Raw genomic sequence first — 113,122 nt, 5'->3', positions numbered from 1 at the left:
AAAGATGGCCGAGCAGGATGATGCGACACGGGTATGGGAGTTAATCGACAGAATAGGCTTCTGCATGTTGACGACCCGCAACGGCGATGACCTGCGCTCCCGGCCGATGTCCGCCTATAGCGCGCAACTTGAAAACGCGGTCTATTTTCTGACCGATCTCGGCAGCCACAAGGACGACGAGGTCGCCCGCTGGCCAAACGTCTGCCTGGCCTTTGCCGACACCAAGGCGCAGAAATATGTTTCCGTGTCGGGAACGGCCGAGGTGCAGAACGATCGCGGGAAGATCCGTGAATTGTGGGCAACGCCGGCAAAGGCATGGTGGGACAATCCCGACGATCCCTCCATCCGCATTCTCAAGGTTACCCCGTCTTCGGCTGAATATTGGGACAGCCCCGGCACCATCATCAGCTATATCAAAATGGCGGCCGCCGCGGTCACAAACAGCAAACCGGATATGGGCGACAATGCCGAGGTCAGGCTCTGACCAATAGGCGCTCAACGAAGATTGATGACTGCCGCCCGCCAAGGATATCAAGCCCGGTTGGCCGATGACTTGACGAAATCGATGAAGGCCCTGAGCGGCGCGGGCACCAGACGCCGGCCGGGATAATAGAGGAACGGCCCGGAAAAGCGCTGCCACCACGGCTCCAGGATGGGCTCGAGGGCGCCGCTGTCGAAATGCGGGCGCAGCCAGTCTTCGAAAACGCAGATGATCCCTGTGCCCGCAATCGCTGCGTCGACGGAAAGATCCGTCGCCCCGCCGACCCTGACGATCAATGGGCCGGTCGGTTCGACCCGCACCACCTCGCCATCTCGCTCATATTCCCATGGGCTCGTCAGCGCACCGCTGGCAAAACGGCCCAGCAAGCAGGCATGGCCGAGGAGTTCACTCGGATGCTGCGGCCGCCCGTGGCGGTCGAGATAAGCAGGCGATGCCGCGGTGGCAAAGCGCTGATGGCGCGGACCGATCGGGATCGCGATCATATCCTGCTCCAGCCGTTCGTCATACCGGATGCCGGCATCGCACCCGGCAGCCAGCACGTCGACAAAGCTCTCCTCGGCGACGATCTCCAGGCGGATGTCTGGATAGGCGGCGAGGAATGGCGGAACCAGGGCGGGCAGCACCAACCGCGCCGCGCTGACCGGCACATTGAGCCGAAGCGAACCGGCCGGCGTGTCGCGGAAACGGTTGACAACGTCGAGCGCAGCCTCCACCTCCGTCAAAGCAGGGCCAAGTCGCTCCAGCAGCCCCTGGCCCGCTTCGGTCGTAACGACGCTGCGCGTCGTGCGGTTTAAGAGCCTGACATCAAGTTCAGCCTCCAGACGACGCACTGCCTCGCTCAAGAACGAGGCGCTGCTGCCGCTGACACGCGCCGCCTCGCGAAAACCACCGGCCCGCGCCACGGCGACAAAGGCGTTCAAATCACCCAGGTCTGCTTTCACTGTTCGCCACTCCGCACGGCCCGTGCGCATTGTACCCAATTATCACACGCATCGCCAAGGCGTAATCTTGGGTTCATCTCTTGAAAGGAGCGCGATCATGTCCGTTATCGATCAGTCCGGCACATTCAATCTCGGCGACCGCAGGGTGAGGCGGCTCGGCTATGGCGCCATGCAACTCGCCGGGCCAGGCGTGTTCGGCCCGCCGAGCGATCATGGCGCCGCCCTGGCGGTGCTGCGCGAGGCGGTCGGAAGCGGTGTGAACCATATCGATACCAGCGATTTCTACGGGCCGCACGTGACCAACCGGATCATCCGTGAAGCGCTCCATCCCTATCGCGACGATCTCGTCATCGTCACCAAGGTCGGCGCGCGGCGCGGCGCGGACGGGTCCTGGATTCCGGCCTTCTCCCGCGAGGAACTGACGCAAGCGGTGCACGACAATCTGCGCAACCTCGGCTTAGACGTGCTTGATGTCGTTAACCTCCGGATCGCATTTGACCTGCATAGGCCGGCCGAGGGCTCGATAGAAGGACCCCTGGCGGTTCTCGCTGATCTCCAGCGGCAAGGCCTGATCCGTCACATAGGCTTAAGCAATGCTACATCGAAACAGGTCGCCGAAGGCCGCGGGATCACCGAGATCGTCTGTGTGCAGAACCACTACAATCTGGCGCATCGGCACGATGACCAACTGATCGACGAACTTGCCGGTCAGGGCGTCGCCTATGTACCATTCTTCCCCCTTGGCGGATTTACGCCGTTGCAGTCGTCCACGCTCTGCAATGTCGCCACGCGTCTCAGCGCCACACCGATGCAGGTGGCGCTCGCCTGGCTGTTGCGCCGTGCACCCAATATCCTGCTGATCCCAGGCACCTCGTCGCTCGGTCACCTCAGGGAGAATCTCGCCGCGGCCCGCTTGCTGCTGCCGGATAATGCTGTCGAGGAGCTGAACCGAATGACCGATAAGGCCGCCTGACAGCCGCCGGGGGTTCCAGTCGCTACGCCGGGTTTCCCGCGCGGCGTAGCGATCTTGCCGGATGTTGCGGCTATTCTTTCAATAGCGCTCCGGCACGAGCATTTCAGGCGGAACAGGCGCCCTGATGTAATCGGCGTGGCGAATACGGTCCGGCAGCTGAATCTCGGGCTTCGGAACATCCTCATAAGGAATCTGGTGAAGAAGATGGGCGATGCAGTTCAGACGCGCCCGTTTCTTGTCGACGGCCTGCACCACCCACCAGGGCGCTTCCTTGGTGTGCGTGCGCGCCAGCATTTCTTCCTTCGCCTTGGTATACTCCTCCCAGTGGATGCGGCTTTCCATGTCCATTGGCGAAAGCTTCCACTGCTTCAGCGGATCGTGGATGCGCATCTTGAAGCGGAATTCCTGTTCCTCGTCGGTGATCGAGAACCAGTACTTGATGAGCACGATGCCGGAACGGACCAGCATCCGTTCGAATTCGGGTACCGAGCGGAAGAACTCCTCGAGTTCGTCAGGGGTGCAGAATCCCATCACGCGCTCGACGCCGGCGCGGTTGTACCAGCTGCGGTCGAAGAGCACGATCTCCCCGGCCGTGGGAAGATGCGGAACATAGCGCTGGAAATACCATTGATGGCGTTCCCGTTCGGTCGGAGCGGGCAGTGCCACGGTTCGGCAGACGCGGGGGTTGAGCCTTTGGGTCACGCGCTTGATCGCCCCGCCCTTGCCGGCCGAATCCCGGCCTTCGAACAGCACGACGACCTTCAGCTTCTTGTACTGAACCCAATCCTGCAGCCGCACCAGCTCATGCTGCAGCCGGAACAGCTCGCGGAAATAGATCTTTCGGTCGAGCGTCTGCTCAGCCGGTTCCGTCATTCCTTCGACGACCAGATCGTCCAGCCGATCTTCCTCCATCTGCATTTCCAGCTCCTCATCGAAGCTGTCGGCGATTTCGGCCTTTATCCGGCTGAGCTGGTCCTGATGTGTTTTAGACATGGGCTTTCCCTTCCTGCTCAGTTGACAGGAGCATGTCACTGCAAAGTTAGTGTGACGGTTGGATAACCCCAAGCTCGCCGACTTGTTCGCCGCTCCCGTCACTCCGCATGCCGGAGATCTTTTCGATGCCGCCCGCGCCGAAGTGGAGCCGTGTCTAGATCAGTCCCTTCCGATAGCCGTCGACAAGATTGCGGCAGGCGCGGATCGTCAGCGCCATGACGGTGAGCGTCGTACCCGCGATGCCGCTGCCCGGGAAAGCGCTGGCGTCGGTAACGATGACGTTCGGGGCATCCCAGAGCTGGTTGTAGCAATTGAGCACGGAAGCTTCCCGGCTTTCGCCCATGCGCGCGCCGCCGGTTTCATGGATTGCAGCGCCCATGCACATGGTCTTGCGGAACCATTTGCGGAACATGAAGCGGCTAAAGGCATCGGCGTCGGGAAAGGCGCCCCTGCCCATCTCCTTGAGGCCCGCGGGAGAGCCGATGAATTCCAGGTCGCCGCCGACCTCCCTGATCATGGCGATCAACGTTTCCTCCTGCCGGCGAAGCAGCCGCTGTTCCTCCTCCTGCATGACGCAGCGAATGTGCGGTACCGGAATGTTCCAGGCATCCTTTCGCTTGACGTCGAGAGTGATGCGGTTGTCGGCATAGGGCAGCATGCGGCCGAAGCCGAAGAAGGCGAGACGTGCAGCGGTCTCCTCTGAAACCGGTGCCCTGCCGACGCTGCCCTGATAGTCGAAATCGCCGCGGGCGGCGTCACCCTCGCCAAAGCGGGGGATGAAGATGCCACCCGACGGGTTGTAGAAGGGATCGACAGGAGCGGAATGGTCAATGGCCCAACCCTTCGCCTTGGAAAAGGAACCGAAGGCGAGGCACGGAAGCTGATCCATGAAATACCGTCCGAGCGCGCCCGAGCTGTTTCCGAGCCCCCCCGGATGTCTTGCCGAGGCCGAATTCAGCAGCAGTCGCACGCTCTCGATCGGCGAGGCGGAGAGCACGACCGTCGCGGCGCGGGCAGTCGAAACCTTCCCAGTGTTGCGATCGATGAATTCCGCGCCGATGGCGCGGCCGGTCTTTTCGTCGGTGGTGATGCGGCGCACGATGGCGTCGTAGCGCACCGTCAGCCGCCCGCTCGCCTTTGCCTCCCGTAGCGGCCGCGGCGTGCGTTCGGCGTCCGGCGCGATATAGCGCCAGGAGACGACATGCCTTTGAGGCCAGCGGCTTTCCACTGCCTGCTTGAAAATCTGTTCTGCGGGCGTCAGGCTTGCCGGCTTCGCATAGATGCCGTCCGGCAAGGTCTGCACATCGTCCTTATTGCCGTAGAGCCCGAGATAAGCCTCCACTTCGTCATAGAAGGGCGTGAGCTCGTCATAGGAGACCGGCCAGTCGACGCCCTTTCCGGTGCGCGACCGGATCTTGAAATCGTCGTCGGTCCAGCGCAGCAGCACGCGGCCGAAACTGTGGAGTCGCCCGCCTCCCTGGCGGCCGCGAATCCAGAGGAAGGGTTCCCCTTTCGGCGTCGTATAGGGGTTCTTGCGATCGTTGACGAAGAAGTGGCTGAAGCGTTCGGTAAAAAAGGCGGCCCGCGCCTGGATCGGCTGGCCCTTGATGGTGGCTCGTGCACGCTCCCAGATATTGATGCTACTGGCCGGCGCTTTCTTGAGCGCCGGGTCGAAATCTTTCGACCCGACGGCGGGGCCTGCCTCAAGCAGCAGCACCGACAGCCCCTGTGCCGTCAGTTCTTTGACCGCGAAGGAACCCGCGGCACCGGAGCCGATCACCAGCGCATCATAAATGATTTCAGACATGTCTTTCCAAATCCTGTCCTGGAGCGATTGCTCAAGACGACGCGACGCGCGTCCGTAATTGCGGGAGAATAAAGGGATAGTGCGTCACAGCCGCGATCCATCGGCGCCGAAGAGGGAGACTTTGGCGATATCAAGACCGGGCGCGACCGAGTCGCCGGGCTCGAGGCTGACGTCGCCCATCAGCCGGAGCGAGAGGCTCTGGTCCGCCCAGTCGAACCAGACGACGGCATCCGAACCCATCGGCTCGACGACGGAAACCCGGCCGGGAATGGTGGGCAGCCCGCCGGCGACCCCATTGAGCACAAGATGCTCGGGGCGGAAGCCTAATGTAGCAGGTCCTTCGACCGCGGCTGTCCCGAAAGCGTAGCCGGAGAGATCGACGGCCAGCCCTTTGCTCCGGAAGACCGGCGACCCGCCGCCGCGCTCGATCCGGCCTTCGACGAAATTCATCGCCGGAGCGCCGATGAAGCCGGCAACGAAGAGATTGGCCGGGCGGCGGTAGATCTCGGCCGGAGAGGCAAGCTGTTGGATGACGCCTTCGCGCATGATGGCGATGCGATCGGCCAGTGTGAGCGCCTCGACCTGATCATGGGTCACGTAGATCATCGTGTTGCCGAGGTGCTGGTGCAGCTTCTTGATCTCGACACGCAATTCGTTGCGCAGCTTGGCGTCGAGGTTCGACAGCGGTTCGTCGAAGAGGAAGACGTCCACTTCGCGCACCAGCGCCCGGCCGATGGCGACACGCTGGCGCTGGCCGCCGGACAGCTCAGCCGGTCGCCGGTCGAGCAGCGTGTCGAGATGGAGAAGGGCGGCGGTGCGGGCGACGCGCGCCTCGATCTCGGCCTTCGGCAGGCCGGCGACACGAAGTCCGAAGGAGAGGTTCTTGCGGACCGACATACGCGGGTAGAGGGCGTAGGACTGGAAGACCATGCCGATGCCGCGGTCCTTCGGCTCCTCCCAGCTGACGTTCCTGCCCGAAATCCAGACCTCGCCTGATGTCATGTCCTGAAGGCCGGCAATGGCGTTCAACAGCGTGGACTTGCCGCAGCCGGAAGGGCCGAGCAGCACCAGGAATTCGCGCGGTGCGATATCGATCGACATCTTCTCGATCACCGTATGGTGGCCGTAGGCGATCTTCAGATCCTTTACGGAGACGGCGGATTGCATGGAAGCTTTACCCCTTGACTGCGCCGGCCGCGATGCCGCGCACGAACCAGCGGCCGGACAGGAAATAGATGGCGAGCGGGACGATGGCGGTCAGAATCGTCGCCGCCATGTTCACGTTGTAGGTGCGCTCGCCCATCGTAGTGTTGACGATATTGTTGAGCTGCACGGTCATCGGCAGGTTATCGCGCCCGGCGAAGACGAGGCCGAGCAGGAAGTCGTTCCAGATACCGGTGAACTGCAGCATGGAGACCACGACGACCATCGGCACGGCGATCGGCAGCATGATCTCGAAGAAGATGCGCCAGAAGCCGGCGCCGTCGACGCGCGCGGCCTTGCAGAGCTCCTCCGGCACGCTGACGAAATAGTTGCGGAAGAGCAGCGTCACCAGCGGCAGGCCGAAGATGACATGGACGAGAATGATGCCGGCGAGCGAATTATAGAGACCGATATTCGCCATGGCGCGAACCATCGGATAGAGGAAGATCTGATAGGGGATCAGACCACCGGCCATGAGCAGGCCGAACAGCGCATTTGCCCCACGCGGCCGCCAGAGCGACAGCGCATAGCCGTTGACGGCGCCGATGAAGACCGAGAGCGCAACCGAGGGAACTGTGATCGCCACCGAGTTCCAGAAGCCGCTACGAATGCCGACGCAGACGGTCCCCATGCAGGCGCCCGACCAGGCGGTCACCCAGGCGGAGAAATCGAGCGTGGCGGGCAGGGCAAAGATCTGCCCGAGCCGTATTTCGTCCATCGACTTCAGTGAAGTGACGACCATCGTATAGAGCGGCAGAAGAAAGAAAAGCGCAGCGCCGACCAGGAAGGTATAAAGGCCGATGCGTCCCGCCGTGATCCGTGCCGGCTTCGGCCCATTCGGGTGAGGCTGGTTCATCTCGCCCCTCCCTTTGCCTGATTGCGCATGTGCATCGCGTAACGGAACGGCGCGACTGCGATGACGACGCCGAGGACGAGCACTGTCGCGCCTGCTGTGGCAAGGCCGAGGTTCTGGCGCCCGAACAGATTGTCCATGATAAATTTCGCCGGCACTTCGGTCGCATTGCCGGGGCCACCATTAGTCATGGCGACGACGATGTCATAGGTCTTGATCACGCCCATTGCGAGCAGCATGCCGGCTGCGGCGAGCGCCGGCCCGAGCTGGGGCAGAATGATCGAGACATAGATGCGCCAGACGGGAATGCCGTCGATGCGGGCCGCCTTCCACTGCTCGGCTTCGATGCCGCGTATGCCGGCAAGCGCGATCACCATGACGAGCCCGGCCCCCTGCCAGACGCCGGCAAGCACCAGCGCATAGATCGCCATGTCGCGATTGACCACCCAGTCGAGCACGAAGCTTTCCCAGCCGAGCGAACGCACGCTCGCCTGAATGCCGAGTGTGGGGTTGAGCATCCATTGCCAGATCAGCCCCGTCACCACGAAGGACATGGCGTAGGGATAGAGGAAGATCGTCCTCAAGGCGCTTTCGAAGCGGATCTTGCGGTCGAGTGCGGCGGCCAGCAGGAAGCCGAGCACCAGGCAGCCCGCGACGTAGAGGACGCCGAAGATCAGCACATTTTGCAGCGAGGCGAGCCATTTGGCGGACGCGAAGAGCTTCGAATACTGTGCAAAGCCGACATAGGTCGAGGACGGAAAGAGTGTGGAATTGGTGAAGGAAAGGCGGATCGACCAAGCCATGGTGCCGATGAAGACCACGACCGCGGCAAACCATGTCGGCAAGAGAGCGATGGTCGCGGAAAGATTACGCTTGCGTTTGACGGACATCGGCCAACTCTTTGACGGATGGAAAGCGGAACACGCGCCGCCGCTTAAGCCGCGGCAGCGGTGACGTCGGAATCCGTCCGACGCCACAGGCACGATCCTACTCGAAGATGGCGAAGAAGTTTTCGGCAGCGGCACCCGCGTCATTCGAGCCGCCGCTCCAATATTCGTCTACGAAATCGTCGAGCGCGCCGACCTGCTGGGGCGTGAGCACGATCGCCTGATCCGGCACGATGGCGCCGGCGCTCATCAGTTCGAGACCCTTTTGGGCGCAGGCATCGAGTTTCGACTTGTCGACATCGGAGCGCATCGGAACCGAGCCCTTCTTGAGAGCGAATTCGACCTGGATGGTTGGGTCCATGACGACCTCGGCGAGAAGCTTCTGCGCCTTGTCGGTCTCAGCATTGCCGGTCTTCGGGAACCAGAGGGCGTCGGCGATGTAGACCATGCCTTTGGATTCAGGAGCGATCATGCAGCCATAATCCTTGCCCGGCTCCTGGCCGGCGACTGTGAATTCGCCCTTGGCCCAATCGCCCATGAACTGCACGCCGGCCTTGTCGGTGATCAGCATGGCGGTCGCGTCGTTCCAGTTGCGGCCGGCCGCACCCGCATCGACATAGCCGCGCAGCTTGCCGAGGATTGCAAGCGTCTTCTTCACGCCCTCGACGGAGGCCTCGCTCTTGTCCTTGTCGGCATAGATCTTCAGGAAGCCGTCGGTACCGACCTGCGAGAGCAGGATCATGTTGAAGACCTTGGTCTGCTGCCAGGGCTGGCCGCCCCAGGCGACCGGGATGATGCCGGCGGCCTTGAGCTTGTCGAGATCGGTGAAAAACTCGTCCCAGCTCTTCGGTTCCTGCGCAATACCAGCCTTGCTGAAGGCTTCCTTGGAATAGAAGACCCAGCTTTCGCCATGAGCACCTGTTGGAGCGAGATAGACCTTGCCGTCATAGGAAATGAGATCATGGATCGATTTCGGCAGGGCATCGGCCCATTTGCCGGTGGCGGCCACGTCGTCGATCGGATTGAACAGACCCTGGCTGACGAAATCGGCGGCGGCGAGGCCGATGACGCCCTGCTTGGCGCCGGGCGCGTCACCGGCAACGATGCGGTTCTGGAAGGCAGCGTCCGCCGCGCCGAAACCGGCGATCGAGGAATCTTTCCAGACGCCGCCGCGCTTTTCGAATTCCGTCTTGATGACATTGAGGGCCGCGGCTTCACCGCCCGACGTCCAGGACGACATGATCTCGATCGTCGGCTTGTCCTCGGCTTGGACCGGGGCGCATAGGCCGGCGAAAGCCACGCCAGCAAGAAAAAGCTTCATCATGGTCTTCATTGTTCCACCTCTTGGAAATGCCCTCTCGGCGGGGCGTTTGTCGTCTTCGAAATAATATCAGCGATAGATCGGCAGGAGCGCCTGCCGGACGAGCGTCAGCCCGTTGGCGATGTCGCGGACGGGATCCGGCGCGGCATCGAGTTCAAGGATCGCCCAGCCTTCATAGGCCCGGTCGCGCAGCAGTCGAATCCAGGCCGGCCAGTCGACCCGTCCGAGGCCGAAGCCGCAGAAATAGGGCTGGTGGCGTTCATGGATATGCTTGTCGATCGGCGTGTCGGCAGGCATCGGACCGATCGCGTCCTTCCAGTGGGCGATGATCATGCGTTCGTGATGGCGATCGACGAGCTGGATCGGATCGGAACCGGCAACGATGATGTGAGCCGTGTCGGGGCACATGTGCACATAGGCCGGGTCGGTCAAAAGCATCAGCAGGTCGACGTCGCGCGCGGCGGCAAAGATTGAATGCGCCTCGGTATGCAGCGCAAGCCGCACGCCCTTGGCATAAAGGGTCGCGCCGAGCCGGTTCAAGAAATCGGCAATCACCTTGGCGCGGTCGAAATCATGGAACTGCACCGGCTGGGCGCCGAGCGTCTGGCGAAGTGGCGCGCCGATCACCATGATATCGCTGCCGCAGGCCTTCAGGAAATCGGCATAGCGCTCCGCCTTGTCGATCAACGCGCGCTGCGCCTCGGGATCGGCAAAGTCACCGGCCGCCTCCAGTTCCGCGAAGAAGCCGCTGCAGAGCGTCAGGCCGCGCCTTGTCAGTTCGCCCGCGAAGGCATCGATGGAACCATATGTCTTGATGACGTCCTGCCAGTTGAAGGGAGAGAAGGTCAGTTCGACGCCGGTCACGCCGGAAGCCTGGACGCTGTCGAGTATCTTGTCCCAGAAGGCGCGCGGCTGAGCCCGCGCATGATCGACGATCGCATCATGGCTGTCGACGCCCCAGAAGCGAGGATGAAAGAACGTCACGAGATCGACGCCGAAACGCAGCCTGTCGCCAGCCATAACCATCCATTTCTCAAGGCATGGCCTACCCACGTGCGGAAAGGGCAGTTCCGCATCCAATAAGCCATGGATTTTCAACGCATTAAGGAATGGCAATCGTTTGCCATGCCTAGATGATAATCAAGCTGGTTTTTTAAGCAAGCAATTTTTGGCAAACGTTTGCTATAAATCGCCGCCTGCCTTAGAGTTGCAAATCGAAATATCCGGGAGAAACACATAAACGTGAATAAAAACAAGGATGTGGGAGAGGAACAATCGGCTGCCTTGATGGCCGACGTCGCTCGGCTTGCCGGCGTTGCGATCTCGACCGTCAGCCGGGCGCTTGCCAATCCCGGGCGGGTCAATGAGAAAACGCGCACCAGAATCAATGCGGCTGCCAAGCAGCTCGGGTATACTCCGAATGCGATGGCGCGCGGGCTCAGGGTCGGCAAATCCAATACGATCATGATCATCCTGCCCGGATCGCCTTACTACGGCGCATCGCAGATCATCCCGCAGGTTCTCCAGAGCATCAACAAGTCCCTGATTCAGGAGGGATACAATTTGATGATCGCCAATCTCGATCGTGAGGAAGCCTCCGAACGGCACATCCTCAATCTTGCCTTTGGTGGAACGGTGCGGGGCGTCATCATCTTCTCGTCGAAACTTCCCGAGGTCGACGGGCGCTCTCCCGCCGGCGCAGGGCTGCCGATCGTCTCGATGCTGTTCGACATGAGCAATGCCGGAGTGCCGAGCGTCGTGACCAACGATCGGGAAGCGATCAGAGACGCAACGACGGAACTGATCCGTCTGGGCCACAGGCGGTTCCTCTATATCGCCGGCCCCAGGGGCAACTACCATGATGTCGAGCGCTATGCCGGCGTCCTCGAGGCGCTGGGGGCAGGGGGACTTTCCGAGGACGCCCTGTCCATATCCGGCGGCGACCTCGAATATCAGCACGGTTTCGAGACAGGCATTCGCGCCGTCGACGATTTCACGAAGCTCGACGTTCGACCGACGGCCGTCATCGCAACCAGCGACGACATGGCGATCTCGTTCATGAGCCGCATTCAGCACGCGGGCTTTGCGGTGCCGGGCGACCTCTCCATCGTCTCCTTCGACGGCTCTCCCGTCTGCGAGTTCTGCTCGCCGCCGCTCTCGACGATCAAGCAGCCGGTGGAAGAGATGGGCCGCGCGGCAGTCGATCTCCTGCTCGGCGCCATTGATCAGCGGCAAGAGGCGGCGAAGGTCCGCACCGTCATCCCCAGCAAGCTCATCCTGCGGGAGAGCATCGGCTCTGCGAAGAGCTGACGGTGCCGGAACGAAACCGCACCTCCCGCAGAAAAACGCCGGCATCCGATCATGTGCCCACGTTGGTTAGCCTCGCCAGGGATCGACAATGACGACGCCGGTGCCGTCGAAATCTCTCACGTTTCGCGTGACCACGGTAAGATTATGAACGAGCGCGGTTGCTGCAATCAACGCATCTGCCTCATTGCGCCGGTCGGGAATATGCAGATGCGCAGAACGCGTTGCGATGGCATCATCGATCGGCAGTATCCGGCCGGCGAACTGCGGACGCACGTGGGCATCAAGCCATGTGCGCAGGCGTGAACCTTGCTTGGCGTCTCGTCGCTGGACACCGAGCACGCCCCGTTCCAATTCGAGAATAGTAATTGCGGAGAGATAGAAATCCGAAGCATTTGCCGCGTTTATCCATGCGACGACTTCCGGATCAGCCTTGCCGTCACCAATCTTGCGCAGTTCGGAAATGACATTCGTATCCAGCAGATAGCTCAAGACAGGTCAACTCCGCGGGTTTTGATCTCGACCCGCGGCGGCATGAAATCGATTTCCGACAGGCCCGGCATGGAAAGCCCATCGACCAGACTTTGGCGCCTGCCGGAAAGACGCTGAAACTCCTCATATGTCAGAAGCACATGAGAAGGTTTGCCCCGGTCAGTGATGATGACCGGCCCTTTTCTGGCAGCTTTCTTCGCATTGCTGACGTCGTGATTGAGCTCACGGCTGGAAAGTGTCGTAATGGTCATGGCACGCGCTCCATGTAGGTATTTACCTACATATAACACCGCCAGCCGCGAGAACAAGCGCTGAGCTGAAGAGCGGCATCCACCAGTGACTTTCTTCCCGGCTGCAATCCGCGACCTCTGAATAACTCTAAGAGTTCTTACGGTAAAGGGGGAGATTTTAGTTGTCAGTAATACAATCGTCCTGCAACATTACTGACTGGCTGCGAGAATAGAGAAGTGTTGCCACCAGCGCGTTGGGGAGACGGGCATGTGCGCAGAGCTTGTTGAACGTCGGCTGGCGGCTATTCTGGCTGCCGATGTAGTGGGCTATAGCCGTCTCCTGGAAGCCAACGAAGAGGAGACGCTCAACGCCCTGCGTCAGCATCGCCGGGAGCTCTTCGATCCCGCTGTCGCAACCCATGGCGGACATATAATCAAGGTCATGGGCGACGGTTTCCTGGTCGAATTCGGCAGCGTGCTGAGTGCTGCGCGCTGTGCGGTCGACATCCAGCGCGGCATGCTGGAACGCAACCTGGGCATTCCAGCCGACAGGCATTTTGCCTTCCGAATAGGCTTGAACCTCGGCGACATCGTCTTCGATGAGGACGACTTTCATGGGGACGGTATTAATGTGGCGGTTCGGCTGCAGGCCCTTGCGGCCCCGGGCGGCATTGCCTGTTCCGCGGCCGTGCGCCATGAAATCGCAAACAAGCTCGGCCTCGATTTCGCAGACCAGGGCCCCATGACCGTCAAGAATATTTCCCGTCCGGTCCATGTCTATTTTGCCGATTGGGGCAATGTCTCTTCCGGTGAAAGGGTTCCGCATGCTGCAGGCGGACACACACGGGCGCCGGTGAACAAGCCGTCGGTTGCAATCCTGCCATTCGCCAATATCAGCAACGATCCGGATCAGGATTTTTTCAGCGACGGTATTACCGAAGATCTCATCACCGACCTGTCGAATGTTTCAGGCCTGTTCGTGCTCAGCCGCAACACGGTCTTTACATGGAAAGGCCGAAGCGAAAACCTGCAGCGCATCGCTGCGGAACTCGGCGTTGCCTATATTGTGGAGGGCAGCGTCCGCAAGGCGGGCAACCATGTGCGGATCAATGCCGAATTGATCGAAGCAGCCAGCGACGGCCATGTCTGGGCCGCGCGTTACGACCGCGACCTGACCGACATCTTCGAAGTGCAGGACGAGATCGCCAAGGCGATCGTCGAGCAACTCAAGGTGAGGCTGCTGCCGGAGGAGAAGAGGGCAATCGAGCAGGCGCCGACAGGCAACGTCGAAGCCTATACGCACTTCCTCAGGGGGCGCGAATACTACCATATTGCCTCCCGCTCCAACCATCTGATGGCCAGGCAGAGCTTCGCCAGAGCCATCGAACTGGACCCGGGCTATGCCCGCGCCTATGCCGGTATCGCGGTCTGCGATGCGCGCCTAAGGTCGCAGTTCGGCGCTGAGATTCCGGTGGAGGAGATCCTCGCGAACACCACCACGGCGCTTGTTATCGATCCCAATCTGGCGGAGGCCTATGCGGCCAAGGGATTTGCTCTGGCGGTGGCCGGCAATCGCACCGAAGCAGTTTCCGCATTCGAGCAAGCTTTGTCGCTCGATGCCAACTGCCACGAGGCGAACCGCTACTATGCCGAATTTTGCGTCACCGACGGCCAGTTCGAACTGGCGGCTATGCATTTTCAGCGGGCGATGGAAATCAAGCCTGCCGATTACGGTGCTCCGATCATGCTGGTGAACGTCTTACGTTCACTCGGACAGATAGACAAAGCCAGCAGCTATGCGAGGATCGCATTGAAAAGGGCGGAAGAGGAACTGCGGCTCCATCCGGAAAATGCCAATGTTGCCTGCCTCGGAGCGACGGCGCTGGCCTTTCTCGGCGTTCGCGATACGGCGCTGGAATGGCTGGCGCGCTCCCTGGCGACGGATCCCGATGATATAAACATTCAGTACAACGCCGCCTGCACCTATGCGCTGCTTGGCGAGATCGACCGGGCGATTGACTTGCTTGAGGTCTGGATGCCGCAGGTCGGTATCGAAATGCGGCTGTGGTTCAAGAATGATTCCGATCTCGACCCCATCCGCAGTCACCCGCGCTATTCGAAGTTGGTTTCACTGTCTGACTGACGCCCCTAAATCTGTCAGCCTGGCTCTAATACCATTTTATTACTTGCTAAATCTGCCTTGAGCGTCGAATGTCAACTTAAACTGGCAATCATGAAAGTCTTTTGAGGGGGAGCGGAATGGGCACCCGGTTCAGACTTTTTGTGCAGCCTCCATTTGAAGATGCTCGGTCCAATCCCGAGATCGTCGAAGTGTCGTCTCCGTTGAACAGCCTGACAGCTGGTCCGGCCGACGACCGCATGTTCGTCGTGGAGCCGGTCGGCAAGACCGGTCCTTACGGCGTGAAGCGCGGACCGCTCGGGACGCCCTACATGCATCTGCCGCCGTGGACCGGAAAAATCCTCGAGCCGGCCAACCCCGATGGGCGCGGTAATTTCGACTATCTCCGACCTTCGATGCCCGGTTTCGAAGCCTCACATGTCTTCGGCTGCATACGGTTCACACTCGATGTCTGGGAGCGCTATCTCGGCCAGCCGCTTACATGGCATTTTCGCGATCACTATGACCGTTTGGAAATCTCCATTTTGCCGCAGTGGGACAATGCTCAGTACGGCTATGGCTTCCTTGAAGTCGGCAGCCAGTTCGAGAAGGATGGACGCATCCTTCCCTTCAGTCTGGATTTCGACGTCGTCGCCCATGAGGTGGGCCACGCGATCATCTTCAGCGTCCTCGGCGTGCCGCGCCCTGGAACTGAATATCCGGAATATCTTGGTTTCCAGGAGGCCTTCTCCGACTGCGTGTCGCTGATCGCGGCCATGCACTTCCCGTCGGTGATCGACAATGTCCTCTCAGAGACGCGCGGCAACCTCTACCGGGCAAATCGCCTCGCACGCTTTTCAGAGTTTTCGCCGCACCGCCAGATACGTTCGGCAAACAACAAACGGACGATGGCCGAGTTCACGCGTGGCTGGAAGGACGAACACGAGCTCTCGCAGCCGCTCACCGGTGCGATCTTCGATATACTCGTCGATATCTTTCACGAGAGCCTGGTGGCGCGAGGCCTTATCTCGCGGGCCGTCGAGGATCTCTCCGATATTGCCGAGTTCGATCCGGCTGCCGAGGCCCCCGTACAGCACGCTTTCGACCGCGCTTTTGCGCGGAACCCAGATGGATTTGTCGAGGCGCTGCTCGATGCACGAGACGTCGCAGGCACGTATCTGGCGGAAACCTTGTGGGCTCTCGCGCCCGATTTTCTGGATTACGGCGACGTCGCGGAAACGATGCTTGCCGTTGATCGGAATGAAAGCGGCGGCCAATTCGCGGCGATCATCACTGGAAATTTCAGGCAGCGGGGGATCGGCGAGTTGCATGCCGGTGCACACCTCAGGGGTGCCGAGCATCGCAGCCATGTCCACTCTGCGCGGATCCTGCTGCCAAGAGATCGTCTGAAGCTTCCAAAGATGAGCTATCGCGAGAAGGTTCTGCTGTCGAGATTAATGAGCAATCAATAATTTATGTAGATGGAGGGAGAAGTGGCAGACAACGAAACGTTACTCGGCATATCGGCGATACATCTGTTCGGGCGGCCCCTAAGTGATCTAATTCTCAGAGGCGGCCCTATTTACCAGAATCTAAGCGTACCAATAGCGGGAAGAAATAACTTCCTCAGAGACCAGCTTGGTGCAGCCGACGCGGTTCTGGCGCGAATCTATGCTTTCTCCTTCGAGGGAGCGTTCATTGAACTTGGTCGACCAGCGATCTTCGTTGTCCACGGCCCAGGAGCCGATCCTGACGATCCACCGCCAAGGAACGTGGGCGGTGACATCGAGTATGACAGATTGTATCGCGCCCCTGGTTCGAGTGCGCGAACCGGCCTTGGTTCCCAGCTCGGAGCACTCGCCAAAGACATGAGGGTCTGGATCTATGACAAGGGCGACGTCTCGATGAGACTCGATGCTGAAACAGGAACCCTTGAGCAAATCCTTCTGTCGGCCGAGGTTTCTTCTGACCCCCGAGGAATGGCGAGCGGCGCAATGTCCAGATCGGGCGGGGCCCTGTCCCGTTCAGGTGGCGTGATGTCAAGATCAGGCGGGTTCATTCCTCGAAGATCAGGCGACAACGACTAATCCAACGTAAAGACGGACAAGGGAGGATCATATGCCCGCCGCGAACCCTAAAGTTAATATCGAACGCCTCGAGCCCGAGACCGTAGCTGCTCCATTACTTGTTCGAACTCCCTTTAGAATCATAGGCTCCGGCTTTGGTGAGGGGATGGATGTATATGTAGCCACCAAGGAGGACGGCACCGGTAGAGTTAATGTCGAAGTTCTTCCAGATGATTCTGCTACAACTACGGACAAGGTGTGGCCAGTCATCGCCCTGCCGGCGCTTGGCGCCAAGCCTACCGATACTACTAAACAGCCGCCCGACCCACCGTTGTGGGTCGTGATAGAACTGAATGGCCAGAAGAGTGCCATACAAAAGCTTTTGATCGTCTGACTCCGGAGAGATCACGCTCAATTCGAGAGCCAATGGTCTGACTCGGCCAGCCACCGTCTTCTTGGGAACATCCGGCAAGATATCCGTGGGGCGCGGATTGCGCTCCATCAAAACTTCGTCTGACCCCATCAGTCGGCACGTCGTGCTACGAAATTCACAACGCCGGGCGATCTGAAACCTCAGCTTTGCGCGGCGGAATTTTGGAATTCCGAGCACGCAGATGGACCTCTCGAAGATCAAGACGCTGATCGACTTTGTCGGACGATCGAACATTACCGAGCTGACCGTGACGGAAAGGGACGTGACGGTTCGGATTTTCCGTTCGTTGCCGGACGTGGCCTCCTCTGCTGCTGAAGCCGGGCAAAAGCCGCTATCGATGCCAAGCTCTGCCGCGGACACGCCTTCGAATGCCGAGAAACTCTCCCAGGCGGTGAAGGCGCCGGTCTTCGGCGTTTTGCACCGCGCCCCGGCGCCGGGGGAGCCGCCATTTGTCGTGATCGGCGACGAGGTGGAGGAGGGGCAGACCCTTTTCATCGTCGAAGCCATGAAGGTCTTCAACACGATCACCGCGCCGCGGGCGGGACGCATTGTCGGCTTGACTGACATCGACGGCGGCGAGGTCGAGACCGGCGATCTGCTGGCGGAGATTGCCTGATGCCGGAACCATCGGAACATTCTCTCGCCACAGGGCGCCGCTTCGACACTGTCCTGATCGCCAATCGCGGCGAGATCGCCGCCCGGATTCAGCGCGCCTGTCGCGAACTCGGCCTGAAGACGGTCGCCATCTGCTCCGAGGCGGACAGGCAGGCGCCTTATATCAATACCGCAGACAGCTTTCTTTGTATCGGCCCGTCGATTGCCGGCAAGAGCTATCTCAATCCGGACGCCATCCTTCTCGCGGCGCGCCTGACCGGCGCGGGCGCGATTCATCCGGGTTACGGTTTCCTGTCGGAAAACGCCGCATTCGCCGACGCCGTCGAAAAGGCCGGGCTGATCTTCATCGGCCCGCCCGCTTCATCGATCGCAATCATGGGCGACAAGATCGCGGCAAAACGGGCGATGATGGCAGCCGGCGTCCCCTGCGTTCCAGGTCCCGACACCGCGCTGCCCGATGACCCGGCTTCGGTCGAGCGCATTGCGTTCGAGATTGGATATCCGGTCATCGTCAAGGCGGCCGGCGGCGGCGGCGGACGCGGCATGCGCGTCGTTGCCAAGGCCGAGCAGTTGCATGAAGCGATCGCGCTGACACGCGAAGAGGCGCGCAAGGCCTTCGGCTCGCCCTCGCTTTATATGGAGAAATTCCTCCAGCATCCGCGCCACATCGAAATACAGGTCATTTGCGACGACCACGGCAATGCCGTGTGGCTGGGGCATAGGGATTGTTCGATGCAGCGCCGCCATCAGAAGGTGGTGGAGGAGGCGCCGGCCCCGGGGATCGCGCCTGAGATCATCCAGCCGGTCGGCATGGCCTGCGTAGAGGCCTGCCGTCAGATCGGTTACCGCGGCGTCGGAACCTTCGAATTCCTCTATGAAGTCGGCGCTTTCTATTTCATCGAAATGAACACGCGCCTTCAGGTCGAGCATCCCGTTACCGAGATGACGAGCGGGGTCGATATCGTCCGAGCACAGATCAAGGCGGCCGAAGGTCAGGTTCTGGAACTCACCCAGGACGGCGTGACATGCGACGGCCACTCCTTTGAATGCCGCATCAATGCCGAGGATCCCGACACCTTCCTGCCGTCGGCCGGCGTCATCACCCGCCTGGCTTTGCCGGAGGGGCCAGGCATCCGCGTCGATACGCATATCGATGCCGGCTACAAGGTCTCGCCCTATTACGACTCGCTGATTGCCAAGCTGATCGTCCATGCGCCGACGCGGGCGCAAGCGATGGCAAGAATGTGCGAGGCGCTCGCCGGCACAGAGATCGAGGGCATCGCCACCAACATCCCCTTCCTGCGCGCCCTGTTCGAGGACCATGCGTTCGCGCGCGGCGAGACTGATATCCATTATCTCGAACAATGGCTGAAGCTGCGGAGGGTGGCATGAGCGCGATCGATTTCAGCGATCCGGCGACCATCGCATTCCTCACCGAGGCGCTGACGGAGGCCGGCGTGGACGGTCTCGAAATCTCCCGGCCGGGAGGACAGCTTCGCATCGTCGTCAACGGGCAAGGCGATGGCCGGATCAGTTCGGCAGAAACGCCGCCGCGCACTGCGGCTTCCGCATCGTCAGTCGTGAAAGCGCCGATGGCTGGCCATTTCTGCGTCGAGCATGCGACCTGTTCCGACTCAGAAAAAAGCCTGCCACGTTCCATATGCGAGGCGGATGTTGTCGGCTTCATCAGGGTAGGGCAGGTGATGCTTCCCCTCCGTGCCGGCCGTTCCGGCCTTTTGACCCGGCTGCTCGCCGAGCCCGGCGCCGTCGTCGGCTTCGGAGATCCTCTGTTCGAAATTGAGCTCCACCCATGACCGTCACGACGAACAGACACGCATCACAGCGCGAGATCGTTCCGGCCACCCAAAGCCGGGCGCGGGTTTCCGCAATCGGCGCCAGAGCCTTTTTGCTCGAGGCGCCCGGCGATTTCGACCTGGTCGCGCAGCGGCGGATCTGGGCTCTGTCCCAGACCGTCAAGGGCTGGCCGGATCTCGCTGAAGACATCCCCGGCATGACCAACCTGCTGGTGATCTTCAAGGAGACGCCCGAAGATCCGGACGCGGTGGTCGTCCGGCTGCTGGAGGCGTGGGAGAATGCGCAGAGCATCGATCTCAAGGGCAAGATCATCGAGATCCCGGTCCATTACGGCGGCGAACATGCGACCGATCTTCCGGCCCTTTGCGATCTCTCCGGCTTGAGCGACCGCGAGGTCGTCCGCATCCATCACCAGGCCACCTACCGTGTCTTCGCCGTGGGCAGCGCGCCCGGTTTCGGCTATCTGCACGGCCTCGATCCCCGCATCTACATGCCGCGAAAGACCATGCCATCACTGAAGATGGCGAAGGGATGCGTGACCATCGGCGGCATGCAGACCGGCGTCGCCATGCTCACGGGTCCGAACGGCTGGAATTCGATCGGCTTTGCGACGCTCGAGATGTTCGACCCGAATTCGCCGACCCCCGCCATGATGGCGCCGGGCGATACGGTGCGGTTCCTGCCGGCAAGGATCGAACTATGATCGAAATCCTGGAAAGCGGCCCGTTCAATACGGTACAGGACCTCGGACGTCCCGGCTATCGCGACATCGGCGTCACGGCGAGCGGCGCCATGGATCCGCTGGCGGTCCGGATCGGCAATATTCTCGTCGGCAATGAGGAGAATGCCGCCGTGATCGAGGTGCAGACCTTTCCGTTCCGCCTGCGTTTCGAGCAGCGCGCCGTCTTTACCGTCACCGGCGCCGACGGTAATCCTGATCTCGACGGATCGGAACTTTTTCCCTGGTGCGCCTATGCCGCCGAGGCCGGACAGGTTCTCGAACTGAAGCAGCCTCCGCGGCTTGCGCGTGCCTATATCGCGCTTGGAGGCGGGCTCGATATCCCCGTCGTCATGGGCTCGCGCAGCACGTCTCTGCGTGGCGGCTTCGGCGGCAATGCCGGCCGGCCGCTCGCGAAAGGCGATCGGATCGCGCTCGGCCAGGACGCGGAAATCACCATGCTGCCGGCCGCTGGCCTTGCGGTCGTCGAGCCGGCCGCGGCGCTGTGCGATGTCTTCCCGGCGTCTGTCGACGGCGTACTGCCGATCCGCGCCCTGCCGGCCGGCGAGCACGAGCTTTTCGCCGGAGACGGCGAAGCATTCTGGCGCCAGACCTGGAGGATCTCCTCGCGAAGCGACCGCACGGGCTACCGCCTGTCCGGCGAGCCGATCACGCCGACCGCATCGGTCGAGATGCGCTCCCACGGCGTCGTGCCCGGCGTCATACAGGTGCCGCCCGGCGGTGAACCGATCGTGCAGATGAGCGACGCGAATACCGCCGGCGGCTATCCGAAGATCGCCGGCGTGATCGAATGTGATCTCTGGCGACTCGGGCAAGCCCGCATCGGTGCCCGGCTGCAATTCGTCCGGTCGACGCATGCGGAGGCCCGAACGGTGGAACGAGCCGTCGCCCGCTATGTCGACGATATTAGGCAGACGTCCCGGATGGTCAAGCGCGCCCTGAAGGCGATGGCATAGGCCATCGAAAGGAGGAACTGATGAAGATCGATCTGAATTCCGACATGGGTGAAGGATTTGGTCCCTACCGCCTGTGCGACGACGAAGCGATGATGAAAATCATCTCGTCGGCCAATATCGCCTGCGGTTTCCACGGCGGCGACCCGGATACGATGGGGCGCATGGTGCGGCTGGCGAAACTGAATGGCGTCGGCATCGGCGCCCATCCCGGCCTGCCCGACCGTCTGGGCTTTGGCCGGCGCGAAATACCGTTTCCGGCGGATGAGCTGCGCCAGCAGATGCTCTACCAGCTCGGCGCCTTGACGGCGATCGCCAAAAGCGAGCGTGTCGCCGTCTCGCATATCAGCTTCCATGCGGCCATGGGCAACATGGTCAACCGTGATCCCGAGCTCGCCGACCTGATGATGGATGCGATCGCTACCGTCGACGCCAATCTTGTCGTCTTCGTCACGTCGGGAAGCGAGATCGAGCGGGCGGCCAAACGCGCCCGCCTGAAGACGCTGGCGCTTTTCCTTGCCGACCGGGCCTATGACGCCGAGGGCAGACTTGTCGCCCGCGGGCTCGCCGGCGCCCTCGTCAAGGACGAAGCCGCAGTGCGCGCACGCGTACGACAATTCCTCCTCGAAGGAACCGTGACGACGATCGATGGCGCCGTGATCGCAATGCCGGCGCGCTCCATTCTCGTCCACAGTGACACGCCCGGCGCGCTGGAGCTTGCCAGCATCGTGCGCGGCGAGATTGAAGCCAGGGGCGCGACGCTCGCTCCCGCCGCCGAACTCGCCGAATGAGATAATCCCGATCGCCTGCGACGACACCCACTCCCCTCCCTCATCGAAGGACCATTCCGATGTCCATCAAAGCCGACCGCTTGAAAAACGTTTCCATCTCCGCCTCCGCCGCCATGACCCAGCGCGCCCGGGAACTGGCCGCCAAAGGGATCAAGGTCGTCAGCCTGTCCTCCGGCGAGCCGGATTTCCCCACGCCGGCGCACGCGATCGAGGCGGCCCATGCGGCCGCGCTTGCCGGCGATACGAAATATCCGCCGATGGACGGTACGCCGCCGCTCAAGGCCGCGATCATCCGGAAGTTCAAGCGCGACAATAATCTCGACTACGATGCCAGCCAGATCGTCGTGTCGGGCGGCGGCAAGCAGGTGATCTTCAATGCCATGCTGGCAACCTGCAATCCCGGCGACGAGGTGGTCATCCCGACGCCCTCCTGGGTCAGCTATGCCGACATCGTCAAATTCGCCGGCGGCGTTCCGGTCGCCGTTGCCTGCCATGAAGAGACCGGCTTCAAACTGCGTGCGGAGGATCTGGAGGCAGCGATCACGCCGCGCACCAAATGGCTCTTCCTGAATTTTCCGAACAATCCGACCGGGGCAGCCTGCTCCCGGGCGGAGATGGCCGCCATCGCCGAGGTCATGCTGCGCCATCCCCACGTCTGGATCATGACCGACGACATCTACGAACACCTGGTTTATGACGACTTCCAGTTCTGCACGATCGCGGAAGTCGAGCCGAGATTGTACGATCGCGTCCTGACGATGAACGGCGTCTCCAAGGCCTATGCGATGACCGGCTGGCGGCTCGGCTTCTGCGCCGGACCGAAAGATCTGATCTCCGCCGTCAGCAACGTCAACGGCCAGAATGGCGGCGGCATCGCGACGCTCACGCAGGCGGCGGCGACTGCGGCGCTCGACGGGCCTCAGGATCTTTTGAAGGAGCGTGCGGCAATCTACAAGCAAAGGCGCGACTTCGTTCTCGACAAATTGTCTGAGGTGGAAGGGTTGCGCTGCCACAGGCCCGAAGGCGCCTTCTACATCTATCCCAATATATCGGGTCTGATTGGCAAGACCAGCAGGGGCGGGCGCAAGATCGAGACCGATGTCGATTTCGTCATGGCACTCGTCGACGAGCATCATGTCGCGACCGTGCAAGGGGCGGCTTACGGAATGAGCCCCTTCTTCCGCATTTCCTACGCCACGAGCATGGAGAAACTCGGCGAAGGCTGTGCCCGCATCGCCGAGTTTTGCAAGGACATGCGCTGAGCGCAGCTGCCTCAGTCTTTCAGCCGCGCCGTCAGCTCGAGCAGGATGTCGTGGACGGCAAGGGCTGGTTCCGACAGGGGATTCTGGTCGGAAACGCACAGCGACAGGGTTTCTTCGATCCGCGGAGAGACGAGACGGCAGATCAGCGGCTCGCTCGATTCCGACACGATGCGATCGGCGATGGCTTTCGGCATGATGGTCGCGCCGAGACCGCTGCCGACCGCGCGGGCCAGCGTCCGGACGATTTCGACTTCGGCCACGACCTTCAAATTGGTGCGGGTGCGCGTGAAGGCGGTGTCGACGGCGCGGCGAACGAAATTATAGGCTGGCGGCAACAGCAGCGGCATTCCATCGAGTGCATTGATCGGAACAGGTTTCGCATCCGCTTCGATGGCAAAATCGCGATGCGCGACGAGAAAAAACTCCTCGCTGAGGATCGGTTCGAACCGCACGCCTTTGATCGGTCCGGTGCCATGGAGCAGCGCCATCTCCAGCCGGCCGTTCATGATCATCTGGCTATAGGTCTGGCCGACGCTTTCGGTCAGATGCAGCAGGATGCCGGGATGCCGTTTCCGGGTTTCCGCCAGCAGGTCGACCGATAGTGTTGCAGCGCTGCTGAAGGGGACGAGGCCGACGGAGACCCGCCCGGCAAGCGAATTGCCGGCGGCCGATGCATCCGCTTGCGCCTGCTCCATCTGCCGGAGGATAATCTGCGCATGGCGATACACCGCATGGCCCGCGTCGGTCATGCTGACGCCCTGCTGGCTGCGGATCAGCAGCTTTTGGCCGAAATGCTCCTCCAGTGCCGCCAGCTGCTGGCTGAGAGCCGGCTGGGCGATATGCAGGAGATCCGCCGCCCGCGTAATGCTGCCGCTGTCGACGATGACGATGAAGGATTTGAGGCGTCTGATGTCCATGGGGATCGGGAAACCGTTCTGATCTGCGGCTCGCATGTTTGCAGACGCGCCTGGCTTTTGCAACGCGAGGCGATCGCGAAGCCGCCGGGGTTTTGATGAGGCGCGGACGCCGCCGAAGGGCGCCGACATCGCCTCTTCCTCGTCTTCGGCCGCCGCCCGAGGCTCCATAACCGTTGCTTATTGCTCCAGAGATAATCGGTCTTAGGCAAGGGGTTAAAGCTTCGCTACTGTTTGGATCAACAATAAGGGAACGACAATGCCATTCTCCGACTACAAGACCGCACTGGTGACCGGCGCATCCTCCGGTATCGGCGCCGCCGTGGTGGAACGGCTCCGCCGGGAGAACATCGAGGTCCACGCCGTCGCCCGCAGCGGCGAAGCGCTGCAGCAGCTGGCAGCACGGACCGGCTGCATTCCTCACATCATCGACGTCACCGACCGGCAGGCGATGGCCGAGCTTGCGGGTCGGGTGGAATTCGACATTCTCGTCAACAATGCCGGCGTCGACCGGCCGAAGAAGTTCCTGGAGGCCGACGAGGGCGATATCGATCTCCTCGTCGACGTCAATCTCCGCGCGGTCCTGCATCTCTGCCGCCTGGTCGTGCCCGGCATGGTGGCGCGGGACCGCGGCCATGTCATCAACATTTCTTCGATCGCCGGCGCCTATAATTTCGGCGGCAACTCCTCCTACCACGCCACCAAGGCAGGGGTAAGCATGCTGTCCAACCAGCTGCGCATCGATGCCTTCGGCAAGCGGGTGCGGGTCACCGAAATCTGCCCCGGCCGTGTCGCCACCGATATTTTCAATCACGTCCACGGCAATGATCCCAGCGTCCGGGAAAGGTTCATCGACGGTTTTGAACTGCCGCAGGCGGCCGATATCGCCGATGCGATCGCCTTCGCCATCGCAGCCCCCGTCGCCGTCAACATCGGACATATGGAGATCACGCCGACACTGCAGGTCATGGGCGGGCTGCAGACGGCAAAGCCGCAGCCCGCGGCGCAGTCGGATCAATCCGGGGAGCCAAAACCGTGAGCGGTTTCGACCTTTCGGAGATCCTCGGAAATCCCGATTATGCCGCCATGCTGCTGCACGGCATCAAGATGACCTTCATCATCTATGCCGGATCCTGGTCGATGGCGATGGCGCTGGCCCTGCTGCTGCTCGGAGTGCGCCTGTCGCCCTTTCGCTTCGGTGACCCGTTGGTCGCCGCTTACGTTTCTTATCACCGGAACGTCCCGACCCTGGTGCAACTCATGCTGTGGTATTTCGGGATTTTCACCCTGATGCCCAGCGGGGTTGCGACATGGCTCGCCAGCCATAATGCCGAGGCGATCTTCGCCGTGATCGGCCTCGGGCTCTGCCAGGCCGCCTATTTCAGCGAAGATCTGCGTTCGGGCGTGCGCTCGGTCGGTGACGGCCAGATGCAGGCAGCTCGCGCACTCGGTCACGGCTACGTCTCGGCGACGCGTTTCGTCATCATGCCGCAGGGCGTGCGCAATGCGCTGCCGCCGCTCGTCAATCACAGCGTCTCCCTGTTCAAGAACAGCAGTCTCGCCGTCGTTATTGGCGCGTCGGAACTGACGCACGCCGTCAAGGAAATCGAAAACCTCAGCTTCCGGACCTTTGAGATCTACCTGATTGGAACGGTTCTCTACCTATTCTTCTCGCTCGTGATCATGAGCATCGGCGCCTATCTATCGATGCGCGCAGATCCTGCCAGGAGTGCCCGCGCATGATCCAGGACATGATCGCCATCATCCGCGACTACTGGCTCCTGCTCTTGATCGGCCAATATCCGAACGGGCCGCTCGGCGGGCTCGCCAATACCCTGATCCTTTCGGCGCTCAGCATCGCTCTCGCCTTTCCGGTGAGCATCCTGTTTGCAATGGCGCGGCTCTCCAAATCGCCGCTGCTGCGCTGGCCGGTCACCGCGCTTGTTTATTTCACCCGCGGCGTACCGCTGTTGATGCTCATCCTGTGGAGCTATTTCCTCGTGCCGCTCATGACCGGCGCCGACGTGCCGAGCTTCGTCACCATGCTGACGACGCTCGTGGTCTATCAGAGCGCCTTCCTTAGCGAAGTCGTCCGCGCCGGCATCGTCGCGCTCGGACCCGGACAGATGGACGCCGCGCGTGCGCTTGGCCACGGCTATTTCGGCGCGATGCGTTACATCATCCTGCCGCAGGCGCTCTACAACATGATCCCGAGCATCATCTCCACCTTCGTCTCGACGATCAAGGACACGACGCTCGGCTACGTGATCAACGTGCCGGACCTGACCTTTGCGGCGAGCCAGGTCAACAACCAGCTCCTGACGCAGCCTTTCCAGGTCTTCCTCATCCTGGCGATCGTCTACTTCATCATCTGCTGGACGCTCACCTACTTCGCAAATCGCCTCGAGCGGCGCATCACCCGCCGGCGCGCCGGTCTTTCCAGCCTTCCCGTCGCCTCGCTGGTCACGCCGTCGAAAATTGTATCGGAGCAGTTATGACAATGTCGGTTTCAGCGCAGGCATCGCAGACGATCCAGCTTTCGCAGGTCTGCAAGAGCTACGGCGACTATCCGGTCCTGAAGAATATCGATGCGCAGGTTGCGCGCGGCGAGGTGGTGGTCATCTGCGGTCCGTCGGGCTCGGGAAAATCGACGCTGATCCGCACGATCAATCGGCTCGAGGAGATCAACAGCGGATCGATCACGCTCGACGGGCAAAACATTCATGCATCGATGCGGGCGAAGGAACTCAACGCGATGCGCAGCCGGATCGGCTTCGTATTCCAGAACTTCAACCTGTTTCCGCATCTTTCGGTGGCCGAAAACGTGTCGATGTCGCCGGTCCGGGTAAAGGGTGTCGCGCCCGAGGTCGCACACGAAAAGGCGCTCAAGCTTCTCGACCGGGTCGGCCTCGCCGACAAGGCCCGGGCCTATCCCGGTCAGTTGTCCGGCGGCCAGCAGCAGCGGGTGGCGATCGCCCGTGCGCTTGCCATGGAGCCGCCGGTGATGCTGTTCGACGAGCCGACGAGCGCGCTCGATCCCGAAATGGTCGGCGAGGTTCTCGCCGTCATGAAGAGCCTGGCGTCCGAAGGCATGACTATGCTCTGCGTCACCCACGAAATGGGTTTTGCGCGCGAGGTCGCGGATCGGATCTGGTTCATCGACGCCGGCCAGATCATCGAAATGGCGACACCGGAGGCTTTCTTCACCAATCCGACCCATCCCCGGGCTCAGCGTTTCCTCGCTGATCTCAGGCACTGATACAAATCACCAAAAACAAAGGAGAACAGCAATGAACTGGAAATACCTGAGCCTCACCGTCGTATTGGCCGGCATAACAGCCGCCGCACCCGCGAAAGCCGATCAGCTCGACAATATCATGTCGGCGAAGACCCTTCGCTGCGCGACTTTCGCCGACGTTCCTCCCTTCGCTTCGCCCGATCCGAAGACCCGCGAGATGGCCGGTTTCGACGTCGATCTCTGCGGCGCCATCGCCAAGGAGTTGGGCGTCAAGGCTGAAATCAAACCGGTGTCGGTCGAGGCCCGCGTACCAGAAGTCAAGCTCGGCCGCGTCGATATCACCGTCGCCAACCTGGCCTATACGCTGAGCCGCGCCGAGCAGATCCAGTTCAGCGACCCCTATTATCTCGCCAAGGAAATGCTGATCGTGCCGGCAGACGATGCCGGCAAGAAGAAGGCCGATTATGCAGGCCAGCGCATCGCCTCGACCAAGGGCTCGACCTCGGAAATGTCGATCAAGCTCAACAAATCCGACCCGCTGACCTTCCAGGACACTGCTTCTGCCTATCTCGCCGTTCAGCAGGGCAAGGCGCGCGGAATGGTGGCCAACACCATGACGACGACCAAGTTCGTCAATGAATCGAAGAGCAAGGGCAAGGAAATGCGGATGATCGAGGAGCCGATGCTGTACCAGCCGATCGGCATCGGCATGGCCAAGGATCAGCCGGCGCTGACCGCCAAGATCAACGAGATCCTGCACAAGCTGGACGAGTCCGGCGAGATCAACAAGATCTGGGACAAGTGGCTCGGCCCGAATACCGAATACAAGATGACCCGCACCGACAAGGTCGTGCCGCTAAGCGAACTGAAATTCGACCCGATCCCGTAGACCGACCGGTCTCGGACCTCCCGAAGACAATGCAACCGAGAAAAGACGGCGGGATATGCCCGCCGTCTGCCAACGATGTGAGGCATCCATGATCCATATAAAAGATATCGCTGAACGGCCCGATAAAGCTGACATCGAGGCCGTTTCGAAATTTTCGCCCGCAACCATCCACGAAGCCCAGGGGCGCCGCGGCGCGCTTTCCTCCCGCCTCAAACCCGTCGACTACCGGATGAAACTGTGCGGTCCGGCCTTTACGGTCAAATGCGCGCCGCGTGACAACATCATGCTGCAGCTCGCCATCAACTACGCAAAGCCAGGAGACATCATCGTCGTTTCGGCCGGCGAATACGAAGAGGCCGGATCGTTCGGCGATGTGCTTGCCAATGCCTGCCTTGCCAAGGGCATCGGCGGACTGGTCACCGATACCGGTGTGCGCGACACGCTGCAGCTGCGGGAACTCGGCTTCCCGGTCTTCTCGCTCAGCGTCTGCATCAAGGGCACGGTGAAGGAAACCGTTGCCGCGGTGAACGACCCGATCATCGTCGGCGGCGAAACCATCAATCCCGGCGACATCATCGTCGGCGATGCCGACGGTCTGGTGGTCGTGCGCCGACAGGAAGCCCAGGAAGCAGCCCGGCTGTCGCAAGCGCGCGAAGATGCCGAAGCCGGATATATCGCCGCTTACAAGGCGGGCAAATCGGTCATCGAGGTCAGCAATCTGGCACCGGTGCTGAGAGCCAAGGGCCTCGTCGTCGACATCTGACAAACGAGGGAGGGCTCCAAGGGCTCATGCTCTAAGATCGGTCTGGACACTATTATGGACGCATGTTCTATAAAGTGGACAGATTGGACGGGAGCGCGCCATGCATCTATCCATGTGGACTTACCCCTGGGACATCCAGGACCAGGGACTCGACGCGTTTGCCGCCGAGCTTACCGGCCGGGCGGGCCTCACCACGGTCAGCCTGGCGACCTCCTATCATGCTGGCCGTTTCCTGCAGCCGCGCAGCCCGCAGCAGAAGGCCTATTTTCCCGAGGACGGGACGGTCTACTTCTGGCCGGATGAAAGCCTGTGGCAGGACAAGGTGATCCGGCCGCTGATGGCCAGCAATGTGACCGAGCGCGGCGATATGCTGGAAGCACTCATCAGGGATCGGGAGGCGACTGGTCTCAAGGTCTCCTGCTGGACGGTCTGCCTCCACAATAGCCGCCTCGGCATGCTGCATCCCGACCACGTGACACGCAACGCGTTCGGCAATCCCAACTATTACAATCTTTGCCCTTCCAGCCCGGCGGCGCGGGATTATGCCGTCACCCTTGTCCGCGACATCACGGTGAATTACCGGCCCGACATGGTGGAACTCGAAAGCCCGAATTTCATGGGCTTCGCGCATGAATACCATCACGAAAAAGATGGCGTCGGCCTGAATGCCGAAGACGATTTCCTGCTGTCGCTCTGCTTCTGCGACCATTGCACGACGCGCGCCGTAAAGTCCGGCGTTCCGGTCGAAGGCGCGCGGCGATTGGTGGCGGGCTTCATTGCGGAACTCTGCGAACGGGCCGTGCCGGAGCGGCAGTTTCCGGATTTCCCCGGAGCCGGTATCGATGCCTTCCGCCACCACCCCTATCTCCATGCCTATCTCGCCTGGCGCAGCGAACCGGTGACCAGCCTGATCGGCGAGATCAAGGCGGCCGCCGATCCGGCGAGCCGCATCGTGCTGATCGATCTGAAGGACGGCTGGCTCGGCGGCGTCGATCTTACAGCCGCCGGCACACTCTGCGACGGGGTGATCCTCTGCTGCTACGACATGGCGCCGGATGCCGTCGGCGACGTCATCCGCGCCGGCCGGGCGGCCATCGGGCCGGACAAGTTTCTCGGCGTCGGCCTGCGGGTCTTCTATCCCGAAGTCGGTGAAGCCGCGGTGCTCGCCGCGCGTGCCAAGGCCGCCATCGATGCCGGCGCCAACGGCGTCAATTTCTATAATTACGGCCTGATACCGGCAAAACGTCTCGACTGGGTCAAGGCGGCGGTCGGCGCAATCACTTGAACGATCCGCGCTCAGGCGGCGATGGGTTCGGCCACCTGGATCAGGCAATCGCCGGCCTGGCTATCGCAATGCAGCCTGTGGGAGATGACAATACCGCTCTCGGCGAAACGCAGCTCTTCCTCCGGCTGCTGGAGGCGTTCCAGGTCATGATACCATCCGGCGAGATCACCGGCAGCGACGGTGGCGCCGAGCGCGACAGCCGGCTCGAACCAGCCTCTGCGGCTCGCATAGATGCCCTGGCTGTGCCGGGATAGCGAAAGCAGCTGCAGCGGCCCGGGCTGAACGAGCGGTACGCGCGACAGGACCGGGCGATCAACGATGCCGAGTGTCAAGAGCAGCCGGTCGAGCGCCGCCACCGTGAAGGTCATCGTCTCGGGAGTCACGGTTCCGCCGCCGCCGAACTCGCCGGAAAGGCCGATGGTCCCCGCCCGTGCGGCAGCCCCCATCGATGTCGGCGCCGCTGCTCCGTTATCGGCGATGAAGGCATATGACGCGCCGAGCGCGCGCATCAGCGCGACGGAGCGCTCGAAGCGGACGGCATCAGCCTGCCGCTCGATTAGCGCGCAGGGCAGGTGCGCCATCGACGTGCCGCCCGAATGCAGGTCGAGTATGACGTCGTGGCGCGGAAAGAGCTCGTGTTCGAGGAAATGCGCCATCCGCGCCGTTGGTGACCCCATGGGATCGCCAGGAAAGGCCCGGTTGAGATTGCCGCCGTCGAAGGGCGAGCAGCGCTTGGCCGCCATCACCGCGGGCAGGTTCGCCATCGGCAGAATGGTCACGGCGCCGCGGATTGCCGCAACGTCCAACAGCCGCATCAGTCGGCCGAGCTGGAGTTCACCCTCATATTCGTCACCATGATTGCCGGCCATCAGCAGCAAGGATGGTCCCTCGCCATTCTGCAGGCGAAGGACCGGGATGCGGATCTGATAATAGGGCGAACGGTCCACCGAATAGGGGATGGCGAGGTAGTCGGCCTGCCGCCCCTGGTGCGAGAAATCGATCGGATTGACGAGGCCGCTGTGCATGATGTCTCCAGTGCGGGCCGTTCGGCCGGCCGTCAGAGGGCGGCGACCGCGGTCATTTCGACACGCAGATCGGGATCGGCGAGACGTGCTTCGGTGCAGGCGCGGGCCGGCGGGTTTTCGGTGTCGATCCAGCTGTCATAAACGCTGTTCATCGCCTCGAAATCGACGATCGCCGGCAGGAAGACATTGACGGCGATAAGCCGCGAGCGGTCCGTACCGGCTTCCTTCAAAAGGGCGTCGATTTTGCCAAGCACGTCGCGAGTCTGCTCTTCGATATCAGCCTTGCGGTTTTCCGCGACCTGGCCGGCAATGTAGACGAAACCGCCATAGCTGACGGCCTGGCTCATTCGCGAGCCTTTCTGATAACGCTGGATCATGGGCAGGTTTTCCTTTTCTTGCTTTTGGAGGGGAGGTCAGCCGAAGCTGGTCAAATAAGCGGCGGTCACCGAATGATCGGGACCGAGGCCGTAGAGAATGGCGTGCCGGTCAAGACAGGTGCAGGGATGCGAGATGCCGAACTCGATGACGTCGCCGACGAAGACGTCGCTCGCCTCTGCAAGGGCGACGAAGGCGTGCTGATCGTTGAGGCGGAAAACTTCGGCGCCCATGAGGTCGGCAACATGCGACCCGTTGCGATAAAGCGCCAGCGGCCGAGGCAGACCCTGGTCCATCGCCACGTCGCGCATGCCCATGCCTGAGATTGCGAGCCGCGGTTCCGGCCGCGACAGTACCTCGGCCCAGACCCGAAGCGCCGGACGGAAGCCCGCGGCCGCCGAAACCGTCTCTCCGCTCAAGCGGAAACCGCCGCGCGCATCGAGGCCGGCAAGGCCGCGCTCGTAAACGCCGTGATCGTGGAAGAAGATCGCTCCGCTACGCAGCACCAGCCGGCAAGCGGGATCGGCCGCAACGGCGGCGGAAAGCCTGGCGATCACAAGATCGAAAAAGACCGAGCCCCCGGCCGTGACGAGAAGCGGCCGCTCGTTGCCGATGCCGGCGCGCAGCTTCGCCAGAAAATCTGATGTCATCGCCAACAGCGCGTCGATGCGAACCATCGTCTCTTGCGTGTCGGCGGTCGCGGCCGCGCCTTCATAGGCGGCGATGCCGCTCAATCGGAAAGTCCGCGTCTCCGCGGCAAGGATCGCATCGAGGATCGCCTCGGCGGCAGCGTCGCTGCGAATGCCGGCGCGGCCGGCGCCGAACTCCACCAGCAAGCCGAGAGGCGGCAGATCCGTACGCTCTCGCCAGGCGGACCGGAGCGCTTCGACGAGCGCCGTCGAATCCACGAAGACGTGGAGTTGCGCATCGGGATACTGGCCGAGCAGGGCCGCAAGCCGCCGTGCGGCGGCCAGCCCGCCGACCTCGTTGGCAAGGATCAGCCGGCGCTGTCCCGCCTTGAGCAGGACGGCGGCCTGACGAATATCGGCGACCGTCGAACCCCAGGCACCGGCCGCCAGAAGGGTGTCCGACAGCGCGGTCGACATCGGCGTCTTGGCGTGCGGAGCGATGTCGGCGCCCTGGCTTTTCACATAGGCCATCATCAGTTCGACATTGGAGGAGAAGGCTTGCCGGTCGAGCGAGATCAGCGGCAGAGCCATTCTGCCGTCATAGGGCTTCCAGCCCTGCTTGCCGATGTCCGAGAGCGCAAGCGGCGGATGGCCCGGCGGAAAACCCCGCACCCGCTCGTCGATCAGCACATTTTCCATCGCAGCATGAAGGTCAGACATGGCAGTCCCTCCGGGCTTCGGCCAGGTCGGCGATGCCGAGACGGTAGGTGTCGTTGGCGGTGGCAAAGAACAGTGCACGCTGCTCGTCGAGAGAGAACTCAGCGGCCACCGTGCGGAAAACCTCGTAGACCTCGTCGAAAGAGGCGTGCAGGCCGGCGACCGGAAAGTCGCTGGCGAACATGGCGCGGGCCGGGCCGAAGCAGTCGAGGCAATGCTCGATCACCGGTCGCAGGCTTTCAAGCGTCCAAACGTGATCATAAGCGACGAGATCGGAAATCTTCAGCCGCACGTTCGGCGCTTTGCCGAGCGCCCGCAGGCCGCGGCGCCAGAGCGCCATTCCTTCCTGCGTCCGGTCTACGGGGCTTCCGCCGTGGTTGAGCACGAAAAGCGTGCCCGGAAAATCACCCACGAGCGCGAGCGCCTCGTCCATCTGCCAGGGATAGAGCATCAGGTCGAAGACCAGCCCCAGCCGCGTCGCATGGGCAAGCCCCGCCCGCCAGGCGGGATCGCTCATGCGATGTGGACGCGGGTCAAAACGCTTCGCCGCATCGGGATGCCAACTCAAAATATCGCGGATGCCGACGACGTTGGAATTTTCCGCTTCCGTCTCCAGCAGGCGCAGGGCGTCCGGTCCGTCGAGGGGAACGCGGGCGATATAGCGGTGCGCCACGCCGGAGCTGCGGTCGAGGCCATCCAGCCAGCGGCTCTCTTCCAGGGGATAGACGAGGGACCAACCGGCTTCCACATGCACTGACGCAATCACGTTCTGACGGGCAGCATCGGCACGATAATCATCGATGCCGTAGTCGCGCAGGAGCGGTGCGAGGCTTCCGAACACCATATCCTCGCCGGATGCCTGCGCCTTCTCAAGCCAGGGATGACGTCCCAGCTTGAGGTCCCAGAGGTGGTGGTGCGGGTCGATCACCGGCCCGTCGTAGCGTCCGCTCATCGGCGTGCCTCGCGGCCGGAAACCAGCAGAAGGGCGAGGATCAGCGTGCCGAACATGATCGACCGCCAACCGGGCGAGGCGTTGACGACGGTGATCAGTGCCGTCGTCGTCACAAGCAGGATCGCACCCGGGATCGTCCCGGCATAGGTGCCGCGGCCGCCGAGGATCGAGGTGCCGCCGAGCACGACGGCGGCAATCGAGGTCAAGAGATAAGGGTCGCCGATGCCGACATAGCCTTGCCGGTTCATGCCAAGAACGAGAATGCCGGCAAGACCGGCAAAAAAGCCCGACAGCGTGTGGGCGATTAGCGTATTGCGCTTGACGCTGACGCCGGAAAGGCGCGCGGCCAGCGGGTTCGCCCCGAGCGCCAGGAAACGGGCGCCGATCGGCATGAGGTGAACGAGAAGGAGGACAAAGATCGCGACGACGAGCCAGAGCATGATGCCCGCGGGAATGCCGAGGGGCCGTGCCTGCCCGAGCAGTATGACCGCAGGGTTGCTGACGGTGACGGCGCTGCCGCCGGCAACGATGACCAGCAGCCCCTGCAGGAAGGTCGCCATGGCAAGCGTCATAATGATCGGCGGCACGCGAAGGTAGGCCGCACCCGCGCCGTTCATCAGGCCGATGCCGGTGGCGATGGCAAGGGCTGCCGCGATGCCCGCGAGGCCGGTCGGATCCCATGTAGGCGACATCAGCGGCAGCAGGATTGCCGTGACGGTGATGACGGCGCCGACGGAAAGATCGATGCCGCCCATCAGGATGACCAGCGTCTGTCCGGCGGCAGCGATTCCGATCACCGCGGCAAGTTCGAGCAGATAACGCAAGTGGCCATAGGCGCCGAAACCGCGCAGCGAGGCGCTTGCGGCGATCCAGACGAGCGCGACCAGAAGCAAGGTCAGCAGCGGCGGATTGCGGAAGGCGGACCGGATCACCTTCATCGCCTTGTTCTCCGTTGCGACAGAAGTTCCGGCACGGCGACCGCGCCGACGATGATCAACCCCTGCGCGACATATTGCGCGACCGGCGGGAAGCCGAGGAAGAACATCACGTTGATCATGACCGAGAGAAGCAGGCTGCCGCAGATCGCGCCGCGCATCGTACCCTTGCCGCCGAGGAAACCGACGCCGCCGAGCACGGCGGCGGCGATCGAGTTCAGCGTGAAGGGCGTGCCGATGACGGGATCACCCGACCCGGTCTGGGCGGCGACGAAGAGACCGGTCAGCGTTGCAAGGAGACCGGAAAGCGCGAAGGCGGTGACCTTTACCCGTTCGAGCGGCACACCGGAGCGGAAAGCCCCGACCGGGTTGTCGCCGGCGGCGTAGATGCCGAGGCCGAGCGGCGTGGCGAGAAAGGCCTTCCAGAGCGCCAGGATCACGACGAGCATCAGGAAGGCGACGGGCGTATGGCCGGCCAGCACCGTCGACAGCCATTCGGGAATGGCCCCGCCCGGCCGCGGCAGCAGGATGAGCGCGACCCCGCCGATGATGAAGGAGCCGGCGAGCGTGACGATGATCGCAGGGAGCCTCAGATGCGTGACGATGGCGCCGGTGGCGGCGCCGATGGCAAGGCCTGTGACCGCGACCGCAAGAATGCCGCCCGGCACGCCGAGCGTCCCTTCCATCGTCGTCGCCGCGATCACCGCTCCGAGGCTGACCAGCGGGCCGATCGCCAGCGTGATGCCGCCATTCAGCATCAGCAGTGCCTGCGCCATGGTGACGAGCGCGAGCGGGAACCAGTTCTGCGTGAATTTTGAGAAGCCGCCGATCGAAAGAATGCCGGGAAAGAGCATCGCGTACAGGATGAGGAACGCCGCAACCACAAGATAGAGGCCGGCGAGGCCGCGGTTGCGGCGCATCTGGATCGAATGATAGAGCCGAAATGAGGAATTTGCGTTCATGCCGCCTCTCCCTGCGCCGCCGTTGCGATGCCCATGGCCGCCCCGACGATCGCTCCTTCGCTGATCTCATCCTGCGATAGAACCGCCGCGATGCGCCCCTCGCGTAGAACCACGACGCGATCGCAGAGGTGTACGAGTTCGGGCGTATCGGAACTGGCGAGGATGACGAGCCGGCCCTCGGCGGCGAAAGCGCGGAGCATCAGGTAGATTTCCCGCTTGGTCTCGATATCAACGCCGCGCGTCGGATCGTTGAGCAGCAGAACGGCGGGATCGAGCGGCAACCATTTGGCAAGCGCCACCTTCTGCTGGTTGCCGCCGGAGAGCGCCTGCACCGGGCGGGCCGTGTCGCCCTTGATCGTCAGCCGGCGCGCGAGATCGGCGACAAGGCCATTTTCCGCCCGCCGGTCGCGCAAGCCTTTGCCGGCAAGCCTTCCGAGCGAGGGCAGGATGAGATTGGAGGCGATCGAATGGGGCAGCACCAGCCCCTCGTGCTTGCGGTCGGCCGGGACATAAACGATGCCCGCCGCATTCGCCTCGCGGACATGGGCGGGCAGGCGTTTGCCGGATATTTGCGCTCGCGCTGCTGCGGCCGGAATGGCGCCATAGAGGCCGAGCAGCAGGTCTTCCTGCCCTTGCCCCACAAGTCCGCCGATGCCGACGATCTCGCCGGCGCGGGCAGACAGATCGATGTCGCGCACCATGCCGGCGGAAAAACCTTCGACTTGGATGCGCGTGTCGCCGGGCGCGGCAGCCGGGCGCGGCGGAAACAGGTCGCCGGTCTCGCGGCCGACCATTAGGCGGACCAGCCCTTCGCCGTCGATGCCGGAGAGCGATTGGTCCGCCGTGACCAGCCCGTCCTTCAGCACCGTGACATGCGAGCACAGAGACTGCACCTCGTTGAGGCGGTGGGATATATAGAGCAGGGCGGTGCCGCGCGCGCTCAGCGTCTCGATCAGCCGGGCAAGGATGCCGGCTTCGTGTGCGGAGAGCGACGAGGTCGGCTCGTCGAGGATCAGCACGCGCGGCTTGCGGAACAGCGCCTTGGCGATCTCCACCATCTGACGGCGGCCAAGCGCGAGATCGGCGACCGGCAGATCGAGCGGCTCGGTGAGCCCCACCATCTCGCAGACATCCCGCACGCCGCGGTGAAGCGCTCCGTAGTCGATGAAGCCGAGCCGGCGCGGAAAGGCGCCGATCCCGATGTTTTCGGCGATCGACAGGCTGGCCGTCAGGCTCAGCTCCTGCTGCACAACCGCGATGCCGGCCGCACGCGCCGCCGCCGGGCTGAAGCGCCCGACGGGTTTGGCGTCGATCAGGATGGACCCGCTATCGGGCTGGAGGGCGCCGGACAGCAGGTTGATCAGAGTGGATTTGCCGGCGCCGTTTTCGCCGAGCAGGGCGTGAACCCTGCCCGGCAGAAGGGCGATGTTGACGCCCTTCAAAACGGGATTGCCGAAAAATCCCTTGAACACCTGCCGGGCTTCCAGCAGGGGCCTTTCTTCCGCCATGTCGACGACCCCCAACCGCGGATTACTTGGCGAGCAGCTTGTCGAAAAGCGCCTTGTCGTAGTCGGAGTAGATATAGCCATCGGCCGGGAATTTGTCTGCGCGCGCCAGATAGCCGCCGATCGTGCTGTCGTCGATGACAGGCAGCGGCACCTTGACGAAGGCCGGAACGTCCTTGCCTTGCAGCGCCTGGACCGCGGTATAGACGGAGAGCGCACCGAGCCAGTTGGGCTGCATCGTCGCCCAGCCCTTCAGTCCCTTCTCCTTCCAGAGTTCGAGGAACTGGCGGGCATTTTCGCCCGTCGTCGGCACTTGATCGCGGCCCTGCCGCTCGAAGGCAAGGACGGAGCCGGCCGACAGCGCGCCGCCGAGCGACAGCACGCCGTCGATTTCCGGATTGGCAAAAAGCAGGCTGGTCATGGCTTCCTGCGCCGGCGCGACGTTATATTCGGTGTTGGTCTCGGTGATTACCTGAATGCCGGGGTTGGCATCGAGGACCGGCTGGGCGCCCTTGCGGCGGTCGTCGCTCACGGAAATGCCGGCCGGGCCGTTCATGACGATGATCTTGCCCTTGCCGCCGAGCTGGCTGACGATCCACTTGGCAGCGGTTGCGCCCCATTCGTTGGAATCGGTGTTGATCTTCGCGGTCACCTTGTCGGTGTTGACAATGCTGTCGAAATTCACCACCGCGATGCCCTTGTCGCAGGCGTCTGAGATGACGCGGTCGAGTGCCGTGGAGGAACCGGCGATCACGACGATGGCGTCAACATTGGCGTCGATCATCGACTGGATATGCTGGATCTGCGTCTGGGCGTTGCCCTGCGCGTCGGTGATCATCAGGTTTTTGACCAGGCCCGCCTTCTTCAACTCGTCCACTTCGGCCGTGATCGTGCCTTCGGTCTGCTTCATCCAGGTCGGCACCGAATAGATATTCGCCCAGCCGATTGTGTACGGCGCCTTCCTGTCTCCCTTGACGCAGTTGGCGGCGGCCGAGGCCGCACCGGTTGAAAAAACGAGGAGGGTGGCGGCAACGGCAGCGCCGGCGAGAAGACGGCGACGCAGCAATGCGGAAATGCTGTTTTCAGAATTCTTCATGTCGATCCCCTTTTTGTGTGGCGGCGTTAGCGCTTGCCATCTGTTATTGTCCAATATAATGTACATATGATCTAAATACCGGACGCGTCAATCTTATGCCGATTTTTCCGCCTCGCAAGAGGGGCGAAAAAAGTTTTCGTAGGCCGGTAACAACAGGATCGGTTGACAGATGTGGCGGAGGGTTTGAAAAGCTTGGCCGAACAGAAATTGGGATCGACAGCAATGGACGCAATTCAGGACGAAGCAGTCGGCAAGCGCGCCCGAGGGCTCGACCGCGCCTTCGAAATCCTCGATTTCCTGCGCCAGAAGCGACAGGCTTTGAAGCCGAATGAGATCGCCGCGCAGATCGGCGCGCCGCGCTCATCGGTCTACGAGCTCGTCAACCTGCTTTTGAGCAACGGCATTCTGGAATTTACGGGGGGCGAGGGCCGCGTCTATCTCGGCCGCAAGCTCTATTTCCTCGGCGCCGCCTATGAAAACCATTTCGACTTCACCCGAGAATGCGAGGCAGCGCTGGAACAGCTTGCCGATGAAACGCGCGAGACGGCGCAGTTCTGCATGCTGGATGGAAACAAATATACGGTCGTGCGCATGCGCGAAGGCGCGCGGCCATTCCGAATTTCGACGGATATCGGCCAGTCGGTGCCGATCCCGTGGACGGCCTCCGGGCGTTTGCTCGTCGCGCATCTGTCGGATCAGGAAATTCTGAGCTTCATTCCATCGCAGGATTTTCGCCTGCCGAACGGCGAATGGCTCGACCCGCAAACCTTTATCGCCGAGGTGCGCCAGGCCGAGCGCGAAGGTCTCTTCACCTTCAACAGCATCGTCGACAGCTTTACCCATTGTTTTGCCGTCCCGGTGCGGGGCGAGGAGGGTTATGCAGCCGCAACACTCTGCCTCGTCACGCCGCGCGATGACGGCATCGCCAACCGGGACCGCTACCTCGACTGCTTGAAGAAGGCGGCAACCGGACTCGATCATGCCCCGGCCCGACCGAAACGAGGCTGACGCCTGAGCCCATCAGTGTACTAACATCCTTCGCTGCGGACATTCGTGCGAGGGAACGTCGGCGGATGACCTTCTCGTAGCCGCCTTTGGCTCTTATCACCACAGTGAAAAAAATGCGCCTGGCCGCCGACCCCTATAATTCGAGGGGCGGTTGCCTCGATCGTGGAATTTCGAGTTTCAAGTCGATCCCGCAAATCTATTCACGCTTCCCCCGTAATTATGAAATTAAGTTTCTCTATAAAATTTATGTGGAATGTATCTTAGCAGTCCAGCAGCCAGTTTAATACTGACCCTGGGGAAGCCGGGCTGTCGACGGCGAACGGAGAGGACGCGAAATGACACGCAAAATCAGGCTCGGCGCATTTCTTCCTGGCGGCGGACAGCATGTTGCCGCATGGCGGCATCCCGACCAGCCGGTCGACGGCGCGACCAGTTTCGATTTTCACAAACAACTTGCACTGACAGCCGAGCGCGGCCTCTTCGATGCCTATTTCCTGGCCGATGGACTGGCCGTCGGTTTCGGCGGAGCGCGCGAAGGCGGCAATGCCCGCGTGGCCGGCTTCGAGCCCGTCACCCTGTTCTCCGCGCTGGCGCCTCTTACCACCCATCTTGGCTTCATCGCGACGTCTTCGACCACCTATGAGGAGCCCTACACCACCGCCCGCAAATTCGCCTCGCTGGACCTGATCTCCGGGGGGCGCGCCGGCTGGAATGTCGTGACCACCACAGGGGACCTGACGGCGCAGAACTTCAACCGCGATACGCAGTTGCCGCATGCCGAACGATACCGCCGTGCCGCCGAGCATGTCGATGTCGTCCGAAAACTCTGGGAGAGCTTCGAGGACGACGCCTTCATCCGCGACAAGGAATCCGGCGTCTTCTTCGACCCGGCGAAGCTGCACGACACCGACCACCGCGGCGAGCATTTCAGCGTGCGCGGCCCGCTCAACGTCTCGCGCTCGCCGCAGGGGCATCCCGTCATCGTCCAGGCCGGGCAGTCGGAAGACGGCCGCGGACTCGCCGCAGCCACGGCAGAAGTCATCTTCACAGCCCACCAGCATATTGAAACCGCGCAGGAGTTCTACCGGGATATCAAGGCGCGCGCCCGTGGCCTCGGCCGAAATCCCGACCACATCCTAGTCATGCCCGGCGTATCGGCCTTCGTCGGCCGGACGGAAGCGGAAGCGCGCGAGAAATACGACCGTCTGACCTCGCTCATCGTCGAAGAGGACGGGATCGGCCTCCTCAACGGCCTGACCGGCGGCACGCTCGACCTGCACGGTTATGATCTCGACGGGCCTCTTCCGCCCGCGCCGCCGACGGAAGGTATGAAGAGCCGCCAGGCCCTCATCCGGCAGATCGCCGACGAAAACAACTTCACCATCCGCCAGCTCTATCAATGGATCGCGTCCGCCCGCGGTCACTACACCATCGTCGGCACGGCCGAGCAGATCGCCGATACGCTGCAGACATGGTTCGAGAACGAAGCGGCCGACGGTTTCAACATTCTGCCGCCGTGGCTGCCGACGGCGCTCGATGACTTCGTCGATCTGGTGATCCCGGAACTTCAGCGCCGCGGTCTGTTCCGCACCGCTTACGAAGGCAAGACGCTGCGGGAAAACCTCGGCCTGCCTTTCCCCACCAACCGCTGGGCTGCCGGACGTGCCGCTCTCCAGGCAGCCGAGTGAGGAGCAGGCCATGACCTATGAGATCAATCAGACCCTTCCGAGAAGTTTCGGCCGCCTGAAAACCAGCAAAAGCACCGGTTCCAATCTGGCGCCCCATGTGCGCGGCACGCTCGCATCGCTTCTGCCGCGCTACGGCCTGCTCATCGGCTTTCTCGTGCTCTGGCAGGTGTCGAGCGCCAGGGGCTGGGTCAATCCCGCCGTCTTCCCGCCGTTGAACGTGATCCTCTCGGCCCTGTGGACCAACCTCGCCAGTGGCGCGCTGCTCGATGACATCGCCATCAGCCTGCAGCGATCCGGAACCGCTTTCGCCTTCGCGGTCGTTGTCGGTATTCCGCTCGGTCTGTTCATGGGTCAGTTTCGTGCAGTCGAACAGGCGCTCGATCCGATCCTGCAGCTCTTCCGACAGACCTCGGCGCTGGCGCTCTATCCGGTCTTCATCCTGCTGCTCGGCCTCGGTGAAACGTCGAAGATCTTCGTGATCTTCTGGGCGACGCTGTTTCCGGTGCTGCTCTCCACGATCGGCGGCGTCAAGGAAGTGGACAAGAAGCTCATCGAGATGGCGCGCACCTATGGCGCCGGACCGCTGACCGTCTTTCGCCGCGTCATCCTGCCGGCCTCCGTCCCAGCGATATTCGTCGGCCTGCGTCTTTCAGCGACCACCGCGCTTCTCTTGCTGATCGCCGCCGAGATGATCGGCGCCAACAAGGGCATCGGCTTTCAGGTGATGAATGCCCAGTACAATTTCCAGATCCCGCTGATGTTTGCGGCGATCCTTCTGCTCGCCTTTCTCGGGCTTGCCGCGAATGGCCTGCTCGTTCTCCTGCAGCGTCGTCTCTGCCGCTGGTCCCAGCCGAACGTCTGACCCGTTTCCATCGCTTTTCCTCTTCCGAAAGGACATCCCCATGACGTTCCATCCCCGCAATCTCCTCCTGCCGGCGATGATCGCTCTCGGTCTTGCCACGCCGGCCGCAGCCACCGACACGGTGAAGCTGCGCTATCTCGCAAGCCAGGGCGGACTTGCCGCCCATGAACTTGCCGCCGAACTCGGTTATTTCGACGGCACGGGCATCACGCTGGAGAATGTCGGCTATGCCCAGGGCGGACCGGCCTCTCTCATCGCCCTGGCGTCCGGCGATGTCGAGATCGGCAGCGCCGCCACCTCCGCCGTCCTCAATTCGATCATCGGCGGCAACGACTTCGTCGCCGCCTATCCGTCGAACGGCATCAACGACGAGGTACAGTCGACCTTCTACGTGCTGGAAGACAGCCCGATCAAAACGATCAAGGACATTGTCGGCAAGAGCATCGCAGTCAACACGCTCGGCGCGCATCTCGACTACACGATCCGCGAGGCCTTGCATTCCGTCGGCCTGCCGAGCGACTCCGCCAACCAGGTCGTCGTTCCCGGGCCGCAGCTCGAACAGGTCCTGCGCTCCAAGCAGGTCGATATCGCCGCCTTCGGTTATTGGCAGACGACCTTCGAGGGTGCGGCGCTGAAGAACGGCGGCCTGCGCCCGGTTTTCGACGATACTGACGTACTCGGCGACATCGCCGGCGGCTTCGTGGTCCTGCGCCGCGATTTCATCAAGCAACACCCGGAAGCCGCCAAGATTTTCGTCGAGCAGTCGGCCCGCGCCCTCGATTATGCTCGCGAGCATCCCGAGGAAACCAAGAAGATCCTGGCCAAGGCGCTGACCGAACGTGGCGAGAACGCTGATATCGCGCAGTATTTCCGCGGCTACGGCGTACGCGCCGGCGGTCTCCCGGTCGAGCGCGACATCCAGTTCTGGATCGACGTCCTCGTCCGCGAAGGCAAGCTGAAACAAGGCCAGCTGGCGGCCAAGGACATCCGCTTTACCGCCGACGCCAAACCGGCGAGCAATTGAGGAACGGTGATGAGCGTCGCCGAGGATATTCGCCGCGGAGAGGTGACGATCCGTCACCTCTCCAAATCCTACAAGCTGAACGGCAAACCCCTGCAGGTTCTGAAGGATATCAATCTCAATGTCCGTTCCGGCGAAAGCCTTGCGATCGTCGGCGCGAGCGGTTCGGGCAAGACAACACTGCTGCGGGTCCTGGCAGGTCTTGAGGAGTCCGATACCGGAGAGGTCCTCGTCGACGGCAAGGCGGTACGTGGCGTCGGCGCGGAACGCGCCGTCATCTTCCAGGAGCCGCGCCTACTTCCCTGGCTTGATGTGCTCGACAACGTCGCCTTCGGACTGAAAACGAGAGGCCTCTCACACGAGCAGGCGAGGAACCGGGCGCGCCACTATGTCAAGCTCGTCGGCCTGCAGCAGTTCGAGGCCGCCTATCCCAGACAGCTCTCCGGCGGCATGGCGCAGCGCGTCGGCATCGCCCGGGCGCTTGCCGTCCAGCCGGAGATATTGCTGCTCGACGAACCGCTCGGCGCACTCGACGCGATGACCAAGATCGGCATGCAGCAGGAGCTCGCCCGGATCTGGCGCGATGAGGATGTGACGACCATTCTCGTCACCCACGATCTCGAGGAGGCGATCTATCTCGCCGACCGGATCCTCATCCTGCCGCGGGAGAAGGGCGGCGAGCCGCGCCTGATCGATATCGATCTGCCGCGTCCTCGCGACCGCAGCGCGCCGGAATTCGTCCGGCACCGCGAGGAACTGCTGAATCTGTTCGGGCTGCATTGAAGCTGCCGGCTGCAGCCTGACGGAAGCATTTCATCCAATCCAGGGATCGATCAGCTCGATCCCAAAGCCCTCGAAATCCCTCGTGTTACGCGTCGCGAGGCTGAGATCATGAGCAATCGCGGTGGCCGCGATCAGGCCATCCATCGAGGACAGCCCGCGGCCGCTCCGCTTTGCATGGCCCATGAGGTCTCCCCAGGCCAAGGCAACCGGTTCGTCCACCGCAATGATGCGGCGCTCGAAGCGTTGCGTCAGGTCTTGGACAAGCCATTCGGCCAGTGCATCGCGTTTGCGTCCCTTGTCCATCAGGGCAACGCCGCGACGGATCTCCGCGACCGACACGATGCTGATGAAGGTGCGATCCTCGTCGAGCCCATCCAGCCATTCTAGGACGCGCGCATCAGGGTTCGGCTTCGTCACCTCAGACAGAACATTGGTGTCCAGCAGCAGCTTCACAGCGTCGGATCAGACGGTTCGTCGCGTTGACGCTCAAGATCCAGATCGGCGCCGCGGAGCGGCGATTCCATCAGAAATTCGGCGAGCGTCCCCTTCCGCGCCGTCTTCCGCTGCCATTCCTCAGCGGAGACGACGACGACGCTGGGCTTGCCGTTGCGTGTGATTGTCTGTGGCGCGGATTGCGCGCGTTCGATCACCTCGGAAAGCTTCGCCTTTGCACTGGCAACGGTCCAGCTTTCATCGCCTTGCCGTGATGTCTGCATTGCTCACCCTCCGACCAGAATGACTACTATGACTATATAAGCCGTGAATGCCTGAACGGCAAGCAGCGCGAAAGAATGACAGACGGCCCTCGCCGAAGGCGAAATGGGCGCCTTGCGCCATGATCACATGAATATGCTCGAATCAATCGAGGGCTGAGCGGCGGCACGGCGACCATTATCCGCGGCCAAGATATCGCCTCAGCGGGAAAGCGTCCTGCTGAGGCGATGAATATGGGCAGCGCCGATGCCGCAGCAGCCGCCGATGATGGTTGCGCCGGCTTCGGCCCACGAACAGGCAAAGCGTGAATAGGCGTCGTCGTTCAAGTCGTCACGGGTATCGTGCAGGCCTTCATTGGCGGCTTGCTCGCCCGTTTCCCCTTCGAAGGCATTGGCGTAGACGCCGATTTCGATCTGGGCATTCCTCTCCCGGAACACCCGTGCCGCCGCGTCAACCGCTCCCCGCATGACCTCTGGTTTGCTGCAATTGAACAGGAAAGCCGCCGCACCCGACGAGACCGCCCAGGACGCCGCGTCCTCGACGCTTTCGCCGGAGCGGAGTTTCGGCGCGCCGCCCTTGATCGCAGCCTCGTCATCCGCAATGGTGAACGAAATCCAGAACGGCTTGCCCGATGCCGCCACCGCCTCGCGGACGGCCTCGCCCTCGGCGATCAGGCTCAATGTCTCGCCGAGCCATATGTCGACGAAGGGAGCGAGGTTTTCGACCAGCACCTTGAGATAATCCTGCACCCGGGAAGGCTCAAAGTTCTCAGGCTCGTAGGAGCCGAAGATCGGCGGCAGCGAGCCGGCGACCAGCACCTTCCTGTCGGGGGCGGCATCGGCGGCCTCGCGCGCCAGACGGCCTGCGAGGCGGATCAGCGCCGGTCCCTCCTGCTGAAAGCGGTCTTCGCCGATATGGAAGGGCACGAGCGCATAGCTGTTCGTCGTGATGACCTCAGAGCCGGCGGCGATAAATTCCTGGTGCACCTCTCGCACGATCTCAGGTGAATTCATCAGCGCCAACGCCGACCATTCCGGCTGCTTCAGTTCGGCGCCCAGCCGTAGAAGCTCGCGGCTCATGCCGCCATCGAGAATTCGCGTTATGCTCATGAGGTCGTCTCCATTCGTGCTTTCGTGCCGTCACCGGCGGCGGACTTGTCAAAACAATGTGTGAGCTTCCGCCGGCCTAGCGGCGAACCGGCACCTGCGCTTCGAGACCTCGAAAGACGCGGGCGATGACTGCGGTCAGGGCGAGATAGAAGAGGGTGACGACAAGCAGCGGTTCGTAGACGAGCAGCGTGTCCTGGCGAACCTTGTTGGCGACGGCGTAGAGATCCATCACCGTCACCGTGAAGGCGAGCGGCGTTGCCTTGAGCTGCATGACGATCTCTCCCGCGATGGTCGGCAGGGCGATGCGGATGGCGCGCGGCAGCCAGATGCGGCGGGTCAGCTTCCAGGGCGACAGGCCGAAGGCTTGGCCGGCCTCCAGCTCGCCCTTGGGAACGGCAAGCAGCGCACCGCGCAATACCTCCGCCTCATAGGCCGCGTAGTTAAGCGTGAAGCTGACGGAAGCGAAGAAAAAGCCCTCACGCAGGATCGGCCAGAACAGGCTCTGGCGGATGCCGGGGATCATCGGCAACAGCGAGCCGACCCCGTAGTAAAGGAGCCAAAGCTGGATCAGCAGCGGCGTGCCGCGGAAGAAAGTGCAGTAGCCGCGGGCGGCGAGCCTCGTCAGCCTGCCGCCGCTCACCTGCGCGAAAGCGAGACCGATGGCGAGGACGAAACCGAACACCACGGAAATGACAAGCAGCGAGACGGTCTGCCAGGCACCGGTCAGAAGCAGCGGCCAATAGGAGGAGATCCAGGTGAAACTCATAGGGCGCTTTCTTCAGGCAAGACGCGGCTGTCCCCGCCGCACTCGCCCTTCGATCAGTTTGAAGACGACGTTGGAAGCGAGCGTGATGGCGAGATAAAGAAGAGCCGAAGCGAGGAAGAAGACGAAGTAGTGTTTGGTGCTCGCCCCGGCGAGACGGGTGGCGAGCGCCAGTTCCTGATAGCCGACGACCGCGACCAGTGCGCTGTCCTTGGTGACCGACATCCACAGATTGGCAAGACCCGGCAGCGCGTTCGGCAACAGCGCCGGCAGCAGGATGCGGCGGAACCGCAGCACCGGTCCCATGCCGAAGGCCTTGGCGGCCTCGATCTGGCCGATCGGAATGGCGAGGATCGCGCCGCGCAGCACCTCCGTCATATAGGCGCCCTGCACGAAGCCCAAAACGGCGACGGCCGCGACGAAGCCGTTCACCTCGACCGGCGGCAGGTCCAGCGCGGCCAGGAGCCGGTTCAGGCCATCGGTGCCCGCATAGTAGAGCCCGACGATCAGGATCAGCTCGGGAACGGCGCGGATCACCGTGGTATAGACATCCAGCAGCAGGCGCAGCACGCGATTGCCCGAGAGCTTCCCAAGCGCACCGCCCGTGCCGAGTAGGAGGCCGATCGCAAGAGCGCAGGCCGAGATGGCGACCGTGGAGACCGCGCCCGTCAGCAGGACACCACCCCATCCCGGAGGATAGGGGGAGAGCAAGCCCAGAATGCCTTGTTGCGCGGTCGCCATTGTCAGGACTGTTTACTTCGCGCCGTAAATATCGAAATCGAAGTATTTCTTGGTGATCGCGTCATACTGGCCATCAGCGCGAACCGCAGCGATCGCCTTGTTCAGCTTGGCTTTCAGCTCGGTATCTTCCTTGCGCAGGCCGCCCGAAACGCCAGCCCCGAGGATCTCCTTGTCGTCGGCGACATCGCCCATATTGGCGCAGCAATCCTTGCCGGCATCGCTTTTCAGGAAAGCGTCAAGCGCGAGCGAATCGCCAAAGACATAGTCGATGCGGCCGGAGGCGAGATCCTGGAAAGCCTCGTCGAGCGTCTGGTAGGTCTTTTCCTCGGCGACACTGGCAAAATACTTCTTGTAATATTCCGACTGGATCGTCGAGACCTGGATGCCGATGGTCTTGCCCTTCACATCCTCGGCGGTGGCCCCCGGGTTCTGGTCCTTGGGGCCGATCAGTGTGCTCGGCGTGTTGTAATATTTGTCAGTGAAGTCGATCACTTTCGAGCGTTCCTCGGTGTTCGACATCGACGACCAGATTACGTCGAACTTCTTGCTCTGAAGAGCCGGAATGAGACCATCCCAGGAAATGTCGACGATCGAGCATTTCTCCTTCATCTCTTCGCAGACGGCGTTCATCAGGTCGATCTCCCATCCGTGCCACTGCCCCGAGGCATCCTTGGCAAAGAACGGCGGATAGGATTCGTTCATGACGCCGAAGCGGACTTCGGCCTGTGCCGTGACCGCGGAAAGAGCAAGTGCCGCGCCGGCAAAGAGCATGGGGAGCAGTTTCATTCGCAGGATTCTCCTGGTTGGTGTTATCGATGATGAGATGCGCATCAATGGGTGCTGAGACCGGTGAACTCCCGGCAGCGGGCGCTGACTGGCGCGCCGAATATCTGCTCCGGCGGACCTTCCTCCTCGATCCGTCCCTGATGCAGGAAGAGAACGCGGCTCGAGACATCCCGTGCAAAGCGCATTTCATGCGTGACGATCAGCATGGTGCGGCCTTCTTCCGCGAGATCGCGGATGACCTTGAGGACTTCGCCGACCAGCTCCGGATCGAGCGCCGATGTCGGCTCGTCGAACAGCATGACGGCGGGATCGATGCAGAGCGCCCTCGCAATGGCCGCACGCTGCTGCTGGCCGCCGGAGAGGAAAGCGGGGTAAGCATCGCGCTTGTCGAAGAGGCCGACCTTGTTGAGCAAGATCTCGGCCTTTTCGATCGCCTCGCGCCTGGGAATGCCCATCACATGCACCGGCGCTTCGATGACGTTTTCCAGTACCGTGCGATGAGCCCAGAGATTGAAGCTCTGAAAGACCATGCCAAGCCCGGTGCGCAGCCGTTCGATCTGCCGCCAGTTGCGCGGCTGCAGCCGCCCGCCGCGGCCGGCTTTCAGCGCGACTTCCTCGCCGTTGACGGCAATGCGGCCGCGATCCGGCGTTTCCAGAAAATTGATGCATCTGAGGAACGTGCTCTTGCCAGAACCCGATGAGCCGATAATGGAGATCACATTCGACTTGTGGGCCTCAGTCGAAATACCCTTGAGAACCTGTTGCGAGCCGAAGCTTTTATGGAGATCTTCGACGCGAAGAGCAGGAAAGAGTTGATCTGACATGCATAGATCCGGCTGAACTGAATTTGCAAAGGATAATGATAAAAGAACGCGGTTTTTTCGCGCAATTTTTGTCTCTTCTGCATATTTTGTGCAAAATAATCTTCCTCATGCGGCGAATGCGGCAGAATGCGATAAATGCTACAGCAAGAATTAGGATTGGATAATGGAACAACTGGATCGTTTTGACCGTGACATTCTCGATATCGTCCAGCGCGACTGCCAGCTGAAGGCCGAAACGATTGCCGAGCGGATCGGCCTGTCGGTCTCGGCCGTGCAGCGGCGGTTGAAACGCCTGCGCGAGGAAGGGATCATCAAGGCGGAAGTCGCCGTCGTCGACCGCAAGGCGACGGGAACCTCGATGGTGTTCATCGTTGGGATGGAGATCGAGCGGGACAATTACGACGCGCTGGCGAAGTTTCGCGTTTGGGCCGAAAAGCAGGATCACATCCAGCAGGTCTATTACGTCACAGGCGCGGTCGATCTGATCGCGATCGTCACCGCCCGCGATGTCGAGCATTATGACGATATCGCCGCCCTGATCATGGCCGAAAACCCGCAGATCCGCCGCATGCATACGAATGTCGTGCTGCGGGACGTCAAGCTCGGCCTGTTCGTGCCGCTCGAATAACGCCGGCGCGGCCGCACGGCCCGACCATGCGGACAAGCCGCTGGACTCGCATTCGGCAAAGGGCATAATCCCGGGCGCAAATTCTCGGGAGGAATGATCGTTGACGTTACGACACCAGATCATCGCATTGGCGATCGTTCCGCTCGTGATTTCGATCCTTGCGATCACCACCTTCATCACCTGGCAATCGGCAAACCTCGCCAAGAACAGCATCGGCACGTTCGAGCAGAACATGCTGAAGACGAAGGAAGGCGAAATCCTCAACCTGACCAACCTTGCCCTGTCCGCCATTCATACGATCTATGACAAGGCCGGCCCCGACGACGCGGCCGCCAAACGGCAGGTGGCTGAGATCCTGACCTCGCTCGACTACGGCAGGGACGGCTATTTCTTCGTCTACGACTATGACGGCAACAATATCGTCCATCCGCGCCAGAGCTTCCGGCATGGGCAGAATTGGCTGGATCTCACTGATCCGGATGGCGACAAGGTTATTGCCGAGCTGATCGCCACCGCAAAGGCAGGCGGCGGTCTGCATCAGTACAAATGGCAGAAACCGTCCACCGGCCAGATCGCCGACAAGCTCTCCTTCGTCGTCAGCCTCGACAAATGGCACTGGGTGGTGGGAACCGGCGTCTACCTGGACGATGTCTTTGCCCAGAGTGCGGCCGCCAACGCGGTGATGCGCGCCAATATTACGAAGACCTTCGTCATCGTCGCACTGATCGCCGTGCCCTCGGTGCTCGTCGTTTTCACGACCTGCATGCTCCTGACGTTCCATGAGCGCCGCATGGCCGACGGCCGCCTCAAGGAACTGACGCAGCGGGTCATCGATACCCAGGAAGAAGAGCGCGCGCGGCTGGCACGCGAGCTGCATGACGGCATTTCCCAGAACCTGGTCGGCGTGCGTTATGCGATGGATCTCGCGGGCCGCAAGGTCCGGACCAATGTCGACGACGCGGCGCTAACCATCGATCGCGGTATCGAGGCGCTGAACGGCGCCATCAAGGAAATCCGGCGGCTTTCGCACGATCTGCGTCCCCGCGTGCTCGACGATCTCGGCCTGACGGCGGCGCTGGAGGCTCTCTGTTATCATTTTGCCGAGCGAACTGGGATCGAGACGACGATCGACGCTTCACGCTTTACCGGCACATTGAAGGCCGAGGCAAGCACCGCCCTCTATCGCGTCGCCCAGGAAGCCTTCAACAATGTCGAGCGGCACTCGAGCGCCTCAAAGCTTTCGGTCAAGCTGTGGAGCGACGGCGGCCGAGCCCGCATGACGATTTCAGACAACGGCACTGGCTTCGATGGCAGCAAGAACGGTGGATCGGGCCTTGGCCTGCGCAACATGCAGGAGCGGATGGCCCACTTCCGGGGCCTGCTGCTCATCGACAGCGACGAAACCGGCACGACGCTGACGGCGATGATGCCGAGATCGGCCAATCTGCCCGCCGGCAAGCAGGCGGAAGCCGCATGACCGAGCGCCCGAAAATCAGGGTTCTCCTGATCGACAATCATCCCCTCGTGCTGGACGGCCTGAAGGCCGTGCTCGAGACCTTCGATCACATCGAAGTCGCCGGCACCGCCGGGCTTGCGCAAACAGGCCTCGATATCGCCCGGCAGATCCAGCCGCAGGTGGTACTGATGGACATCAACATGCCGAAACTCAGCGGCATCGACGCGATCGAGCTGTTCCGGAGCGAACTTCCGCAAGTCCGTGTCGTAATGCTCTCCATGCACGACAGCCGGGAGTATATTTCCTCTTCGGTCATGCGTGGCGCCGCCGGCTATGTCCTCAAAGATGTCTCGACGGACGAGATCGTCGCGGCCATTGAGACCGTGGCCGATGGGGGCACCTATTTCTCCTCGGGCGTCTTCGATGCGCTGATGGGCGAACGCACGGAGGAGGGGAGTGATCCCCTGACGCCGCGCGAGCGCGACATCCTCGGGCTGATCGTTGCCGGCAGGAGCAATCGGGAGATCGCGGAGGCGCTCGGGATCACCCCCGCCACGGCGGAAACACACCGCAAGAACCTCAAGAAGAAGCTCAGCATCGCCACCACGGCAGGCCTCATCCGTTATGCGCTCGATCACGGCGTCGTCGCCAAAATCAGCTAAATTCCCATCTACCCACTTCTGGGTAGACCCCGGCATTTCAGCCCCGACGCCATCTTGTGAGCGGAAAACCCACGGCCTAGGACTCCACTCACGGCTGGCCGAGGGTGAGCCGTTGGGAGGAATTCACATGCGTTACATCAGCTTCCGACTGGTCGGAAAACCTATGGTGATCCGAACCGGGCCTGCCGCGGCCGCCGGCTGACAGACCTGCCTTCCACGCCGACAACTGGAACATGGCGACCGCCGCCCGCGGCGCGCCTGAAAGGTATCCGACATGGAAAAACCACGTAGCAATGCAGCACTCTGGCTGCTGATCATTCCGTTCATAGGTCTACTCTGGCCGCCATTCTACAATCTTCGCGAGCCGTCGCTTTTCGGCTTTCCCTTCTTCTACTGGTATCAGCTTCTGTGGGTGCCGATCACCGCGACGCTGACCTGGATCGCCTACCGGAGCACTCGCCATGACGACTGACATCAACGGCACGGCGCTGGCCGTCTTCATTTTCTTTTTCGCCCTCGTCACCGTCATGGGCTTCGTCGCCAGCCGCTGGCGCAAGCCCGAGACGCTCGCCCATATCGATGAATGGGGCCTCGGCGGCCGCAACTTCGGCACCTGGATCACCTGGTTCCTCGTCGGCGGCGATTTCTATACCGCCTATACGGTGATTGCCGTCCCGGCGCTGGTTTATACCGTCGGCGCCTATGGCTTCTTTGCGCTGCCCTACACGATTGTCGTCTACCCCTTCGTCTTCATGGTCATGCCAGTCCTGTGGAAACGCGCCAAGGATTTCGGTTATGTCACGGCGGCAGACGTCGTCCACGGTCAGTATGGATCTCGCGGTCTGGAACTTGCCGTGGCTGCAACCGGCGTCATCGCCACCATGCCTTATATCGCCCTCCAGCTCGTCGGCATGACGGCGGTCCTGAAGGCACTCGGGCTCCACGGCGAATTGCCGCTCGCCATCGCCTTCATCGTGCTGGCACTCTACACCTACTCGGCGGGATTGCGCGCGCCGGCTCTGATCGCCTTCGTCAAGGACATCATGATCTATATCGTCGTGATCGCAGCCGTCGCACTCATCCCTTCGAAGCTAGGTGGTTATGCGAATGTCTTCGCTTCGGCTGATGCGGCCTTCCAGGCCAAGGGCTCAGGAAACCTGCTGCTCGGCGGCAATCAGTACGTCGCTTATGCCACGCTTGCTCTCGGTTCGGCGCTCGCAGCCTTCATGTATCCGCATACGCTGACCGGCATCTTTGCCTCCAACAGCGGCAAGACGATCCGCAAGAACGCGATCATGCTCCCCGCCTATACGCTGCTGCTCGGCCTTCTCGCACTGCTCGGCTATATGGGCCATGCGGCCAACCTGAAGCTCGACAGTGCCAATGATGTCGTTCCGACACTGTTCAAGACGCTGTTTTCCGGGTGGTTCTCCGGCTTCGCCTTTGCGGCGATCGCGATCGGCGCACTGGTGCCTGCGGCGGTGATGAGCATCGGTGCTGCCAATCTCTTCACCCGCAATTTCTGGAAAGCCTATGTCGACCCGAAAGTCAGCGATGCGGGCGAGGCCAAGGTCGCGAAGGTGACGTCGCTGGTGGTGAAGATCGGCGCGCTTCTCGTCATCCTCTTCCTGCCGACGCAATTCGCACTCGACCTGCAGCTGCTCGGCGGCATCTGGATCCTGCAGACGCTGCCGGCGCTCGTCTTCGGTCTCTACACCAACTGGTTCCGTGCACCTGCTCTGCTTGCTGGCTGGTTCGTCGGCTTCTGCGGCGGCACCTTCCTCGTTTGGGATGCTGGCTGGAAGCCACTCCATCTGATCAGCCTCGGCGGCGAGCCTTTCACCGTCTATACCGGCCTGCTGGCGCTGGCGGCAAACATCACCGTCGCAGTCGTCGTCAACGCCCTGCTTCCGGCCAGTGCCCCGGCTCGGGCGTAGGGATGAAAATCGGAAGGGCAGCATACGCTGCCCTTCGTCATTTCAAATTATGGCAGGGGCGCAGGAGCGCTCCGGCGATCAGAATTCTTCCCAATCGCCGGCCAATGCCGTGTTCCCCTGGACCGCCGCGCCGCCCTGGATCGACTTGCCGATCTTCGCAATCATCTGCCGAGCGGGGGAGGCGACAGGTTGAGCGTGCTGCGCCGCTGCAGCGGGCTGCGTCATGCGCCTCGATGCCACCGCTCCGCCAATATTGAACTGGCTCAGCAACTGGAACAGCGCATCGGCTTCCTTGGCGAGGTTATGGGCGGCGGCTGTGGCTTCTTCCACCATGGCGGCGTTCTGCTGCGTGCCCTGATCCATCCTGTTGACAGCGGCGTTGATCTCTTTCAGCCCCGTCGCCTGTTCCTGCGAAGCGCCGACGATCGCGCCGACATTGCCGTCGACCTGCTGAACCTGCGTCGCAATCTCCTGCAGGGCCTTTCCGGTCTCGCCGACCAGGGCGACGCCGCTTTTCACATGGCCGTTCGAAGCGTTGATCAGTTCCTTGATTTCCTTTGCCGCCTTGGCGGAACGCTGCGCCAATTCGCGCACTTCCTGGGCAACGACGGCAAAGCCCTTGCCTGCTTCACCGGCGCGGGCGGCTTCCACGCCGGCATTCAGCGCCAGCAGGTTGGTCTGGAAGGCGATCTCGTCGATCACGCCGATGATGCTGCCGATCTCGGTGGCGGAGGATTCGATCTTGCCCATGGCGTCGACCGCATCGCGGACGACGCTGCCCGAGCGTTCCGCATTGTCCTTGGTCTTGCGGACGAGCTGCCCGGCTTCCTGGGCCCTGTGGCTGGAGTCGGCGACGGTCGTCGTGATCTCTTCCAGAGCAGCGGCGGTTTCCTCGACGGAAGCGGCCTGCTGTTCGGTCCGCTTGGCGAGATCGTCCGAGGCCGATCGAATCTCCTGCGCGCCGGCCGCGATGGCGCTGGCGTTCTGAGAAACCTTCTGCATGGCGGCACGCAGCTTTTCGACCGCGGCATTGAAGTCGGCACGGAGCTTTTCCAGAGACGGGATGAAGGGCGTGTCGATCTGCTGCGTGAGGTCGCCGTCTGCCAGCGCCTGCAAGGCTTCGCCGAGCCGGCCGACAGCCTGGTCCGTTTGCTCGGCAAGGGTGCGACGTTCGTCGGCATCCTGCTCGAGGCGTTGCCGCTCCGCGACAGCCCGCCTGCTTTCCGCATCGGCCTCCCGTTCGGCCTTCGCCGAAATCGCGTCACGCAAGCCGGCCACGGCGCGCGCGAGCTTGCCGATCTCGTCGCCGCGCGCTTCGAGGCGGCGATCGCCATCGAGATTGCCTTCCGCCATCGCTTTCAGCGAAAGCTGGAGTTTTGCCAGCGGGCCGACAATCGTGCGGGATGTGATGACCGCAGCGACAACAGAGAGCAGAGCCGCGATGCCGAGCGCCGTCAGTACGATCGGCTTGAACTCGCTTGCGGAACTGCGAACCTCACCGCCGATCGTTTTGTTCAGCGCTTCCTGATAGTCGATGAATTTATTGATGGCGCCGAGCCACTCCACGAAGGCCGGACGGGCCTGTTCGAGCAGGACCTTGCGGGCCGCTTCGCCGTCGCCCTTCTCCTGCAGCGCAATGATCTCGGCGACCAGAGGATTGGTTTTCGCCTGAATGCCGGCGATCTCGGCGAGAACGGCTTTTTCCTGATCCGTCGCACCTGCCGGGGATGCAACCATGTCGGCCATGCGCTTTTCATTTTCGGCATAAGTGGCCGCGAGCTTATCGATCAGCGCCTCGGCCGCCTTGCGTTCATCCGCCGAGGTCACCAGGGTCACGTCACGAATGGCGATCGCCCGATCATGCACGCTGCCGCGATAGTTGATGGCAAAGCGTTGCTTGACGCTGTTGACGTCATTGATCGTTTCAAGATCGCTATTGATCTTCGCAACCTCTACCGCCGAATAGATGGCCAGGCCGGCCATCAGCAGAACCAGGAAGCTGAAGCCGAGGGTGAGACGCACCGCGATCCCGAAACTCTTAATGCTGTTCATTGGCACTCTCCATCGTTGGCGAGATTGTCAAAAGTCGCTGGGACGCCAGGATCGCTCGCCACGCCTCATTCAAGCGTGCGGCCTCGAATGCGTCCCAAGGCACTGTTCGCGCCGGACATTCCACTTCGCATGCACACTGCACGTGTGTCCGGCAGCGGCCGAGCCAATGCCAAAGAGACGCGGAAGCGCGCGTGAAAGTAACATCGTCAATTGCGTGCAAGATTTCGGAAGCCTGGCCCGCCATCATGGCGTAGGTGACGATCCTGAGAACGCCTTCCCGATATCCTAAAAATTTAGGGGAATATATTTTAGAGAATGTAAACAGAGACGGCAGAGAACCAGTATGCTGCGCTTTTCGTATATCCTGTGCGTATTTTTTGCACCGACGCCATGCGGGAAGAGTATGCTAAGTTGTTTCGCAGCAACGGCCGACATCTGCTGTTGTAAATCGGCGCTCAACTCTTTCGCCGCCTTGCACTCCGACAATGATCTGGGGAACGCCCGACGGAAATCGCGAATCACTTCGGATGCACTGCGGCAGCGCGAACGATGCTTGGCGCCGACTCTGCGTCACCAACAATTGCGGCCGCAACCAATGTGCTGCAACGATCCGACATCCTGTGCTCATGGAATTGCCCGCCAGCGGCGTCAGCCACGCAGCAGCGGCAGAAGCTGATCGCCCTGACGCTTGATCTCTGAGAGGTAAGGCGTATCCGAAAGCACGAAATGCGTGATCCCCAGATCCTGATAGTTGCGCAGTGAGCGAGCGACGTCCGCGGCCGAACCGACCAGCCAGGTCGTGCCGGCGCCGCCGCCGCCGAACTTGCCCGGCGCGGTGTAAAGATTGTCGTCGAGGACGTCGCCGCGCTCATAAAGAGCGAGCAGGCGCTGCTGGCCGACGGCGAGTGCGCGCTGGTGATCGTGCCAGCCGGCACCGTTGTTCTTGGCCATCTCGGCGACCTTCGCTTCGGCATCGGCCCAGGCCTGATCCGTGGTGTCCCGGACCAGCGTCGTGATCCGCAACCCGAACTCCAGCGGCGGGAGGTCGCGGTCGAGCTGCCGGCTGAGCGCCTTCAGCCGCTCGATCCGCTCCCGGACGCCATCCAGCGGCTCTCCCCAGAAAAGCTGGACATCGGCTTCGGTGGCGGCCACTCGTTCGGCTGCCTCGGAAGCGCCGCCAAAGTAGAATTTGGGATGACGGCGATTGCCGCGGGCCTCGATGCGTGGCACCGCAGTGGAGTCGGCGACCCGGAAATGATCGCCGGCGAAGGTGACGTCTTCTTCGGTCCATAGCCTGCGCACCAGCCGCATGAATTCCTTTGTCCTGCTATAGCGATGCGCCTGGTCGCCTTCACTGTCGCCGTATGCGGCCAGATTGTCCTTGCCCGAGACGATGTTGACCCGCACCCGTCCGCCGCTGAGATGGTCGAGCGTCGCCGCGGCGGAAGCGAAATTCGCCGGTCGCCAGTAGCCTGGACGGATCGCAATCAGTGGTTCGAAGGTGGTGGTGCGCGCAGCAAGGGAAGCCGCGACGGTGAAGGTATCGGGGCGACCCCAGCCGGTGCCGATGAGCGCACCGTTCCAGCCATGCTCCTCCAGCGCCCTCGCATGGCTGGTCAACGTATCGAGGCTGTTGTGGTTTTCGACGGCGGAATCGCCTCGATGGCCGGGTCTGACATCGTTCGGGATATACCAGAGAAATTCGGATTGATTGCTCATGCCACCCTGCAGTTCTTCGCGGTTGGAGGAAGAAGGCCGAGGAAGGGCCAACCAAAGCGATGCATGGCAAGATGGAATCTTATCTACCATTTTTATAGACTAATTCATTTAACAATAACGGCCACCGAGGAAAATTCGTCCTGACACGGATAAGGGCAAACGCCCTGTTGGGCCGTTAGGACGCCGGCATGGAAAAAGCGCCCTGAACCCTCGTTCATAGGCGTCTCGAACCCGGCTCGATGCCGAGTGTCTTTGAGGGCACGCAATCAGTTGATGTCAGGCGACAGCCGGTGGATACTCATTGGCCGAAAACACGTGATGGTGCACTTTGCCGGTGAAGAGCTTCAGCAGCTCTCCCGTCAGTTCGCGGCTCTCCGAGCGCACATTTGAGCGCAGCGCCGTGTCCACCGCCTCCATGTCAGGATAACGAATGGCGAGCGCCATCGCATAGACCGGGGCGCCTTCGTCGCGTCCCATTCCATCAAGCACCCGGACTTCTTGGGCGCCCGGAAATTGAGTCCATAACGGGACGAGCCGCTGCTTCACGAAATCGCGGAACTCCTCTTCCCGGCCGGGATGGATTTCGCCTTCAAACAAAGCGTAACGAATGATCATAGGTTCTCTTTTCCAAAACTCGCGGAGCTGGATCGATGGTGAGGCGGGGAGGGAGGGCGTATCGGACGATACGCCCTTGGAAATGCTTATTTGCCCCAGATTTTCTTGTACTGATCGCGATAGCCGTTGTCGGGATCGAAGCTGTTCTTCGGTCCTCCGTCGAATTCGACATTCTGGCTGGTCACGACATGGAGCGGCGATACATAGCCCGACCATGAAGCGCCCGCGAAGGCGCGGTTCAGTTCGTCGACGAGTTGCCAGCCCTGGAGATTGAGCGGTTCGGCGACCGTGACGGCCTGGAACTGCTTGGCGCGGATGCGCTGATAGGCGCTCTCCGAACCGTCGCCGGCTGCGACGTTGACCGGCTTTCCGTCGCCGGCAATGCCGGCCGAGGCGAGCGAGGGGCCCATGAAGTCGTAATAGAGGTCGTTGATCGCAAGCGAATGCGTCCACTTCGCGCCGTACTTCTGCAGCAGCGATGTTGTCAACTGCGGCATGCGCTGGGAGGTTTCGGCGATCGGCGTATCGACATATTCGAGCACCGCGCCGCCGAGATCCTCGATCTCCTTCTTCATGCGGTCCGCCTTTGCAATCGCGATCGCATAGGTGGAGTCGGTGAAGATGATGACGCCGGGCTTGCCGCCGGCATCGGCGAAGGCCCAGTCCGCCGCGGACTTGGATACTTCCATCGCATCGGTGGTCACGTTGGCAAAGACGCCGACTTCGGCAACCGGACCGACGGCCGAGGCGGCATGCCAGGAGACCATCGGAATGCCGGCAGCCTTGGCCGCTTCCATCGCCGGCTTCTGCTCGACGGCGTCGAAGCCATTGATGATGATACCGTCGGGCTTCAGCGCCATGGCCTGGCCGAAGGCTGCTGTCCGCCCGCCGATTGAGCCGGCGCCGTCGAGCACCTTCACCGTCCAGCCGAGTGCGCCGGCCGCTTCCTGCACGCCATTGGCGACGCCGAGGATGCCGCCGTTTTTCATATCGGCCGCGAGAATGACGATGTTCTTTCCGGTGGCGCCCTTGGGGCCGCTTGTCGGGCCATCCCATACGCTCACCTTGGAGGCATATTTCTCGACCACGGCTTTGGCGTCGGCCATGGAATCGGCCATTGCCGGCACGCTGAGCATAACGGCGACGGCTGCGACCGTTGCCTGCAATAAGGTTCTGCGCTTCATGTTCACTCCTCCATTTTGTTTGTTATGAAGTGCCGGCATGCGTCGGCATCCTCATTTGGATGCGGGTGTGATCCTCCTCACAGCACCGCGCTTGCGCTGGGCGTAGCCTGCTATGCCGATGGCGATCAGCAGGGTCACGCCGTTGAACAGCGGTTCGACGAAGAACGAGCCGCCGAATTGCTGAATTCCTGATATGCCGACCGCCAGAATGATGACGCCGATCAGAGTGCCCCAGACGTTCACCCGCCCCGGCTTGATCGTCGTTGAGCCGAGGAAGGCGCCGACCAGCGCCGGCAGCAGATATTCGAGGCCGACGCTTGCCTGGCCGATGCGCAGCTTTGAGGCGAGCAGGACCCCGGTCAAAGCGGCAAGCAGGCCCGAGGTGACGAATGCCCCCATCACGAACTTTCGCACCGGAATGCCATTGAGGGCCGCGGCCTTGGGATTGGCGCCGATGGCGTAGAGATATCGGCCGATCGGCAGATATTCGAGCACGATCCACATGCAGATGGCGATCAGCAGCACATAGAAGCCGGTAATGGGCAGGCCGAACAGCATCGTGCCGTTCAGCGCGTAGAAACCGTCAGGCAGGACGCCGACCACCTGCCGCCCGCCGGTGTGCCAGAGGGCAAGCGCATAGAGAACCGTACCCGTGCCGAGCGTTGCGATAAAGCTGTCGATTTTGGCGACCTCGACGAGCAGACCGTTGATGAAGCCGGTGAGAACGCCGAGCGCAAGGACGATGAGCACGGCGACGGGCCAGGGAAGGCCAGAGACCGTCTGCAGGCTGATGGCGAGAATATGCCAGAGCACTATACCGTAGCCGACCGTCAGGTCGATGCGGCCCGACGCCATCGGGATCATTGCGGCGAGCGACAGCAACGCGATGATCGCCTTGTCGGAGACGATCGAGCGGACGTTCAAAACCGTCGGGAAGGTATCGGGCAGAAGGATCGAAAAGAGCACGATCAGGCCGACGGTCAGGATCACAAGCCCATAGACCGGGATCAGGCGTCCGATCTTCTGTCCGGTGGACAGACCGGCCATTTCGCTCTTGGTCGGCTCCAGCGCGGTGGATTCAATGGATTGCATGGCTATTCTCCCGATGGCTCAAGCAGCTTCCGATGCGGATGCGGCCGTGATGACCGCCTCCGTGGTGAGCGCGCTTCCGGTCAGTTCTTTGACGATTTTTCCGCGCGAGAAAACCAGCGCACGGTGGCAGATATGGGCGATTTCCTCGAAATCCGTCGAGACCACGAGGACGGCAAGACCGGCCGCCAACGCCTGGTTGATCAGGCGATAGATCTCGGCGCGGGCCCCGATGTCGACGCCGGCGGTCGGGTCTTCGGCGATTAGCAGTTTCCGGCCGGTCGCCAGCCAACGTCCGACGACGACCTTCTGCTGGTTGCCGCCGGAGAGCGCCTCCACCGACAGATCCGGATCGTTCGGCCTGAGGCCGACGGACTGGCCGATCGCATGGGCAAGGTCGGCTTCGCCGCGCGGCGAAAGGAAGGAAAAAAGCCCGCGCCCGACGGCGCCGGGATTGATGTAGGTATTTTCCCGAATGGACAGCGACAGCGCGACGGATTCCTCCGTCCGGTCGCGGGCGATCAATCCGATGCCCGACGCCATCGCCCTCAGCGGGCTCGAAAGGTCCGGGGCCTCGTCATGCAGCAGAACCGTACCGCCAAAGGGCTCGCAGCCGAACAGCGCCCGGCCGATCCGCTCCTGACCGGCGCCGCGCAAGCCGGCAAGCCCCAGAAGCTCGCCCTGTCTTATATCGAAGGATATCGGGCTCGTGCCGGCGCAGACGAGATCGCGCACCTTGACAATCGCCTTGCCGGGCTCGATCTCGGCCTTGGAAAACAGGCTGTCGCCGCTGCGGCCGATGATCATCGTCACCAGTTCGTCGGGCGTCGTCTCGCTGACTGGCTTCTGTCCCACCATGCGCCCGTCACGTAAAACGGCGACCCGATCGGCGATGCGGAAAATCTCGTCGAGCCTGTGGGAGACGTATATCATGCCGACGCCGCGTTCCTTCAGAGGGCGGATCGCGTTGAACAGCCGGTCGACTTCATCCGCGGGCAGACTCGCCGTCGGCTCGTCGAGCACCAGAACGTCGGTTTCGACGGCAAGCGCACGGGCAATGGCGACGAGCGATTTCTCCGTGCGCGACAGCGCCGAAACCCGGGTCGTGGGGTCGAAGTCACAGCCGACGAGCTTCAGGGCATCTTTGGCCCGCGCTTGCGTCTTCTTCCAGTCGATCACGCCGCCGCGCATCGAAAAACCTTGAGACAGACCCATATTCTCGCCGACCGTCATCCACTCGATCAGACCGAGGTCCTGATGGATGAAGGCGACCGGTTGCCGCTCGTTCGGCTTCGGCGGGCGATGGTGATAGCTCTGGCCGCGGAAGAGAATGTCGCCGCCATCGGGCTTATAGATACCCGCGAGGGTCTTGATCAGCGTCGATTTGCCGGCTCCGTTTTCGCCGAGCAGCGCAAGGATCTCACCCTCGCGCAGATCGATCGATACGTCACGCAGTGCCTGCGTGCCGCCGAAGCTCTTGGTGATCGATTGGAACTCCAGCAGTCTCTTGGCTTCCACCGTGGCTCCTCCCAAAGCTGCGCTGTTACCCGCCGATATGTTATCGATAACATTGCCGAATGGTCAAGAGGAAAGATGACGGTCGCGATTTTACCGCAAGAGATATTCAGCCGGCCTCAGGTCCATCGAGAAGGCGCATCATCTCGGCTGAGTCCTTCGGCCCGAGACCGGCGGCACAGAGCAGGCGATGAATCTCGACCACGGCTCCCGTCATCGGCAGCGGCGTCTTTGTCTTCAGCGCAAAGGCCTGAAGCGAATCCAGGTCCTTCAGCATGTTGTCGATCCTGCCCGTCGGCGAGAAATCGCGCGCGGCGAACTTCGCCATGAATTCCTGCATGATCCGGCTGTCGGCCCGCCCACCGGCAAGAGCGGCCGGGATGGCGGCCGGATCGACGCCGCCCGCTTCGGCAAGCTTGACCGCTTCCGCGACCGCCTGAAACAGTACCGCGCAAAAGAGCTGATTGATCAGTTTCGTCGTCTGCCCGGCGCCGGATGCACCCATAAGCGTGTAATTGGCGGCAAGATGCCGCATCACCACCCGTGCCCGTTCGAAATCTTCGGGGCTGCCGCCGGCCATGATCGTCAGCTTTCCACCGAGCGCGCCGGGCACGCCGCCGGACAATGGACAATCCACCCATGCCATCCCGGTTTCCCGACGAAGCCGCACGGCCATGTCGGCGGTCTCTGCCGGATCGATCGAGGACATGTCGATCAGCAGCTTATCCGCACTTGCGGCCCCCGCGACACCCTTTTCACCGAAGACGACGGCGCGCACGATATTGGCGTGATTGAGGCTGAGTATGCAGAACGCCGATACAGAGACCGCATCCTCGACGGAACCGGCCGCGTGCGCGCCCTTGGCGACCAACGCCGCGACCTTTTCGGAATCGAGGTCGAAAACCGATACCCTATGTCCGGTCTCGATCAATCGCGTGGCGATTGCCGTTCCCATGATGCCCGCCCCGATGACAGCGACATCTGCCCTGTGGTCATCCTGCATGATAATCTCCTCCCTCGACGGCCATGCCGCTCAATCCCTTGCACGCCAGCGCCACGATATCATCCAACGCATTGTCGATCGCCACCGTTACCACGCTGGATTCACCGGTCGGCGGCTCCAGGGTCTGTAGCTGGCTGTCGAGCAAGGACGCCGGCATGAAATGGCCCTTGCGAGCCTGCATCCGCGCCAATAAGAGGTCGCGGGATCCCTGGAGGAATACAAAGGCCACGTACCCGGCCGCCGCCTGCCTCAATCTGTCCCGGTAGTTTCTCTTCAGCGCCGAACAGGAAATCACCAATCCCCGCGATGCTTTCCGTGCGGCCCTGATTTCCTCGCCGATCCGATTGAGCCAGGGCACGCGATCGTCATCAGTGAGCGGTATGCCCTGCGCCATCTTCTCGACATTTGCCGCGGGATGAAGCTGGTCGCCCTCGACAAATGACATGCCATTTCGAGTGGCGATGCCTTCGCCGACCGAGGATTTGCCGCAGCCGCTGACGCCCATGACGACGATTGCCAAAGGCGGCGCCTTTTGCTCGAAATCCATCATCCCGGCTCTTTCAGAGGCAGGTCGTGATGCCGCCATCGACATAGAGCGTGTGCCCGTTGATGAAGGACGAGCCGCGACCTGCCAGGAAAACGGCGGCACCCACCAGTTCCTCGACATTGCCCCAGCGGCCGGCCGGCGTCCGCTTCTCGAGCCAGGACGAGAATTCCGGATTGTCGACGAGCGCCTGGTTGAGCGGCGTCTTGAAATAGCCCGGCGCAATCGCGTTGATCTGCAGGCCGTACTTGGCCCAGTCGGCGCACATGCCGCGGGTGAGGTTGCGTACCGCACCCTTGGTCGCCGTGTAGGGGGCAATACCGGGACGGGCCAGCTCGCTTTGAACCGAGGCGATGTTGATGATCTTGCCCTGGCCGCGGGCGATCATGGCTTTGGCCGCCGCCTGACCGACGTAAAACACGCTTGAAATATTGGTGGTCAGCAGCTGCTCCCATTTGTCCGCCGGAAAGTCTTCCAGGGGCGTGCGAAACTGCATGCCGGCATTGTTGATCAGGATATCGAGCGGCCCGATATCGGCTTCGATCGCGGCAATACCCTGCGCGGCAGCATCCTTGCTGGTAACGTCGAAGATGGCCGCATGGGCGGACAGGCCTTGAGCCTTGAGACTCTCGACCGCGCGTTTGACGCTTTCGGGCGTCCGGCCGTTGATGACGACCGCTGCGCCATGCTGGGCCAGGCCTTCGGCAAGCGCATAGCCGATCCCCTGGCTCGAGCCGGTGATCAGGGCAAGCCGTCCGGTCAGATCGAACACGTTCTTCATGCAATAACTCCTCCGGTGTCGCTGCGAATGACGGCTTATACCGCTACTCGCGGTGAAACTCACTTGACATCGCTTGTCCGGATTATATGTTATCGATAACATAATCAACTGTCAAAATGCGGGACGGAGACGGAATGCCTGAGGTAGAGATCTTGATGACCGGAGCCTATCCGGAATGGGATATGGTCGACCTGGAGGCGAAGTATCGCGTTCACCGCCTGTGGGAAGCGGCAGACCGGCAGGAGCTGATCGCAAGCGTCGGCAAGGATATTCGCGCCATCGCAACCCGCGGCGAACTCGGCGCCTCCGCCGATCTGATGAAGCAACTGCCGAAACTGGAAATCATCTCCTGTTACGGCGTGGGCACCGACGCGATCGATCTCGCCTATGCCCGTGCCAACGGCATTCGCGTCACCAATACGCCCGATGTGCTGACCGAGGATGTCGCCGATATTGCCATCGGACTGCTGCTCGCCACGGCGCGGCAGATCCCGCAGGCCGACGTTTTCGTGCGATCCGGCCAGTGGGGTAACATCCCCATGCCGCTGGTGACGCGTGTCTCGGGCAAGAAGGTGGGGATCGTCGGCATGGGGCGGATCGGCAAGGCAATCGCCAGAAGGATTGCCGCTTTCGGCTGCGACATCTCCTATTTCGCCCGCCATGAGGACAAGGATGCCGCGTACACTTACGAGCCGGACCTTATCGTGCTGGCCGACTGGGCGGATTTTCTGATCGTCATCGTCCCTGGCGGGGGAGCGACGATGAAAATCATCAACGCGCCGGTGCTTCAAGCGCTCGGCCCGAACGGCATCCTGATCAATGTCTCGCGCGGCACGACCGTCGACGAAGAGGCCCTGATCACAGCCCTTCAGAACCGCGCCATCCGGGCTGCGGGCCTCGATGTCTTCCTGAACGAACCCAGGATCGATGCACGCTTCCTGACGCTCCCAAACGCCGTGTTGCAGCCTCACCATGGCTCCGGCACCATCGAGACCCGCAAGGCCATGGGCCAGCTGGTCCGAGACAATCTCGCCGCGCATTTTGCCGGTCGCGCGCTTCCAACCCCGGTCGTGTGAGGGTTCCGATATGAAAGCCATCGTCATCCACGCCGCCAAGGATCTTAGGATCGAAGAGCGCGAGCCGGAGGTTGCGGCAGAGGGGCAGGTGGAGATATCAATCGAAGCCGGCGGCATTTGCGGTTCCGACTTGCATTATTACAATCACGGTGGTTTCGGCACCGTTCGCCTGCGCGAACCGATGATCCTCGGGCATGAGATCGCCGGCACGGTGAAGGCGCTGGGCGCCGGCGTCGCCGACTTGGCCGTCGGGGATCGCGTCGCGATTTCCCCGAGCCGGCCCTGTAACCATTGCCAATATTGCCTGAAGGGGCAGCAGAACCACTGCCTCAACATGCGGTTTTACGGCAGCGCCATGCCGATGCCGCATGTTCAGGGTGGCTTTCGCCAGCGGCTGGTGGCGGAGCGTTGGCAGTGCCACAAGGTCGCCGATGGCATTTCCATTCACGAGGCCGCCTTCGCCGAACCCTTTGCCGTGACCCTGCATGCAGCAAACCGCGCCGGATCGCTGCTCGGAAAACGGGTGCTCGTCACCGGTTGCGGTCCAATTGGTATGCTGGCGATCGTGGCGGCGCGCGTTCTCGGCGCCCGTGAAATCGTCGCCACCGATGTGACCGACAGCGTTCTGGCGATCGCCCGCACCAGCGGCGCCGATCGCACGATCAATGTAGCGACTGATGCCGCCGACCTTGCGGCCTATGGCGCCGACAAGGGATATTTCGACGTCATGTTCGAAGCGTCGGGCAATGAACGGGCGGTGCGCGCCGGCCTGGAAGTGCTGAGGCCCCGCGCCGTTCTCGTGCAGCTCGGCCTCGGCGGTGATGTCTCCATCCCGCAGAACATGATCGTTGCCAAAGAAATCGAGATGCGCGGCACTTTCCGCTTCCACGAGGAGTTTGGGCTCGCCGTCGAACTGATCAACGCGCGGCGCGTCGATCTGAAGCCGCTGTTGACGCGGGTTTTTGCCATCGACGAGGCGGTCGCCGCCTTCGAATTGGCCAGCGACCGCAACAAGTCGATGAAGGTGCAGATCGCCTTCTGATGGCGTCGCCCCGCTATGGGGCGCTGCCGCGATCCGTGCTTTCGCGCAGGACGACCCTGTAGCCCGTCAAGGTGATCTCGTCGCCAGTCGTCTCGCCGCTGCTCTGCATGGCATCGAGCAGGCGGGCGGCGGCCTGGCGGCCGATGCCGTAACAGTCGACATTGATGGTGGTGATGCTCGGATGACAGACCGACGAAATCTCGTAGTCGCCGAAGCCGGCAATGGCGATATCCCCCGGCACATTCATCCCCCTGCGCTTGCATTCCATGATCGCACCGAAGGCCGAAAGGTCGGAGACGCAGAGCACCACTTCCGTGTCCGGCCAGCGCTCCAGCAGGCTGACGATCGCTTGGCCGCCCTGTTCCATGGTGATCGGGGGTACGCCGAAGGAAATCGCCCGGCCCGGACCCAGACCCAGTTCGTCGACGGTCTTCAGGAACCCGCTGCGCCGCTGGCTGCCGCGCGTATCGCGCGCCGTCGTTCCGCCGATATAGCCGAACTTCCGATAGCCCTGGCTCGCAAGCGTGCGCACCAGCAGCGACATCGCCTCGCTGTTGGAAAAGCCGACGACATGATTGATCGGTTCTTCGGGAAGCTCCCAGGTTTCAACCACCGGAATATCGGCCTTTGCCAGCATCCGCCGGGCCCGGTCGGTATGCGAACCACCCGTCAGGATAATGCCTTCGGGACGTCGGCGCAGCATCGCCTCGATCAGCTTTTCTTCCTTCTCAGCAGAATAGTCGGTATAGCCGAGAAGAAGCTGAAGGCCGGTATTCTCGAGCGCATCGGTGATCCCGCGCGCCGTGTCGGAGAAATTCGAATTGTTGATGGAAGGGACCAGCGCCGCGATGAAGCCGCTCCGCCGCGACGAAAGACTGCCGGCCGATAGATCCAGCACGTAACCCAGCGCGTCGACGGCTTCCATGATGCGCTTTCGGGTTTCTTCAGAAACGCTCGCATCCTGACGAAAGGCGCGTGAAACGGTCATAGCCGACACGCCGACATACTTGGCGACTTCCGCCATCGTCAGCTTTTGGGCGTCTCCTCCCTTGAGACGCTTGACCTTTGGCTCATCGTCGTTTTTCACTGCTCTCCGCTTTCAAACAACGTCCGAATTGGATAGTTCAGCACACGATAAAGTTATCGCTATCATCGCACAATCAATTTTATCGAAGAAGTAGGCGGCTCCACAGGCGCAAAAGCTTGGTTTTGACCGGATTTCCCAAGTTGCCGGCGCATGGGCGGCTATACTATGCCCCGAAATCCAGGCAAGATGATATCGATAACAATCTTGAGGAGGAAAACGCATGTTCGGGGAAATCGAAGGTACCTGGTTCGAGGTCCTCGACCCGCGCTTTGAAAGCTGCTTCGTCGGCCATGCTCGGGTTGAACGTCTCTGGACGGGCGGCCGCTGGCTGGAGGGACCGGCGTGGTTTGCCGCCGGGCGCTACCTGCTCTTCTCGGATATCCCGAACAACCGCATGATGCGCTACGACGATACCAGCGGACATACCTCCGTCTTCCGCTCGCCCAGCAACAATTCGAACGGCAACACCGTCGATAATCAGGGCCGGCTGATCACCTGCGAACACCTGACACGGCGTGTCACCCGGACGGAGTTTAACGGCAAGGTCAACGTCCTGGCCGATCGGATCGTGGGCAGCCGGCTCAATTCTCCGAACGATGTGACCGTCAAATCCGACGGCACCATCTGGTTCACCGATCCGAGCTACGGCATCCTCCACGACTATGAGGGCGACTATGGCGAAGAGGAAATCGGCGGATGCCATGTCTACCGCCATGATCCGGCAACAGGGTCGACCGATCAGATGACGTCGGATTTCATCAAGCCGAACGGTCTGGCTTTCTCGCCCGACGAGTCGGTCCTCTACGTCGCCGACACCGGTGCATCGCACTTGCCGGATGGCCCACGTCATATCCGAAAGCTTGCGGTATCAGGCGACGGGACGTTGAGCGATCTTGGCGTTTTCGCAGAATGTACCGCCGGCATGTTCGATGGGTTTCGCGTGGACCGGAAGGGCAGGATCTGGACAAGTGCGGCCGACGGCGTGCACGCCTATGATCCGGATGGCACGCTGCTGGGCAAGATCCATATTCCCGAGATCGTCTCCAACGTGACTTTCGGCGGAGAGAAATTGAACCGTCTCTTTATCACCGGGACTACGTCGCTCTACGCCGTTTATCTCACGGCCAATGGGTCGAGGCCCGGGTAAACTCATGCAGGCGCGGCCGCGCTTCTAAGCGGCCTCGCTTTCGGTGCTTCTCCGCTCATCGTTGGCTGAGACCGTCGGCCAGCCTGATGAGGCCGAGGAAATCCGATCTGTAGCCGAAGGGATCCGCTCCCCGCGATGCCGTGGCGAGATCTGCGACCGCCTGATAGGAATAGGTGTCGAGGGCGGGGACGCGGCTCAGTTTTTGCCCGAAGGCGGCAACCGCCACCGAGAAGCGGACATCCTGCGGCGCGGCATCGACGCTGGCGACTGCATTGCCGTCGCCGACCGGCGTGGTGATGAGGGCGCTCTTATCCTCGCCCGGCCGCTTGTAGCGCATCTTGACGAAGGCGATCTCACCTTGGTGCGAATTGCCAGACGTCGTGGTCGGCGCCCTCCCTGCCGCGCCGTAACGCAGATCGTCGTTCATCACCGCTGGGCTTCCCTTGGGCGTTATCTCGTAGATTGCCGTGACGCTGTGGCCGGAGCCAATATCGCCGGCGTCGACACGGTCATTGTTGAAATCCTCGCGTTTAAGGGCGCGGGTCTCGTAGCCGATCAGCCGGTATTCGGCGATCCGTTCCGGGTTGAACTCGACCTGGAACTTGACGTCCTTGGCGATCGGAAACAGCGTCGAACCCGCTTCTTCGACCAGCGTCTTCTGCGCCTCCGCCAGGGTGTCGATATAGGCAGCACTGCCATTGCCGTTCTGCGCCAGCGTCTGCATCAGGGAATCATTGAGATTGCCCCGTCCGAAGCCGAGAACGGTCAGAAAGATGCCGTCCTTGCGTTTCTCTTCGATGATCCGCTTCAAGTCCTCGTCGCTGGACGGACCGACATTGAAGTCGCCATCCGTCGCCAGCATCACCCGGTTGACGCCGTCCTTGACGAAGGCCCGGTTGGCAAGGTCATAGGCCGCCTGGATACCCTCGGCACCGCCGGTCGAGCCGCCCGGCTCCAACCTGTCGATTGCCGAGAGGATCTTCGATCTCTCCGCCACCCGCGTCGGTTCCAGCACCGTGCCGGCATTGCCCGCATAGGTGACGATCGAGACGGTATCGTCGGGTTTCAGCCTGTTGACCAGCAGCCGGAAGGCGCTCTTCAGAAGCGGCAGCTTGTCCGGCTCGTCCATCGAACCCGAGACGTCGATCAGGAAGACCAGATTGGCACGCGGCGCGGTCGCCGGCGCGATGTCATAGCCCTTGATCGCCACATGCATCAGTTCCGTGTCGTGATTCCACGGGGTCGGCATGACAGTCACCGTCGCCTTGAACGGCTGCTCGGCATTGTCAGGACCCGGCCAGTCATAGGGGAAATAATTGATCATCTCCTCGACGCGAACCGATTGCGGGTCGGGCATCGCGCCGCCGGTCAGCGACCGGCGGACGAAAGAATAGGAGGCGCTGTCGACATCGGCGGAGAAGGTCGAGACCGGATCGGTCGCCACGCTCTTGACCGGATTTGCCGCGGCATTGGCAAAGCGCTCGCGATCAGGATCGAGCTGAATCTGCGCATGCCCATCTGCTGGCGGAACAGGCGAGGGGGCGACAGCCATCGGTTCGACCAACAGCTGCCCTTGAGCCACCATACCGGGAGCGGTCGGTGCAGCGCGTTTGGCCCCTCTGTCGGACCCGTCCGATTTGTTCAGGAGAGCGGATATCTCATCGGAGCTGAAATCCGATAAAAGCGACTCAGCCGACCGCGCCGGCGCACGCTGCTCGTTGTCCTGCAACACCTGCGCGCTATCGGCAGCAGGTTTCTCGACAGGCTCGCTTATTTCTGGCCTTGTCTGCGGAACTGGAGGCGCGACTGTAACCGGTCCACCCGCCTGGGGCACCGGTTCGGCGATTGGTTTCGGCGCGTCGTTTTTCGAACGGCTGGCCGCAATCTCCTCCTGACCGACGGTCGGCTTTCCGTTGCGGGCCAGCTCGAACGTCAGATAACTGGCGGCGGGGACGACAAGCAGCGTCGCAAGGGCTGAACCGGCGAGGAATTTCTTGTTCATGGCAGGGCTCCATATCCAGTTGATGATGGAGCTTGGACGCCAGCCTTTCGCATTTCCTTGGGGCGCTGTTGTATTATTTCCTGCGGCGTCGAAGGCCTGCATCGCCGCGGCAAGCGCGCGCGCACGTGCCTCCGGATCGGGTGCCGGCGGTGTCAGGCGGGAGAGCTTTTCGAGTTCCTTGTCCACGGTCATACCTCTTCCTTGCCGAGCATGGCCTTCAGCCTCTTGCGCGCCTCATGGACTTGCCAGGACACGGTCGTCTCCGCGCAGCCCATGACTTCGGCGGCGGCGGAATGGCTGAGGCCTTCGCCATAGACGAGCAGCACGGCGTCGCATTGCCTTTCCGGCAAGGCGCGCACGGCCGCCCACAATTCGCTGGACAGCTCGTCGTCCTGTCCGGCCGGCGCATCCGGCTGCGGTTCGGCGGCGTAATCGCGGAATGTCTGTTCCTCTCGCGCCAGCTTGCGCCGATGGTCACGGGCGGCGTTGAGCGTTAGCGTGTAGAGCCACGTCCTGAAGCGGCTGGCGCCACGAAAGTTGCGGATCGCCGCGCCGAGCTTGACGCAGACCTCCTGGGCAATGTCGTCCGCGTCGGTGGAACTGCCCGACCATCGCCATGCCGTCGCATGGACGAAATCATAGTGGCGCGAGATCAGTTGCCCGAAGGCCTCCCGATCGCCGCGCTGCGCCCGTTCAATGAGCTCCGCATCCAATGCGCACCTACCCCCAACTTTTAAGCAAGATGCTATTTCGGGATTGAGACGTTTCTCCGATGACATTCCTTGGGTTGGAAGCGAAAAAATATTTCGCTTTTCCAAGACCGCCAATTTCTCCGACGCAGCTCAAAAATAATGAAGTATCGCGACATCCACGAGTCGCGGCCAGACAGATTGCCTTCGTTCGGGAAGCGCATGATAGGCATAGCGTCGGCCAAGGGCATGGATCTGCATGTCCCAAATCGAAAGGACTTTCCATGTCCGCTCCATCGCCTGCCCCTACCGAAAAAGGCATCCTGCAGTTTCTCGAGATTTGCGATAGTTTCTATCCCGCCGACGCCGTCGGAGCCTCGGTCGAACAGCAACGGAACTGGTACGACGCGCTTTGTGCGCGGTTCGACCGCCCGATGCCTCCTGATATGATCTTTGCGGATGGCATGGTCCAGCGCATCCCGATCCGGCGCTACCGTCCGCGGAAAATCAACACGCGCACCGTTCTTCTTTATCTTCATGGCGGTGGCTTCGTTGTCGGGTCGCTCGAAAGCCATCATGCCATCTGCGCCGAGATCGCCGATTCTGCCGGTGCGGAATTGGTTTCGGTCGATTATCGGCTGGCCCCGGAATATCGCTGGCCGGCGCAGACGGATGACGGCTTCGCGGTGTTGAAGCATCTGCTTTCCGCCAACAACAAGGTCGTAGTGATCGGCGACAGCGCCGGCGGCAATCTTGCGGCGGGCCTTGCATTGCGCGCACGCGACGAAGGCCTGCCCGGCGTCGTCGGCCAGGTTCTGATCTACCCGGCGCTCGGCGGAGACCTGGCCGCAGGCTCCTATGTCGAAATGGCCGCGGCCCCTGGCCTGACGACGGCCGATGTCGCCTATTACCGCGAGATGCTGCAGGCACCGGCAGGCGCCGAGATCGCCGAGCCGCTGAATGCGTCGTCGCTAGCCGGACTGCCGCCCACCTACATCACCGTCGCGCACTTCGATCCTTTGAGAGACGACGGCCGCCAGTATGCGGCCCGGCTCGCAGCGGAGGGTGTCGAGGTCTCGTTTCGGGAGGAGCCGCAGATGGTGCATGCCTGGCTGCGCGCCCGTCACATGAGTGAAGGCGCGCGCGACGGCTTTCACGCCGTCTGCGAGGCGGTTCGGCATTTCGCGGCACCCTGACGATCACATCAGGTCGCGCGCGATCCGCTTTTCGGCAAAGATCTTTTCGAAGATCTGCACATCATCCTCGAATGCGGTGACGACGGCGCTGACGACCCAATCGGTTTCGGTGCACGCCATCCGCGCGGTCGCTACGGTGCGCACGAACCAGCCGGGTCTGTGCATGTCGCAGGTCCAGGTCGACGTGCCGGTCATCGACAGCGGATCATCCGGCGAAATCGACCAGACTTCTTCGCGCAATTGCCGTGTCGACAGGCCGGTCTCGGGATGTTCGTAAAGTCCTGTATCCTCGTGGATGCGGTAGTCCGTTCGGTTTTCTGAAAGATCACGGACGACCTGCCGCTTCGTCGCGGCGCCCACGTGCTCGATATATTGAGGCAGCGGATCGGGATTGGCCGGTTCCTTGATGTCGATCCTGCTGTGTTCACCGAGCAAGGGCAGCCCCAGGCCAAGCGAGGCGATATCGACCTCGAGCCCTTGGTCATCAGGCGGCGGCAGGATCACCGGCCAATAGGCGGTCGAAAGCGAAAGGCGGATGCGATGGCCCTTGCGGAAGCGATAACCGCAGCCATCGAGCACGAGCCGGATCGATACCTTCTCGCCCGGCGAGAGCGGCTTGGGGTCGGCATTGCCGTCGCGATGGGTGAGATTGACGACGCCGAAGGCGACGCGCATCGCCGTTCCGTCCGGGTGAACGTCAACCAGCCGGGCGCAGAGATTGCCGCCTGTCGCGCGGGCGCGCAGCGCGAGTGTCAATACCGGCCGGCCGAGGCAATCGCAGTCCCCGGCAAGCGGCATCGTCTCGAAGACCAGTGAGCCGGCATCGTCCCCACGCTGATCGCCCGCCATTTCGGCGTCGGGCTTCAGCGTGAAATATTCTCCCGATGCCGTGCCGGTGTCGAGGGGAGAATGGAGATAGACGGCATGCTCGGGCGCATGCGGGATCGGCATGCCTTCCGTCAGCTTGCCGAATTGCTCGACATAGAAGCATTGCATCCGCGGCGGCGACCAGGCGTCCTTGCCGATCCAGAAACCGGGATCGCTGTCGCGGCGGGGGGCGGGGCGGATGGCATCGAGGATATAGGCGCGGACCTGTGGCAGGTCGTTGCTTCCATTGTCCTCGCCGCGCAGCCATTTGTTCCACCAGGCGATCGCCTCGCCATGGAAATCCGCCCGCGGCTTCGGCCAGGCGAAATGCGGATATTTGTGGACCCACGGGCCGATCAGCGCTTTTGCTTTTTCCCCGAGACCTTCGACCGCCATCAGAGGCGTATTGCGATAACCATCCGCCCAGCCGGCGATGACGAGCGCCGGGATCTCCACGTTCGAAAAATCCTCGGAGATCGAGCCGTGGCGCCAGAAATCGTCGCGCCGCTGATGGGCGAGCCACGCCTCCATGAAAAAGGGTTCGCCTGCCAGGCGTTCCAGCCACATCTCCTTCCAGCGCTCGCCGGCCAGGGCCGGATCGGGCGGGCGCGACTGGTATCCAAGCATCGTCGCTGCCCAGGAGAGCTGGGCGGAGAGATGGCAGCCATTCTTGTAGTGAATATCGTCATTATACCGGTCGACGGTCGAGGCGATGGAGATGACGGCCTTCAGCGCCGGCGGGCGCAATGCTGCGACCTGGAGACTGTTGAAGCCGCCCCATGAAATGCCCATCATACCAACCGAGCCGTTCGACCACGGCTGTGCGGCGATCCAGGCGATCAGCTCGCAGGCATCGGCAAGCTCGCGCTCGGTATATTCGCCATCGATGACGCCGTCGGACTCGCCGGACCCGCGGATATCAACGCGCACGCCGGCAATGCCCGCGGCTGCGAAGACCGGATAGGTGGACTCATCCCTGGGACTCGTTCCATCCCGCTTGCGATAGGGCAGAAATTCGAAGACGGCGGGAACTGGATCCTGCTCCGTACCGTCAGGCATCCAGATGCGCGCGGCCAGCCGTGTCCCGTCCTTCAGCGTGATCCATTCGTTCTCGATGGTGGTGAAACCGCGCGAAACCATGCTCTTCCTCTCAGTGTCCGGCGCTTTCCATGCGTCGCGTGGCGAGCACGCGTTCCAGCCAGCCGATTTCCATCTCCGGCACCGATTTCAACAACAGGTCGGTATAATCGTCGAAGGGCGGCGACAGCGCCGTCGATTTCGGGCCGAAGCGCACCAGCTTGCCGCGATGCATCACCGCGACGCTATCGGCAATCGCCCGGACGATCGCGATGTCGTGGGTAATGAAGACGTAGGAAAGCTGCTCTTCCTCCTGCAGGCGCAGGAGGAGCTTGAGAATGCCCTCTGCCACCAGCGGATCGAGGGCCGAGGTCGGTTCGTCGCAGAGGATGAGTTCCGGCTTGGCGGCAAGGGCTCTTGCAATCGCCACGCGCTGCTTCTGGCCACCTGAGAGTTCGGCCGGGTAACGATCGATAAAGCCGTTGCCCATTTCGATCTGGTCGAGCAATTCCTTCACCCGGGCGGTCTTCTCGCGGCCTCTCAGGCCATAATAGAAGGTCAGCGGGCGGCCGATGATATCGCGGACAGTCTGGCGCGGATTCATCGCCGTATCTGCCATCTGATAGATCAGCTGGATGCGTCTGAGGTCGTCGTTCGGCCGGCTCTTGAGGCCGGGCATCAGCGGCCTGCCGTCGAAGACGATCCGGCCGCTGCTCGGTGGCAGCAGGCCGGTGATGACGCGCGCCAGCGTCGACTTGCCCGAGCCGGATTCGCCGACGACGGCGAGCGTCTGCCCCCGCGGCACATGCAGCGAGACATCGTGCAGCACCTTGAAGCCGTTGGAATATTCGGCGCTGACATTCTCGACCTTGAGAAGTGCCGTGGACTGATCGGCAGCTTCCTCGCGGTAGGCCTGCCTGACATTGACGAGGGCGCGCGTATAGTCTTCCCGCGGCGCCTCGATGATCTGCCGGACGCTGCCATATTCGACCTGTTTGCCGTGGCGCAGAACCATGATGTCGTCCGAGATCTGGGCGACGACGGCGAGGTCGTGGGTGATATAGAGGGCGGCGGTGTGCGTTTCCTCGATCGCATGCTTGATTGCCGCCAGCACGTCAATCTGCGTGGTGACGTCGAGCGCCGTCGTCGGCTCGTCGAAGACGATCAGTTCGGGGTTGGAGCAGAGCGCCATCGCCGTCATCGCCCGCTGCAACTGACCGCCGGAGACCTGATGGGCGAAGCGCTCGCCGAAGGTTTCCGGATTGGGCAGGCCGAGCACGCGGAACAGATAAAACGCTCGCTTGAGCGCCTGGTCCTTGCTCATCAGACCATGCTTGACCGACGCCTCGATCACCTGGTCGCCTAGCCTGTGCGCCGGATTGAAGGCGGCGGCCGCCGATTGCGCGACATAGCAGACCCGCGCGCCGCGGATTTTCCGGATGCCGCTCTTGCCGAGCGCCAGGATATCGGCGCCGTCGAGCCGCACCTCGCCGCCGGTGATTTCGGCTCCGCCCCGGCCATAGGCCAGTGCGGAGAGGCCGATCGTCGACTTGCCGGCGCCCGATTCCCCGATCAGGCCGAGGACCTTGCCTTTCTGGAGATCGAACGAAACTCCGTCGACGATCGTCACGCGCTTGGGCGGTTCGCCCGGCGGATAGCTGGTAGCTTCGATTTTCAGATTGCGGACGGAAAGAAGCTCAGGCATCGCCGCGCCCTCCCTTGAGGCTGGATGTGCGTTTCAGGAGCCAATCGACGACGAGATTGACGCAGACGGCGAGCACGGCGATCGCCGTGCCGGGCACCAGCGCGGCCGAGATGCCGAAGATGATGCCGTCCTTGTTGTCCTTGACCATGCCACCCCAATCGGCCGCCGGCGGCTGAATGCCGAGGCCGAGGAAGGACAGGGTGGAGAGGAACAGGATCGAGAAGGCGAAGCGCAGCCCGAATTCGGCAAGCAGCGGCGACAGCGTGTTCGGCAGAATTTCGCGGAAGATGATCCAGAGCTTGCCTTCTCCGCGCAGCTTCGCCGCCTCCACGAATTCCATCACCGCGACATCGAGCGCCACGGCACGGCCGAGACGATAGACGCGGGTGGAATCCAGGATCGCCATCACGAGGATGAGGACGATCATGTTTTGCGGCAGAACAGCGAGCACCACGAGCGCGAAGATCAGCGTCGGGATCGACATCATCAGATCGTTGAAGCGCGAAAACACCGTGTCGACAATGCCGCGCGACACCGCTGCGGTGAAGCTCAGGATGACGCCGAGCGAAAAGGAGATGATGGTGGCGGCGGAGGCAACCATCAGCGTCGTGCGCGCGCCGTAGATCAGGCGCGAGAGGATATCGCGGCCGAGATTGTCGAGGCCGAAGACGTAATTAGCGTCGGCAGGCGCCCAAACGTCGCCGACGACCTGGGTTTCGCCATAGGGGGCGATCCAGGGCGCAAAGAGAGCGAAGATGAAGGCGATGGCGATGCCGATCATGCCGATCCAGGCGGTGATGGGGATGTCTCTCAATCTCATCTCGGATGCCTCAGGCGGGGATTGGCGATGATCGCGAGGATATCGGCCGTCATGTTGAGGAAGATATAAACGGCCGCGAAGATCAGGCCGCACGCCTGCACGACAGGCATATCGCGAACCGTCACCGCATCGACCATATATTGCCCCATGCCGGGATAGACGAAGACGACCTCGACGACAACGACGCCGACAACGAGATAGGCGAGGTTCAATGCGACGACATTGATGATCGGCGCCAGCGCATTGGGAGCGGCATGCTTGACGATCGAACGGAAGGCGCTGAGGCCCTTCAGCTCCGCGGTCTCCATATAGGCCGACGACATGACGGAGAGGATCGCCGCCCGAGTCATGCGCATCATGTGGGCGAGCACGACGAGCACCAAGGTCGCCGTCGGCAGCGCGATCGCCTTCAATCGCTCGACGAAACCCATGCTGTCATAGACGGTCGCCGGGAAGGTCGCCATGCCGAACTTGACGGCGAAGAAGAGGATCAAGAGGTAGCCGATGAAGAATTCCGGCAGCGAGATCGCCGCCAGCGAGATCACGTTGATGATCTTATCCGGCATGCGGTTGCGAAAATGTACCGACAGCATGCCGAGCCCGATGGCGAGCGGAACCGATATCACCGCTGCAAAACCGGCCAGGAAGAGCGAATTGCCGAGACGCTTGCCGATCTGTTCGCTGACCGAATTCTTGCTGGCCCAGGAGGTGCCGAAGTCACCCTGGACGGCGTTGCCGAGCCACTCGACATACCGCGTCGTGACCGGGCGATCGAGCCCCAAGTCCTGGCGGATATTGGCAACCGCCTGCGGCGTCGCCGACTGGCCGAGATAGGTTGTGGCGAAATCGCCGGGTAGGGCTTCCAGGCCGCCGAAGATCAGGACAGAGACCGCGATAAGCAGGACGAGACTGAGCACGAAGCGCTCGAGGATGAGGGCCAGCAGCGGAAAACGCTGCCGGAACCCGAGCCCGGGCAAGATGCTGGGGGCAGGATTGGTCATGGCGAGGACCTCGCGCTAAAACGGCGGGAGGACCGCGGGTTGCATCCCACGGTCCAGGCTAAGTTGGAGATCGGAGGGGCAGGTGCCCCTTTGCCATCAGGCGTCCAACCAGACGCGCGTTGCGACATAGCCGTTCGACATGTCGTTGCCGATATCGTGGACATAACCCTTCACCTGCTTGGTGGAGGCGTTCACGAAGTCGTTGAACATCGGAAGGATCACGCCGCCCTCGTCGCGCACCATCATCGCCATGGTGCGGTACAGCTCCTTACGCTTGGCTTCGTCGAGTTCGGAGCGGGCCTGCAGCAAGAGCTTGTCGAAGTCAGGACGCTTGAACTTGGTGTCATTCCAGTCCGCCGTGGAGAGGTAGGCGGTGGAATACATCTGGTCCTGCGTCGGACGGCCGCCCCAGTAGGAGGTCGAGAAGGGCTGAACGTTCCAGACATTGGTCCAGTAGCCGTCGCCCGGCTCGCGCTTGACCTCGATCTCGATGCCGGCCTTCTTGCAGCTTTCCTGATAGAGGACGGCCGCATCGACGGCGCCGGGAAAGGCGACTTCCGAGGTGCGCAGAAGGACCGAGCCGCTATGGCCTGACTTCTTGTAGTGGAAGGCAGCCTTGTCGGGATCGTAGGTGCGCTGCTCGATGCCTTCGGGGAAGAGCGCATAGGTGGCGTTGATCGGGAAGTCGTTACCGACCTTGCCGTAGCCGCCGAGGATCTTCTGCACCATGGTCTCGCGGTCCATGGCGTATTTGAGCGCCAGGCGCAGATCGTTGTTGTCGAACGGCGCCTTGTCGCAATGCATGATGAAGACATAGTGGCCGCGGCCGGCGGTCGACAGGATTTCGACATTCGGCGCGCGTTTCAAGAGGTTGACCGTCTTCGGATCGACGCGGTTGATATAGTGCACCTGGCCGGACGAAAGCGCGGCGATGCGGGCGGTTGCATCGTTCATGCCGATGATCTCGATCGAATCGACATAACCCCGGTCGGTGCGCCAGTCGTCCTTGTTCTTTTCGAAGGTGGCGCGAACGCCCGCCTCGAAGCTCACGAGCTTGTAAGGACCAGTGCCGATCGAGGCCAGCGGATCGTCAACGCCGCCATTCGGCTGGATGACCAGATGGTAGTCCGACAGTAGCAGCGGCATGTCGGCATTGCCTTCGCTCAGCGTCAGGACGAGGTTGCCGCCGTCAGCCTTGATCTCCTTGATCGACCCGAGCACGCCGAGCGCGCCGGATTCCGACTTTGCGTCGGTGTGGCGTTTCAGCGTCGCGACGACGTCGTCGATCGTCAGTTCCTTGCCATCGTGGAACTTGACACCCTTGCGGATCTTGAAGGTCCAGGTGACGGCGTCCTTCGACGGCTCCCAGGATTCGGCGAGCGCCGGCACGGCCGCCCCCGTCAGCGGGTCGGATTCGACCAGCATGTCGCCCCAGCAGCGGCCGACGCAGAACATGAACTGCGACAGGAATTTCGCCGGGTCCTTGGAATCGGTTGCAGCACCGCCTTCGAGGCCGAGCTTCAGATGACCGCCGCGCTTCGGTTCAGCGGCTTCAGCACTTTCGGTGAAGAGCTTGTCGGCGACGGCAAGTGTGATGCCCGCCGCCATGGCGCGTCCCATGAATTCACGGCGGCTGAGCCCGCCGGCAGTGACGCGGCTTGCAAGATATTTCGTGTAGTCGTTCATTCCCCAGTTCCTTCTTTGTGGTGCGTTGACAGAACTTCCGGGCAGGATCGAAGGCGGTTTCCTCTCCACCTCCGGTGCCCGCATCATGCGGGAAAACATTGCGGTTGCTGCCGCCTGTTATTGTCCTTTCCAAATGGGGCTTCGCTTCTCCGCGAAAGCCCGCGCGCCTTCCAATTGGTCTTCGCTCGAATAGAGCCTGTCGACGGTCGCGAACTGCCGTTTGGTGATCTTGTTCATAGCAGTCTGGAACGTCGACCCCTCCGCTTCGCGCACGATTTCCTTGATCGCCGCATAGACGAGCGGCGGCCCGCTTTCGAGCAGGCGGGCAAGCTCCCAGGCTCTCGCCATCACTCGCTCGGCCGGCAGGACCTCATTGACGAAACCCCAGCGATGAGCTTCATGGACATCGAGCCAGCGACCGGTCAAAAGCATGTCCATGGCAATATGGTAGGGGATGCGCTTCGGTAGCTTGATCGAGGCTGCATCGGCCACCGTGCCCGAGCGGATTTCCGGCAGGGCGAAGGTCGCATGTTCGGCGGCGAGGATCAGGTCTGTTGAGAGTGCAATCTCCAGTCCGCCGCCGCAACAGATGCCGTTGACGGCACAGATGACAGGCTTGTTGAGGTCACGCAATTCCTGCAGCCCGCCGAAGCCGCCCACACCGTAATCGCCGTCGACCGCATCCCCTGATACCGCCGCCTTCAGATCCCATCCGGCGCAGAAAAACTTCTCGCCCGCACCCGTGACGATGGCGACGCGCACGTCAGGGTCGTCGCGGAAATCCCGGAAGATCAATCCCATGGCGCGGCTGGTCGCAAGGTCGATGGCGTTCGCCTTCGGCCGGTCGATGACGACTTCCAATATACCGCCGTCACGTCGTGTACGAATGTGGTCGCTCAAACCTGTGCTACCTCCTTCGCCGTATCAGAGCATCGACTGCAACAACACCGCGCCCTTCGGGAAGAACCATCAAGGGATTAAGGTCCAGTTCCTCCAGGCGCACCGCATTCTGTACGACATATTCTGCCGTAGCTGCGACAGCGTCGATGGTAGCTCCAAGATCGCCGCGCGGCCGGCCACGATAGCCATGAATGAGCTTTGCGATTTTCAGGCGGGAAATCGCCGCGCGAATATCGGCTTTCGTCGCCGGAAGCGGCAGTATGACGGAATCTTCGAGCAATTCCACGAAGATTCCGCCCGCTCCCAACGTCAGCGACAATCCGAAGACGGGATCGCGACTGGCGCCTACGATGAGCTCCGCGACCGGCGGATCGATCATCTTCTCGATGAGATAACCGCCATTCGCGACCATAGCCGCCGCCGCAGTCGACACCGCCTCCGGGTCCCTGAGGTCGAGCACGACAGCCCCGGCCTCGGTCTTATGGGCGATGCCGAGCCCCTTCAGCACGACAGGAAAACCGAGCCGCTCGGCCTGCTCGGCGGCTTCATGAGGAGAAAAAGCCTGCAGCCCCCGGGGAACAGGGAGGCCGCAGGCGGCAAGCTCGAGCTTCGCGTCGGCTTCCGACAGCGTATCGAGCTCGCCATCAACGGGGACGACGTTGAGCAGCGGCAGGGGTGCCGGATCATTCCAGGCCTCGCCGATCCCAGCGGCGACTTCCGCCGCGGTGATGGCTTCGTCGATACCCGAGAAGGCGACAATGCCATTAGCCATCAGCCGCTCGGCAACAGGCTCCGGCATGTTCTCGGGAAGGGTCGCGAGCACGCCGGCCAATGCACCGGTTGCGGACGCTGCTGCGATGACCGCGTCTGTCGTCGTCGTCCACTCGGATGCATCACACCGGTCGCTGCGGGGAAAATCGAGAACCACAAGATTGAGCGCGCAGCCGCCCTCGAACATGGCGCTGAAGGCTTCCGTCTGACGGACGAGATCACCCCAGACGAAGGTGTGGTAATCGAGCGGATTGGCAAGCGCCACCATCTCGCCGAGGGCTCGGCGCAGGCGCGGCAATTGCTGTGGCCCCAGAGAGGCGAATTCGACCCTGCGGCCGACGGCGGCATCCGCCATCAGCGAAGCCTCGCCGCCGGAGCAGCTCATGGACGAGATCGAATGGCCTGGCAGGGGGCCGGCAATATGCAGCAGCTTCAGGGTTTCGAGCAGCGCCGGCAGGCTCTGGACACGGCCGAGACCAAGGCGGGCGAGCACGGCATCCGCCACCGCATCGCTGCCGGCAAGCGAGGCGGTGTGCGACACGGCTGCGTGTTTTGCCTGCTCGGACCTGCCGACCTTCAGCACGACGACGGGCTTCTTCGACCGGCGGGCGAGGGCGGCGAGGCGTTCGAGGCCGGCAAGGTCGCCGAACCCTTCGACATGAAGGCCAACGGCCGTGACGCGCTGATCCTCGATCAGCGCACAGGCGACATCGGCAAGCGATGTCTGCGCCTGGTTGCCTGATGTGACCACATAGGCGATCGGCAGCCCGCGCGTCTGCATGGTCAGGTTGAGGGCGATATTGGAGGACTGCGTGAGGATCGCGACGCCGCGTTCGACGCGCTGCATGCCGTGCTGGTCTGGCCATAACAGCGCGCCGTCGAGGCCGTTGATCAGGCCGTAGCAGTTCGGCCCGAGGATCGGCATGTCGCCGGCCGCTTCCACGAGGGCCTGCTGCAGTTCGGCGCCATCGGCAAGTTCCGCCGCCGCCTCGCTGAAGCCCGATGCATAACAGACCGCCCCGCCGGCACCGGCTCGCGAAAGGCTGCGGACGATTTCAATGGTGAGCGTCCGGTTGACGCCAATGAAAGCGGCATCCGGCGCTGCGGGCAGATCGGCGAGGGAGCGATAGCAGCGTCGCCCCAGTACCTCGTCGAGCTTCGGGTGGACAGGCCAGATCTCGCCTGAAAAGCCCATGCGGTCGCATTGCTCGACCACTCTACGCGCCTCGCGGCCGCCGAAGACGGCGATCGTTTGCGGTCTGAGCAGGCGGTCGAGCGGGCTGGAGGTCATCGGCTCACGCTCCCAAGGGCCGAAGCAGATCGCGGCTGATGATGTGCCGCTGGATTTCGGAGGTGCCGTCCCAGATGCGCTCGACACGCGCATCACGCCAGAAGCGGGCGAGCGGCAGGTCGTCCATCAGGCCCATGCCGCCGAAAATCTGGATCGCCTCATCCGTCACGCGGGCGAGCATTTCCGAGGCATAGAGCTTGGCAGAGGCGATCTGCCGGTCTGCGGGGCGGCCGGCATCGACCTGCCAGGCAGCGGCAAGCGTCAGCCAGTCGGCCGCATCGATCTCGGTGATCATATCTGCGAGCTTGAACGACACGCCCTGATTGGCGCCGATCGGCTTGCCGAACTGCTTGCGCTCGGCGGCATAGGGGAGCGCCAGGTCGAAGACGCGCCGTGCCCTGCCGACGCAGGTGGCGGCAACCGTCAGCCGGGTGCCGTAGAGCCACTGATTGGCGATATCGAAGCCGCGATGCACTTCGCCCAGCACCTGTCTCGCCGGAATGCGGCAGTCCTCAAAGCTGAGCGTTGAGTTGTGGTAGCCGCGATGCGAAACGGAATCGTAGCCTTTGAGGATTTGGAAGCCGGGCGTGCCGCGATCGACGAGGAAGGCGGTGATCTTCTTCTTGATGCCCTTCGGCGTTTCCTCCTCACCTGTGGCGGCAAAGATGATGACGAAATCGGCGACGTCGGCATGCGAGATGAAATGTTTCGTGCCGTTGAGGACGAAGTCACCGCCGTCGCGGCGGGCGGCACATTTCATGCCGCGCATATCGGAACCGGCATCCGGTTCGGTGATGGCGAGCGCATCGATCTTCTCGCCGCGTACCGCCGGCAGCAGATAACGTTCCCGCTGCTCGCCCTCGCAGGCCATCAGGATGCCGGAGGGTCGGCCGAAGAAAACCGTCAGCCCCAGCGAACCGCGTCCGAGCTCCCGCTCGACCAGCGTGAAGGTGACATGATCGAGGCCGGCGCCGCCGACCTCTTCCGGAAAGTTGCAGGCATAAAAACCGAGATCGATGCATTTGCGCTGGATCTCGCGCCCGAGCTCCGGCGGGACGATGCCGGTGCGCTCGACCTCGTTCTCATGCGGGTAGATTTCGGTTTCGACAAAGGCACGCACCGTCTCGACGATCATTTCCTGTTCTTCGCTGAGACCGAAATCCATGCCGCTCCTCCTATCGCCTCTGGCCGACGTGACGCCCGGCGCCTTCAGGCAGCGCCAATTCCGAATGAGCCGCGACAATCGCCTTGACCTTGTCGAGCACGGCGGCCGGCGCAGGTGTCGCCTTGCCCATCTTGCTGTCGACATGCAGCAGCAGGTGCTCGGCGGTGGCGAGGGCATCACCGGTTGCCGTATCGTACAGCGTGTGGAAGACATGCAGCCGTTTGTCGTCGGTGGACAAGACCTGGCAGGTCGAATGGATCGCCTGGCCGAGCTTTGCCTCGCCGAGATGGCGGATGTGGCTTTCGACCGTATAATAACTGTGGCCCGCCTCGACATAGGCGAGGTCGACGCCGACAAGACGCAGCAGCGCATCGGACGTATCGCCGAAGACCTGGAGATAGCGGTGTTCGGTCATATGGCCGTTATAGTCGACCCAGGCAGGGCTCACCTTGGTTTCGATGAGCCTTAGCGGCTTCGACGGATCGAAGGACGCGGCCGCACTGCCGCCCTTCGCCCAGAGCGATTGCTCGAAATCCTTCAAGAGCTTGCCGGCGCCCCAACCTTTGCCGCTATCGCCGCCCTTGAGAGATTGGAGAATGCCGACGAGATTTTCGTCGCGGATGCGTTCGAGCTCGCGGATCGAAAGACCCGCCGCCTGTTCGTCGGATTGCCGGCCGATCTTTTCGATCAGCGCCTCGTCGAGATCGACGACATCGGTGAGCTTGGTCCAGGGCCAGGCGAGGCATGGACCGAACTGGGCGAGGAAGTGGCGCATGCCGGCCTCGCCGCCGGCGATGCGGTAGGTCTGGAACAGGCCCATCTGCGCCCAGCGCAGGCCGAAGGAATAGCGGATGACGTCATCGAGCGTCTCGACGGTGCAGATATCATCATGGATCAGCCACAGCGCCTCGCGCCACAGCGCCTCAAGCAGCCGGTCACCGACAAAGGCTTCGATCTCCCTGGCAATGTGGACACCCTTCATGCCGATCGGCGACAGCCTGTCCATCGCCGCCTGGATGGTCGCCGCCGATGTCTTTTCGCCGCCGACGATTTCGACCAGCGGCAGCAGATAGACGGGATTATAGGGGTGGGCGACGAAGAGGCGCTCAGGATGTTTCATGTCCTGCTGCAGATCGGTCGGCAGCAGGCCCGAGGTGGAAGAACCGATCAAAGCGTCCGGACGCGCCGCGGCATCAATTTGCGTCAACACGGCGCGCTTGAGGTCGAGCCGTTCCGGCACGCTCTCCTGGATCCAATCGGCATCGGTGACCGCTTCCTCCAGCGTCGCGCAGAAACGTAGCCTGCCGCGCGGCGGCAGCGGCGCGCCGGTCAGCATGGCATAGGCTTTTTCGGCATTGGCGATCACTTCGCCGACGATGCGGCCCGCCTCCGGATGCGGGTCGAACACGTCAACGTCGATGCCGGCGAGCAGGAAACGGGCGATCCATCCGCCGCCGATAACGCCGCCGCCGATGCAAGCCGCCTTGCTGATCCCTGTCATGTCGCCCTCAGCGCTTCGTCAGTTTGAGTTTCTTGCGGACGTCTTCCGGACCGATGATTCGCGCGCCCATGCCTTCCACCACCTGCACCGCCTTTTTGACGAGCTGCGCATTGGTGGCGAACTGGCCCTTGCCGACGAACAGGTTGTCCTCCAGGCCGACCCGCACATTTCCGCCCGCCAGAACCGCCGCGGCCGGATAGGCCATGGCGTTGCGGCCGATCGAAAAGGCCGAAAAGGTCCAGCTCGCAGGCACGTTGTTGACCATCGCCATGAAAGTGTTGAGATCGTCGGGCGCGCCCCATGGAATGCCCATGCAGAGCTGAATCAGCACCGGGTCCTCGATCAGGCCTTCTTCGGCGAGTTGCTTGGCGAACCAGAGATGGCCGGTGTCGAAGGCCTCGATTTCCGGCCGCACTCCGAGAGCCGTCATCTTGCTTGCCATCGCTCGCAGCATGGCCGGCGTGTTGGTCATGACATAGTCGCCGAGGTTGAAGTTCATCGTGCCGCAGTCGAGCGTGCAGATCTCCGGCAGGCACTCGGCGATATGGCTGACGCGCTCGCTGGCGCCCACCATGTCGGTCCCTTTCGCATTGAGGGGAAGGGGGCTTTCGACATCGCCGAAGATCAGGTCGCCGCCCATGCCGGCGGTGAGATTGAGGACGACATCGATATCGGCCGAGCGGATGCGGTCGGTGACTTCCCTGTAGAGATCGTTGCGGCGGCTGGCGGCCCCCGTTTCCGGATCACGGACATGGCAGTGAACAACAGCCGCCCCAGCCTTGGCGGCATCGATCGCGGACTCCGCGATCTGCTTGGGCGTAATGGGAACGTGACTGGATCTGGAAACCGTGTCGCCGGCGCCGGTCACGGCGCAGGTAATGAAGACATCGCGGTTCATTGCTAGAGGCATGTTTTTGTTCTCCCCGTCTTATCGCCATTACGCGACAGCGCGGGCAGGAATGCTTTGCATTTCCGGAAGCCCTTGATACAGTATCGGAACTCGTGGGAGGTGGCTTTGCTGCAGCGATCGACCGAACGGCTCGACATCGATCTTCTCGTTCTGCCGGATACGAACCTGATCCTGATCGCGTCGGTCATCGAGCCGCTGCGCGGCGCCAATCGCATCTCCGGCAGCGAGCTCTACCGCTGGCGGCTGCTGACACCCGATGGGGCGCCGGTCCCGACCACCAGCCATATCGCCATCCCGGCCGAGGGACCCTTCCGGGCGACGACCGAGGATAGGCCGCTGTTCGTGCTTGCCAGCTACAATTGGCGCCGCAGCGCTACACCGGCACTCAAGATGCAGCTCTCCCGGGCCGCCCGCCACCGCCCGGTCATTGCCGGCATCGAGTCCGGGACATGGTTGCTCGCCGAAGCAAGCTTGCTCGACGGCTTGCCGGCCACGGTCCACTGGGAGGATTACGAGGATTTTGCGCTTGCATATCCTGAGGTGCGGGCGGTCAAGGATCGCTTCGTCATCGACGGCAAGCGGCTGACGACATCAGGTTCGCTTCCGACGGTGGATTTGATGCTGGAGCTCATCAGGCAGCGGCAGGGTTATTCGCTGGCGCTCGAGGTCAGCCGACTGTTTCGTTACGAGCAGCCTTCGTTCCATGCTGATGAGCCGCTTTCGGCAGCTTCGGCCGGGCTGCGCATGCATGATCCCCGCGTCAACCAGGCCATGCGGCTGATGGAGGAGCACATAGAGCAGCCGCTGGTCCTGGCGCGGCTCGCCCGCAGGGTGGGCGTCAGCGCCCGGCATCTGCAGGATCTCTTCCAGCAGAGCATCGGCGCACCGCCACATGTGCACTATCTCGCGCTGCGCCTGAATGCCGCTCGCCGCAAGGTGATCGAGACGACAGCTCCCTTCGCCGATATCGCGGCGGCGAGCGGCTTCAATTCGGCCTCGGCCTTTGCGAGAAGCTACCGGGCGAGTTTTTCCGAGAGCCCGTCCGAGACCCGGCGCCGCCTGCGCCGCCGCATCACGCCGACGTAGGCTGGAAGGCGTCTCGCAACATATCCGCAAGTTCGCGAACTGCCTCACTGGATCGGTAGGGATTGCGCCGGAGCACGACTTTCGAGGAATCCACCGGCGGAAAACCGTCCTCGGCAGTCAATTCCCGGCAGCTGGACGGAATGTTACTGCGGCTCAGCGTGGTGACCGCAAGACCCGCGGTGACGGCATTCTTCAGCCCCGAGCCGGTATCGGCGATGAAGGCAATCCGGTAGTTGCGGCCGATCTGCTCGAGCGACCGCAGCGCATAATCGCGCGACCATGTGGAATTGCGATAGGTCGCAATCGGCAGGGGATCGATGTCGTGCAGCCGATGAACCATCGATGTAACCCAGACGGTCGGGTCAACACAGAGGACCTCGCCTTTCGTCTGGTCGCTCCAGTCAAAAACGACGGCCAGATCGAGTTCGTCCCGCTCGAGGGCGGCGAGGTTACGGACGGTATAGTCGCAGGACACGGTGACCTCGACGGCCGGATGGCGTACGGCGAAAGCCGCAAGGGCTGCCGGCAGCACCGTCTGACTGTATTCCTCGGGAATTCCGATGCGCACCGGCCCATCCAGCGGTTTGCTGCGAATCGTCGCGGCGGCTTCGCTCAGCAGATCGATGACCCTGCGGGCATAAGGGACAAGCTGTATGCCCTGGCGCGTCAGCAGCACGCCGCGAGCGCCGCGCTCGAACAGGGTTTCGCCGATCGTCTGCTCAAGTTTCTTGATCTGGCTGCTGACGGCCGACTGCGTCCGCCCGATGCGCTGGGCAGCCGCCGAGAAATTCGAGGTCTCGGCGATGACAAGGAAGGTCCTCAAAAGATCGCTTTCAATCGGCTCATGCATGGAATAGCCATAGAAAAAATCGATGGTAGCTATCTCTACTATTCGTTTGTCTAATGTCAATTCCTGGCGCACAAAAGACCCGCGTTCGACTTCCTTCTTTGAGACCACCTGTGTGACCATTGAAAATCCGACTACACGCCTCGCAGGCAGCGAGCACGAGAAGGGTGTGCTTCTCATCGTTGCCGCGACGCTTGCCTGGAGTGCGAGCGGCGTTTATTCGCGGCTGCTCACCACCGACGTATGGACGGCGATCGCCTGGCGGTCGTTGTTCGGAGGCCTGTTTCTGCTGATCCCCTGCCTTTTCCTCGAAGGGGGCATCTCGCGGCGGCAATGGCGCTCCGTCCTCCACCCGTCCGGACTTGCGATGATCGCATGCCAGACCTTCAGTCAGGGATGCTTCATCGGGGCGCTCTACGTGACCACCGTTGCCAATGTGACGATGATTTATGCGACCACGCCCTTCATTGCGGCCTTGTTCGGCTGGCTCATCCTCAGGGAAAGAGTCGCCGGACGGACGCTGATTGCCGGCGCCATCTCGCTCATCGGCGTCGCGGTCATCGTCGCCTCGTCAATCGGCGGCGGCACCGGCTGGGGCGATCTCTTGGCGCTCGGCATGACGGCGTCCTTCGCGCTGGTTATCATCATCCCGCGCATCAGTCCCGGCGTGCCGAGCCTGCCGCCGACCGTCGTTAGCGCTTTCCTGACGCTCGTCATCTTCGCGCCTTTCGGTTCGGCCGGCTCCCTCGATCTGCACAACTGGATCGTCCTTGCCGCCTTCGGGGCGACGAATTTCTCGCTGGCGCTGGTGCTCTTCCTCGCCGGGGCGAAGCGGATGCCGCCGGCCGAAGCCGCGCTGATCGGCACGATGGAAATCGTGTTGACGCCCTTCTGGGTCTGGCTGCTGTTTTCCGAAGAGCCGCCCGTCGCCACCTATTTCGGCGGCGCCATCATCCTCGGTGCCGTGTTGTGGCATACCGCGGTCGACTTCAACCGGGGCCGCCGGCGGCTTTCTGCCGCCTTGCCTCCGGCCCACTGACGCGACCGTCATGGGCCGGCCTTCTTCGCGCATGCGCAGATGAGCGACCGACCGATTGCCGTCGCGGTGGATTTAGCCGGCAGCGAGGACCAGCTTAAAGGACGCCGGTTGGCCTTCAGCCTCGACTAGCCAAAAAACGCCCGAAGTCGAGCGAAAAGCCCACCTTGGTTGTAAGCCGCCATTTTTCGTATTCGGCGAGCGACTGTTGCCGCGCTGACGCGTTCCCCAAAATGGCAGAAGCAGACAAGGTCGTGTAACTGTTCGTCGCTGAGTTCGAAGAACCGCCTGGCCTCTCCATAGCTGTCATTTTCCATCCCCGCCGCGCGCAGAATGGGATCAGCAAACGCAACAGAGATCGGGGTGTCGTCATCCCGCAAGGCAAGCCGGTCTGCAATCGGCTGATATTCGGTTTCGTGAAGTGTCTTCAGAAACGGTCTGGGGCTGCGTTCCAGACTTTCGGCCCACCGTTCAAGCCGTTCGCGCCTCGTCATTTCAAGGCGATTATAGGTCGTGCTGACCTTCGCAATCGTTTTCAACTGCTCCAATGCGTACTGTTCCATTTCGGCCTCCTATCCCCGGAAAAATAGATGGTCCGCTCCCACAAACAGCCTCGCTCAGGTCGCGGCCGATGTCCAATCACGATTGAAAACGGCATCTGCCGCTGGGCGAACAGATGTGTTCTCAAATCATCAGAGCGATCCGGAAAACCGCCCCATTCCAGGGATCAACTCGTGCCTTCCAGGTTCATTGACTGTCGTCTTTGAGTAGCCCCCATGTCGTTTTCTTGGGCGCTGTCTTTCGCCAGGCATGGTTTGTTTGTGCTGTTCCCGGCGCTACCTCACAGGCTGGCGACATGAACATAGGACGGCCGACGCTGCCCCGCAGCGGCAGAAGAACTGAACTCCTCAAGGAGATCGCCGGAAAAGAGATCCGGAACGATATCGAGACGGATCGAAAGGAGGTTCTGGAGCCCGAAACCAGCTCTTTGCGCAGCAGATCGACGGATTGCGGCGGGCGATGACGAGCGGAACGGCAGGCAACCCTTCGTGTCTCCTCTTCCCTCCATCACGTGTGCCCCGCCTATCTGCGAAATTCGAATAACGCCCGATGCGGCGTTGTGAAGACCGGACTGCAGAGGAGGCAGGCCGGAGCGAGGTTGCTATCGACTGCATCGGTTGCAGATCGAGGCATTCAACACATGGGAGGAAACCATGAGCAAGAATAGAGGCGTCGTCTATCTCCGGCCGGGCAAGGTCGAAGTTCGCGATATCGACGATCCGAAACTGGAAGCGCCGGACGGCCGCCGCATCGAGCACGGCGTCATCCTGAAGGTGATATCGACCAACATCTGCGGTTCCGACCAGCACATGGTCCGTGGCCGCACGACGGCCATGCCGGGCCTGATCCTCGGCCATGAAATCACCGGCGAAATCATCGAGAAAGGCATCGACGTCGAGATGCTCGAAGTCGGCGATATCGTCTCGGTGCCCTTCAATGTCGCCTGCGGCCGTTGCCGCTGCTGCAAATCCCAGGATACTGGCGTCTGCCTGACGGTGAACCCGGCCCGCGCCGGCGGCGCCTATGGCTATGTCGACATGGGCGGCTGGATCGGCGGGCAGGCACGCTACGTCACCATTCCCTATGCCGATTTCAACCTGCTGAAGATCCCGGATCGAGACAAGGCCATGGCGAAGATCCGCGATCTCACCATGCTCTCCGATATCCTGCCCACCGGCTTCCACGGCGCAGTGCGCGCTGGCGTTGGCGTCGGCTCCACCGTCTACGTCGCCGGTGCCGGCCCTGTCGGTCTTGCCGCTGCGGCTTCGGCCCGCATACTCGGCGCTGCCGTCGTCATGATCGGTGATTTCAACAAGGACCGCCTGGCGCATGCGGCGAAGGTCGGCTTCGAACCCATCGACCTTTCAAAGAGCGACCGTCTTGGCGACATGATCGCTGAGGTCGTCGGCACCAACGAAGTCGACAGCGCCATCGATGCCGTCGGCTTCGAGGCGAGGGGCCATTCGGGCGGCGAACAGCCGGCGATCGTGCTCAATCAGATGATGGAGATCACGCGCGCCGCCGGTTCGATCGGCATTCCCGGCCTTTATGTCACCGAGGATCCGGGCGCCGTCGACAACGCCGCCAAACACGGTAATCTCTCACTACGCTTCGGTCTCGGATGGGCCAAGGCGCAGTCCTTCCACACCGGTCAGACGCCGGTGCTCAAATACAATCGCCAGCTCATGCAGGCGATTCTCCACGACCGGCTGCCGATCGCCGATATCGTCAACGCCAAGGTCATCCCGCTCGAAGATGCCGTCCAGGGATATGAGAGCTTCGACCATGGAGCGGCGACGAAATTTGTTCTCGACCCGCATGGAGAGGTCGCCAAGGCCGCCTGACATTTGAGAGAAACGGGGATGGCCGGTGAAAACTGGCCATCCCCGAGCGTTCGAACGAAATTTCGGTTCGACGTCATTGAATGCTGAACGGGAAATACTTCGCGTTGATCATATCATAGGTCCCGTCTTCCTTGATCGTCTTCAGGGCTGCGTTTAGGCGCGCGAGACGTTCGTCGTCATCCATACGCACCGCGATGCCGGCACCCTCGCCGAAATAGGTGACGTCGAGCAGATCGGGTCCCTTGAACTCGCAGCAAGTTCCCGCCTTCGTGTTCGCGATCCAGTCGTAGATGGCAAGCTTGTCCTCGAGGATGATGTCGACGCTTCCGTCCGCCAGCCCCTTGTACAGTTCAGGCGATGACCGGAAGACCGTCTTCTTCATCTCCGGATAAAAATGCTTGGCATAGGATTCCTGCGCGGTCGAGGATGTCACCCCGAGTTTCTTGTCGCTCAAGGCAGCAGGGCTGACATCGCTGATCGCCGAATCCTTCCGGACGATGAACACCGAGGGGCTGTTGTAGTATTTTTCGGTGAAAGCGACCTTCTGACGCCGCTCCAGGCTCATCGACATGGATGAGATGATCGCGTCGTATTTATTGCCAATAAGATCCGGGATCATGTCGTCCCACTTCTCGATGATGAACTGGCACTCGAACTTGCCGACCTCGCACAGCGCATTGGCGATATCAATGTCGAAGCCCTGAAGCTTGTTGTTTGCATCGAGATAATTGAAGGGTGGAAACGCCCCTTCGACGGCAACTCTCAGCGGTGTGCGGTCCTGCGCAACCGCCTGGAGCGGCGAGGCCGCCGCCAAAACGAGACCCAACCCGCATGCCAGCAGCGCACTTCGCACTACAGCCTGAAGGGATATGTGAAACATCGTCGGGAACTCCTGGGCGTGGTCGATCTCAGCCCATAGTGCGCCGTAGCCTTTAATTCTACGTGAACGCTTATTTGTTAGCGTCAGCGAATGCGCCCGTGTAGTGGTGTCCAAGGGGTCTACGCTTGCACATCGTTGTTCCTTCCAGCTCCAATACGTTTCAGCAATCCTGGATCGCCTCTGGAAGGATTCTTTTTCTGATCGCTGTCAGCGGCCTCGGAGCGATCGGACTTGTCGTGCTGTCGGCGCTCTGGGCCGGAACCGAGAGCGACGCCGCGGCTCTCGACCGTCAGCGTCAGCTGGTCAATGGGCGCCTTCGCGAACAGGTCGACCAGGTCGCGCATGTCATCGGCCAATTCGGCAACGGCTACCTCACGCGTGTCTATCCCGCCGCTCAGACGACCGGAAGCTCCTCGAGCCTCGATGCGGTGCTGACGGCGGCGGCCGGAAGCGCGATCAGCCAGACCGCGATGTCCGCCTTTGGCTATGATCAGGCCTTCGTCGTCGACGAAAAGGCTCAGCTCCTGATGCTGGCGGACGCGCCGACGGAAAAGCGCTATCGCTGGATGAAGCCTCTGTTTTTGCCTCTCCTTCAGGATGCCCGTCTTAAAGCGAGCCCAGCAATGGTCTTCAACGAACGAACGCCGTCCTCGATCGAAAGTCGTCTTGCGAGTGCTGCCCGCCCCAACCGCGCATTGGCAAATCTGATGCGGCTGGAAGGCCGGCCGACGATCGTGGGCGTCGTCGCCGTCAACGAAACCTCTCAAGGGCAACCGCAGCCCATGCGGCAATTCCTGATCGTCGTGCGGTTTATCGATGGTGCGGCGCTGGATGAACTGAGCCGACAGCAGGGGCTCAACGGCGCACGCTTCGCGCGCACGGCCGATGCAGACGAAAACGAGGTGGCGTTTCAGATCGACGCCACGGCAAATGGCGAACCGATCGGCTTCATCGTCTGGCGGCCGGATCTTCCTGGTTCGAGAGTGATCGGCCGACTGATGCCGGCGCTTTCGATCGCCGCCCTGGTAATCGCGATCCTATTCTCGGTCTTGCTGGTGCGCCTGCGAAGCAGTCTCGGCGAGTTGAAGAAAAGCGAGCTGCACGCCAGACAGCTTGCCTTGCATGATGTGCTGACGGGCTTGCCAAACCGAGCCCTGTTCGCGATGCGGTTCGAGGATTGCCTGGTCGAGACGCGGAATTCCGCCGAGCGTTCGGCGGTCGCACTGCTTGACCTCGACCGCTTCAAAGCGGTGAACGACACGTTCGGCCATGCTGCAGGCGACGAACTCATCAGGATGGCTGCGGAACGGATTCGCGCGGTGCTTCGCCCGGATGACACGCTTGCCCGGCTCGGCGGTGATGAGTTTGCTCTGCTTCTCCGCAACATCAAGGACGATCAAATCTTGCCGTCCATATGCGAAGCGATCGTTGCCGAACTCGGCAGACCGTTCCCGCTCTTGAGGGGCGAAGCGGTCGCCCGGGTCGGCGGCTCGATCGGCGCGACCGTCGTGCCGGACGCGGGGCGCAATGCAGACGATATCATGCGTTATGCCGACGTCGCGCTCTACGAGGCGAAGATGGGCGGCAGAGGCCAGTGGCGCCTGTATTCGCCGTCCATGGACGGCGGCAGAAATGCGCGCGACATCCTCAAGAACGAGTTGCGGGAAGTTCTGGCCAAAAGCACGGCCGCATTCCCCGAGGTTTCCCGCTCCGCCCCAACAGCGGGCAGGTCCGACTTCGGATCGCTCGAGGTCTATTACCAGACGGTGCATCGTGCCGGACAGGGCTATCCGGCTTCGGGAGCCGAGGCGCTCGTGCGTTGGCGTCACAGTCAGCGCGGCCTTTTGACGCCCGCCAGTTTCATCCCTGCGGCCGAGGAGGGCGGGCTGATCGACGCCCTCGGTTTCTGGGTCTTGCGGGAAGCCTGCAGGGCCGCCTGCAAATGGCCTGAAGGCACCTTTGTCGCGGTCAACGTCTCGCCCGCCCAGCTGAGAAGGCCAAATTTTGCCGAGGAGGTGTTCGCCGTGCTTCAGGAAAGCGGGCTGGCGCCATTCCGGCTCGAACTCGAGCTCACCGAGTCTTCGCTCATCGAGGATAACTCTGAGATTTATTCGGTGCTGAAGTCGCTGCGCAGCCGAGGTGTTCAGATTTCACTGGACGATTTCGGCACCGGCTTTTCATGCCTCAGTCATCTGGTGCGCTTCGACATAGATCGTATCAAGATCGATCGTTCCTTCGTTTCCCAGCTTGGCGCAAAGGCCAACGGGGCGGCCATCATCGGCGCCATCGTCACTCTCAGCCGCAACCTCGGCATCTCGACGACAGCCGAAGGGGTCGAAACCGAATATCAGAGGGATTTTCTCACCGCCCTCGGCTGCACCGACCTCCAGGGTTATTTCTTCTCCAAACCGGCTCCTCTTCGTGAACTCGAATGCTTCGGCAACCCCGAAAGCGCCGTCGCGTTACGGACAATCGCTCCAGGAGCCATTGCCTGAGCACCTTCTGATCTCCCGTCGGTCGGGAACTTTCGGTCCGGAAGGCGGTTGACGCCCGAAAACGAAGGGAGGATGCGATGGGCGAAATCGGAGAGTGGCGGCACCTTTGCGTCGACATGCAGCGGATGTTCGCCGAAGACACCCCATGGCACGTTCCCTGGATGGCCCGGGTCTCTCCCCAGATCGAGGAAGTCGCCGGCCGGCATCCGTCCCGAACGATCTTCACCCGATTCATGCCACCGCAGCATGCGGATGCGATGCCGGGAAAATGGCGCGATTATTACCGCAAATGGTGGATGATGACCGGCGAACATCTTCCGCATGGTCTCGTCGATCTGGCTTCCTCGCTGGCCTCGCTTGTTCCGCCGGCAAGATACTTCGACAAACGCACCTATTCCCCCTGGATCGACGGCCGGCTTCACACCATCCTTCAATCGGAGCGGGTCGACACGCTCGTGATCACCGGTGGAGAAACGGATGTCTGCGTGCTTGCGACGACGCTCGGCGCCATCGATCTCGGCTATCGTGTCATCGTGCTGAAGGACGCCGTATGCAGCAGCGCCGACGACACCTATGACGCGTCACTCGAACTTCTGCACGATCGCTTCTCCGTGCAGCTCGAACTCATGGAGACCGAGGAATTCTTGAGCGGCCTTGGCTGAGAAGCCTTTCCGGCGATCCGCGGCGGATTTACGAGATCAACCGACCCGGAGATAGGAACGAACCGGCAGCGCCGGCGAGCACGGCGATGCCGGTCACGATGGCGAGCCGTACCACATAGCCAAGGCTTCCCGCGCTTGCTGCAAGCCCTACCTTCGCAAGAAGATTGGCGAGTGCAGCGACCGCTATGGCGCGTGCGGCCGCATCCGGCGGCACGCTCGGGAGCTTCGCAATCGAAAGCGTTATCGCGTCGAGGTCGCCCAGCCCTGTGATGAAGGCAACCGCAACAAGCGACTGCATTCCAAAAAATTCCAAGGCCGCCCGCGTCACGATGGTCACTGCGGCGAGGAGAAGAGCAAAGCGCAGGACGACCATCACCTCCAGTGGGTTTTTGGGTGAAAAGTCGGGACTGTCACCGGAGCGCGGGGAAAAGCCGGCAACGCCACCGCCGATGGCAAACACCGCAGCAGCCGGGCCGAGCAGCGCCGCAAGCTCCATCAGCACTGCCGGCGCGATTACGCCGCAGATCAAAAGCACGCGGCTCAGCGATACGGCTCCCGCCATCATCGCTCCGGCTGAAAGCAGCGGCGAGAGGGCAGCTGTCTGCTTGGACTGACGGGCAAAGGAAAGAGTCAAGGCCGTCGAGGAGACAATACCTCCGCAGGCGCCGGTCAGTAGCAGTCCGGCTCTGGTGTCGGTGAGCCGGATCATCACATAACCCGCAAATGAAACCGCTCCCACGAATATCGTCAGCATCCAGAGCTCGAACGGGTTGATCATCTGCCAGGGATCGACCGCTTCATTGGGAAGAATTGGAAGAATGACGACGGTCATCGTCAACAAGATCAGGGCGGCTCTCAACTCGAGCCAGGTCAGCTTTCGCAGAAATCCGTGCAGTGGCTCGCGCGCCGCCAGAAGCGCCGTCATTGCGACCGCGCTCGCCGCCGTCGCCGTCATGTCGGCAACGACGGCTCCGAAACCGAGCGCAAAGACCGTGATCGCGGCAATGACGGCGGTTGCGCTGTACTCACGCTCCCGAAGCGCCTGCATACGGCTGAAACCAAGGATCGTGACGCAAAAGAATACGAAGATGGCTGTCGGCAGGATCGGCCCTGTGATCGGTTGCAGGAAGCCGCAGAAGCCGCCGAGGAAACTCGACAGGCCATAGGTGCGGATGCCCGCCACCCTCTTGCCCGGCGCTGCCTCGCGCTCTCGCCATCCACGCTCGATGCCGACGAGTATGCCGATCGCAAGCGCAAGGCTGAGACGTTGGAATGCATCAGCCGTCTCCAATGAAGTCATCCTCCGAGGATCCGGTTATTTTCCCGCGACCTGCAGACTGAAGATCGAGGTGTCGCGGCCTCAACTCTATCACACTTGCTGGACGACCCCACATGGCCGATATCGCGGGGATTTCCTCAAAAATGGAGTGATCCTCGTCACAGGTGGGTGCGCAAGCTGACGGATGAGATCCTTCAAAGAGCTGGGCGCTCGCACCATTGCCCGAGAGCGCCCACGCCATGCCGCGCCAAGGCGACAGCAACTGGGCTCAATGGGACCGCTCGTCTTCTGCTTCTTCCAGAGCCGCGCGCAACAGCTGGAGCGCGAACTGCTCCGAAGCCTTCTCGTCATCGGCGCATAGCTTCAACCGGGCACACCTCTTTTTCAGATTGCGGATCAGCCTCCGGCGAAGCCTGGAAACCAGGCGCGTCTCCGGTTTGGCGAGAAGCTCCTGCAGGCAGGTGACGGCAACCACTTCGAACATCAAAAGCCTGCCTTCGACTTCGCCTTGCGAAGGAATGGGGAACCGCTCGCCGCCCCGCTTCAAGTCTCGATCTGTCGATAGCATTTATCGCCTCCAAACCCGTGATGGGGCCGATGCTCGCTGAAATTGCTCGCAAGCCAACGGCCGCGCCTGTCAGCGAAGAAGCAGATTACAAGGTAAAAATCGGCCTTGCTTTGATGAAGGTCAAGGAAGGCGCTGCCTTGGCGGCTATCCTTTTCCTGTCCAACCAGAGAGGTGTATCGACATGACCATCAGGACGGTACTAAGCATCCTCAGCATCAATCAGTTCGAGGAAGACCTGAAGGCAGCAATCGACTTTTGCGCCGCTCACCGGGCGCATCAGAATGCGGTGGTAATCGCGCTGGGAACGCCCCCGATGATCGGCGGTTACAGCACCGTCTCTTCTGTCTGGATCGACGAGCGTCAGCGTGAAATCGACGCGCTCTCCGAGAAGACAGAGGAGATCAAGGCGATCCTCGGCCGAAGCGAAATCTCCTATGAGGTCCAGGATGTCTATACGGAATTTGCCTGGGCTGACGAAGACATTGCCGAAAGAGCGCTTTACGCCGACGTCGTCCTGATTGGACGGCAGGCGGCCCGAGACGAACAGCTCCGCAGACGCATCATCGATGGAGCTCTCTTCCAGACGCCGACCCCGATCCTCATCAACCGCGGAACACGGGCGATGAATGCGGCGCCGAGATCGGTTTTACTGGCCTGGGATTCCAGTGACGAAGCGGCGCGCGCCGCTCGCCAGTCGCTTGATCTGCTGAGGCAGGCCGACACCGTTTACGTCACCATGGTGGATCCGGTAGCACGCATGCGCGCGAACGGCGAGGAGCCGGGCGCGGACATCGCCGCCTATCTCGCCCGTCACGGCGTCAAGGTGCAGGTGGACCGCATAGCCGGCGGCGGACGACAGGCAGACGAAGTCCTGCGACAGCATGCCGTTGACGTATCCGCCGACCTGATCGTCATGGGCGCCTATAAACATCCGCGCTGGCGGCAGACGATCTTTGGCGGGGTGACGCGCAACATGATCGAAGAAAGCAGGATGCCGGTCTTCATGGCTCATTGAACCGCAGGCGCTTGGCCGGCCCGGCGCCTCGACAACTTGTTTGTGCATGTCGCCCGGATCATGCACGGCTGGCGACATGCATCACCGTCAGTTCGCTCTCGCCGCGGCGACATCGCCCGCATTTCAGCTCAAGCGCTGCTCCCGTTGCGGTGCTAGTCGATGGCAAAAGCCGCACGGCCCGATACTGTCCGGACAAGGATTCCAAAGAAGATGTGCGGAGATTCGGCAAGGACCGGAACCTCATGCGGCTTCAGCGAACCGACCTCCCACCAGTCCGGGTGCTTCTGCAGCATTTCCCAGGCGTGCAGGCGTTCGCTCCGCCAGGGTGCGGTGTCGGGAAACTCCTCGAACCTCCCTTCAACGATAACGCTCGTCCAGCCTTTGCCCACCCTCCGATCCACCTGCAGGCAGATCTTATCGTTTTCCCGCATCCATTCCAGTTTGCGGCCGGGCATCGAAAAACAGTAGGCGACGCCATTTTGATAGGAGAAATAGATCGGCACGACGTATGGCTGGCCGTCCTTGCAGCAGGCCAAGTGCCCAAATCTTTTCTCTTCCAAGACGGCGTAGCATTCGGCCGGCGTGAATTCCCGTAAAGCCAATGACATGAGACGCTCCTTTCGGGTGTTCGAGGAGTCATTATAGGCCGGCCTTCGTTTCGTGCATTGGTGAAGAGCAATGTCGGATTAGGACGGAGTTCTTGAATCTTACGAGGAAAGCCTCTCGTCCACCAAGCGGGCGCAGGTCACGCAATAGGGCGTGTAGGGAACAGCATCCAACCGGCTGGGGTCGATCGGGGCGAGACATCTGACACAGCGGCCGAAGCTTCCGCGCTTCAGGCGTTCGAGGGCCGCATCGATTGACGTAATTTGCTCACCTGCTTCCCTTCGCATTTCCACTAGCACCTGATCGTTCTCGATCTGGGTGATGCGATCCTCGCTGTCTGGATCCAGCACGGCACCGAGATCGGCCTCGATCGCCGACAGCCGGCGCTGCAGGTCCGCTTTCATGGTTTTCAGTTTGTTTTCAATCTCTTCGTTCTTCATCGACGGTTTCCCTCCTGCAGCGCTGTATGCGCATCCGACCGGCTGGCGGCCGGGCTTCAAGCAACGGTCATCACCGTACAGCCACCGAAGAATGACGCATTGATCGGCATCAATGAGGGTTGGGAGATATCGGGGTTTGAGGCATGTCAATGCGCAATTCCGGGACAAGTGCTAGAGTGGCGAGATCAGGCCACAATTCTCTCTTCGGGGTAAATCATGAAACGGCATATCTTTCTTCCGCTTCTCACTTATCCAGATGCGACTTCGGAATTCATGATCGCCAATGCCGTCGCCCTTGCGCGCCACATGCAGGCGACGCTGACCGTCTGTGCGGTGGAGATTACCATTCCCGACGTCTCCAATGCGCTGTCCTCACTGATCATCGATGCAGCGAAGATGGCACGCGACGCCAGGGCGCTGAGCCACAAGCGCGGATCGGCATTGACCCAAAGAGCAGTCGACGAGGCAAGAGCGGCTTCGGTCGAGCTCCACACCCGCGAGATCAAGGTCGAGGAGCCATTTGTCGTCGCTGCGCTGGCGGAAGCCTCGCGCGCCTATGATCTCGTGCTTCTGGAACTGGCAGGCCTCTCCCGTCCGATCGTCGAGGCGGTGCTGTTCGGATCAGGCCGGCCGCTCATCCTCTATCCGCCGGCACCGTTCGGCGGCCGGATCGATCATGTCGCCATCGCCTGGGATGGCAGCCGCGCTGCCGCGCGGGCGGCCCATGATGCGTCGGTCTTCCTGGAGCAGGCTTCCAAGGTCTGCCTGCTTTCCGTGATCGACGAAAAGCCGGTAACATTCGAGACAGCCGACTATCTCGTCGAGAACCTCCTGAGGAGCGGCGTGATGGCGGAGGCGACAAGGGTGCGGGCGCGCGGCGCGCCAGTCGGCGAGGTGCTGCAGAGCAAGGCCTTCGAACTGCGGGCCGATCTCCTCGTCATGGGCGGTTTCGGCCATTCCCGGCTGCGCGAATTCGTGCTCGGCGGCGCCACTCGGGCCGTGCTGACCAGCATCACCCTGCCCATCCTGCTGTCGCATTGACCGGTTTCGGGGACAACAAGTTCAGACCCAGTGCGCCAACGTCGCAGCACGCTTGCCAGCGGCGGCACGAGAGTCAGCAGGAAGCGGCTGCTCAATCTCGCCGCAGCGTCTTGCCGGACTCCGCATCGAACAGATGAAGCTTGCCCGGCCGGGCAGCTATTGTTACGACCTGCCCCGGCTCGAAATCGTGACGTTCGGACAGCACCGCCACAAGCTCACCGGATCCGTAACGCAGGAATACCATCGTCTCGTGGCCCGTGGGTTCGGTGACGTTGACGGTCGTCGCCAAGCCGCTTGCAGCGAGTGACAGATGTTCGGGCCGCACGCCCAGGCGCACAGCCTGACCATCGGATGCCTCCGGCGTGAAACCGAGCGCGATCTCGTCGCCTGTCTCGGTGACAAAAACGGCACCGTCGGCCTTGTAGCGGCCTTTCAGCAGATTCATCGACGGCGAACCGATGAAGGTGGCCACGAATGTATTGCGGGGACGATCATAGAGTTCCAGCGGCGTTCCGGTCTGTTCGATCTTGCCGCCCTGCATGACGACGATCTTGTCCGCCATGGTCATCGCTTCGACCTGGTCATGGGTCACGTAGATCGTCGTGGTTCTCAGCCTTTGGTGGAGCTCTTTGATCTCCTTGCGCATCTGCACGCGCAGCTTGGCGTCGAGGTTCGACAGGGGCTCGTCGAACAGGAAGACCTGCGGCGACCTGACGATGGCTCGTCCCATCGCCACGCGCTGCCGCTGGCCGCCGGAGAGCTGGCGAGGGTAGCGGTCGAGATAAGGCACGAGGTCGAGTGTTTCGGCGGCAGCCTGCAGGCGCTGCTTGATGACTTCGGTCGGCTGCTTCTGCAGGCGCAGCGCAAAGACCATATTTTCGGCAACGGTCTTGTGCGGATAGAGCGCATAGCTCTGGAAGACCATCGCGATGTCGCGGTCCTTCGGCGGCAGATTGTTGACGATCTTCCCGCCGATCGAGATCGTGCCGCCGGTGATGCTTTCGAGCCCTGCGACCATACGCAGCAAAGTCGACTTGCCGCAACCGGACGGGCCGACGAGCACCACGAACTCGCCGTCGCGAATGTCTATATCGACCCCATGCAGGATATTTAAGGCGCCATACGCCTTTCGCGCCTCTGAAATATTGACCTCAGCCATATGCCTCCCACTCGCTTTCCAGCAGCCCCCGACAATTCCGGGCGCCCGCGCATCTCCCGACAGATTACAGCGACTCAGGGCCAGCAAAAGCGCGCTGCGCCATGACCTGAAGCACCCGTCGAGCCTCCTCCATGAAACGTTTCATTTTTTATTGACTTTTTCCGCTTGCCGTCTAATGCTCGATGGCGAGACCGAGAGGAGCGGTTTCAAACAAGAATTATGAAACGTTTCATTTTCTTGTTTACCAGATAGTTCTGCACGAGACCAGTCCCAAATTCGGGCCGGAGTCTTCCGGAAACACTGGCTGGCGGCAGCGCACCAAACGTGGAGGAGGAAGAGATGAAAGTCGAGATATACGAAGCATTGATGCGCCGTCAGGCAAGCCGCCGCGATGTTTTGCGCGGAACGGCGAGCGCTGCGGCTCTGCTCGGCCTGTCCGGCGCGATGGGCGGAATTCCCGGCATGGCATTTGCCGCCGATGATCTGCGCGCCCAGATCCTGCAGATTCCGGGAGTCGGCAAGGGTTCGCCGACGGACGCAGACTGGCAGAAGGTGGGCGAGCTCTGCCTCGGCGCGACAAAGGCCAATGTCACGCAGGGCGAATTCGCCGGCGTCGAGCTGACCTTCATGGGGCTCAACAACCAGAACCTGCACAACTTCCTGTTCCGTGGTTTCCTGAAGCCTTGGGAAGCCTATACCGGCGCCAAGATCAACTGGATCGACCTTGCCCAGGCCGACTACAACGCCCGCCTCCAGCAGTCGATCGCAACCGGCACGGTCGATTTCGATATCCTTGAAATGGGCGCGCCCTTCGAAGGCGACACCGCCGGGCGCGGACTTCTCGACGAGATGCCCGACTGGGCTGCAAAGCAGGTCGAAGCCGACGACCTGGTGAGCTACCTGAAGCCACCGGTCGGCACCTGGGACGGCAAGACCTATCGCGTCACGATCGATGGCGACTGCCACACCTTCGCCTATCGCAAGGATTACTTCGGCGAAGGCTCGATCAGCGGCATGGCCGAGCCGCCGAAGACCTGGCAGGAGGTCAACGCAGCGTCCAAGGCGCTGATCGGCAAGACCGATCCGTTGACCAGCCAGCCGGCCTACGGCTATCTCGACCCGCTCAAGGGCTGGGGCGGCTTTGGCTTCTATTTCATCGAAAACCGTGCGACGGCCTATGCCAAATATCCCGGCGATCCGGCCTGGCTGTTCGACCCCGAAAATATGAAGCCGCTGGTTAATAACCCCGCCTGGGTCCAGGCGATCCAGGACGTCCTGGATCTGATCGCAGCCAAGGCTTATCCGGCCGATCAGATCAATGCGGACCCCGGCACCACGGCCTTCTCGCAGTTTCTGGCAGGCACTGGTGCAATGCTGATGTGGTGGGGCGATGTTGGCTCCGGCGCCCGCACATCCGATACCTCGGTCGTCGGCGACGTGGTCGGCTTCGGCATCAACCGCGGCTCCAACCGCGTCTACAACCGCAAGACCGGGCAGTGGGAAGACAAGTATAACGAGGCGCCCAACATGGCCTACATCGGCTGGGGCATCTACGTCACCAAGCGGGTCTCCAGCGACGAAAAGAAGCGCAAGGCGGCCTGGTCTGCTGCCGCCCATCTCGGCGGCAAGGATTTGTCCCTTTGGACCTCGGCCTATCCCTCCGGCTTCCAGCCCTACCGTCAGTCCCACTTCAACTATGACGAATGGGAAAAGGCGGGTTACGACCGCGCCTATATCGAGGATTATCTGGGTTCGAACGCCGACAGCTACAACCACCCGAACGCCGCGATCGAACCGCGCATCCCCGGCATCTTCCAATACTACTCCGTCGCCGAGGACGAATTGGCGAAGGGTTTTGCCGGACAATACAAGTCGGCGCAGGAAACGGCGGATGCGATTGCAGCCGCCTGGGAAAAGATCACCGACCAGATCGGCCGCGATAGCCAGCTGAAACTCTATCGGGCGAGCCTCGGGCTCTGATCGATTGACATAACGCGCTGGCGGACCGGAAGGCTCCGCCAGCGCCCATCCTGTCTGGGCGAGGAATATCAATGTCGACAGTCGAAGGCGACCTGCTCCACACGGTCGAAGCCGGCTCCATTTCCGCGAGCCGCCGTCTCTGGGGCCGCGCGGCTCTATGGCTCAGCGCCATATGGTTCATGGCCTCCTTTCTGTTGCAGGCTGTCCACGAACTCGGCTGGACCGATTGGGGCTTTGCCAACTGGCGGCCGGTTCTCTACGCCTATTTCATCTGGGCCGCGGTTCTTTGCGTCACCCGCGTCGTCATATACGGCGAGGCCGGCAAGAAGGCGCTCTTTGTTCTGCCGGCAGCACTTTTCGTCGTATCGATGGTGGTCTTCCCGCTGCTCTTTGCGCTCTGGATCGGCTTCTCCGACTGGAACCTTGCCTCTTCGGCCGGGCGGCGCTTCAACGGGTTCGACAATGTGCGCCGGATGATCGCCGATCCGTTCTATGCCAACGCCTTGCTCAACATGATCCTTTATTGCCTTGCGATTGCCGTCGAGTATGCAATCGCCTTCGGCCTGGCGCTGCTCCTCAACCAGGAAATCATTGCCCGGAAGTTCTGGCGGGTTACTTTCCTCGTGCCCTTGATGCTGTCGCCGGTCGCGGTGAGCTGGATGGTGGGCAAGTCGATGCTGGAAACCCGTTTCGGCCCGATCGCGCGCATGGCCCGCTGGCTCGGCTGGGAAAACCCCTCCTTTTTCGGTGATCCGCTGACGGCGCGCCTCTGGATCATGATCATGGACGCCTGGACCTTCATTCCCTTCATGATGATCATGCTGCTCGCCGGACTGCAGGCCTTGTCGAGGGAGGTGCTGGAGGCGGCCGAAGTCGACGGCGCCACCAAGTGGCAACGCTTCTGGCAGGTGATTTTCCCGCTGATGCTGCCGGTGTCGGTCACGGCGGTGATGATCCGCATCATTTTCAAGCTCAAGCTCGCCGACATCATCATCACGGTGACATCAGGCGGCCCGGGCGGGGCGACGGATTCCGTCACCAGTTTCATCTACCGCGAATATCGCGACCGCTCGAATGTCGGATATGGGACCCTGCTCGCGCTCATCTATCTGGTGATCATCGTCATCGGCATGACCGGGCTGATGAAGATCTCCGACCGCATCGTCAAGCGGATGACAGGAAGGCTCTGATGGTTCGCATCGATTTCGAAAAATATGGGCGCGGCCAACGCATTCGCTGGTGGGCGATGCGTTTGGCTGTCTACGGCCTGCTCGTCATCTGGGCGTGTGTTTGCCTCTTTCCGCTGTTCTGGACAGTTTCAACCTCGTTCAAGACAGCCGCAGACGTCATGCGCGGCAATCTGATCCCCTGGTTCAATTTCGCGCCGAACTGGCTCGGCTGGCGCTCGCTCGGCCTCTCTCCCGATACGATCCCGCAGATCTCGACGGTGCGCGACGAGTTCATGCGCAGGCTCTGGAACAGCATGATCATCTCCGTCACGGCATCCGCCCTTGCGGTTGTGCTCGGATCGCTGGCGGCCTATGGCCTCAGCCGCTTCTCCTATAAATTTGGCCATATGCGCAATTCCGACATTTCCTTCTTTTTCCTGTCGCAGCTCATCATGCCGCCTGTTGTCCTCGCTCTGCCATTCCTGGTTCTCTACAAGGAACTGGCACTGCTCGACACCTATGCCGGCATGATCGCCGTCTATACGCTGATGGTGCTGCCGATCGTCGTCTGGATCATGCGCGATCAGTTCGCAACCATACCGGTCGAGCTCGAGGAGGCGGCGCTGGTCGACGGCCTGTCGATCTGGGGCGCCTTTGCCCGCATCATCGTGCCGCTCGTCCTGCCGGGCATGGTGGCCGCCTTCCTTTTGGCGCTGATCTTGTGCTGGAACGAATATTTCTTCGCCGCGCTGCTGACTTCCACCAATACCAACACGCTGCCTGTCATGATTGCCAGCCAGACCGGCAGTCAGGGCATCAACTGGTGGTCGATGGCTGCCCTCTCCACCGCCGGCATCCTGCCGCTGGTTATCGTCGGCGTCGTGCTGGAAAAGCATATCATCGCCGGCATGACCGCAGGCGCCGTAAAATAGCTGCGGGATGGGAACAATGTCGAAGATGCCCACTGTCAAGGATGTTGCCGAATATGCAGGCGTATCCGTGGGCACTGTTTCGCGTGTGCTGTCGGGCGAAGCCGCGGTCAAAACCATGCTGCGCGAAAGGGTCAACGACGCCATTTCGGCGCTCGGTTATCGGCCGAACGTGACCGCAAGGGCGCTGCGCACCAGCAGAACCGATGTCATCGGCCTCGTCGTTCCCGACATCACCAATCCCTTTTTTGCGCAGCTTGCGGCAAGCATCGAGCGAGCGGCGCTCGAATGCGGTCATAGCCTGATGCTGGCAAGCTCGCATAATGACAGCGAGGCGGAGCAGAGCCATGTTTCGGCTTTTCTCGACCGATCGGTGCGCGGCATCATCGTGGTGGCTTCAAGCGACGGTTCAGGTCTTGATCTGCCGGCCTCGGTACCGGTCATATCGCTGGACCGCCGCTTCGGCGCCTTTCCCCTGGTATCGACCAACCATGCGCAGGCGGCCACGCTGATTGCCGATCATCTCTACGGGCTTGGGCACCGGCGCATCGCCTATATCGCGGGGCCGACCGACACCGAAGCAGGACGCATGCGCAAAGAGGCCTTTATCAGCCGCATGCACGACTTCGGCAGGAGCGGTGAGCCTGTCGAACTGGAAATCTCCCATGGCAGATTCGACTACGAATCCGGCGAGAGAATTGCACGCGAGCTGCTTTCGCGCCCGCCACAGGCCCGGCCGACGGCGATTGCGGCCGCCAGCGACCAGCAGGCGATCGGCGCATTGAGGGCCGCCCGCGACCTCAAGATCGACGTGCCGCGAAAACTTTCCGTCACAGGTTTCGACGACATCTCGCTTGCCAATCTCGTCGTGCCGCGGCTGACAACCATCCGACAGCCGGCCGATATGCTGGCACGGCGCGCGGTCAGCCTTCTCCTCGAAGAACCGCCGGGCAAGGGCGACGAAATGGTAGACGGATCGCTGATCGTGCGTGGTTCGAGCGGCCCGTGTCCGCAACCTGGCGCATCAGCTCGAAAGTCGGAGCCGATTTCCGGAAAGCCCGATTCGTAGATGCACCACGCTCCGAGGCGGACGTCGCCAGACATGCAGATTGAAGGACGGCCGGCTTTCCGGCTAGAGAAAGGATGGAAGATCAATGCTCAAGGGAATTCGGGCCGAACTCAACGGCGATATTCTTCAAGCACTTTGCAATATGGGACATGGCGACTATCTCGTCATCTCCGACACGAATTTTCCATCAGATTCTATAGCCCGCCAGACGCGGCTGGGCAAACTCCTGACCATGGAAAACATCCCCGCGCCGCAGGCGATCGACGCGATCCTTTCGGTTCTGCCTCTGGACACGCCGATCCAGCCCTCGGTTGGCCGCATGGAAGTGATCGGCAAGCCGGATGAAATTCCGCCGATCCAGCAGGAAGTCCAAGCGATTGTTGACCGCGCCGAAGGCAAGCCGTCGCCCATGTATCCCGTCGAACGGATGGCGTTCTACGACATTGCCAAAAAGGCCTATTGCGTGATCGCAACCGGGGAACTGCGGTTCTATGGATGCTTCCTGTTGACCAAGGGCGTCATTCCAGCGGAAGAGGCCGTGAGATGAGCGAGAAAAGCGGGATCGTCATCCTCGGCATCTTTGCCGCCGACACCGCATATAAGGCAAAGCGCCTGCCCCACATTGCCGAGACGCTGATGGGGTCGGGCTTCACGCTCGGGCCGGGAGGCAAGGGCTCCAACCAGGCGATTGCCGCGGCAAAGGCAGGCGGCAAGGTGACTTTCATTTCACGGGTTGGCAACGATGCCTTCGGCGCGATGGCCCTTGCCGCCTATGCGGAGGCGGGCGTAAAGGCCAATGTCATGAAGATGGAAGGCGTTTCCACGGGCGCTGCCTTCATCTTCGTCGACGAAGTGAGCGGCGACAACGCCATCATCGTGGTGCCGGGCGCCGCTGGGCTGATCGGCATTGAAGATGTCGAAGCGAACCGGGCGGCGATCGAAAGCGCAGCGATCTTCATGACACAGCTCGAACAACCGCTGGAAGCGGCTTTGCATGGTCTGTCCATAGCCAAGAGGGCAGGGGCCACGACAATCTTCAATCCGGCGCCGGCCAGCGCCATCCCGGACAGCATCTATGGCCTGTGCGATTTCATCGTTCCCAACGAAGTGGAAGCGGCGGAATTGGTCGGCCATGCGATCGAAACCGATGAGCAGGCACGTGCAGCTGCACGCACGCTGATTGATCGTGGGGCGAAAGCAGCGGTTATCACGCTTGGCGCCCGCGGCGCGCTCTATCACATCGCCGGGCAGAGCGAATTCGTCCCCGCATTTGCGGCAGGAAGTGTCATTGACACAACTGGCGCCGGTGACGCCTTTCTCGGCGGGTTCGCGACGGCGATTTCCGAAGGCCAGGCGCCAGTCGAGGCCGTCCGTTTCGGCTGCGCTACCGCCGCGATCGCGGTCACACGACCGGGCACCGCCCCTGCCATGCCTTCTCGCGCCGAGATCAAAGCCTTGCTGCGCTCCTGATGATTGGGTCACTGCGGAATTGGCGAGTTGCCATCTCCAGAACCCGTCAATCCAGCCTTGCGGTAAAGACGTAGCCGACGCCGCGCACGGCCTTGATGAATTGCGGTTTCTTCGGGTCCGTCTCGATCTTGCGCCGCAGCCGGACGATCTGGGCATCGATCGTCCGGTCGAAAGCTTCAAGATTTCGGCCCCGGGTCAGGTCCATCAGGACGTCGCGGGTCAGAACCCGTCCGGCATGCCGGACGAAGGTCGTCAGCATATCGAATTCACCGGTCGTCAGTTCGATCTCCGTGCCGTCTGGGTCGAGTAGCTGGCGGCGACTGAGGTTGAGCTTCCAGTCCTCGAAGCCGATGATTTCCTCGCTGGCCGCTTCTGCGATTCTCGCAGGAGATTGCCGGCGCCGCAGGATAGATTTCAGGCGCGCATGGACTTCCCTGAGATGGAAGGGCTTGGCGATGTAATCGTCGGCGCCGACCTCCAGACCGACGATTCGATCGACGACGTCGTCGCGACCCGTCAGCATCATGATCGGCACGTCGGACTGGGCGCGGATTTCACGGGCAAGATCAAGACCATCCGTGCCGCCGGGAAGAACGAGGTCAAGCAGGACGGCGTCGAAATTCTGCTGGCGCAGGCGCAGGCGCATCTCGGTGCCGTCGGCGGCGGAAGAGACCGTGTAACCCTCATCCTCGAAATAGCGCGTCAACATCTGGCGAATGCGCGGATCGTCGTCGACGACGAGAAGATGCGCGTCATGCTGAGGTGCTACCATCGTCCATCCGCCAAGCCGTTGCTCGTTACAGATCGTATTCAATGGCAACGTCTTTAACATGCCCCTCAAGCTGGTGTCACCAGCCGGCGGTCGTTGTCCTCATCGGAAGCCGCAACCTCAGAATTACGCGGGTCTGACGTCGTGCAGCCGTTGGCTTTTCGTCTGCATCTGGATGGGGGCGGGCGAGGACTGCCATGCGCAGAGCCATCCACGGACATCGTTCGCTGTGATCCGAACCGTGTTTGCGCTCGTGGAGGCAAGGCGGCGCGCGGCTATCTGGCAGAAAGTGTCGGCGTATTGAACAAGACGGAATTCGGTTGCCCGCGGCGGCGATGCCACCGACAGCAATGCCCGCCGCGACACGATGACAGTCTTGAGATCTGGCCCGAACCGCACATCGAGGCGCCCTGACTTGTCTTTCGCGTCGAGACTGGCTGTGACGATTTCATATGGCATTCCATCGCTCCGGATCATCGCTTCGTCGCTGCGGCCTATTCTAGTTTCTCCAGGTTACGACGCCGGTCAAAAGACGCTTTGACCTCGATCAAGTCGAAAGGACGGGGACGGCACCGAACAACTGCGCCGGGACCGCCCGCGACGGCTTCAAGGCAATGGACAAATATCTCGATGATTTCGCGGCGACGACATCATCATTGATTTGGAACAAGGAAGACCGCGCGGCCCGTGGGCATAAAGCATCCTGCTTTTTGAAAGGAAATGTGATGATGCCCGACGATCTTGTCGCCAAATACGGCGATGCACGGCTTCCGCGTTACACGAGTTACCCGACGGCGCCGGCTTTTTCACCAGCCGTCGGACCGGATGAATATGCCGCCGGCCTTGCTGAAATCGGAGAGGCCGGCCCAGTCTCGGTCTATCTCCACCTACCTTACTGCCGTTCGATGTGCTGGTACTGCGGCTGTCACACGACCATCACCCGGCAGGATGCTCCGGTCGTCGAATATCTGGATGTGATGAGCCAGGAGATCGAGCTCGTCTCCTTTGCCGCCGGCAACGACGTGCCCGTCAGGAACGTGCACTTGGGCGGCGGCACGCCGACAATCATGAAACCGCAGGAATTCTCCGCTCTGATGGCAAAGCTCCGGAGCGCCTTCGCCTTCGAAGCGGATGCCAGCGTCGCAATCGAGATCGACCCGCGCACATTGGCCGCCCCTATGATCGATGCGCTCTGCGAAAACGGTGTGGATCGCGCGAGCCTTGGTGTCCAGAGCTTTGATCCGGTCGTGCAGGCGGCCATCAATCGGCTGCAGTCCTTCGAGCAGACGGAAATGGCGCTCACCGGACTGCGCTCGGCAGGCGTGACAAGCATCAATTTCGATCTGATCTATGGACTGCCGAAGCAGACTGTCCGATCCTGCGTGGAAACAGTTCGCCTGGCCGCGGAGCTGCGTCCCGAACGTTTCGCCGTTTTCGGTTACGCCCACATACCCTCCTTCAAGAAGCATCAACGTCTCATCGACGAAGCATCGCTGCCAGACGCGAAACAGCGCAACGAGCAGGCGGAAGCCATCGCCCAGGAGCTTCAGCACGCCGGATATGTGCGTATCGGGCTCGACCACTTTGCCTTGCCGGAGGATCAGCTAGCGCGCGCCGCGCGCAACGGCACGATGAGACGAAACTTCCAGGGCTACAGCACGGATGACTGCGATAATCTCATCGGCCTCGGCGCTTCCGCGATCGGCCGGCTACCGAGCGGCTATATGCAGAACCACGTGCCTCTGGGTCTCTACGCCGAGCGGATTGCCTCTGGCGTCCTGCCCACCGCCAAAGGCTATCTTCTCAGCGAAGAGGACAAGCTTCGGGCCAGGATCATCGAAAGGCTGATGTGCGATTTCGAGGTCGACCTGGGAAGTGTGAGCAGCGGAACGGGTTTCGACACCGGCTTCCTTGTCGAGCGCAACGGCCGTCTCGGTGAGCTGATGGCCGACGGCGTCGTGACAATGATCGGCGAGCGGATCGTCGTATCCCGGGACGCACGCTTCATGGTCCGTGCCGTCGCGGCGGCATTCGACGCTTATTTCGGCTCGCACGGACGCACGCACAGCAAGGCCGCCTGACCTGCATCAGAGTCTGGCCGGAGGTGCCGATCCAGCCACTCCGGCCTGTTTGTTCATGCCCTTCAGGCGTTCAGGTTCATAGATCCCGGGCAGCCTGCGCCAGCACCGTCTTCGCGCCTGTCACGGCAATAGAGATCGCCGCCCGGTCCCACAAAGGTGATCTATTGAACATGACGAATTGCAGCGGGCGACGGAAGCCATGGTTCACCGCCGGCGAAGGCAATGCGGTTTCTCCATCGTGCGGGATGGCGCGCGAGTGCGGCCATCCGTACCGGTCATTGATTACTGGGTGAGATGGGCAAGATCGGCGTCGAGCCGCTTGCGTACCAAGTTCGGCACCTTTGCCGTCTTGATGGCTTCGAGATTGGCCGGGCTGTCGCCGACCTGGATCAAGGCGACCATGCCCATGCCGACATGCGGCGTGCATTTCAGGACATAGGCGCCGGCAACATCGAATTTCGCCTGATACTGTTCGTTCGGCTTGGATTTGAATTCGGCGACGCCATCCGGAATGAGGCCCTTGAAGGTCTCGACGTTGTGGCTCTTATCGGTAGGGATGAAGGTGACAGTGTCGCCGGGGGCGATCTTCAAGAAGCCGGGCTCGAACACCATTGCGCCGTCCGTGCCCTTGTTAAGCATCTGAACCTGGTGGTCGGCGGCCATCAAGGGGGCTGCCGAGGCAACCAAGGCTGCCGCTGCAGCGATCAGACCGAATTTCAAACGCATGTGCAATCTCCTGTTCTGCGAGGCTCGATCAGCCCCAAGGAACATGTTTTAAGAGATGCTGAGCCGTGCTCTTTGACCCCCGTCAAACTCAGGAAAAAAGCCCGCGATCAGGTTGGCAGTTTGTCAGGCACCATGCCAGGAATGCGCTTGCCTTGCTCGAACAAGCGATGCTGCGCCAGTTGCCGGGTGTCAAATGGCGCGCGACCTGCCGGAGCCTACCGGTGAAGGGTCGGGCGATCAGCATGAACGGGAGGCGTTCACTTCGCGTCGAGAAGCTCGCGGATCTTCAAGGCCAGCTCTTTGGCGGTATAGGGCTTGCGCAGCCACTGTGCGCCGGGAACCGTGCCTTTTTCCGCAAGACCCGGCTCGGAATATCCCGACGTGAACAGAACCGCGATGTCGGGCTGCATAACGCGCACTTCCCGTGCGAGTTCGTCACCGGTGATCCCGCCCGGCATGACGATATCGGTGAATAGGAGGGCGACGTCGGCGTTTTCCCGCAGGAGTTCGAGTGCGCGGTGGCCATTTTCGGCTTCACGCACCGTGTAGCCCATTGACCCGAGCCTGGCGACGGCCACGCGGCGGACGCGGGCGTCATCCTCCACGACCAGCACCGTTTCGTCACCGCTCGGCAGCTGGCTCTCTCCGCTGTCATGATCCGGCGCCGGCTCTCTGGGCTTCGCCCCGTTGACCGCAGGCAGATATATCCTGACTGTCGTGCCGCGATCCACCTCGCTGTAAAGCTGGAGATGTCCGCCCGACTGCTTGACGAAGCCATAGACCATACTGAGCCCGAGACCCGTGCCCGAGCCGACTTCCTTGGTCGTGAAAAAGGGTTCGATCGCACGCTTCCTGACCTCCTCGCTCATGCCCGTGCCGGTATCCGTCATGGCAATAAGAACGAAGTTGCCGCTGCGCACCTCTGGGTACATCTTGGCATAATCTGCGTCGAGATGGACGCGCGAGATCGTCGTCGTAAGACTGCCGCCCCTCGGCATCGCGTCCCTTGCGTTGAGGGCGATGTTCAGAATGGCGTTCTGGAGCTGTGAGCTGTCGACGAGCACGTCGAGGCCCGACCCGTCAATGACGGTCGACAGCTTGATATCTTCGCCGAGCGTCCGCCGCAGCAGATCCGAAAAGCCGCTCACGAGCTGACCGAGATCGGCATGCTTGGGGTTCAGCGGCTGCCGGCGGCCGAAGGCCAGCAACTGCCCGGTCAGAATCGCTCCGTCCTGCGCGGCGGACTGGGCTTCCTTGAGAATGTCGCGAAGACTGCCGGGCGGCAGCTTGTCCTCGATCATTTCGAGGTTGCCGCTGATGACGGTCAGGAGATTATTGAAGTCATGCGCAAGGCCTCCGGTCAGCTGTCCGATCGCCTCCATCTTCTGCGCCTGGCGAAGATCCTC

110 protein-coding genes (1 of these 110 cut by a window edge) are annotated in these 113,122 nt (G+C 61.9%); 50 read left to right on the top strand and 60 right to left on the bottom strand.

Annotated elements, in window-relative coordinates; translation table 11 throughout:
- The first annotated feature begins 4 nt into the window (after positions 1–4).
- Positions 5–484, top strand: a complete 480-nt coding sequence (locus tag J0663_RS29580; protein ID WP_207246051.1) for a pyridoxamine 5'-phosphate oxidase family protein — start codon at positions 5–7, stop codon at positions 482–484.
- A gap of 47 nt (positions 485–531) precedes the next feature.
- On the opposite strand, the gene J0663_RS29575 is transcribed toward J0663_RS29580, so the two are convergent.
- On the bottom strand, positions 532–1,443 hold the full coding sequence (locus J0663_RS29575) for a LysR family transcriptional regulator (RefSeq protein WP_207246050.1): 912 nt from the start codon (positions 1,441–1,443) through the stop codon (positions 532–534).
- Positions 1,444–1,540: 97 nt separating this feature from the next.
- Between J0663_RS29575 and J0663_RS29570 the strand changes: the two genes are divergently transcribed.
- Positions 1,541–2,416 carry an aldo/keto reductase family oxidoreductase gene (locus J0663_RS29570; protein ID WP_207246049.1) on the top strand — a complete coding sequence of 292 codons (876 nt, stop codon included), beginning with the start codon at positions 1,541–1,543 and terminating at the stop codon, positions 2,414–2,416.
- Between the two features lie 78 nt (positions 2,417–2,494).
- Here J0663_RS29570 and ppk2 read toward each other — a convergent pair whose 3' ends face one another.
- The 7 genes from ppk2 to J0663_RS29535 form a co-directional block, all read right to left on the bottom strand.
- Complete coding sequence (gene ppk2, locus J0663_RS29565) at positions 2,495–3,409, bottom strand: polyphosphate kinase 2 (RefSeq protein ID WP_207246048.1); 915 nt, start codon at positions 3,407–3,409, stop codon at positions 2,495–2,497.
- Positions 3,410–3,563: 154 nt separating this feature from the next.
- Complete coding sequence (locus J0663_RS29560; protein WP_207246047.1) at positions 3,564–5,216, bottom strand: GMC oxidoreductase; 1,653 nt, start codon at positions 5,214–5,216, stop codon at positions 3,564–3,566.
- Positions 5,217–5,300: 84 nt separating this feature from the next.
- Positions 5,301–6,383, bottom strand: a complete 1,083-nt coding sequence (locus tag J0663_RS29555) for an ABC transporter ATP-binding protein (protein ID WP_207246046.1) — start codon at positions 6,381–6,383, stop codon at positions 5,301–5,303.
- 7 nt (positions 6,384–6,390) lie between these two features.
- Positions 6,391–7,275, bottom strand: coding sequence for a carbohydrate ABC transporter permease (locus tag J0663_RS29550; protein WP_085780761.1), 885 nt, complete (start codon positions 7,273–7,275; stop codon positions 6,391–6,393).
- Positions 7,272–8,162, bottom strand: coding sequence for a carbohydrate ABC transporter permease (locus tag J0663_RS29545; RefSeq protein WP_207246045.1), 891 nt, complete (start codon positions 8,160–8,162; stop codon positions 7,272–7,274). The genes J0663_RS29550 and J0663_RS29545 overlap by 4 nt, the downstream gene beginning before the upstream one ends.
- Positions 8,163–8,259: 97 nt before the next feature.
- Positions 8,260–9,492: an ABC transporter substrate-binding protein gene (locus tag J0663_RS29540; RefSeq protein ID WP_207246044.1), complete on the bottom strand. Its 1,233-nt coding sequence runs from the start codon at positions 9,490–9,492 to the stop codon at positions 8,260–8,262.
- A 57-nt stretch (positions 9,493–9,549) separates the two neighbouring features.
- Complete coding sequence (locus tag J0663_RS29535) at positions 9,550–10,500, bottom strand: sugar phosphate isomerase/epimerase family protein (RefSeq protein WP_207246247.1); 951 nt, start codon at positions 10,498–10,500, stop codon at positions 9,550–9,552.
- Positions 10,501–10,722: 222 nt separating this feature from the next.
- On the opposite strand from J0663_RS29535, the gene J0663_RS29530 reads away from it, so the two are divergent.
- On the top strand, positions 10,723–11,790 hold the full coding sequence (locus tag J0663_RS29530; RefSeq protein ID WP_207246043.1) for a LacI family DNA-binding transcriptional regulator: 1,068 nt from the start codon (positions 10,723–10,725) through the stop codon (positions 11,788–11,790).
- Between the two features lie 66 nt (positions 11,791–11,856).
- Here J0663_RS29530 and J0663_RS29525 read toward each other — a convergent pair whose 3' ends face one another.
- Together J0663_RS29525 and J0663_RS29520 are read right to left on the bottom strand one after the other, a co-directional pair.
- Entirely contained in the window at positions 11,857–12,279 is a 423-nt protein-coding gene (locus J0663_RS29525; RefSeq protein WP_207246042.1) for a type II toxin-antitoxin system VapC family toxin, read from the bottom strand.
- On the bottom strand, positions 12,276–12,530 hold the full coding sequence (locus J0663_RS29520) for a type II toxin-antitoxin system Phd/YefM family antitoxin (protein ID WP_207246041.1): 255 nt from the start codon (positions 12,528–12,530) through the stop codon (positions 12,276–12,278). The genes J0663_RS29525 and J0663_RS29520 overlap by 4 nt, the downstream gene beginning before the upstream one ends.
- Before the next feature lie 247 nt (positions 12,531–12,777).
- On the opposite strand from J0663_RS29520, the gene J0663_RS29515 reads away from it, so the two are divergent.
- The 11 genes from J0663_RS29515 to J0663_RS29465 all read left to right on the top strand — a co-directional run bounded on the left by J0663_RS29515 (position 12,778) and on the right by J0663_RS29465 (position 23,302).
- The gene (locus J0663_RS29515; protein WP_207246040.1) at positions 12,778–14,652 is read left to right on the top strand and encodes an adenylate/guanylate cyclase domain-containing protein; all 1,875 of its coding nucleotides are present in this window, start codon (positions 12,778–12,780) and stop codon (positions 14,650–14,652) included.
- A 116-nt stretch (positions 14,653–14,768) separates the two neighbouring features.
- Positions 14,769–16,100 carry a gluzincin family metallopeptidase gene (locus J0663_RS29510; RefSeq protein WP_207246039.1) on the top strand — a complete coding sequence of 444 codons (1,332 nt, stop codon included), beginning with the start codon at positions 14,769–14,771 and terminating at the stop codon, positions 16,098–16,100.
- 9 nt (positions 16,101–16,109) lie between these two features.
- Complete coding sequence (locus J0663_RS29505) at positions 16,110–16,715, top strand: hypothetical protein (protein ID WP_207246038.1); 606 nt, start codon at positions 16,110–16,112, stop codon at positions 16,713–16,715.
- A gap of 31 nt (positions 16,716–16,746) precedes the next feature.
- Positions 16,747–17,088, top strand: coding sequence for a hypothetical protein (locus J0663_RS29500; protein WP_207246037.1), 342 nt, complete (start codon positions 16,747–16,749; stop codon positions 17,086–17,088).
- Positions 17,089–17,308: 220 nt separating this feature from the next.
- Positions 17,309–17,743: an acetyl-CoA carboxylase biotin carboxyl carrier protein gene (locus J0663_RS29495; protein WP_207246036.1), complete on the top strand. Its 435-nt coding sequence runs from the start codon at positions 17,309–17,311 to the stop codon at positions 17,741–17,743.
- Positions 17,743–19,134: an acetyl-CoA carboxylase biotin carboxylase subunit gene (locus tag J0663_RS29490; RefSeq protein WP_207246035.1), complete on the top strand. Its 1,392-nt coding sequence runs from the start codon at positions 17,743–17,745 to the stop codon at positions 19,132–19,134. Before J0663_RS29495 ends, J0663_RS29490 begins: the two co-directional genes overlap by 1 nt.
- Complete coding sequence (locus J0663_RS29485; protein WP_207246034.1) at positions 19,131–19,556, top strand: acetyl-CoA carboxylase biotin carboxyl carrier protein; 426 nt, start codon at positions 19,131–19,133, stop codon at positions 19,554–19,556. The genes J0663_RS29490 and J0663_RS29485 overlap by 4 nt, the downstream gene beginning before the upstream one ends.
- Entirely contained in the window at positions 19,553–20,260 is a 708-nt protein-coding gene (gene pxpB, locus J0663_RS29480) for a 5-oxoprolinase subunit PxpB (protein WP_207246033.1), read from the top strand. Before J0663_RS29485 ends, pxpB begins: the two co-directional genes overlap by 4 nt.
- Entirely contained in the window at positions 20,257–21,252 is a 996-nt protein-coding gene (locus J0663_RS29475) for a 5-oxoprolinase subunit C family protein (protein WP_207246032.1), read from the top strand. The genes pxpB and J0663_RS29475 overlap by 4 nt, the downstream gene beginning before the upstream one ends.
- A 20-nt stretch (positions 21,253–21,272) precedes the next feature.
- On the top strand, positions 21,273–22,040 hold the full coding sequence (locus J0663_RS29470; protein WP_207246031.1) for a 5-oxoprolinase subunit PxpA: 768 nt from the start codon (positions 21,273–21,275) through the stop codon (positions 22,038–22,040).
- 59 nt (positions 22,041–22,099) lie between these two features.
- The gene (locus J0663_RS29465) at positions 22,100–23,302 is read left to right on the top strand and encodes a pyridoxal phosphate-dependent aminotransferase (RefSeq protein WP_207246030.1); all 1,203 of its coding nucleotides are present in this window, start codon (positions 22,100–22,102) and stop codon (positions 23,300–23,302) included.
- Between the two features lie 11 nt (positions 23,303–23,313).
- Here the strand turns inward: J0663_RS29465 and nac are convergent, their stop codons facing one another.
- Complete coding sequence (gene nac, locus J0663_RS29460) at positions 23,314–24,219, bottom strand: nitrogen assimilation transcriptional regulator NAC (RefSeq protein WP_207246246.1); 906 nt, start codon at positions 24,217–24,219, stop codon at positions 23,314–23,316.
- A 256-nt stretch (positions 24,220–24,475) separates the two neighbouring features.
- On the opposite strand from nac, the gene J0663_RS29455 reads away from it, so the two are divergent.
- From J0663_RS29455 to J0663_RS29425, 7 genes are all read left to right on the top strand, one after another.
- Positions 24,476–25,255: an SDR family oxidoreductase gene (locus J0663_RS29455; RefSeq protein ID WP_207246029.1), complete on the top strand. Its 780-nt coding sequence runs from the start codon at positions 24,476–24,478 to the stop codon at positions 25,253–25,255.
- Positions 25,252–25,959: an amino acid ABC transporter permease gene (locus tag J0663_RS29450; protein ID WP_207246028.1), complete on the top strand. Its 708-nt coding sequence runs from the start codon at positions 25,252–25,254 to the stop codon at positions 25,957–25,959. The genes J0663_RS29455 and J0663_RS29450 overlap by 4 nt, the downstream gene beginning before the upstream one ends.
- Complete coding sequence (locus tag J0663_RS29445) at positions 25,956–26,714, top strand: amino acid ABC transporter permease (RefSeq protein ID WP_207246027.1); 759 nt, start codon at positions 25,956–25,958, stop codon at positions 26,712–26,714. The genes J0663_RS29450 and J0663_RS29445 overlap by 4 nt, the downstream gene beginning before the upstream one ends.
- Entirely contained in the window at positions 26,711–27,475 is a 765-nt protein-coding gene (locus tag J0663_RS29440; RefSeq protein ID WP_207246026.1) for an amino acid ABC transporter ATP-binding protein, read from the top strand. Before J0663_RS29445 ends, J0663_RS29440 begins: the two co-directional genes overlap by 4 nt.
- Before the next feature lie 31 nt (positions 27,476–27,506).
- The gene (locus J0663_RS29435; protein WP_207246025.1) at positions 27,507–28,343 is read left to right on the top strand and encodes an ABC transporter substrate-binding protein; all 837 of its coding nucleotides are present in this window, start codon (positions 27,507–27,509) and stop codon (positions 28,341–28,343) included.
- An 88-nt stretch (positions 28,344–28,431) separates the two neighbouring features.
- Positions 28,432–29,106, top strand: a complete 675-nt coding sequence (locus J0663_RS29430; RefSeq protein WP_207246024.1) for a 4-carboxy-4-hydroxy-2-oxoadipate aldolase/oxaloacetate decarboxylase — start codon at positions 28,432–28,434, stop codon at positions 29,104–29,106.
- 100 nt (positions 29,107–29,206) lie between these two features.
- Complete coding sequence (locus J0663_RS29425; protein ID WP_207246023.1) at positions 29,207–30,391, top strand: hypothetical protein; 1,185 nt, start codon at positions 29,207–29,209, stop codon at positions 30,389–30,391.
- Positions 30,392–30,402: 11 nt separating this feature from the next.
- On the opposite strand, the gene J0663_RS29420 is transcribed toward J0663_RS29425, so the two are convergent.
- From J0663_RS29420 to J0663_RS29385, 8 genes are read right to left on the bottom strand one after another with little or no spacing between them, the layout of a single operon-like run.
- The gene (locus tag J0663_RS29420; protein WP_207246022.1) at positions 30,403–31,416 is read right to left on the bottom strand and encodes a succinylglutamate desuccinylase/aspartoacylase family protein; all 1,014 of its coding nucleotides are present in this window, start codon (positions 31,414–31,416) and stop codon (positions 30,403–30,405) included.
- A 32-nt stretch (positions 31,417–31,448) separates the two neighbouring features.
- Positions 31,449–31,793 carry a RidA family protein gene (locus J0663_RS29415; RefSeq protein ID WP_207246021.1) on the bottom strand — a complete coding sequence of 115 codons (345 nt, stop codon included), beginning with the start codon at positions 31,791–31,793 and terminating at the stop codon, positions 31,449–31,451.
- A 36-nt stretch (positions 31,794–31,829) separates the two neighbouring features.
- On the bottom strand, positions 31,830–33,140 hold the full coding sequence (locus J0663_RS29410) for an alanine racemase (RefSeq protein WP_207246020.1): 1,311 nt from the start codon (positions 33,138–33,140) through the stop codon (positions 31,830–31,832).
- Positions 33,133–34,089 (bottom strand): amidohydrolase family protein, encoded by a 957-nt coding sequence (locus tag J0663_RS29405; RefSeq protein ID WP_207246019.1) that lies wholly within the window; start codon positions 34,087–34,089, stop codon positions 33,133–33,135. Before J0663_RS29405 ends, J0663_RS29410 begins: the two co-directional genes overlap by 8 nt.
- Positions 34,086–35,027 (bottom strand): ABC transporter permease, encoded by a 942-nt coding sequence (locus tag J0663_RS29400; protein ID WP_207246018.1) that lies wholly within the window; start codon positions 35,025–35,027, stop codon positions 34,086–34,088. Before J0663_RS29400 ends, J0663_RS29405 begins: the two co-directional genes overlap by 4 nt.
- Positions 35,024–35,986 (bottom strand): ABC transporter permease, encoded by a 963-nt coding sequence (locus tag J0663_RS29395; protein WP_207246017.1) that lies wholly within the window; start codon positions 35,984–35,986, stop codon positions 35,024–35,026. The genes J0663_RS29400 and J0663_RS29395 overlap by 4 nt, the downstream gene beginning before the upstream one ends.
- The gene (locus tag J0663_RS29390; protein ID WP_207246016.1) at positions 35,983–37,494 is read right to left on the bottom strand and encodes a sugar ABC transporter ATP-binding protein; all 1,512 of its coding nucleotides are present in this window, start codon (positions 37,492–37,494) and stop codon (positions 35,983–35,985) included. The genes J0663_RS29395 and J0663_RS29390 overlap by 4 nt, the downstream gene beginning before the upstream one ends.
- Before the next feature lie 22 nt (positions 37,495–37,516).
- Complete coding sequence (locus J0663_RS29385; RefSeq protein WP_207246015.1) at positions 37,517–38,587, bottom strand: ABC transporter substrate-binding protein; 1,071 nt, start codon at positions 38,585–38,587, stop codon at positions 37,517–37,519.
- A 222-nt stretch (positions 38,588–38,809) separates the two neighbouring features.
- On the opposite strand from J0663_RS29385, the gene J0663_RS29380 reads away from it, so the two are divergent.
- The 5 genes from J0663_RS29380 (at position 38,810) to J0663_RS29360 (ending at position 43,949) form a co-directional block, all read left to right on the top strand.
- Positions 38,810–39,595 (top strand): IclR family transcriptional regulator, encoded by a 786-nt coding sequence (locus J0663_RS29380; RefSeq protein ID WP_207246014.1) that lies wholly within the window; start codon positions 38,810–38,812, stop codon positions 39,593–39,595.
- A 335-nt stretch (positions 39,596–39,930) separates the two neighbouring features.
- A complete protein-coding gene (locus J0663_RS29375; protein ID WP_207246013.1) occupies positions 39,931–41,283 on the top strand; it encodes an LLM class flavin-dependent oxidoreductase in 1,353 nt (450 codons plus the stop codon).
- Between the two features lie 10 nt (positions 41,284–41,293).
- Positions 41,294–42,145: an ABC transporter permease gene (locus J0663_RS29370; protein ID WP_207246012.1), complete on the top strand. Its 852-nt coding sequence runs from the start codon at positions 41,294–41,296 to the stop codon at positions 42,143–42,145.
- A 40-nt stretch (positions 42,146–42,185) separates the two neighbouring features.
- Positions 42,186–43,169, top strand: a complete 984-nt coding sequence (locus tag J0663_RS29365; RefSeq protein ID WP_207246011.1) for an ABC transporter substrate-binding protein — start codon at positions 42,186–42,188, stop codon at positions 43,167–43,169.
- 9 nt (positions 43,170–43,178) lie between these two features.
- On the top strand, positions 43,179–43,949 hold the full coding sequence (locus J0663_RS29360) for an ABC transporter ATP-binding protein (protein WP_207246010.1): 771 nt from the start codon (positions 43,179–43,181) through the stop codon (positions 43,947–43,949).
- Between the two features lie 30 nt (positions 43,950–43,979).
- Here J0663_RS29360 and J0663_RS29355 read toward each other — a convergent pair whose 3' ends face one another.
- The 7 genes from J0663_RS29355 to J0663_RS29325 form a co-directional block, all read right to left on the bottom strand.
- On the bottom strand, positions 43,980–44,402 hold the full coding sequence (locus J0663_RS29355; RefSeq protein ID WP_207246009.1) for a type II toxin-antitoxin system VapC family toxin: 423 nt from the start codon (positions 44,400–44,402) through the stop codon (positions 43,980–43,982).
- Positions 44,399–44,665, bottom strand: a complete 267-nt coding sequence (locus tag J0663_RS29350; RefSeq protein WP_207246008.1) for a type II toxin-antitoxin system Phd/YefM family antitoxin — start codon at positions 44,663–44,665, stop codon at positions 44,399–44,401. Before J0663_RS29350 ends, J0663_RS29355 begins: the two co-directional genes overlap by 4 nt.
- Positions 44,666–44,863: 198 nt before the next feature.
- The gene (locus J0663_RS29345) at positions 44,864–45,772 is read right to left on the bottom strand and encodes a homocysteine S-methyltransferase family protein (protein WP_207246007.1); all 909 of its coding nucleotides are present in this window, start codon (positions 45,770–45,772) and stop codon (positions 44,864–44,866) included.
- Positions 45,773–45,848: 76 nt separating this feature from the next.
- A complete protein-coding gene (locus J0663_RS29340; protein WP_207246006.1) occupies positions 45,849–46,538 on the bottom strand; it encodes an ABC transporter permease in 690 nt (229 codons plus the stop codon).
- A 12-nt stretch (positions 46,539–46,550) separates the two neighbouring features.
- On the bottom strand, positions 46,551–47,276 hold the full coding sequence (locus J0663_RS29335; RefSeq protein ID WP_207246005.1) for an ABC transporter permease: 726 nt from the start codon (positions 47,274–47,276) through the stop codon (positions 46,551–46,553).
- A 12-nt stretch (positions 47,277–47,288) separates the two neighbouring features.
- Complete coding sequence (locus J0663_RS29330) at positions 47,289–48,062, bottom strand: transporter substrate-binding domain-containing protein (protein ID WP_207246004.1); 774 nt, start codon at positions 48,060–48,062, stop codon at positions 47,289–47,291.
- Between the two features lie 44 nt (positions 48,063–48,106).
- The gene (locus tag J0663_RS29325) at positions 48,107–48,886 is read right to left on the bottom strand and encodes an ABC transporter ATP-binding protein (RefSeq protein WP_207246003.1); all 780 of its coding nucleotides are present in this window, start codon (positions 48,884–48,886) and stop codon (positions 48,107–48,109) included.
- A gap of 163 nt (positions 48,887–49,049) precedes the next feature.
- Between J0663_RS29325 and J0663_RS29320 the strand changes: the two genes are divergently transcribed.
- The 5 genes from J0663_RS29320 to mctP all read left to right on the top strand — a co-directional run bounded on the left by J0663_RS29320 (position 49,050) and on the right by mctP (position 53,569).
- On the top strand, positions 49,050–49,514 hold the full coding sequence (locus J0663_RS29320) for an Lrp/AsnC family transcriptional regulator (protein ID WP_207246002.1): 465 nt from the start codon (positions 49,050–49,052) through the stop codon (positions 49,512–49,514).
- A 100-nt stretch (positions 49,515–49,614) separates the two neighbouring features.
- The gene (gene mctS / locus J0663_RS29315) at positions 49,615–50,991 is read left to right on the top strand and encodes a two-component system sensor histidine kinase MctS (RefSeq protein ID WP_207246001.1); all 1,377 of its coding nucleotides are present in this window, start codon (positions 49,615–49,617) and stop codon (positions 50,989–50,991) included.
- Positions 50,988–51,632, top strand: coding sequence for a two-component system response regulator MctR (gene mctR / locus J0663_RS29310; RefSeq protein WP_207246000.1), 645 nt, complete (start codon positions 50,988–50,990; stop codon positions 51,630–51,632). Before mctS ends, mctR begins: the two co-directional genes overlap by 4 nt.
- Before the next feature lie 274 nt (positions 51,633–51,906).
- Complete coding sequence (locus J0663_RS29305; RefSeq protein ID WP_207245999.1) at positions 51,907–52,104, top strand: DUF3311 domain-containing protein; 198 nt, start codon at positions 51,907–51,909, stop codon at positions 52,102–52,104.
- On the top strand, positions 52,094–53,569 hold the full coding sequence (mctP, locus tag J0663_RS29300; protein ID WP_207245998.1) for a monocarboxylate uptake permease MctP: 1,476 nt from the start codon (positions 52,094–52,096) through the stop codon (positions 53,567–53,569). The genes J0663_RS29305 and mctP overlap by 11 nt, the downstream gene beginning before the upstream one ends.
- 78 nt (positions 53,570–53,647) lie before the next feature.
- Here mctP and J0663_RS29295 read toward each other — a convergent pair whose 3' ends face one another.
- The 9 genes from J0663_RS29295 to J0663_RS29255 form a co-directional block, all read right to left on the bottom strand.
- On the bottom strand, positions 53,648–55,621 hold the full coding sequence (locus tag J0663_RS29295; RefSeq protein WP_207245997.1) for a HAMP domain-containing methyl-accepting chemotaxis protein: 1,974 nt from the start codon (positions 55,619–55,621) through the stop codon (positions 53,648–53,650).
- 648 nt (positions 55,622–56,269) lie between these two features.
- A complete protein-coding gene (locus J0663_RS29290; RefSeq protein WP_207245996.1) occupies positions 56,270–57,340 on the bottom strand; it encodes an LLM class flavin-dependent oxidoreductase in 1,071 nt (356 codons plus the stop codon).
- Positions 57,341–57,616: 276 nt separating this feature from the next.
- The gene (locus J0663_RS29285) at positions 57,617–57,955 is read right to left on the bottom strand and encodes a hypothetical protein (protein WP_207245995.1); all 339 of its coding nucleotides are present in this window, start codon (positions 57,953–57,955) and stop codon (positions 57,617–57,619) included.
- A gap of 86 nt (positions 57,956–58,041) precedes the next feature.
- Positions 58,042–59,139, bottom strand: a complete 1,098-nt coding sequence (locus J0663_RS29280; RefSeq protein ID WP_207245994.1) for an ABC transporter substrate-binding protein — start codon at positions 59,137–59,139, stop codon at positions 58,042–58,044.
- Positions 59,140–59,190: 51 nt separating this feature from the next.
- The gene (locus J0663_RS29275; protein WP_207245993.1) at positions 59,191–60,231 is read right to left on the bottom strand and encodes an ABC transporter permease; all 1,041 of its coding nucleotides are present in this window, start codon (positions 60,229–60,231) and stop codon (positions 59,191–59,193) included.
- Between the two features lie 18 nt (positions 60,232–60,249).
- Positions 60,250–61,746 carry a sugar ABC transporter ATP-binding protein gene (locus tag J0663_RS29270; protein WP_207245992.1) on the bottom strand — a complete coding sequence of 499 codons (1,497 nt, stop codon included), beginning with the start codon at positions 61,744–61,746 and terminating at the stop codon, positions 60,250–60,252.
- Between the two features lie 106 nt (positions 61,747–61,852).
- A complete protein-coding gene (locus J0663_RS29265) occupies positions 61,853–62,746 on the bottom strand; it encodes an NAD(P)-dependent oxidoreductase (RefSeq protein ID WP_207245991.1) in 894 nt (297 codons plus the stop codon).
- A complete protein-coding gene (locus J0663_RS29260; protein WP_207245990.1) occupies positions 62,736–63,293 on the bottom strand; it encodes a gluconokinase in 558 nt (185 codons plus the stop codon). The genes J0663_RS29265 and J0663_RS29260 overlap by 11 nt, the downstream gene beginning before the upstream one ends.
- A 13-nt stretch (positions 63,294–63,306) precedes the next feature.
- Positions 63,307–64,071 (bottom strand): SDR family oxidoreductase, encoded by a 765-nt coding sequence (locus J0663_RS29255; protein WP_207245989.1) that lies wholly within the window; start codon positions 64,069–64,071, stop codon positions 63,307–63,309.
- Positions 64,072–64,205: 134 nt separating this feature from the next.
- Here J0663_RS29255 and J0663_RS29250 point away from each other — a divergent pair, with 134 nt between their 5' ends.
- Both J0663_RS29250 and J0663_RS29245 read left to right on the top strand, forming a co-directional pair.
- Positions 64,206–65,147, top strand: coding sequence for a 2-hydroxyacid dehydrogenase (locus tag J0663_RS29250; RefSeq protein ID WP_207245988.1), 942 nt, complete (start codon positions 64,206–64,208; stop codon positions 65,145–65,147).
- Positions 65,148–65,157: 10 nt separating this feature from the next.
- A complete protein-coding gene (locus tag J0663_RS29245) occupies positions 65,158–66,189 on the top strand; it encodes an L-idonate 5-dehydrogenase (protein WP_207245987.1) in 1,032 nt (343 codons plus the stop codon).
- 13 nt (positions 66,190–66,202) lie between these two features.
- On the opposite strand, the gene J0663_RS29240 is transcribed toward J0663_RS29245, so the two are convergent.
- Positions 66,203–67,276, bottom strand: coding sequence for a LacI family DNA-binding transcriptional regulator (locus tag J0663_RS29240; protein WP_207245986.1), 1,074 nt, complete (start codon positions 67,274–67,276; stop codon positions 66,203–66,205).
- A gap of 220 nt (positions 67,277–67,496) precedes the next feature.
- Between J0663_RS29240 and J0663_RS29235 the strand changes: the two genes are divergently transcribed.
- The gene (locus J0663_RS29235; protein ID WP_207245985.1) at positions 67,497–68,423 is read left to right on the top strand and encodes an SMP-30/gluconolactonase/LRE family protein; all 927 of its coding nucleotides are present in this window, start codon (positions 67,497–67,499) and stop codon (positions 68,421–68,423) included.
- 55 nt (positions 68,424–68,478) lie between these two features.
- On the opposite strand, the gene J0663_RS29230 is transcribed toward J0663_RS29235, so the two are convergent.
- A complete protein-coding gene (locus J0663_RS29230; RefSeq protein ID WP_207245984.1) occupies positions 68,479–70,617 on the bottom strand; it encodes a VWA domain-containing protein in 2,139 nt (712 codons plus the stop codon).
- Entirely contained in the window at positions 70,614–71,138 is a 525-nt protein-coding gene (locus J0663_RS29225; RefSeq protein ID WP_207245983.1) for an RNA polymerase sigma factor, read from the bottom strand. The genes J0663_RS29230 and J0663_RS29225 overlap by 4 nt, the downstream gene beginning before the upstream one ends.
- Positions 71,139–71,398: 260 nt before the next feature.
- Between J0663_RS29225 and J0663_RS29220 the strand changes: the two genes are divergently transcribed.
- Positions 71,399–72,310 carry an alpha/beta hydrolase gene (locus J0663_RS29220; RefSeq protein WP_207245982.1) on the top strand — a complete coding sequence of 304 codons (912 nt, stop codon included), beginning with the start codon at positions 71,399–71,401 and terminating at the stop codon, positions 72,308–72,310.
- A gap of 3 nt (positions 72,311–72,313) precedes the next feature.
- On the opposite strand, the gene J0663_RS29215 is transcribed toward J0663_RS29220, so the two are convergent.
- The 10 genes from J0663_RS29215 to bcoG all read right to left on the bottom strand — a co-directional run bounded on the left by J0663_RS29215 (position 72,314) and on the right by bcoG (position 86,004).
- Entirely contained in the window at positions 72,314–74,317 is a 2,004-nt protein-coding gene (locus J0663_RS29215) for a CocE/NonD family hydrolase (RefSeq protein WP_207245981.1), read from the bottom strand.
- 10 nt (positions 74,318–74,327) lie between these two features.
- Positions 74,328–75,959 (bottom strand): ABC transporter ATP-binding protein, encoded by a 1,632-nt coding sequence (locus J0663_RS29210; protein WP_207245980.1) that lies wholly within the window; start codon positions 75,957–75,959, stop codon positions 74,328–74,330.
- Positions 75,952–76,779, bottom strand: a complete 828-nt coding sequence (locus tag J0663_RS29205; RefSeq protein WP_207245979.1) for an ABC transporter permease — start codon at positions 76,777–76,779, stop codon at positions 75,952–75,954. The genes J0663_RS29210 and J0663_RS29205 overlap by 8 nt, the downstream gene beginning before the upstream one ends.
- The gene (locus tag J0663_RS29200; protein ID WP_207245978.1) at positions 76,776–77,780 is read right to left on the bottom strand and encodes an ABC transporter permease; all 1,005 of its coding nucleotides are present in this window, start codon (positions 77,778–77,780) and stop codon (positions 76,776–76,778) included. The genes J0663_RS29205 and J0663_RS29200 overlap by 4 nt, the downstream gene beginning before the upstream one ends.
- A 96-nt stretch (positions 77,781–77,876) precedes the next feature.
- Positions 77,877–79,466, bottom strand: a complete 1,590-nt coding sequence (locus tag J0663_RS29195) for an ABC transporter substrate-binding protein (RefSeq protein WP_207245977.1) — start codon at positions 79,464–79,466, stop codon at positions 77,877–77,879.
- A 117-nt stretch (positions 79,467–79,583) separates the two neighbouring features.
- Positions 79,584–80,366 carry a carnitinyl-CoA dehydratase gene (locus J0663_RS29190; RefSeq protein ID WP_207245976.1) on the bottom strand — a complete coding sequence of 261 codons (783 nt, stop codon included), beginning with the start codon at positions 80,364–80,366 and terminating at the stop codon, positions 79,584–79,586.
- 7 nt (positions 80,367–80,373) lie between these two features.
- Complete coding sequence (locus tag J0663_RS29185; RefSeq protein ID WP_207245975.1) at positions 80,374–82,428, bottom strand: acetate--CoA ligase family protein; 2,055 nt, start codon at positions 82,426–82,428, stop codon at positions 80,374–80,376.
- Positions 82,429–82,432: 4 nt separating this feature from the next.
- A complete protein-coding gene (locus J0663_RS29180) occupies positions 82,433–83,593 on the bottom strand; it encodes an acyl-CoA dehydrogenase family protein (protein WP_207245974.1) in 1,161 nt (386 codons plus the stop codon).
- A 10-nt stretch (positions 83,594–83,603) separates the two neighbouring features.
- Entirely contained in the window at positions 83,604–85,094 is a 1,491-nt protein-coding gene (locus J0663_RS29175; protein ID WP_207245973.1) for a carnitine 3-dehydrogenase, read from the bottom strand.
- A gap of 7 nt (positions 85,095–85,101) precedes the next feature.
- Positions 85,102–86,004: a 3-dehydrocarnitine:acetyl-CoA trimethylamine transferase BcoG gene (gene bcoG / locus J0663_RS29170; RefSeq protein ID WP_207245972.1), complete on the bottom strand. Its 903-nt coding sequence runs from the start codon at positions 86,002–86,004 to the stop codon at positions 85,102–85,104.
- Positions 86,005–86,076: 72 nt separating this feature from the next.
- Here bcoG and J0663_RS29165 point away from each other — a divergent pair, with 72 nt between their 5' ends.
- Positions 86,077–87,090: a GlxA family transcriptional regulator gene (locus J0663_RS29165; RefSeq protein ID WP_207245971.1), complete on the top strand. Its 1,014-nt coding sequence runs from the start codon at positions 86,077–86,079 to the stop codon at positions 87,088–87,090.
- Here the strand turns inward: J0663_RS29165 and J0663_RS29160 are convergent.
- The gene (locus tag J0663_RS29160; RefSeq protein WP_207245970.1) at positions 87,077–87,940 is read right to left on the bottom strand and encodes a LysR substrate-binding domain-containing protein; all 864 of its coding nucleotides are present in this window, start codon (positions 87,938–87,940) and stop codon (positions 87,077–87,079) included. The two genes, J0663_RS29165 and J0663_RS29160, sit on opposite strands and share 14 nt — an antisense overlap.
- Before the next feature lie 112 nt (positions 87,941–88,052).
- Between J0663_RS29160 and J0663_RS29155 the strand changes: the two genes are divergently transcribed.
- Positions 88,053–88,976, top strand: a complete 924-nt coding sequence (locus J0663_RS29155; RefSeq protein WP_207245969.1) for a DMT family transporter — start codon at positions 88,053–88,055, stop codon at positions 88,974–88,976.
- A 125-nt stretch (positions 88,977–89,101) separates the two neighbouring features.
- Here the strand turns inward: J0663_RS29155 and J0663_RS29150 are convergent, their stop codons facing one another.
- On the bottom strand, positions 89,102–89,536 hold the full coding sequence (locus J0663_RS29150) for a hypothetical protein (protein WP_207245968.1): 435 nt from the start codon (positions 89,534–89,536) through the stop codon (positions 89,102–89,104).
- A 651-nt stretch (positions 89,537–90,187) separates the two neighbouring features.
- On the opposite strand from J0663_RS29150, the gene fdhA reads away from it, so the two are divergent.
- Positions 90,188–91,378, top strand: coding sequence for a formaldehyde dehydrogenase, glutathione-independent (gene fdhA, locus J0663_RS29145; protein WP_207245967.1), 1,191 nt, complete (start codon positions 90,188–90,190; stop codon positions 91,376–91,378).
- A gap of 73 nt (positions 91,379–91,451) precedes the next feature.
- Here fdhA and J0663_RS29140 read toward each other — a convergent pair whose 3' ends face one another.
- Entirely contained in the window at positions 91,452–92,258 is an 807-nt protein-coding gene (locus J0663_RS29140) for an ABC transporter substrate-binding protein (RefSeq protein WP_207245966.1), read from the bottom strand.
- Positions 92,259–92,383: 125 nt separating this feature from the next.
- Here J0663_RS29140 and J0663_RS29135 point away from each other — a divergent pair, with 125 nt between their 5' ends.
- Positions 92,384–94,753, top strand: a complete 2,370-nt coding sequence (locus tag J0663_RS29135; protein ID WP_207245965.1) for a putative bifunctional diguanylate cyclase/phosphodiesterase — start codon at positions 92,384–92,386, stop codon at positions 94,751–94,753.
- A 77-nt stretch (positions 94,754–94,830) separates the two neighbouring features.
- The gene (locus J0663_RS29130; protein ID WP_207245964.1) at positions 94,831–95,415 is read left to right on the top strand and encodes a cysteine hydrolase family protein; all 585 of its coding nucleotides are present in this window, start codon (positions 94,831–94,833) and stop codon (positions 95,413–95,415) included.
- Positions 95,416–95,443: 28 nt separating this feature from the next.
- Here J0663_RS29130 and J0663_RS29125 read toward each other — a convergent pair whose 3' ends face one another.
- A complete protein-coding gene (locus J0663_RS29125) occupies positions 95,444–96,715 on the bottom strand; it encodes an MgtC/SapB family protein (protein WP_207245963.1) in 1,272 nt (423 codons plus the stop codon).
- Between the two features lie 247 nt (positions 96,716–96,962).
- Entirely contained in the window at positions 96,963–97,262 is a 300-nt protein-coding gene (locus tag J0663_RS29120) for a hypothetical protein (RefSeq protein ID WP_207245962.1), read from the bottom strand.
- Between the two features lie 29 nt (positions 97,263–97,291).
- On the opposite strand from J0663_RS29120, the gene J0663_RS29115 reads away from it, so the two are divergent.
- Both J0663_RS29115 and J0663_RS29110 read left to right on the top strand, forming a co-directional pair.
- Positions 97,292–97,447: a hypothetical protein gene (locus tag J0663_RS29115; RefSeq protein ID WP_207245961.1), complete on the top strand. Its 156-nt coding sequence runs from the start codon at positions 97,292–97,294 to the stop codon at positions 97,445–97,447.
- Entirely contained in the window at positions 97,444–98,277 is an 834-nt protein-coding gene (locus J0663_RS29110; protein ID WP_207245960.1) for a universal stress protein, read from the top strand. The genes J0663_RS29115 and J0663_RS29110 overlap by 4 nt, the downstream gene beginning before the upstream one ends.
- Before the next feature lie 152 nt (positions 98,278–98,429).
- Here J0663_RS29110 and J0663_RS29105 read toward each other — a convergent pair whose 3' ends face one another.
- Positions 98,430–98,885 (bottom strand): pyridoxamine 5'-phosphate oxidase family protein, encoded by a 456-nt coding sequence (locus J0663_RS29105; RefSeq protein ID WP_207245959.1) that lies wholly within the window; start codon positions 98,883–98,885, stop codon positions 98,430–98,432.
- Positions 98,886–98,984: 99 nt separating this feature from the next.
- On the bottom strand, positions 98,985–99,323 hold the full coding sequence (locus J0663_RS29100; RefSeq protein ID WP_207245958.1) for a TraR/DksA family transcriptional regulator: 339 nt from the start codon (positions 99,321–99,323) through the stop codon (positions 98,985–98,987).
- A gap of 216 nt (positions 99,324–99,539) precedes the next feature.
- On the opposite strand from J0663_RS29100, the gene J0663_RS29095 reads away from it, so the two are divergent.
- The gene (locus J0663_RS29095) at positions 99,540–100,364 is read left to right on the top strand and encodes a universal stress protein (protein ID WP_207245957.1); all 825 of its coding nucleotides are present in this window, start codon (positions 99,540–99,542) and stop codon (positions 100,362–100,364) included.
- A gap of 91 nt (positions 100,365–100,455) precedes the next feature.
- Here the strand turns inward: J0663_RS29095 and J0663_RS29090 are convergent, their stop codons facing one another.
- Complete coding sequence (locus J0663_RS29090) at positions 100,456–101,523, bottom strand: ABC transporter ATP-binding protein (RefSeq protein ID WP_207245956.1); 1,068 nt, start codon at positions 101,521–101,523, stop codon at positions 100,456–100,458.
- 339 nt (positions 101,524–101,862) lie between these two features.
- Between J0663_RS29090 and J0663_RS29085 the strand changes: the two genes are divergently transcribed.
- The 6 genes from J0663_RS29085 (at position 101,863) to J0663_RS29060 (ending at position 108,140) form a co-directional block, all read left to right on the top strand.
- Positions 101,863–103,503, top strand: coding sequence for an extracellular solute-binding protein (locus J0663_RS29085; protein ID WP_207245955.1), 1,641 nt, complete (start codon positions 101,863–101,865; stop codon positions 103,501–103,503).
- A gap of 71 nt (positions 103,504–103,574) precedes the next feature.
- Positions 103,575–104,693, top strand: a complete 1,119-nt coding sequence (locus tag J0663_RS29080; RefSeq protein WP_207245954.1) for a carbohydrate ABC transporter permease — start codon at positions 103,575–103,577, stop codon at positions 104,691–104,693.
- Positions 104,693–105,604 carry a carbohydrate ABC transporter permease gene (locus tag J0663_RS29075; protein WP_207245953.1) on the top strand — a complete coding sequence of 304 codons (912 nt, stop codon included), beginning with the start codon at positions 104,693–104,695 and terminating at the stop codon, positions 105,602–105,604. Before J0663_RS29080 ends, J0663_RS29075 begins: the two co-directional genes overlap by 1 nt.
- Positions 105,605–105,620: 16 nt before the next feature.
- Positions 105,621–106,670, top strand: coding sequence for a LacI family DNA-binding transcriptional regulator (locus tag J0663_RS29070; RefSeq protein WP_207245952.1), 1,050 nt, complete (start codon positions 105,621–105,623; stop codon positions 106,668–106,670).
- A gap of 85 nt (positions 106,671–106,755) precedes the next feature.
- The gene (locus tag J0663_RS29065; protein ID WP_097599153.1) at positions 106,756–107,217 is read left to right on the top strand and encodes an RbsD/FucU family protein; all 462 of its coding nucleotides are present in this window, start codon (positions 106,756–106,758) and stop codon (positions 107,215–107,217) included.
- A complete protein-coding gene (locus J0663_RS29060) occupies positions 107,214–108,140 on the top strand; it encodes a ribokinase (RefSeq protein ID WP_207245951.1) in 927 nt (308 codons plus the stop codon). The genes J0663_RS29065 and J0663_RS29060 overlap by 4 nt, the downstream gene beginning before the upstream one ends.
- A 46-nt stretch (positions 108,141–108,186) precedes the next feature.
- Here the strand turns inward: J0663_RS29060 and J0663_RS29055 are convergent, their stop codons facing one another.
- Both J0663_RS29055 and J0663_RS29050 read right to left on the bottom strand, forming a co-directional pair.
- Entirely contained in the window at positions 108,187–108,912 is a 726-nt protein-coding gene (locus J0663_RS29055; protein ID WP_207245950.1) for a response regulator, read from the bottom strand.
- 123 nt (positions 108,913–109,035) lie between these two features.
- A complete protein-coding gene (locus J0663_RS29050) occupies positions 109,036–109,368 on the bottom strand; it encodes a hypothetical protein (protein WP_207245949.1) in 333 nt (110 codons plus the stop codon).
- A 269-nt stretch (positions 109,369–109,637) separates the two neighbouring features.
- On the opposite strand from J0663_RS29050, the gene hemN reads away from it, so the two are divergent.
- The gene (gene hemN, locus J0663_RS29045; RefSeq protein WP_207245948.1) at positions 109,638–110,990 is read left to right on the top strand and encodes an oxygen-independent coproporphyrinogen III oxidase; all 1,353 of its coding nucleotides are present in this window, start codon (positions 109,638–109,640) and stop codon (positions 110,988–110,990) included.
- Positions 110,991–111,272: 282 nt separating this feature from the next.
- On the opposite strand, the gene J0663_RS29040 is transcribed toward hemN, so the two are convergent.
- Both J0663_RS29040 and J0663_RS29035 read right to left on the bottom strand, forming a co-directional pair.
- A complete protein-coding gene (locus tag J0663_RS29040; RefSeq protein ID WP_207245947.1) occupies positions 111,273–111,716 on the bottom strand; it encodes a pseudoazurin in 444 nt (147 codons plus the stop codon).
- A 257-nt stretch (positions 111,717–111,973) separates the two neighbouring features.
- Positions 111,974–113,122, bottom strand: the 3' portion of a protein-coding gene (locus tag J0663_RS29035; RefSeq protein ID WP_207245946.1) for a hybrid sensor histidine kinase/response regulator. The gene runs 777 nt beyond the window's last position; 1,149 of the gene's 1,926 nt are visible here — the last part of the coding sequence; its start codon lies beyond the right edge, outside the window; its stop codon occupies positions 111,974–111,976.

It is taken from the genome of Rhizobium lentis (genome assembly GCF_017352135.1).
GTDB classification, from domain to species: domain Bacteria; phylum Pseudomonadota; class Alphaproteobacteria; order Rhizobiales; family Rhizobiaceae; genus Rhizobium; species Rhizobium lentis.
Note: the sequence above shows the minus strand (reverse complement) of the source record. Positions and strands in the feature narration are given on the sequence as shown.

What these genes read in the sequence shown, in the direction of transcription:
- mctP (WP_207245998.1), top strand. Translation starts at nt 52,094, where the DNA reads ATGACGACTGACATCAACGGCACGGCGCTGGCCGTCTTCATTTTCTTT.
- J0663_RS29265 (WP_207245991.1), bottom strand. Translation starts at nt 62,746, where the DNA reads ATGCAGGATGACCACAGGGCAGATGTCGCTGTCATCGGGGCGGGCATC.
- J0663_RS29115 (WP_207245961.1), top strand. Translation starts at nt 97,292, where the DNA reads ATGCTCGCTGAAATTGCTCGCAAGCCAACGGCCGCGCCTGTCAGCGAA.
- J0663_RS29435 (WP_207246025.1), top strand. Translation starts at nt 27,507, where the DNA reads ATGAACTGGAAATACCTGAGCCTCACCGTCGTATTGGCCGGCATAACA.
- J0663_RS29580 (WP_207246051.1), top strand. Translation starts at nt 5, where the DNA reads ATGGCCGAGCAGGATGATGCGACACGGGTATGGGAGTTAATCGACAGA.
- J0663_RS29535 (WP_207246247.1), bottom strand. Translation starts at nt 10,500, where the DNA reads ATGGCTGGCGACAGGCTGCGTTTCGGCGTCGATCTCGTGACGTTCTTT.
- pxpB (WP_207246033.1), top strand. Translation starts at nt 19,553, where the DNA reads ATGACCGTCACGACGAACAGACACGCATCACAGCGCGAGATCGTTCCG.
- J0663_RS29370 (WP_207246012.1), top strand. Translation starts at nt 41,294, where the DNA reads ATGACCTATGAGATCAATCAGACCCTTCCGAGAAGTTTCGGCCGCCTG.
- J0663_RS29380 (WP_207246014.1), top strand. Translation starts at nt 38,810, where the DNA reads ATGGACGCAATTCAGGACGAAGCAGTCGGCAAGCGCGCCCGAGGGCTC.
- J0663_RS29335 (WP_207246005.1), bottom strand. Translation starts at nt 47,276, where the DNA reads ATGGCGACCGCGCAACAAGGCATTCTGGGCTTGCTCTCCCCCTATCCT.
- J0663_RS29365 (WP_207246011.1), top strand. Translation starts at nt 42,186, where the DNA reads ATGACGTTCCATCCCCGCAATCTCCTCCTGCCGGCGATGATCGCTCTC.
- J0663_RS29415 (WP_207246021.1), bottom strand. Translation starts at nt 31,793, where the DNA reads ATGATCCAGCGTTATCAGAAAGGCTCGCGAATGAGCCAGGCCGTCAGC.
- J0663_RS29510 (WP_207246039.1), top strand. Translation starts at nt 14,769, where the DNA reads ATGGGCACCCGGTTCAGACTTTTTGTGCAGCCTCCATTTGAAGATGCT.
- J0663_RS29340 (WP_207246006.1), bottom strand. Translation starts at nt 46,538, where the DNA reads ATGAGTTTCACCTGGATCTCCTCCTATTGGCCGCTGCTTCTGACCGGT.
- J0663_RS29105 (WP_207245959.1), bottom strand. Translation starts at nt 98,885, where the DNA reads ATGTCATTGGCTTTACGGGAATTCACGCCGGCCGAATGCTACGCCGTC.
- J0663_RS29235 (WP_207245985.1), top strand. Translation starts at nt 67,497, where the DNA reads ATGTTCGGGGAAATCGAAGGTACCTGGTTCGAGGTCCTCGACCCGCGC.
- J0663_RS29350 (WP_207246008.1), bottom strand. Translation starts at nt 44,665, where the DNA reads ATGCAGACATCACGGCAAGGCGATGAAAGCTGGACCGTTGCCAGTGCA.
- J0663_RS29520 (WP_207246041.1), bottom strand. Translation starts at nt 12,530, where the DNA reads ATGACCATTACGACACTTTCCAGCCGTGAGCTCAATCACGACGTCAGC.
- J0663_RS29160 (WP_207245970.1), bottom strand. Translation starts at nt 87,940, where the DNA reads ATGCATGAGCCGATTGAAAGCGATCTTTTGAGGACCTTCCTTGTCATC.
- J0663_RS29405 (WP_207246019.1), bottom strand. Translation starts at nt 34,089, where the DNA reads ATGAGCGGACGCTACGACGGGCCGGTGATCGACCCGCACCACCACCTC.
- J0663_RS29050 (WP_207245949.1), bottom strand. Translation starts at nt 109,368, where the DNA reads ATGCCATATGAAATCGTCACAGCCAGTCTCGACGCGAAAGACAAGTCA.
- J0663_RS29550 (WP_085780761.1), bottom strand. Translation starts at nt 7,275, where the DNA reads ATGAACCAGCCTCACCCGAATGGGCCGAAGCCGGCACGGATCACGGCG.
- J0663_RS29280 (WP_207245994.1), bottom strand. Translation starts at nt 59,139, where the DNA reads ATGAAGCGCAGAACCTTATTGCAGGCAACGGTCGCAGCCGTCGCCGTT.
- J0663_RS29515 (WP_207246040.1), top strand. Translation starts at nt 12,778, where the DNA reads ATGTGCGCAGAGCTTGTTGAACGTCGGCTGGCGGCTATTCTGGCTGCC.
- J0663_RS29040 (WP_207245947.1), bottom strand. Translation starts at nt 111,716, where the DNA reads ATGCGTTTGAAATTCGGTCTGATCGCTGCAGCGGCAGCCTTGGTTGCC.
- J0663_RS29360 (WP_207246010.1), top strand. Translation starts at nt 43,179, where the DNA reads ATGAGCGTCGCCGAGGATATTCGCCGCGGAGAGGTGACGATCCGTCAC.
- J0663_RS29175 (WP_207245973.1), bottom strand. Translation starts at nt 85,094, where the DNA reads ATGACAGGGATCAGCAAGGCGGCTTGCATCGGCGGCGGCGTTATCGGC.
- J0663_RS29220 (WP_207245982.1), top strand. Translation starts at nt 71,399, where the DNA reads ATGTCCGCTCCATCGCCTGCCCCTACCGAAAAAGGCATCCTGCAGTTT.
- J0663_RS29570 (WP_207246049.1), top strand. Translation starts at nt 1,541, where the DNA reads ATGTCCGTTATCGATCAGTCCGGCACATTCAATCTCGGCGACCGCAGG.
- J0663_RS29465 (WP_207246030.1), top strand. Translation starts at nt 22,100, where the DNA reads ATGTCCATCAAAGCCGACCGCTTGAAAAACGTTTCCATCTCCGCCTCC.
- J0663_RS29250 (WP_207245988.1), top strand. Translation starts at nt 64,206, where the DNA reads ATGCCTGAGGTAGAGATCTTGATGACCGGAGCCTATCCGGAATGGGAT.
- J0663_RS29210 (WP_207245980.1), bottom strand. Translation starts at nt 75,959, where the DNA reads ATGCCTGAGCTTCTTTCCGTCCGCAATCTGAAAATCGAAGCTACCAGC.
- J0663_RS29445 (WP_207246027.1), top strand. Translation starts at nt 25,956, where the DNA reads ATGATCCAGGACATGATCGCCATCATCCGCGACTACTGGCTCCTGCTC.
- J0663_RS29140 (WP_207245966.1), bottom strand. Translation starts at nt 92,258, where the DNA reads ATGTTTCACATATCCCTTCAGGCTGTAGTGCGAAGTGCGCTGCTGGCA.
- J0663_RS29180 (WP_207245974.1), bottom strand. Translation starts at nt 83,593, where the DNA reads ATGGATTTCGGTCTCAGCGAAGAACAGGAAATGATCGTCGAGACGGTG.
- J0663_RS29500 (WP_207246037.1), top strand. Translation starts at nt 16,747, where the DNA reads ATGCCCGCCGCGAACCCTAAAGTTAATATCGAACGCCTCGAGCCCGAG.
- J0663_RS29095 (WP_207245957.1), top strand. Translation starts at nt 99,540, where the DNA reads ATGAAACGGCATATCTTTCTTCCGCTTCTCACTTATCCAGATGCGACT.
- J0663_RS29490 (WP_207246035.1), top strand. Translation starts at nt 17,743, where the DNA reads ATGCCGGAACCATCGGAACATTCTCTCGCCACAGGGCGCCGCTTCGAC.
- J0663_RS29505 (WP_207246038.1), top strand. Translation starts at nt 16,110, where the DNA reads ATGGAGGGAGAAGTGGCAGACAACGAAACGTTACTCGGCATATCGGCG.
- J0663_RS29285 (WP_207245995.1), bottom strand. Translation starts at nt 57,955, where the DNA reads ATGATCATTCGTTACGCTTTGTTTGAAGGCGAAATCCATCCCGGCCGG.
- J0663_RS29325 (WP_207246003.1), bottom strand. Translation starts at nt 48,886, where the DNA reads ATGTCAGATCAACTCTTTCCTGCTCTTCGCGTCGAAGATCTCCATAAA.
- J0663_RS29455 (WP_207246029.1), top strand. Translation starts at nt 24,476, where the DNA reads ATGCCATTCTCCGACTACAAGACCGCACTGGTGACCGGCGCATCCTCC.
- J0663_RS29545 (WP_207246045.1), bottom strand. Translation starts at nt 8,162, where the DNA reads ATGTCCGTCAAACGCAAGCGTAATCTTTCCGCGACCATCGCTCTCTTG.
- J0663_RS29100 (WP_207245958.1), bottom strand. Translation starts at nt 99,323, where the DNA reads ATGAAGAACGAAGAGATTGAAAACAAACTGAAAACCATGAAAGCGGAC.
- mctR (WP_207246000.1), top strand. Translation starts at nt 50,988, where the DNA reads ATGACCGAGCGCCCGAAAATCAGGGTTCTCCTGATCGACAATCATCCC.
- J0663_RS29470 (WP_207246031.1), top strand. Translation starts at nt 21,273, where the DNA reads ATGAAGATCGATCTGAATTCCGACATGGGTGAAGGATTTGGTCCCTAC.
- J0663_RS29120 (WP_207245962.1), bottom strand. Translation starts at nt 97,262, where the DNA reads ATGCTATCGACAGATCGAGACTTGAAGCGGGGCGGCGAGCGGTTCCCC.
- J0663_RS29060 (WP_207245951.1), top strand. Translation starts at nt 107,214, where the DNA reads ATGAGCGAGAAAAGCGGGATCGTCATCCTCGGCATCTTTGCCGCCGAC.
- J0663_RS29080 (WP_207245954.1), top strand. Translation starts at nt 103,575, where the DNA reads ATGTCGACAGTCGAAGGCGACCTGCTCCACACGGTCGAAGCCGGCTCC.
- J0663_RS29185 (WP_207245975.1), bottom strand. Translation starts at nt 82,428, where the DNA reads ATGACCTCCAGCCCGCTCGACCGCCTGCTCAGACCGCAAACGATCGCC.
- fdhA (WP_207245967.1), top strand. Translation starts at nt 90,188, where the DNA reads ATGAGCAAGAATAGAGGCGTCGTCTATCTCCGGCCGGGCAAGGTCGAA.
- J0663_RS29070 (WP_207245952.1), top strand. Translation starts at nt 105,621, where the DNA reads ATGTCGAAGATGCCCACTGTCAAGGATGTTGCCGAATATGCAGGCGTA.
- nac (WP_207246246.1), bottom strand. Translation starts at nt 24,219, where the DNA reads ATGGACATCAGACGCCTCAAATCCTTCATCGTCATCGTCGACAGCGGC.
- J0663_RS29200 (WP_207245978.1), bottom strand. Translation starts at nt 77,780, where the DNA reads ATGACCAATCCTGCCCCCAGCATCTTGCCCGGGCTCGGGTTCCGGCAG.
- J0663_RS29410 (WP_207246020.1), bottom strand. Translation starts at nt 33,140, where the DNA reads ATGTCTGACCTTCATGCTGCGATGGAAAATGTGCTGATCGACGAGCGG.
- J0663_RS29245 (WP_207245987.1), top strand. Translation starts at nt 65,158, where the DNA reads ATGAAAGCCATCGTCATCCACGCCGCCAAGGATCTTAGGATCGAAGAG.
- J0663_RS29395 (WP_207246017.1), bottom strand. Translation starts at nt 35,986, where the DNA reads ATGAACGCAAATTCCTCATTTCGGCTCTATCATTCGATCCAGATGCGC.
- J0663_RS29110 (WP_207245960.1), top strand. Translation starts at nt 97,444, where the DNA reads ATGACCATCAGGACGGTACTAAGCATCCTCAGCATCAATCAGTTCGAG.
- J0663_RS29085 (WP_207245955.1), top strand. Translation starts at nt 101,863, where the DNA reads ATGAAAGTCGAGATATACGAAGCATTGATGCGCCGTCAGGCAAGCCGC.
- J0663_RS29195 (WP_207245977.1), bottom strand. Translation starts at nt 79,466, where the DNA reads ATGAACGACTACACGAAATATCTTGCAAGCCGCGTCACTGCCGGCGGG.
- J0663_RS29555 (WP_207246046.1), bottom strand. Translation starts at nt 6,383, where the DNA reads ATGCAATCCGCCGTCTCCGTAAAGGATCTGAAGATCGCCTACGGCCAC.
- J0663_RS29320 (WP_207246002.1), top strand. Translation starts at nt 49,050, where the DNA reads ATGGAACAACTGGATCGTTTTGACCGTGACATTCTCGATATCGTCCAG.
- J0663_RS29055 (WP_207245950.1), bottom strand. Translation starts at nt 108,912, where the DNA reads ATGGTAGCACCTCAGCATGACGCGCATCTTCTCGTCGTCGACGACGAT.
- J0663_RS29075 (WP_207245953.1), top strand. Translation starts at nt 104,693, where the DNA reads ATGGTTCGCATCGATTTCGAAAAATATGGGCGCGGCCAACGCATTCGC.
- J0663_RS29230 (WP_207245984.1), bottom strand. Translation starts at nt 70,617, where the DNA reads ATGACCGTGGACAAGGAACTCGAAAAGCTCTCCCGCCTGACACCGCCG.
- J0663_RS29255 (WP_207245989.1), bottom strand. Translation starts at nt 64,071, where the DNA reads ATGAAGAACGTGTTCGATCTGACCGGACGGCTTGCCCTGATCACCGGC.
- J0663_RS29400 (WP_207246018.1), bottom strand. Translation starts at nt 35,027, where the DNA reads ATGAAGGTGATCCGGTCCGCCTTCCGCAATCCGCCGCTGCTGACCTTG.
- J0663_RS29305 (WP_207245999.1), top strand. Translation starts at nt 51,907, where the DNA reads ATGGAAAAACCACGTAGCAATGCAGCACTCTGGCTGCTGATCATTCCG.
- J0663_RS29090 (WP_207245956.1), bottom strand. Translation starts at nt 101,523, where the DNA reads ATGGCTGAGGTCAATATTTCAGAGGCGCGAAAGGCGTATGGCGCCTTA.
- J0663_RS29420 (WP_207246022.1), bottom strand. Translation starts at nt 31,416, where the DNA reads ATGCACAGCGGCCTCGTCAATCCGATCGATTTCTCGCACCAGGGGCGG.
- J0663_RS29065 (WP_097599153.1), top strand. Translation starts at nt 106,756, where the DNA reads ATGCTCAAGGGAATTCGGGCCGAACTCAACGGCGATATTCTTCAAGCA.
- J0663_RS29205 (WP_207245979.1), bottom strand. Translation starts at nt 76,779, where the DNA reads ATGAGATTGAGAGACATCCCCATCACCGCCTGGATCGGCATGATCGGC.
- J0663_RS29290 (WP_207245996.1), bottom strand. Translation starts at nt 57,340, where the DNA reads ATGAGCAATCAATCCGAATTTCTCTGGTATATCCCGAACGATGTCAGA.
- J0663_RS29425 (WP_207246023.1), top strand. Translation starts at nt 29,207, where the DNA reads ATGCATCTATCCATGTGGACTTACCCCTGGGACATCCAGGACCAGGGA.
- J0663_RS29215 (WP_207245981.1), bottom strand. Translation starts at nt 74,317, where the DNA reads ATGGTTTCGCGCGGTTTCACCACCATCGAGAACGAATGGATCACGCTG.
- ppk2 (WP_207246048.1), bottom strand. Translation starts at nt 3,409, where the DNA reads ATGTCTAAAACACATCAGGACCAGCTCAGCCGGATAAAGGCCGAAATC.
- J0663_RS29475 (WP_207246032.1), top strand. Translation starts at nt 20,257, where the DNA reads ATGATCGAAATCCTGGAAAGCGGCCCGTTCAATACGGTACAGGACCTC.
- J0663_RS29260 (WP_207245990.1), bottom strand. Translation starts at nt 63,293, where the DNA reads ATGGATTTCGAGCAAAAGGCGCCGCCTTTGGCAATCGTCGTCATGGGC.
- J0663_RS29275 (WP_207245993.1), bottom strand. Translation starts at nt 60,231, where the DNA reads ATGCAATCCATTGAATCCACCGCGCTGGAGCCGACCAAGAGCGAAATG.
- J0663_RS29540 (WP_207246044.1), bottom strand. Translation starts at nt 9,492, where the DNA reads ATGAAGACCATGATGAAGCTTTTTCTTGCTGGCGTGGCTTTCGCCGGC.
- J0663_RS29125 (WP_207245963.1), bottom strand. Translation starts at nt 96,715, where the DNA reads ATGACTTCATTGGAGACGGCTGATGCATTCCAACGTCTCAGCCTTGCG.
- J0663_RS29560 (WP_207246047.1), bottom strand. Translation starts at nt 5,216, where the DNA reads ATGTCTGAAATCATTTATGATGCGCTGGTGATCGGCTCCGGTGCCGCG.
- J0663_RS29485 (WP_207246034.1), top strand. Translation starts at nt 19,131, where the DNA reads ATGAGCGCGATCGATTTCAGCGATCCGGCGACCATCGCATTCCTCACC.
- J0663_RS29375 (WP_207246013.1), top strand. Translation starts at nt 39,931, where the DNA reads ATGACACGCAAAATCAGGCTCGGCGCATTTCTTCCTGGCGGCGGACAG.
- J0663_RS29495 (WP_207246036.1), top strand. Translation starts at nt 17,309, where the DNA reads ATGGACCTCTCGAAGATCAAGACGCTGATCGACTTTGTCGGACGATCG.
- J0663_RS29330 (WP_207246004.1), bottom strand. Translation starts at nt 48,062, where the DNA reads ATGAAACTGCTCCCCATGCTCTTTGCCGGCGCGGCACTTGCTCTTTCC.
- J0663_RS29385 (WP_207246015.1), bottom strand. Translation starts at nt 38,587, where the DNA reads ATGAAGAATTCTGAAAACAGCATTTCCGCATTGCTGCGTCGCCGTCTT.
- J0663_RS29295 (WP_207245997.1), bottom strand. Translation starts at nt 55,621, where the DNA reads ATGAACAGCATTAAGAGTTTCGGGATCGCGGTGCGTCTCACCCTCGGC.
- J0663_RS29130 (WP_207245964.1), top strand. Translation starts at nt 94,831, where the DNA reads ATGGGCGAAATCGGAGAGTGGCGGCACCTTTGCGTCGACATGCAGCGG.
- J0663_RS29430 (WP_207246024.1), top strand. Translation starts at nt 28,432, where the DNA reads ATGATCCATATAAAAGATATCGCTGAACGGCCCGATAAAGCTGACATC.
- bcoG (WP_207245972.1), bottom strand. Translation starts at nt 86,004, where the DNA reads ATGCCTCTAGCAATGAACCGCGATGTCTTCATTACCTGCGCCGTGACC.
- J0663_RS29390 (WP_207246016.1), bottom strand. Translation starts at nt 37,494, where the DNA reads ATGGCGGAAGAAAGGCCCCTGCTGGAAGCCCGGCAGGTGTTCAAGGGA.
- hemN (WP_207245948.1), top strand. Translation starts at nt 109,638, where the DNA reads ATGCCCGACGATCTTGTCGCCAAATACGGCGATGCACGGCTTCCGCGT.
- J0663_RS29345 (WP_207246007.1), bottom strand. Translation starts at nt 45,772, where the DNA reads ATGAGCATAACGCGAATTCTCGATGGCGGCATGAGCCGCGAGCTTCTA.
- J0663_RS29150 (WP_207245968.1), bottom strand. Translation starts at nt 89,536, where the DNA reads ATGGAACAGTACGCATTGGAGCAGTTGAAAACGATTGCGAAGGTCAGC.
- J0663_RS29440 (WP_207246026.1), top strand. Translation starts at nt 26,711, where the DNA reads ATGACAATGTCGGTTTCAGCGCAGGCATCGCAGACGATCCAGCTTTCG.